This is a genomic window from Streptomyces sp. NPDC002889 (assembly GCF_042888425.1).
Classification (GTDB): Bacteria; Actinomycetota; Actinomycetes; order Streptomycetales; family Streptomycetaceae; genus Streptomyces.
On the sequence record NZ_JBIAPT010000005.1, the window covers coordinates 225747 to 340171 of the forward strand.

The 114425-nt window shown below is 70.0% G+C and carries 95 protein-coding genes and 7 pseudogenes (2 of these 102 cut by a window edge); 45 read left to right on the forward strand and 57 right to left on the reverse strand.

The window, feature by feature from the left end; genetic code table 11:
* Window positions 1-416: the final stretch of an AraC family transcriptional regulator gene (locus ACFYWI_RS09775; RefSeq protein WP_389227932.1), read on the forward strand. 541 nt of this gene lie to the left of the window's left edge; the window shows 416 of its 957 coding nt (coding positions 542-957); the start codon falls outside the window, past its left edge; the stop codon is at window positions 414-416.
* 486 nt (window positions 417-902) lie between these two features.
* Here the strand turns inward: ACFYWI_RS09775 and ACFYWI_RS09780 are convergent, their stop codons facing one another.
* Entirely contained in the window at window positions 903-1604 is a 702-nt protein-coding gene (locus tag ACFYWI_RS09780; protein ID WP_389227935.1) for a DUF6333 family protein, read from the reverse strand.
* Between the two features lie 257 nt (window positions 1605-1861).
* On the opposite strand from ACFYWI_RS09780, the gene ACFYWI_RS09785 reads away from it, so the two are divergent.
* Window positions 1862-2020 carry a hypothetical protein gene (locus tag ACFYWI_RS09785; protein WP_389227938.1) on the forward strand — a complete coding sequence of 53 codons (159 nt, stop codon included), beginning with the start codon at window positions 1862-1864 and terminating at the stop codon, window positions 2018-2020.
* A 101-nt stretch (window positions 2021-2121) separates the two neighbouring features.
* Here the strand turns inward: ACFYWI_RS09785 and ACFYWI_RS09790 are convergent, their stop codons facing one another.
* From ACFYWI_RS09790 to ACFYWI_RS09800, 3 genes are all read right to left on the reverse strand, one after another.
* Window positions 2122-3201, reverse strand: coding sequence for a calcium:proton antiporter (locus ACFYWI_RS09790; protein WP_389228335.1), 1080 nt, complete (start codon window positions 3199-3201; stop codon window positions 2122-2124).
* A 121-nt stretch (window positions 3202-3322) separates the two neighbouring features.
* The gene (locus ACFYWI_RS09795) at window positions 3323-4900 is read right to left on the reverse strand and encodes an acyl-CoA synthetase (protein ID WP_389227941.1); all 1578 of its coding nucleotides are present in this window, start codon (window positions 4898-4900) and stop codon (window positions 3323-3325) included.
* The gene (locus tag ACFYWI_RS09800) at window positions 4897-6021 is read right to left on the reverse strand and encodes an NAD(P)H-dependent flavin oxidoreductase (protein ID WP_389227944.1); all 1125 of its coding nucleotides are present in this window, start codon (window positions 6019-6021) and stop codon (window positions 4897-4899) included. Before ACFYWI_RS09800 ends, ACFYWI_RS09795 begins: the two co-directional genes overlap by 4 nt.
* Before the next feature lie 168 nt (window positions 6022-6189).
* Here ACFYWI_RS09800 and ACFYWI_RS09805 point away from each other — a divergent pair, with 168 nt between their 5' ends.
* On the forward strand, window positions 6190-8058 hold the full coding sequence (locus tag ACFYWI_RS09805; RefSeq protein ID WP_389227947.1) for a serine hydrolase: 1869 nt from the start codon (window positions 6190-6192) through the stop codon (window positions 8056-8058).
* Between the two features lie 188 nt (window positions 8059-8246).
* On the opposite strand, the gene ACFYWI_RS09810 is transcribed toward ACFYWI_RS09805, so the two are convergent.
* Entirely contained in the window at window positions 8247-8768 is a 522-nt protein-coding gene (locus ACFYWI_RS09810; RefSeq protein WP_389227950.1) for a hypothetical protein, read from the reverse strand.
* 93 nt (window positions 8769-8861) lie between these two features.
* On the opposite strand from ACFYWI_RS09810, the gene ACFYWI_RS09815 reads away from it, so the two are divergent.
* Window positions 8862-9500 carry a hypothetical protein gene (locus ACFYWI_RS09815; RefSeq protein WP_389227953.1) on the forward strand — a complete coding sequence of 213 codons (639 nt, stop codon included), beginning with the start codon at window positions 8862-8864 and terminating at the stop codon, window positions 9498-9500.
* A 328-nt stretch (window positions 9501-9828) separates the two neighbouring features.
* Window positions 9829-10194, forward strand: coding sequence for a hypothetical protein (locus ACFYWI_RS09820; protein WP_389227956.1), 366 nt, complete (start codon window positions 9829-9831; stop codon window positions 10192-10194).
* Between the two features lie 107 nt (window positions 10195-10301).
* On the opposite strand, the gene ACFYWI_RS09825 is transcribed toward ACFYWI_RS09820, so the two are convergent.
* Genes ACFYWI_RS09825 through ACFYWI_RS09835 form a run of 3 tightly spaced genes read right to left on the reverse strand, consistent with a single transcriptional unit; the run spans window position 10302 to window position 15058 of the window.
* Window positions 10302-11834 carry a phytoene desaturase family protein gene (locus ACFYWI_RS09825; protein ID WP_389227959.1) on the reverse strand — a complete coding sequence of 511 codons (1533 nt, stop codon included), beginning with the start codon at window positions 11832-11834 and terminating at the stop codon, window positions 10302-10304.
* A gap of 42 nt (window positions 11835-11876) precedes the next feature.
* Window positions 11877-14135 carry a tetratricopeptide repeat protein gene (locus ACFYWI_RS09830; protein WP_389227962.1) on the reverse strand — a complete coding sequence of 753 codons (2259 nt, stop codon included), beginning with the start codon at window positions 14133-14135 and terminating at the stop codon, window positions 11877-11879.
* Complete coding sequence (locus ACFYWI_RS09835) at window positions 14117-15058, reverse strand: oxygenase MpaB family protein (RefSeq protein ID WP_389227965.1); 942 nt, start codon at window positions 15056-15058, stop codon at window positions 14117-14119. The genes ACFYWI_RS09830 and ACFYWI_RS09835 overlap by 19 nt, the downstream gene beginning before the upstream one ends.
* Before the next feature lie 176 nt (window positions 15059-15234).
* On the opposite strand from ACFYWI_RS09835, the gene ACFYWI_RS09840 reads away from it, so the two are divergent.
* Window positions 15235-16260: a 2-dehydropantoate 2-reductase gene (locus tag ACFYWI_RS09840; RefSeq protein ID WP_389227968.1), complete on the forward strand. Its 1026-nt coding sequence runs from the start codon at window positions 15235-15237 to the stop codon at window positions 16258-16260.
* Here ACFYWI_RS09840 and ACFYWI_RS09845 read toward each other — a convergent pair.
* From ACFYWI_RS09845 to ACFYWI_RS09860, 4 genes are all read right to left on the reverse strand, one after another.
* Window positions 16141-17109, reverse strand: coding sequence for an antibiotic biosynthesis monooxygenase (locus tag ACFYWI_RS09845; RefSeq protein ID WP_389227971.1), 969 nt, complete (start codon window positions 17107-17109; stop codon window positions 16141-16143). The two genes, ACFYWI_RS09840 and ACFYWI_RS09845, sit on opposite strands and share 120 nt — an antisense overlap.
* Entirely contained in the window at window positions 17106-19832 is a 2727-nt protein-coding gene (locus ACFYWI_RS09850) for a molybdopterin-dependent oxidoreductase (protein ID WP_389227974.1), read from the reverse strand. Before ACFYWI_RS09850 ends, ACFYWI_RS09845 begins: the two co-directional genes overlap by 4 nt.
* The gene (locus ACFYWI_RS09855; RefSeq protein ID WP_389227977.1) at window positions 19829-20656 is read right to left on the reverse strand and encodes an FAD binding domain-containing protein; all 828 of its coding nucleotides are present in this window, start codon (window positions 20654-20656) and stop codon (window positions 19829-19831) included. The genes ACFYWI_RS09850 and ACFYWI_RS09855 overlap by 4 nt, the downstream gene beginning before the upstream one ends.
* A gap of 445 nt (window positions 20657-21101) precedes the next feature.
* Window positions 21102-21953, reverse strand: coding sequence for an oxidoreductase (locus ACFYWI_RS09860; RefSeq protein WP_389228338.1), 852 nt, complete (start codon window positions 21951-21953; stop codon window positions 21102-21104).
* A gap of 174 nt (window positions 21954-22127) precedes the next feature.
* On the opposite strand from ACFYWI_RS09860, the pseudogene ACFYWI_RS09865 reads away from it, so the two are divergent.
* Window positions 22128-22274 (forward strand): annotated as a pseudogene (locus tag ACFYWI_RS09865) (IS701 family transposase); the annotation flags it as partial.
* Between the two features lie 216 nt (window positions 22275-22490).
* Here the strand turns inward: ACFYWI_RS09865 and ACFYWI_RS09870 are convergent.
* On the reverse strand, window positions 22491-22811 hold the full coding sequence (locus ACFYWI_RS09870) for an ArsR/SmtB family transcription factor (RefSeq protein WP_389227980.1): 321 nt from the start codon (window positions 22809-22811) through the stop codon (window positions 22491-22493).
* Window positions 22812-22926: 115 nt separating this feature from the next.
* Here ACFYWI_RS09870 and ACFYWI_RS09875 point away from each other — a divergent pair, with 115 nt between their 5' ends.
* On the forward strand, window positions 22927-23244 hold the full coding sequence (locus ACFYWI_RS09875) for a VOC family protein (protein ID WP_389227983.1): 318 nt from the start codon (window positions 22927-22929) through the stop codon (window positions 23242-23244).
* A 355-nt stretch (window positions 23245-23599) separates the two neighbouring features.
* Here the strand turns inward: ACFYWI_RS09875 and ACFYWI_RS09880 are convergent, their stop codons facing one another.
* Window positions 23600-24070 carry a MarR family winged helix-turn-helix transcriptional regulator gene (locus ACFYWI_RS09880; RefSeq protein ID WP_389227986.1) on the reverse strand — a complete coding sequence of 157 codons (471 nt, stop codon included), beginning with the start codon at window positions 24068-24070 and terminating at the stop codon, window positions 23600-23602.
* Between the two features lie 148 nt (window positions 24071-24218).
* On the opposite strand from ACFYWI_RS09880, the gene ACFYWI_RS09885 reads away from it, so the two are divergent.
* The 5 genes and pseudogenes from ACFYWI_RS09885 (at window position 24219) to ACFYWI_RS09905 (ending at window position 29226) form a co-directional block, all read left to right on the forward strand.
* Window positions 24219-25718 (forward strand): MFS transporter, encoded by a 1500-nt coding sequence (locus ACFYWI_RS09885; RefSeq protein WP_389227989.1) that lies wholly within the window; start codon window positions 24219-24221, stop codon window positions 25716-25718.
* Between the two features lie 51 nt (window positions 25719-25769).
* Window positions 25770-25901: pseudogene (locus ACFYWI_RS09890) on the forward strand (zinc-binding dehydrogenase); the annotation flags it as partial.
* 120 nt (window positions 25902-26021) lie between these two features.
* Window positions 26022-26726 (forward strand): type 1 glutamine amidotransferase domain-containing protein, encoded by a 705-nt coding sequence (locus ACFYWI_RS09895; protein WP_389227992.1) that lies wholly within the window; start codon window positions 26022-26024, stop codon window positions 26724-26726.
* 83 nt (window positions 26727-26809) lie between these two features.
* A complete protein-coding gene (locus ACFYWI_RS09900; RefSeq protein WP_389227995.1) occupies window positions 26810-28129 on the forward strand; it encodes an aldehyde dehydrogenase family protein in 1320 nt (439 codons plus the stop codon).
* A gap of 47 nt (window positions 28130-28176) precedes the next feature.
* On the forward strand, window positions 28177-29226 hold the full coding sequence (locus ACFYWI_RS09905; RefSeq protein WP_389227998.1) for an NADP-dependent oxidoreductase: 1050 nt from the start codon (window positions 28177-28179) through the stop codon (window positions 29224-29226).
* Window positions 29227-29450: 224 nt separating this feature from the next.
* Here the strand turns inward: ACFYWI_RS09905 and ACFYWI_RS09910 are convergent, their stop codons facing one another.
* From ACFYWI_RS09910 to ACFYWI_RS09950, 9 genes are all read right to left on the reverse strand, one after another.
* On the reverse strand, window positions 29451-30488 hold the full coding sequence (locus ACFYWI_RS09910) for a phosphotransferase family protein (protein WP_389228001.1): 1038 nt from the start codon (window positions 30486-30488) through the stop codon (window positions 29451-29453).
* Window positions 30481-31263: an SDR family oxidoreductase gene (locus ACFYWI_RS09915; protein WP_389228004.1), complete on the reverse strand. Its 783-nt coding sequence runs from the start codon at window positions 31261-31263 to the stop codon at window positions 30481-30483. Before ACFYWI_RS09915 ends, ACFYWI_RS09910 begins: the two co-directional genes overlap by 8 nt.
* Window position 31264: 1 nt before the next feature.
* Window positions 31265-32533: an acyl-CoA dehydrogenase family protein gene (locus tag ACFYWI_RS09920; RefSeq protein ID WP_389228007.1), complete on the reverse strand. Its 1269-nt coding sequence runs from the start codon at window positions 32531-32533 to the stop codon at window positions 31265-31267.
* On the reverse strand, window positions 32520-33332 hold the full coding sequence (locus tag ACFYWI_RS09925) for an enoyl-CoA hydratase-related protein (protein WP_389228010.1): 813 nt from the start codon (window positions 33330-33332) through the stop codon (window positions 32520-32522). The genes ACFYWI_RS09920 and ACFYWI_RS09925 overlap by 14 nt, the downstream gene beginning before the upstream one ends.
* Complete coding sequence (locus ACFYWI_RS09930) at window positions 33329-34147, reverse strand: SDR family oxidoreductase (RefSeq protein ID WP_389228013.1); 819 nt, start codon at window positions 34145-34147, stop codon at window positions 33329-33331. Before ACFYWI_RS09930 ends, ACFYWI_RS09925 begins: the two co-directional genes overlap by 4 nt.
* 666 nt (window positions 34148-34813) lie before the next feature.
* The gene (locus ACFYWI_RS09935; protein ID WP_389228016.1) at window positions 34814-35500 is read right to left on the reverse strand and encodes a TetR/AcrR family transcriptional regulator; all 687 of its coding nucleotides are present in this window, start codon (window positions 35498-35500) and stop codon (window positions 34814-34816) included.
* A gap of 320 nt (window positions 35501-35820) precedes the next feature.
* Complete coding sequence (locus ACFYWI_RS09940; protein WP_389228019.1) at window positions 35821-37347, reverse strand: AMP-binding protein; 1527 nt, start codon at window positions 37345-37347, stop codon at window positions 35821-35823.
* Window positions 37348-37602: 255 nt separating this feature from the next.
* The gene (locus ACFYWI_RS09945) at window positions 37603-38241 is read right to left on the reverse strand and encodes an HAD family hydrolase (RefSeq protein ID WP_389228022.1); all 639 of its coding nucleotides are present in this window, start codon (window positions 38239-38241) and stop codon (window positions 37603-37605) included.
* Between the two features lie 253 nt (window positions 38242-38494).
* On the reverse strand, window positions 38495-39694 hold the full coding sequence (locus ACFYWI_RS09950) for an acetyl-CoA C-acyltransferase (protein WP_389228025.1): 1200 nt from the start codon (window positions 39692-39694) through the stop codon (window positions 38495-38497).
* Window positions 39695-40158: 464 nt separating this feature from the next.
* Between ACFYWI_RS09950 and ACFYWI_RS09955 the strand changes: the two genes are divergently transcribed.
* A complete protein-coding gene (locus ACFYWI_RS09955) occupies window positions 40159-41040 on the forward strand; it encodes an alpha/beta fold hydrolase (RefSeq protein ID WP_389228028.1) in 882 nt (293 codons plus the stop codon).
* 3 nt (window positions 41041-41043) lie between these two features.
* On the forward strand, window positions 41044-41865 hold the full coding sequence (locus ACFYWI_RS09960; protein ID WP_389228031.1) for a hypothetical protein: 822 nt from the start codon (window positions 41044-41046) through the stop codon (window positions 41863-41865).
* A gap of 383 nt (window positions 41866-42248) precedes the next feature.
* Here the strand turns inward: ACFYWI_RS09960 and ACFYWI_RS09965 are convergent, their stop codons facing one another.
* Window positions 42249-43067 (reverse strand): UbiA family prenyltransferase, encoded by an 819-nt coding sequence (locus ACFYWI_RS09965; RefSeq protein ID WP_389228341.1) that lies wholly within the window; start codon window positions 43065-43067, stop codon window positions 42249-42251.
* A gap of 140 nt (window positions 43068-43207) precedes the next feature.
* On the opposite strand from ACFYWI_RS09965, the gene ACFYWI_RS09970 reads away from it, so the two are divergent.
* From ACFYWI_RS09970 to ACFYWI_RS09990, 5 genes are all read left to right on the forward strand, one after another.
* Window positions 43208-44269, forward strand: a complete 1062-nt coding sequence (locus ACFYWI_RS09970) for a type III polyketide synthase (protein WP_389228034.1) — start codon at window positions 43208-43210, stop codon at window positions 44267-44269.
* Between the two features lie 6 nt (window positions 44270-44275).
* The gene (locus ACFYWI_RS09975) at window positions 44276-44812 is read left to right on the forward strand and encodes an isoprenylcysteine carboxyl methyltransferase family protein (protein WP_389228037.1); all 537 of its coding nucleotides are present in this window, start codon (window positions 44276-44278) and stop codon (window positions 44810-44812) included.
* Window positions 44809-45837, forward strand: a complete 1029-nt coding sequence (locus tag ACFYWI_RS09980; protein ID WP_389228040.1) for an NAD(P)/FAD-dependent oxidoreductase — start codon at window positions 44809-44811, stop codon at window positions 45835-45837. The genes ACFYWI_RS09975 and ACFYWI_RS09980 overlap by 4 nt, the downstream gene beginning before the upstream one ends.
* Window positions 45838-45998: 161 nt before the next feature.
* Window positions 45999-46649 (forward strand): hypothetical protein, encoded by a 651-nt coding sequence (locus ACFYWI_RS09985; protein ID WP_389228043.1) that lies wholly within the window; start codon window positions 45999-46001, stop codon window positions 46647-46649.
* A gap of 554 nt (window positions 46650-47203) precedes the next feature.
* Complete coding sequence (locus ACFYWI_RS09990; RefSeq protein WP_389228046.1) at window positions 47204-47389, forward strand: hypothetical protein; 186 nt, start codon at window positions 47204-47206, stop codon at window positions 47387-47389.
* Between the two features lie 53 nt (window positions 47390-47442).
* Here the strand turns inward: ACFYWI_RS09990 and ACFYWI_RS09995 are convergent, their stop codons facing one another.
* Window positions 47443-48327 carry a LysR family transcriptional regulator gene (locus ACFYWI_RS09995; RefSeq protein WP_389228049.1) on the reverse strand — a complete coding sequence of 295 codons (885 nt, stop codon included), beginning with the start codon at window positions 48325-48327 and terminating at the stop codon, window positions 47443-47445.
* Window positions 48328-48597: 270 nt separating this feature from the next.
* Between ACFYWI_RS09995 and ACFYWI_RS10000 the strand changes: the two genes are divergently transcribed.
* Both ACFYWI_RS10000 and ACFYWI_RS10005 read left to right on the forward strand, forming a co-directional pair.
* The gene (locus ACFYWI_RS10000) at window positions 48598-49692 is read left to right on the forward strand and encodes a M20 family metallopeptidase (protein WP_389228344.1); all 1095 of its coding nucleotides are present in this window, start codon (window positions 48598-48600) and stop codon (window positions 49690-49692) included.
* The gene (locus ACFYWI_RS10005; RefSeq protein WP_389228052.1) at window positions 49689-50294 is read left to right on the forward strand and encodes a hypothetical protein; all 606 of its coding nucleotides are present in this window, start codon (window positions 49689-49691) and stop codon (window positions 50292-50294) included. The genes ACFYWI_RS10000 and ACFYWI_RS10005 overlap by 4 nt, the downstream gene beginning before the upstream one ends.
* Window positions 50295-50421: 127 nt before the next feature.
* Here the strand turns inward: ACFYWI_RS10005 and ACFYWI_RS10010 are convergent.
* Window positions 50422-50784: pseudogene (locus ACFYWI_RS10010) on the reverse strand (LysR substrate-binding domain-containing protein); the annotation flags it as partial.
* A gap of 3 nt (window positions 50785-50787) precedes the next feature.
* Between ACFYWI_RS10010 and ACFYWI_RS10015 the strand changes: the two are divergent.
* A pseudogene (locus ACFYWI_RS10015) lies at window positions 50788-51152 on the forward strand (transposase); the annotation flags it as partial.
* Window positions 51153-51206: 54 nt separating this feature from the next.
* On the opposite strand, the gene ACFYWI_RS10020 reads toward ACFYWI_RS10015, so the two are convergent.
* Entirely contained in the window at window positions 51207-52397 is a 1191-nt protein-coding gene (locus tag ACFYWI_RS10020) for an acyl-CoA dehydrogenase family protein (protein ID WP_389228055.1), read from the reverse strand.
* A 105-nt stretch (window positions 52398-52502) separates the two neighbouring features.
* Complete coding sequence (locus tag ACFYWI_RS10025) at window positions 52503-53669, reverse strand: serine hydrolase domain-containing protein (protein ID WP_389228058.1); 1167 nt, start codon at window positions 53667-53669, stop codon at window positions 52503-52505.
* Window positions 53670-53833: 164 nt separating this feature from the next.
* Here ACFYWI_RS10025 and ACFYWI_RS10030 point away from each other — a divergent pair, with 164 nt between their 5' ends.
* Window positions 53834-54877 carry an enoyl-CoA hydratase/isomerase family protein gene (locus ACFYWI_RS10030; RefSeq protein ID WP_389228061.1) on the forward strand — a complete coding sequence of 348 codons (1044 nt, stop codon included), beginning with the start codon at window positions 53834-53836 and terminating at the stop codon, window positions 54875-54877.
* A gap of 32 nt (window positions 54878-54909) precedes the next feature.
* Here the strand turns inward: ACFYWI_RS10030 and ACFYWI_RS10035 are convergent, their stop codons facing one another.
* Together ACFYWI_RS10035 and ACFYWI_RS10040 are read right to left on the reverse strand one after the other, a co-directional pair.
* Window positions 54910-57081, reverse strand: coding sequence for a SpoIIE family protein phosphatase (locus tag ACFYWI_RS10035; protein ID WP_389228347.1), 2172 nt, complete (start codon window positions 57079-57081; stop codon window positions 54910-54912).
* Between the two features lie 126 nt (window positions 57082-57207).
* Window positions 57208-60633 carry a phosphodiester glycosidase family protein gene (locus tag ACFYWI_RS10040; protein ID WP_389228351.1) on the reverse strand — a complete coding sequence of 1142 codons (3426 nt, stop codon included), beginning with the start codon at window positions 60631-60633 and terminating at the stop codon, window positions 57208-57210.
* A 352-nt stretch (window positions 60634-60985) separates the two neighbouring features.
* Here ACFYWI_RS10040 and ACFYWI_RS10045 point away from each other — a divergent pair, with 352 nt between their 5' ends.
* From ACFYWI_RS10045 to ACFYWI_RS10085, 9 genes are all read left to right on the forward strand, one after another.
* Window positions 60986-61129: a putative leader peptide gene (locus ACFYWI_RS10045; protein WP_389228064.1), complete on the forward strand. Its 144-nt coding sequence runs from the start codon at window positions 60986-60988 to the stop codon at window positions 61127-61129.
* A 345-nt stretch (window positions 61130-61474) separates the two neighbouring features.
* On the forward strand, window positions 61475-62044 hold the full coding sequence (ssuE, locus tag ACFYWI_RS10050) for an NADPH-dependent FMN reductase (protein WP_389228067.1): 570 nt from the start codon (window positions 61475-61477) through the stop codon (window positions 62042-62044).
* 10 nt (window positions 62045-62054) lie between these two features.
* Complete coding sequence (locus ACFYWI_RS10055) at window positions 62055-63077, forward strand: ABC transporter substrate-binding protein (protein WP_389228070.1); 1023 nt, start codon at window positions 62055-62057, stop codon at window positions 63075-63077.
* Between the two features lie 3 nt (window positions 63078-63080).
* Entirely contained in the window at window positions 63081-63887 is an 807-nt protein-coding gene (locus tag ACFYWI_RS10060; RefSeq protein ID WP_389228073.1) for an ABC transporter ATP-binding protein, read from the forward strand.
* Window positions 63884-64774, forward strand: coding sequence for an ABC transporter permease (locus tag ACFYWI_RS10065; protein WP_389228076.1), 891 nt, complete (start codon window positions 63884-63886; stop codon window positions 64772-64774). The genes ACFYWI_RS10060 and ACFYWI_RS10065 overlap by 4 nt, the downstream gene beginning before the upstream one ends.
* A gap of 10 nt (window positions 64775-64784) precedes the next feature.
* Window positions 64785-66113 (forward strand): LLM class flavin-dependent oxidoreductase, encoded by a 1329-nt coding sequence (locus ACFYWI_RS10070; RefSeq protein WP_389228079.1) that lies wholly within the window; start codon window positions 64785-64787, stop codon window positions 66111-66113.
* Window positions 66114-66179: 66 nt separating this feature from the next.
* Window positions 66180-67076, forward strand: coding sequence for a TauD/TfdA dioxygenase family protein (locus ACFYWI_RS10075; RefSeq protein ID WP_389228082.1), 897 nt, complete (start codon window positions 66180-66182; stop codon window positions 67074-67076).
* 306 nt (window positions 67077-67382) lie between these two features.
* Window positions 67383-69536 (forward strand): CHAT domain-containing protein, encoded by a 2154-nt coding sequence (locus tag ACFYWI_RS10080; RefSeq protein WP_389228084.1) that lies wholly within the window; start codon window positions 67383-67385, stop codon window positions 69534-69536.
* 11 nt (window positions 69537-69547) lie between these two features.
* Window positions 69548-70966: an esterase/lipase family protein gene (locus ACFYWI_RS10085; RefSeq protein ID WP_389228086.1), complete on the forward strand. Its 1419-nt coding sequence runs from the start codon at window positions 69548-69550 to the stop codon at window positions 70964-70966.
* A 547-nt stretch (window positions 70967-71513) separates the two neighbouring features.
* Here the strand turns inward: ACFYWI_RS10085 and ACFYWI_RS10090 are convergent.
* Together ACFYWI_RS10090 and ACFYWI_RS10095 are read right to left on the reverse strand one after the other, a co-directional pair.
* Window positions 71514-73400 (reverse strand): AMP-dependent synthetase/ligase, encoded by a 1887-nt coding sequence (locus ACFYWI_RS10090; protein ID WP_389228089.1) that lies wholly within the window; start codon window positions 73398-73400, stop codon window positions 71514-71516.
* Between the two features lie 372 nt (window positions 73401-73772).
* Complete coding sequence (locus tag ACFYWI_RS10095; RefSeq protein ID WP_389228092.1) at window positions 73773-73964, reverse strand: zinc-binding dehydrogenase; 192 nt, start codon at window positions 73962-73964, stop codon at window positions 73773-73775.
* Window positions 73965-74166: 202 nt separating this feature from the next.
* On the opposite strand from ACFYWI_RS10095, the pseudogene ACFYWI_RS10100 reads away from it, so the two are divergent.
* A pseudogene (locus tag ACFYWI_RS10100) lies at window positions 74167-74610 on the forward strand (TauD/TfdA dioxygenase family protein); the annotation flags it as partial.
* A gap of 81 nt (window positions 74611-74691) precedes the next feature.
* On the opposite strand, the gene ACFYWI_RS10105 reads toward ACFYWI_RS10100, so the two are convergent.
* From ACFYWI_RS10105 to ACFYWI_RS10125, 5 genes and pseudogenes are all read right to left on the reverse strand, one after another.
* On the reverse strand, window positions 74692-75261 hold the full coding sequence (locus ACFYWI_RS10105) for an LAETG motif-containing sortase-dependent surface protein (RefSeq protein ID WP_389228354.1): 570 nt from the start codon (window positions 75259-75261) through the stop codon (window positions 74692-74694).
* Between the two features lie 172 nt (window positions 75262-75433).
* Window positions 75434-75928 carry a DUF6328 family protein gene (locus tag ACFYWI_RS10110; protein WP_389228095.1) on the reverse strand — a complete coding sequence of 165 codons (495 nt, stop codon included), beginning with the start codon at window positions 75926-75928 and terminating at the stop codon, window positions 75434-75436.
* Window positions 75929-76063: 135 nt separating this feature from the next.
* Window positions 76064-76953 (reverse strand): annotated as a pseudogene (gene ligD / locus ACFYWI_RS10115) (non-homologous end-joining DNA ligase).
* Window positions 76954-76964: 11 nt separating this feature from the next.
* The gene (locus ACFYWI_RS10120) at window positions 76965-78827 is read right to left on the reverse strand and encodes a transketolase (protein WP_389228098.1); all 1863 of its coding nucleotides are present in this window, start codon (window positions 78825-78827) and stop codon (window positions 76965-76967) included.
* Between the two features lie 136 nt (window positions 78828-78963).
* Window positions 78964-79185, reverse strand: coding sequence for a DUF6458 family protein (locus tag ACFYWI_RS10125; protein WP_389228101.1), 222 nt, complete (start codon window positions 79183-79185; stop codon window positions 78964-78966).
* A gap of 210 nt (window positions 79186-79395) precedes the next feature.
* Between ACFYWI_RS10125 and ACFYWI_RS10130 the strand changes: the two genes are divergently transcribed.
* From ACFYWI_RS10130 to ACFYWI_RS10150, 5 genes and pseudogenes are all read left to right on the forward strand, one after another.
* The gene (locus ACFYWI_RS10130) at window positions 79396-81279 is read left to right on the forward strand and encodes a methylmalonyl-CoA mutase family protein (RefSeq protein ID WP_389228104.1); all 1884 of its coding nucleotides are present in this window, start codon (window positions 79396-79398) and stop codon (window positions 81277-81279) included.
* The gene (scpA, locus tag ACFYWI_RS10135; protein ID WP_389228107.1) at window positions 81279-83486 is read left to right on the forward strand and encodes a methylmalonyl-CoA mutase; all 2208 of its coding nucleotides are present in this window, start codon (window positions 81279-81281) and stop codon (window positions 83484-83486) included. The genes ACFYWI_RS10130 and scpA overlap by 1 nt, the downstream gene beginning before the upstream one ends.
* 4 nt (window positions 83487-83490) lie before the next feature.
* Window positions 83491-84489, forward strand: coding sequence for a methylmalonyl Co-A mutase-associated GTPase MeaB (meaB, locus tag ACFYWI_RS10140; protein WP_389228110.1), 999 nt, complete (start codon window positions 83491-83493; stop codon window positions 84487-84489).
* A 5-nt stretch (window positions 84490-84494) separates the two neighbouring features.
* Window positions 84495-85588, forward strand: a pseudogene (locus tag ACFYWI_RS10145) (M20 family metallopeptidase).
* A gap of 280 nt (window positions 85589-85868) precedes the next feature.
* Entirely contained in the window at window positions 85869-86426 is a 558-nt protein-coding gene (locus ACFYWI_RS10150) for a type 1 glutamine amidotransferase domain-containing protein (RefSeq protein ID WP_389228113.1), read from the forward strand.
* 55 nt (window positions 86427-86481) lie between these two features.
* Here the strand turns inward: ACFYWI_RS10150 and ACFYWI_RS10155 are convergent, their stop codons facing one another.
* On the reverse strand, window positions 86482-86724 hold the full coding sequence (locus ACFYWI_RS10155; RefSeq protein WP_389228116.1) for a DUF6158 family protein: 243 nt from the start codon (window positions 86722-86724) through the stop codon (window positions 86482-86484).
* Window positions 86725-86827: 103 nt separating this feature from the next.
* On the opposite strand from ACFYWI_RS10155, the gene ACFYWI_RS10160 reads away from it, so the two are divergent.
* Entirely contained in the window at window positions 86828-87952 is a 1125-nt protein-coding gene (locus ACFYWI_RS10160; protein ID WP_389228119.1) for a Vms1/Ankzf1 family peptidyl-tRNA hydrolase, read from the forward strand.
* 70 nt (window positions 87953-88022) lie between these two features.
* Here ACFYWI_RS10160 and ACFYWI_RS10165 read toward each other — a convergent pair whose 3' ends face one another.
* Window positions 88023-88346 carry a plasmid stabilization protein gene (locus ACFYWI_RS10165; protein WP_389228122.1) on the reverse strand — a complete coding sequence of 108 codons (324 nt, stop codon included), beginning with the start codon at window positions 88344-88346 and terminating at the stop codon, window positions 88023-88025.
* A 164-nt stretch (window positions 88347-88510) separates the two neighbouring features.
* Here ACFYWI_RS10165 and ACFYWI_RS10170 point away from each other — a divergent pair, with 164 nt between their 5' ends.
* A complete protein-coding gene (locus tag ACFYWI_RS10170) occupies window positions 88511-90790 on the forward strand; it encodes a SpoIIE family protein phosphatase (RefSeq protein WP_389228125.1) in 2280 nt (759 codons plus the stop codon).
* A 208-nt stretch (window positions 90791-90998) separates the two neighbouring features.
* Here the strand turns inward: ACFYWI_RS10170 and ACFYWI_RS10175 are convergent, their stop codons facing one another.
* Entirely contained in the window at window positions 90999-93962 is a 2964-nt protein-coding gene (locus ACFYWI_RS10175) for a HAMP domain-containing protein (protein WP_389228128.1), read from the reverse strand.
* Window positions 93963-94055: 93 nt separating this feature from the next.
* Entirely contained in the window at window positions 94056-94454 is a 399-nt protein-coding gene (locus ACFYWI_RS10180; protein WP_389228132.1) for an ATP-binding protein, read from the reverse strand.
* Window positions 94455-94614: 160 nt separating this feature from the next.
* Here ACFYWI_RS10180 and ACFYWI_RS10185 point away from each other — a divergent pair, with 160 nt between their 5' ends.
* Window positions 94615-95562, forward strand: a complete 948-nt coding sequence (locus tag ACFYWI_RS10185) for a SigB/SigF/SigG family RNA polymerase sigma factor (RefSeq protein WP_389228135.1) — start codon at window positions 94615-94617, stop codon at window positions 95560-95562.
* Between the two features lie 48 nt (window positions 95563-95610).
* Here ACFYWI_RS10185 and ACFYWI_RS10190 read toward each other — a convergent pair whose 3' ends face one another.
* On the reverse strand, window positions 95611-96045 hold the full coding sequence (locus ACFYWI_RS10190) for an ATP-binding protein (protein WP_389228138.1): 435 nt from the start codon (window positions 96043-96045) through the stop codon (window positions 95611-95613).
* A gap of 12 nt (window positions 96046-96057) precedes the next feature.
* Window positions 96058-96453, reverse strand: a complete 396-nt coding sequence (locus ACFYWI_RS10195) for an STAS domain-containing protein (protein WP_389228141.1) — start codon at window positions 96451-96453, stop codon at window positions 96058-96060.
* A gap of 299 nt (window positions 96454-96752) precedes the next feature.
* On the opposite strand from ACFYWI_RS10195, the gene ACFYWI_RS10200 reads away from it, so the two are divergent.
* The gene (locus tag ACFYWI_RS10200; protein WP_389228144.1) at window positions 96753-97541 is read left to right on the forward strand and encodes a SigB/SigF/SigG family RNA polymerase sigma factor; all 789 of its coding nucleotides are present in this window, start codon (window positions 96753-96755) and stop codon (window positions 97539-97541) included.
* A gap of 41 nt (window positions 97542-97582) precedes the next feature.
* Entirely contained in the window at window positions 97583-98881 is a 1299-nt protein-coding gene (locus tag ACFYWI_RS10205) for a cytochrome P450 (RefSeq protein ID WP_389228147.1), read from the forward strand.
* A gap of 48 nt (window positions 98882-98929) precedes the next feature.
* On the opposite strand, the gene ACFYWI_RS10210 is transcribed toward ACFYWI_RS10205, so the two are convergent.
* Together ACFYWI_RS10210 and ACFYWI_RS10215 are read right to left on the reverse strand one after the other, a co-directional pair.
* Window positions 98930-100147: an aromatic acid exporter family protein gene (locus tag ACFYWI_RS10210; RefSeq protein ID WP_389228150.1), complete on the reverse strand. Its 1218-nt coding sequence runs from the start codon at window positions 100145-100147 to the stop codon at window positions 98930-98932.
* 51 nt (window positions 100148-100198) lie between these two features.
* Window positions 100199-100501 carry a DUF5133 domain-containing protein gene (locus tag ACFYWI_RS10215; protein WP_389228153.1) on the reverse strand — a complete coding sequence of 101 codons (303 nt, stop codon included), beginning with the start codon at window positions 100499-100501 and terminating at the stop codon, window positions 100199-100201.
* Between the two features lie 228 nt (window positions 100502-100729).
* Between ACFYWI_RS10215 and ACFYWI_RS10220 the strand changes: the two genes are divergently transcribed.
* Window positions 100730-101767, forward strand: a complete 1038-nt coding sequence (locus ACFYWI_RS10220; protein WP_389228156.1) for an NAD-dependent epimerase/dehydratase family protein — start codon at window positions 100730-100732, stop codon at window positions 101765-101767.
* A gap of 105 nt (window positions 101768-101872) precedes the next feature.
* On the opposite strand, the gene ACFYWI_RS10225 is transcribed toward ACFYWI_RS10220, so the two are convergent.
* From ACFYWI_RS10225 to ACFYWI_RS10280, 12 genes are all read right to left on the reverse strand, one after another.
* On the reverse strand, window positions 101873-102565 hold the full coding sequence (locus ACFYWI_RS10225) for an HAD family hydrolase (protein ID WP_389228159.1): 693 nt from the start codon (window positions 102563-102565) through the stop codon (window positions 101873-101875).
* 41 nt (window positions 102566-102606) lie between these two features.
* Window positions 102607-103452, reverse strand: coding sequence for a VOC family protein (locus ACFYWI_RS10230; RefSeq protein ID WP_389228161.1), 846 nt, complete (start codon window positions 103450-103452; stop codon window positions 102607-102609).
* 310 nt (window positions 103453-103762) lie between these two features.
* On the reverse strand, window positions 103763-105304 hold the full coding sequence (locus tag ACFYWI_RS10235) for an ABC transporter ATP-binding protein (RefSeq protein ID WP_389228164.1): 1542 nt from the start codon (window positions 105302-105304) through the stop codon (window positions 103763-103765).
* Window positions 105288-106121, reverse strand: coding sequence for an ABC transporter permease (locus ACFYWI_RS10240; protein ID WP_389228167.1), 834 nt, complete (start codon window positions 106119-106121; stop codon window positions 105288-105290). The genes ACFYWI_RS10235 and ACFYWI_RS10240 overlap by 17 nt, the downstream gene beginning before the upstream one ends.
* Window positions 106118-107071, reverse strand: coding sequence for an ABC transporter permease (locus ACFYWI_RS10245; RefSeq protein ID WP_389228170.1), 954 nt, complete (start codon window positions 107069-107071; stop codon window positions 106118-106120). The genes ACFYWI_RS10240 and ACFYWI_RS10245 overlap by 4 nt, the downstream gene beginning before the upstream one ends.
* Entirely contained in the window at window positions 107068-108660 is a 1593-nt protein-coding gene (locus ACFYWI_RS10250) for an ABC transporter substrate-binding protein (RefSeq protein ID WP_389228173.1), read from the reverse strand. The genes ACFYWI_RS10245 and ACFYWI_RS10250 overlap by 4 nt, the downstream gene beginning before the upstream one ends.
* Before the next feature lie 48 nt (window positions 108661-108708).
* Entirely contained in the window at window positions 108709-109500 is a 792-nt protein-coding gene (locus ACFYWI_RS10255; RefSeq protein WP_389228176.1) for a class I SAM-dependent DNA methyltransferase, read from the reverse strand.
* A gap of 10 nt (window positions 109501-109510) precedes the next feature.
* Complete coding sequence (locus ACFYWI_RS10260) at window positions 109511-110770, reverse strand: MFS transporter (RefSeq protein ID WP_389228179.1); 1260 nt, start codon at window positions 110768-110770, stop codon at window positions 109511-109513.
* The gene (locus ACFYWI_RS10265; protein ID WP_389228182.1) at window positions 110767-111822 is read right to left on the reverse strand and encodes a dipeptide epimerase; all 1056 of its coding nucleotides are present in this window, start codon (window positions 111820-111822) and stop codon (window positions 110767-110769) included. Before ACFYWI_RS10265 ends, ACFYWI_RS10260 begins: the two co-directional genes overlap by 4 nt.
* The gene (locus ACFYWI_RS10270; protein WP_389228185.1) at window positions 111819-112910 is read right to left on the reverse strand and encodes a PLP-dependent cysteine synthase family protein; all 1092 of its coding nucleotides are present in this window, start codon (window positions 112908-112910) and stop codon (window positions 111819-111821) included. Before ACFYWI_RS10270 ends, ACFYWI_RS10265 begins: the two co-directional genes overlap by 4 nt.
* A complete protein-coding gene (locus ACFYWI_RS10275) occupies window positions 112907-113758 on the reverse strand; it encodes a Rossmann-like domain-containing protein (RefSeq protein ID WP_389228189.1) in 852 nt (283 codons plus the stop codon). The genes ACFYWI_RS10270 and ACFYWI_RS10275 overlap by 4 nt, the downstream gene beginning before the upstream one ends.
* Window positions 113755-114425, reverse strand: the 3' portion of a protein-coding gene (locus tag ACFYWI_RS10280; RefSeq protein WP_389228192.1) for an ATP-grasp domain-containing protein. The gene runs 586 nt beyond the window's last position; 671 of the gene's 1257 nt are visible here — the last part of the coding sequence; its start codon lies off the right edge, out of view; the stop codon is at window positions 113755-113757. Before ACFYWI_RS10280 ends, ACFYWI_RS10275 begins: the two co-directional genes overlap by 4 nt.

Below are 114425 nucleotides of genomic sequence, written 5' to 3' on the forward strand. Positions count from 1 at the left end.
CCCAGTTCAACGCCGTGTCCGACCGTATCGTCGAGCTACTGTGCATGCTCGCTACCGGTGACGACCGCCCGGACGCGCCGGGGCATCTGGTCGAGGTGGAAGCCATGGTGCGCCGCTTCGTACGCGGACACGCGGCCGATCCGGAGCTGACCGGCGCGTCGATGGCACAGGCACTGGGGTGGTCATTACGGCAGGTGCAGCTGGCGCTGCAGCGCGTGGGGACCACCCCCCGGGAGCTGATCCGGGAGGAGCGGTTGCGGCTCGTGCGGGACCGGCTGCAGTGCCCCGAGTTCGAGCACATGACGATCACGGATCTGGCGTACGCGTCGGGCTTCTCCTCCGCGAGCACGCTCAGCACCGCGTTCCGGCAGCGCTTCGGGGTGAGTCCCCGGGAGATGCGGTGCCGCAGCCGCTGACCTGGTGACCGTCCCGCCGGAGCCGCAAGGCGAGCGCAGTCCGGAGTCTGGCATCGGCCGATGTGTTCCGGGCCGGAACGGCGTATCGCACGGCAGCGATCGGTGCTGCTTGTTCGGCGCCCGGACTGCGGCCCTGTTCGGCGCTCCAAGCTGTGGCGGAAGAGGGCGGTTTCTCCATACCCGGTGACCACCACCCCGGGCATCACTCTGCCGACTCTCACGCTCCGTGGTGCCAACTCACCTGCTCAGGTGCCGACTGGGGCGCTTCGAAGCCGTATCTCGACCGAACGTGATCGTTTGACTTGGCTGGTCAGGCATGGTTCGGTCGGCTTGAGGGAGAGTCTCGACGTCCTGTTCCCGCTTCATGGTCGAGGGGTGCGCGCTGGCGTCGATGCTGGGATTGCTGGAGGCGCGGGAAGCGGATGCCCGTGCGGGTGGATGCGGGTGGAGGGGTAACCACCCCTTCGACGGATCGGCCGCTGCGGGTCACTCCGGGTACCAGACCTCTTCGATGTTTTCCTGGGTGTCCTCCGGCCGGGATACCTTGAACACCGACACCATCAGCGTCTCGTTCGCCAGCGGGAGGTACAGGCCGCAGGCGATCAGATTGAGGTACTCGCCCCAGTTCAAGCCGTCCGGGTCATCGAAGTCCAGGCCCTCCGCGCCGGGGCTTTCCGGGTCGATCCCGCACACCTGCAAAGCCTCCGCCTGATTCCCGCTGACGGTCATCTCGTCCCACCCGTCCGCAAGCACGTCCGGCGCTCCGGGGACATGGACCAGGTACTTGCCGTAGGTGAGGGAGAAGTCCATCTCGCACGCGCCGATGATGCGGGCATCGGGGTGAGCCTTGACCTGCCCGTCGAAGACCGGATCGAGGTTGCAGGAGCCGGTTCCGTCCTCCCCGAACGCGGGGTCGGTGATCTGCACGACGCCGCCCCAGCAGCCCACGGTGACGTAGTCCAGGTCATCGAAGGTCGTCGGCGAACGGACGTCGAGGCGCGACATCGGGGCCAGCTCCTCCACGCCGGCCACCGTGGGCAGCTCGCGCACGATCGCGCGGGCGCGGGCCGGGTCATGTGCGGGGGCCTGGTCGATGGTTCGGTAGGTGTAGCGGACCGGGGGCGGGGGGTGTACGCGGGTGATCTGAGTGATGCTGTGGCGACAAGTGGTGGCACGGTCGAGGCTCATGAGGGGCGAGCTTAGGGCAGGGCGCCGTCAGGCAACGATCGGCGCGGCAGCGGCCAATCAGGCTGCTTCAGCAAGGAGTTGAGGTCCTCGCGTATGGGGCTGGCGGTGTCATGTCACGGGCCCGGCCGAACCTCACGAACCGCCCTACGGCGGGCTCGGCCCCAGGCCTCTGCCTCGCTACCGCACCCGGCCCGTGAGCCTGCCACACCATCCCCGAACCGAGAAGCCAGCGGACCGTCGGATCCGGGGCAGCAAGGGTGGTCGCCCTGGCGGCTTCGACGAACCCTGCGTCGGCGCACCATCGCGACCAGACGACGCTGTTCTCGGACGAGCGCTGGGTGACCTCGCGCTTCTGCAAGCGGAACATCATGCGGTCGCCGGAGCTGGAGGTGGTGCGGGTGCGCGAGCGCGGCTGAGTGCAGGACCGGTGGCGTAAGCGCCGGGCTCACGGACGCATGGCTTCAGGGCATCGAGACGTCAGGGGTCCGGGGCTTCGGGGCTTCAGGGATCTGCGGCTTCAGGGCTTCAGGGCGAGGAAGACGAAGGCGGCGAAGATCGCCAGATGCACTCCGCTCTGGAGCAGCGTGGCCCGGCCCGGTACCACGGTCAGGGCACCCACGACGACCGTGAGCGCGAGCAGCACCAGATGGGTGGCGCCGAGCCCGAGTACCAGCGGTCCCTCCAGCCAGACCGTGGCGAGCGCGATGGCGGGGATCGTCAGTCCGATGCTCGCCATCGCCGAGCCGAACGCCAGATTGAGGCTGGTCTGCACGCGTTCGCGGCGTGCGGCCCTCACGGCGGCGATGGTCTCGGGCAGCAGCACCAGCAGCGCGATGACGACGCCGACGACGGCGTGCGGCAGGTCGGCGGAGCCCACCCCCGACTCGATTGCGGGGGACACCGCCTTGGCGTCACCCACCACGGCCACCAGGGCCACGATCAGCAGGGTGAGGCTGAGGATCGTCGCCGGACGGCTGGGCGGCGGCGCGTGCGAGTCGTCGTCCTCCTTGAGTTCACCCTCCTGGGTGAGAGGCAGGAAGTAGTCCCGGTGGCGCACCGTCTGGACCGCGACGAATAGTCCGTACAGGCTCAAAGAGGCGATGGCCGCGAACACGAGCTGCGCCTGGGAGAACTCCGGTCCCGGTTCCGAGGTGGTGAAGGCCGGCAGCACCAGGCTGAGTGTGGCCAGTGTCGCCACGGTGGCGAGCGCGCCGCCGGTTCCCTCGGCGTGGAAGACGGCCACCTTGGTCCGCAGCGCCGCCACGAGCAGGCACAGCCCGACGATCCCGTTGCAGGTGATCATGACGGCGGCGAAGACGGTGTCGCGCGCGAGCGTGGAGCCCTTGGTGCCCCCGTCGGCCATCAGTGTGACGATCAGAGCGACCTCGATGACCGTCACCGCGACCGCCAGCACCAGGGACCCGAACGGCTCCCCCACCCGGTGCGCGACCACTTCGGCGTGGTGCACCGCGGCGAGGACCGCTCCCGCCAGGCACAGGGCGACGACGGCGACCGCGAGGGGCGGCAGGCTGCGGCCCCAGCTCAGCGCCAGGGCGGCCACCGCGACCAGCGGCACCCAGACGGTCCACCGGGTCATCACGGATGTGCTGTTCACCGCGCTCATGGTTGACAGGCTGCCAGCGGCCGGCGGCCTGCGCGCGACGGGCCGGACTGCCGAGCGGGGGCCGTCACAGCGGCCGCGTTCGTGGTCCGCGAGGTCACACGACGCGTTCGTGGCCTTCCCAGTACGGGGCCCGCAGACGTCGTTTGTAGAGCTTGCCGTTGGGGTCGCGCGGCATGTCGTCGATGAAGTCGACGGTCCGGGGGCACTTGTAGCCGGCCAGCCGCAGTCCGCAGTGGGCGAGGATCGCCGCGGCGAGCGCATCGCCCGCCGTATGGCCGTCCGCCGGCTCGACGACGGCCTTGACCTCCTCGCCCCGGTCGGCGTGCGGGATGCCGAAGACGGCGGCGTCGGCGACGGCCGGGTGGGCCAGCAGGACCGCCTCGATCTCGGCCGGGTAGATGTTCACGCCGCCCGAGATGATCATGTCGATCTTGCGGTCGCGCAGGAACAGATAGCCGTCCTCGTCCAGGAAGCCGAGGTCGCCCACCGTGAAGTAGTCCCCGATGCGGTTGTTCCTCGTCTTCCTCTCGTCCTTGTGGTAACTGAACCCGCCGGTTGTCATCTTCATGTAGACCGTGCCGAGTTCACCCGCCGCGAGGCGGTTGCCGTCGTCGTCGAAGACGGCGAGCTCGCTGATCGGCCAGGCCTTGCCCACCGTGCCGGGCTTCTTCAGCCAGTCGTCGGCCGTGGCGAAGGCGCCGCCGCCCTCACTGGCCGCGTAGTACTCCTCGACGCAGCTCCCCCACCAGTCGATCATCGCCCGTTTGACGTGGTCGGGGCAGGGGGCGGCACCGTGGATGGCGTGCCGCATGGAGGAGACGTCGTAGCGCTTCTTCACCTCCTCGGGCAGCGCGAGCAGCCGGTGGAACTGGGTCGGCACCATGTGTGTATGGGTGCAGCGGTGCGCGTCGATCAGGCGGAGCATCTCCTCGGGTTTCCATGTGTCCATGAGGACAAGACGATGGCCGATGTGCAGGGCCGCGCCCGCGAACTGCAGCACGGCGGTGTGGTAGAGCGGCGAGCAGACGAGATGGACGTTGTCGTCGAAGGGCTTGATGCCGAAGATGCCGAGAAAGCCGCCGAGAGAGGTCTCCTCGGGGAGCTTTCCGGACAGCGGGCGCCGGATGCCGCGCGGCCGGCCGGTGGTGCCCGAGGTGTAGTTCATGACCCAGCCGAGAGTGCGGTCCTGCGGGGCGGACCGGGGCCGGCCGTCGAGCAGTTCGGTGTAGGGGCGAAAGCCGTCGACCCGGCCCACGGCGTAGCGGTGGCTCTCGCGCAGCTTCGCCTCGTCGGCCGCGTCCTTCGCCGTGGCGCCGAAGCGCTCGTGCGCGATGAGCACCTTGGCGCCGGAGTCGGCGACGATCCAGGCGATCTCCGGACCGACGAGATGATGGTTGACGGGAACCAGGTAGAAGCCGGCCTGGGCAGCGGCGAGGTAGGCAGTGATCAGTTCGACGCCGTTGGGCAGGACGACCGCGAAGGCGTCCCCGCGTTCCAGACCGGCGGCGCGCAGACCGTGCACGAGTTGGTTGACGGCGCCGTGCAGACGCCCCGCGCGCCACTGTTCGCCGTCAGGCGTGATGAGGACGGTGCGCTCCGGGTCTGCGGTCGCCTGGGACCAGAAGCCTCCCCCGGACTCGGTCCCGGGGGACCCCCACGGCCGTTCGGTCATGGCGTGCTCCTTCCGGCGATGCGGTTGATACGGTCCACGGCCCGCTCGAAGCCGCGGGTCAGGTCGTCGAAGATCTGCTGGACGCTGCGCTCGGAGTTCATCCGGCCGACGATCTGGCCGACGGGCGTGCCGAGCAGCGGCTCGATCTCGTACTTCTGGATACGGGAGACGGCCTCGGCGACAAGCAGCCCCTGGAGCGGCATGGGCAGGGTGCCGGGGCCTGCCGGGTCGTCCCAGGCATCGGTCCACCCGGTGCGCAGCTGACGCGCCGGTTTGCCGGTCAGGGCGCGGGAACGGACGGTGTCGCCGGACGACGCCGCGAGAAGTTTGGCGGTCAGTGCACGGGAGCCGAGGGTCGCCTCGGTGGTGGTGAGCCAGAGGGAGCCGAGCCAGACGCCCTGGGCACCGAGTGCGAGTCCGGCGGCGATCTGCTCGCCGCAGCCGATGCCTCCGGCCGCGAGCACGGGCAGCGGACCCACGGCGTCCACGACTTCGGGGGTGAGGACCATGGAGGCGATCTCGCCGGTGTGGCCCCCCGCTTCGTATCCCTGTGCGACGACGATGTCGATGCCCGCCTCGGCGTGGCGTTGCGCGTGCCGGGCGCTGCCTGCGAGCGCGGCGACCAGCACGTCGTGACGGTGGGCGCGTTCGACGACATCGGCGGGCGGGGATCCGAGGGCGTTGGCCAGGAGTCGGATGGGGTGCTCGAAGGCGACGTCGAGCTGACTGCGGGCGACCTGTTCCATCCAGCCGGTGATGCGCCAGCGGGATCTCTCGCCCTCGGCCAGCTCGGGGACGCCGTGCTTGGAAAGGGTGTCGCGGACGAACTGCCGGTGGCCTTCGGGGATCATCGCCTCGACATCGGCCTCCGTCAGCGCCTGGTTCTCCGGGGCCCCGGCCCCTTTTGCCGGCATGACGACATCGACGCCGTAGGGCTTGCCGCCGATGCGGTCCTCGATCCAGTCGAGGTCGCGTGCGAGGTCGTCGGGGGCGGTGTAGCGGACCGCGCCGAGTACGCCGAGGCCGCCGGCGCGGCTGATGGCCGCGGCCACCGCCGGGAAGGGCGTGAAGCCGAAGATGGCGTGCTCGATCCCCAGTCGTCTGCTCAGCTCGGTCTCCATGGGCGGCAGGATGCCGCAGCCCGGCGGACGAGGGAAGAGATTATCTGATGCTGTGTCAGATTGTTGGGAACTGCGGACGGCACAGCACGGTTGACAGCACATCAGTGCGGTAAGAAAGTTTCACGTGGTGCGCGAGATCCCGAAAGATACTTCCAGAAAGGATTCCGGATGACCGAGGACGCGGCGGGCCGAGGGATCAGCCGGCGCAGGATGGGCGGCAGGATTCTGGCACTGGGCGGCGCACTTGCGGTGGCACCTCTCCCCTTCACGGCGGCATCGGCCGCCGATGTGCCGTCCGGCTCGGGTGCGCGAGCGGCGCGTTCCGGTTCAGGTCCGGCTACGGGAGCCGGGGCCGGTGCCGGCATGGGCGGTGGGGCCGGTCGCCGTTCGAAGCTGCGGCGCGGCTCACCCGAGCGGGCCGGGCTGCTACGGTCCGGGCTGCACCAACTCGTCACGGATGCGGAGCAGTTTCTAGGCCCCTCCCCCAAGTACCCCTGGTACGCGGGCGCGGTGCTGCTGGCCGGACGCGGTGACACGGTGGCGCTGCACCGGGCCATCGGCAAGGCCCTGCGCTACTCGGCGTACGACGTGACCACCGACACCGGCGTGGAACTCCCTGCCGACCAGCAGATCCCCATGACCGAGGACACGGTCTTCGATCTGGCGTCCGTCTCCAAGCTGTTCACCTCCATCCTTGCCGTCCAGCAGTTCGAGCGGGGTGCTCTGGATCTTCAAGCGGCGGTCGCCTCCTATCTGCCGGAGTTCGCAGGCGCGGGCAAGCAGGACATCACCGTGCGCCAGCTGCTCACCCATACCTCGGGGTTTCGCGCCTGGATCCCGCTGTACAAGGAGCCGACGCACGAGGGCAGACTCCGGCTGCTGTGGAACGAGGCGCCGGCGAGCGCCCCGGGCACCAAGTACCTCTACTCCGACCTCAATCTGATCTCGCTTCAACTGGTGCTCGAGAAGATCACCGGCCATCCGCTTGATGTTCTGCTCCACAACGAGATCACCGCTCCGATCGGGATGCATCACACACGGTTCAATCCGCCCGCTTCCTGGAAGTCCCGCATCGCCGCCACCGAGTACGCCCGGCTCCCCTGGTCCGGCCTGGACCGGGGCCTGGTCTGGGGCGAGGTCCACGACGAGAACGCGTACGGCTTCGGCGGGGTGGCCGGTCACGCCGGAGTCTTCTCCTGCGCCTGGGACCTGGCGGTCCTCGCCCGCACCCTGCTGAACGGCGGCGCCTACGGGCGGTCCCGGATCCTGCGCCCGTCGTCGGTGGAGCTGATGTTCACCGACTTCAACACCGCCTTCCCCGGCGACGAACACGGACTCGGCTTCGAGCTCTACCAGCACTGGTACATGGGCGCGATGGCGACCCCGCGCACGGCGGGCCACACCGGGTTCACCGGCACCAGCCTGGTGCTCGACCCGACCACCGACTCGTTCCTGATCGTGCTCGGCAACTCCGTGCACCCCGTACGCAGCTGGCGCTCGGGCAGCGCGCCCCGGGTCGCCGCGGCCAACAACATGGCACGGGCGGTCGCCGTCCGCCCGATGCACGGGCACACGGCGTGGTTCTCCGGGATGGCCGGTTCGACGAGCGCCACCCTCACCCTGCCCCGGCTCGCCCTGTCGTCCGGACCGGCACGGCTCGCCTGCTCACTGTGGTGGGACACCGAGCCCGGCTCGGACGCCCTGTACCTGGAGGCAGCCGCGGAGGACGGGGCGAGCTGGCAGCCGGTTCCGTTCACCACCACGGCCAAGGGGGCCGAGGAGCAGCCGCACCCGACGGGCTCGGTCTCCGGCTGGTCCGGGCGTGTCTGGCATCGCCTCGACGCCGATCTCTCGGCGTGGCGCGGCGGGCAGGTGCGGCTGCGCTGGCGCTATGCGACCGACCGGCTCTACGTCGGCCGTGGGGTGTATGTGGACGCCCTGCGGGTCGAGGAGGCCGGACGGACGGTCTTCGACGAGTCAAGGCCCGCGGACGCCGCCCTGCTCGAGGCCAACGGCTGGACGGCGTCGCGGGACTGACGACGCGTCCTGTCGGGACCGGCGACGTGCGCCGTCGGCCGCTGCCTGGAGCGGCACCGCCAGGCCGTGTTGTGGCAGCCGGCCAAGAGACCTACGTCTTCCACGGCCCGGTAACCCTTGCCGCGATCCGGCCATGGCTCCGTCAGTGGTCCTCCAGGACGGTCCATCACTGAGGCCTGCGCGTTCGCTCAGTCGTCGGCCGCGACAAGGAGCGTGACACGCCCTGCCGAGCGTTCGATGAACACGAACTCATGGAAGGCGGTGTGCACACCACCCCAGTCGTGAAACGCCTCGCTCCCGAGGCCGCTCAAGTAGTGGATGGTGTCCGCCGTGGCCAAGCGGTTGAGTACCTGCCGCTGCAGATCTGCTTCCAGTTCGGCGGGCACGTCCCCGAACTGGTTTGCCCACTCCCGCAGGATTCGTGCAGCCTTCGCCCGATCGACGGCTTCATAGGCGTCAGGTGTGACCATCCTCCGCCGGTACGGGCCGTGCCTGGCTCCCCCCGGCTGCACTCCACCACCCGCATAGTCGTCCCGGAACTGTTCATGCCCGATGAGTCCGGCCAGCAGCTCCCCGTCACCCATGGTCTCTGCAGGGATCCGCAGGTGCCTGATGTCGACCCACCGATAGGCATGCGCCCCAGGTTTCCGGAAACTGTAGTCCCGGAAATTGATGAAGGCGTCGCCCTCGTGAGTGAGCTTGTTCTCCACGACACCCCAGCCTAGAGGCCACGCAGGGGTCGTTCAGCGGACCCACCATCGGGCACCCCCAGGCCAACGTCGGCCGTTGTTACGATCCTCCGCATGCACAACGCAGACACCGCAGTCGATGCAGCGGACGTGCGTCGGGTCGTCACACTGGCCATCGACGCCCTGAGGGATGCGGATCCCCAGGCGTGGGAGTCCAAGGCGGGAACGCTCGAGTGGACGTGTTGGGAGACGCTCGAGCATCTGGCCGATGACCTGTTCACCTACGCCGCGAGGTTCGGGCTCGCGAAGCCGCCGATGTCCACGGTGTTGCCGTTCCGGACGAGCAGTGACCGAACCGGTGGGCCGGCAAATGTCATCTTCGTTGAGCGGGACTCGGGCCCCGAGGGCCTCCTGACCATCCTGGAGGCGTGTGGTGGCCTGCTCGCGTCCGTCCTACGCACCGCCCCCTCGACCACCGCTGCTTACCACGTCTTTGGGCCCTCGGATCGAGAGGGCTTTGCCGCAATGGCCGTTGTCGAGACCCTCGTGCACACCCATGACATCACTCAGGGGTTGAATCTGGAGTGGTCACCGCCCAGGAAGGTGTGCGAACGGGTCCTGAGGAAGCTCTTCCCCCATGTCGGCATTGATGGTGACGCCTGGGAGATCCTGCTGTGGGCGACTGGACGCACCGCCCTCCCCGATCGCCCACGGCTCACCGAGTGGCGCTGGTACGGCACGCAGGGCGCGTGAGTGCCTGCTGCACAGCTCGGCGAGCGCACCGAGCCGCCCTGACCGACTGGGGACGGGCCCTGCTGTCCGGTGACTGACGGCAACCGCTGCCTTGGCCGACGCCTACCCCTTCACTGCCTGCCGGTGCCTGAGCGAACGGCAGGCGAGTGGGGTACGGAGCAGTCGATTTGCTCAGAACTGCCCACCACTCACCGGCACTGCCGCGGCCCGGCAGCCGCACGTCCGCACTGCCTGCGTGTGATGACAGTGGCCCTGGCCGGGGTTGACCCGCCGCAGCCCCGTTGCGGAACCTCTTCCACGGCCTGGTTCGCGGGATCAGGGTTCACCGGTGACGAAATATTGCAACACTCCTGGCAAAGGGGCGGCCGACCGCTCCCCGGAGGCAGAGGAGGCCGCCGTGCACGGGTACGCGGAACTGGCCAGCCAGAGCCAGGAGATCGCGGCCGGCATCTTCGGCCTGATCCTGGGCGGATGCATCCTCTTTGCCATAGTCGCCAAGGCCGTCGACAACATCTCCCGGCTCGGTCGCATGACGAGCAAGGACCTGGCAGGCCTGCTCATGGTGGCCAGCGGGGCATTCCTCGTTCTGTTCCTGGTCCTGGCCGTGTTCATTCCGTCGGCCTCGAAGGCTGCTGCCTACGCAGGGATCGCCGTCGGCGTTCTCTTCATAGGCGGACTCCTCTTCGGCAGCTGACGAAAGGCCGGCACAGGACGGCTTGCGGCCATCCTGGGCGGCCCCCGCGAACGCCCCCGCGGGGATGTCCCAGGGGCGTGGCCAACTGCGTTGCGGCTCACGGTGGTTCAGTGGCCCAGCGCCGCCATCGCCGCGTTGTGGCCCGGCACCCCGCTGACCCCGCCGCCGCGGACGGCGCCCGCCCCGCACAGCAGTACGTTGGCGTGCGCCGTCTCCACGCCCCATCGCCCCGTCGACTCGCTCGCATACGGGAAGGACAGGTCCCGGTGGAAGATGTGACCGCCGGGCAGCCGCAGTTCCTTCTCGAGGTCCAGCGGCGTCTTGGCCTCGATACAGGGATCGCCGTTCTCGTCGCGGGCGAGACAGTCGGCGATCGGCTCGTCCAGGTACGAGTCCAGTTGGGCGAGGGTGGCGGCCAGCAGTTCGGCACGCACCTTGTCGTTGTCGGCGGCGAAGAGCCGGGCAGGGGTGTGCAGCCCGAACAGCGTCAGGGTCTGGTAGCCCTCGGCCACCAGCTCCGGTGCGAGGATCGACGGATCGGTCAGCGAATGGCAGTAGATCTCGGACGGCGGCGCGCTGGGCAGCCGGCCCGCGGCCGCCTCCCGGTACGCGGTCGCCAACTGCCCGTACCCCTCGGAGACATGGAAGGTCCCGGCGAACGCGTCGCGCGGGTCGACGGAGCGGTCGCGCAGCCGCGGCAGCCGGCGCAGCAGCATGTTCACCTTGAGCTGGGCGCCTTCGGCGGGCTCCGGCGCCTCCTCGCCGAGGAGGCCGGCCAGTGCCGGCGGTGAGGCGTTGACCAGGACCTGGCGTGCCCCGACGCTGCCCTCGCCGTCGGGCGAGCGGAAGGTGACCTCGGCCCGTTCGCCGTCGGTCTCGATACGGGTTGCCTCGTGCAGCAACCTGATCTCCGCGCCCGCCTTTCGCGCCGCGGCGGCCAGCGCGTCGGTGAGCGCGCCCATGCCTCCGACAGGTACGTCCCAGTCGCCCGTCCCGCCCCCGATGACGTGGTAGAGGAAGCAGCGGTTCTGCACCAGTGACGGGTCGTGGGCATCGGCGAACGTACCGATGAGGGCGTCGGTCAGCACCACTCCCCGTACCAGGTCGTGGGCGAACCGCCTCTCGACGGCGACGCCGATCGGCTCCTCGAACAGCATCCGCCAGGCCGCCTCGTCGTCGACGACGGCACGCATCTGCGCACGCGACAGCAGCGGTTCGGTGAGCGTCGGGAAGACGCGCTCGGCGACCTTGCGGGTGGTTCCGTAGAACTCCTCCCAGGCCGCGTACTCCCGCTCGCCCCCGGTGAGCGCGGCGAACGACTCCCGGGTGCGGCCGGCGCCCACGAGCAGGCCGCCGTCCCCCTTCGGGGTGTAGGAGGACACGGTGCGCTTGCGTACGGCGAAGCCGAGTTCCAGATCGCGCACGATCTTGTCGGGCAGCAGGGAGACGAGGTAGGAGAACTGCGACAGGCGGGCGTCGACCCCGGGGAACGGGCGGGTGGACACGGCCGCTCCGCCGGTGATCGGGCGTCGCTCGAGGACCAGGACGGAACGTCCTGCGCGGGCGAGATAGGCGGCGGCGACCAGACCGTTGTGGCCGCCGCCCACGATCACTGCGTCGTACGAGGTGTGTGGGGGCATGGCCGGACCCTAACCGGTTCGGGCGCGCGCGCAACCCCCTGCTCACGCGCCCTGTGCACCGCTTCGCTGCCGTAGCGCCGCGACGCGGCGGTAGAGCTCCACGGCCTCGGTGTGCCGGCCGAGCTGTTCGAGGCAGTGTGCCTCGTCGTTGCGGCTGGACAGCGTATCGGGGTGTTCCGTGCCGAGCACCCGCTCGCGCGCGGCGCCCACGCGCCGGTAGACCTTCAGGGCGTCCGCCCAGCGGCCGAGCCAGCCCAGGCCCACGGCCACCTCGCGGTGGCTGACGAGGGTGTCGGGGTGATCGGGGCCGAGCACCCGCTCGCGCAACGCACACACCTCGCGCGACTCGGCCAGCGCCTCCTCCCAGCGGGCGAGCCGGCCGAGGTTCACCCCGAGGCCGTGCCGGGCGCGCAGCGTCTCGGGGTCGGCGGGTCCCTGGACGCGGGTGCGGTCGTCCACGAGGGTCCGGTACAGCTCGACGGCCTCCGCACTGCGGCCGATCCGGCCCAGGCAGACGCCGGCCTCGTAGCGGGCGGCGAGTGTGTCGGGGTGGTCGGGACCGAGCACTTGGCCGCGTGCGGCCGTCACCTCCTGGTAGGTCTGCAGGGCCTCGGCCCAGCGCCCCAGCAGTCCGAGGGCGTAGGCCACCTCGTAGCGGGTGACCAGGGTGTCCGGATGGTGGGCGCCGAGCACCCGGGTGCGTGCTTCGGCCACCGCGTACGCCAGCCGGTGGGACTCCTCGATCCGTCCGAGCCGACTGAGGTTGAACGCGAGGTTGTGGCGGCAGCGCAGGGTGTCGGGATGGTCGGGCCCCGTGGTGCGTTCACGCGAGGCGAGGACGGACGCGTAGAGCTGGTGGGCCTCGAAGTGCCGCCCCAGCTGGCCCAGGACGTACGCGGTCTCCTGACGGGACGCGAGGGTGTCGGGGTGGTCGGGACCCAGGGTGCGTTCGCGGCCCTCGGTGACCTGCCCGAACTCCCGCAGCGCGTCGGCCGCGCGGCCGGTGCGGCTGAGGGTGAAGCCGACCTCGTAGCGGCTGGCCAGGGTGTCGGGATGGCCAGGGCCCAGCACGCTCTCGCGGTCCAGGGCGACCGACCGGTGCACCTCGCCGGCCTCGTCCCATCGGCCCAGCCGACCGAGGCTGAGACCGGCGTTGTGACGGCTGGCGAGGACGGCGAGCATCTCGGGCGGCGGGGTGGGACGTTCGGGTGCGGCCTGCGGGGGCACCTGGGCCACGCTGAGCGAGGAGCCGGTGACCGCGGGACCGTGGGTGGTCCAGGAGCCGGTCAGTGCGGCCGTGTGGTCGGGCCGGGCGGGCGGCAGTGCCGTGGTTCCCGTGGCCTTGGGCCCGGTGGCCATCCCGCGGGTCCAGGCCGGCAGGCGCGGCGCCGCCGGGTCCGGCGATGCGGTCCGCCGCTGTACGGGGACGACCTGGTGACCGGTCTGCGCGGCCATCGACGCCGCGCGGATCCGGCGGCGCAGATCCCCCGCGTCGGCCGGCCGCTTCTCGGGGGTCTTGGCGAGCAGATCGAGCACGACACGGTCGAAGAACTCGGGTATCTCGCCCCGGTGGCTGCGCAGGGGCTGCGGCACGGTGTCCCGGTGGCCGACCAGGATGGACCAGGTGTCGCCGAGGTCGAAGGGCGGGGCGCCGGTGGCGAGCTCGTACAGCACACAGCCCAGCGAGTACAGGTCGCTGCGGTGATCGACCTGGTCCCCGCTGATCTGTTCCGGCGACATGTAATGCGGGGTGCCCATGGCGATACCCGTGCCCGTGAGCTTGGAAGTGAAGCCGATGTCCTCGCCGAGACGCGCAATGCCGAAGTCGCAGATCTTCACGGCGCCGTCGGACAGCCGCATGATGTTGGCGGGCTTGAGGTCCCGATGCACGATGCCCTGCTCATGGGTGTAGGAGAGGGCGTCGGCGACCTGGTCGGCGATGTCGACGACATCCGCGACCGGCAGGGGCTGCTGCTTGCTGTCGTCGAGCAGCTGGCTGAGATTGCGGCCCTCCAGCAGTTCCATCACCAGGTAGAGCACGCCTTCGTGCTCGCCGAAGTCATGGACGACGGTCACGCCCCGGTGCTGCAGTGCGGCGGCGACCCGCGCCTCGCGGCGGAACCGCTCCCGAAGGACCCGGGTGAACTGCTGGTCGTGCTGGGACCCCAGTGGTTTGAGGCATTTGACGGCCACCTGCCGCCCGAGCGATTCGTCGCGGGCCCGCCACACCTCGCCCATACCGCCGCGCCCGATGAGATCGAGCAGCCGGTACCGGCCCTGGATCAGCCTGGTTTCCGCCATCTCGTGCTGTCGCCCCCGTCGCTTTCCCGCGCCCTCCCCGGTCCGTCCAGTATGGCCGCCTGTCTGCGCAGTTTGTACGGCGAGGGGCGGGCGTCAACCCCAAGACGTGCCATTGCTTTCAGAATGTGACCCGGTGGTAGTTGCCAGCGGGCACGGGAGGGGATGCAGCGCAGGAGCCTGCCCGTGACGGTCAGCTGGTGGGTGACCCGTTCCGGCGCGGGGGCCGGCGTGCCGTACAGCTCATGGGCGTACGGGGGCAGCGCGTTGTAGGCGAGGCCGGCCACGCGTCGCCATACGATCTCGCGTGCCGGCACCAGCAGGGCGCCGATCGGGGGGCGGCGCAGGAAGTGGTCGACGTCGCGTGCCTCGGGTCCGGCGGCGAGCTCGGGGCGCACCCGGTCGAAGTAGGCGGCGAGCTGCCGCGTGTCTGCGGGTACGGCGGCCGGGTCGAGTCCGACCAGGCGGGCGCTTTCGCGCTGTTCGTCGAGGTAGCGGTCGGCCTGGCGGTCGCTGAGCCGGAAGCCGGAGCGGCGGGCGACCTCGAGATAGGAGCCGACTTCGGCGCAGTGCACCCACAGCAGCAGCTCGGGCTCGTCCACCGGGTAGGTCTCGCCCGTGTCGGGGTCGGTCGCCGTGAGGCGGGCGTGGATGCGACGGACCCGGGCGCCTGCCCGCTCGGCGGCCTCGGTGGTGCCGTAGCTGATGGTGCCGACGAAGTCCGCGGTTCGCAGGAGCCGGCCCCAGGCGTCCCTTCTGAAGTCCGAGTTCTGCATGACGCCGCGTACGGCGCGGGGGTGCAGGGCCTGCAGGTACAGCGCCCGCACCCCGGCGATCCACATCATGGGGTCGCCGTGCATCTGCCAGGTGACGGAGTCGGGTCCGAACAGGCCGGGGTCGGCTGCGTGCGGGGCGGCTTCGCTCATATGTGCCTCACAGTTCTCGTTGTCACCTGCTCGGTCTGTGCCCAGCATTCGTGCCACCCATGACGCGGTATCTCGATGGGGCTGCCCGCAGCGGCCGCGCCCGGTCGTGGGCGATCCGCGCCGGGTCACGTGGATGGCCCGATCAATCATGGGGACGGCCCGCTACTGTCGCCCCCATGGTGTCGGTTGCGGTGGTTGGCGTCGGAGCTGTCGGTGGTGTCATGGCTGCCCGGCTCGCGTTGGCAGGTGCGGCCGAGGTGACCGTCTGCGTGCGATCACCGCTCGGTGGCTTGCGGCTGCAACTGCCGGACGGCTCGACACAGACCGTGCCGGACAGAGGGCTCAACGAACTGAGCGATGCCACGCGGGCCACGACATCCGACTGGGTACTCCTGGCGACCAAGGCCCATCAGACAACGGGTGCTGCGCAGTGGCTGCACAGGCTCTGCGGTCCCGCCACGCGGGTCGCCGTGCTGCAGAACGGTGTCGAGCACCATGAGCGGGTGGCACCCCTCGTGGGCAACGCCCGGATCCTGCCGACCGTGGTGGCGATCTCGGCCGAGCCGCTGCGGCGTGGACACATCCAGCTTTTCAATGAGCCGCGGATCGTGGTGCCGGACAACGCGGACGGGCATGCCTTCGAAAATCTGTGTGCCGGCTCAGGAGTCGCCGTCGACCGGACCGACGACTTTCTGACCGCTTCCTGGGCGAAGCTGTGCCTGAACGTCGCCAACGGCGCCGTCACCGCGCTGACACAGCAGCGCATTCCGGTCTTCCGGAACCCGAACATCGCCCGGCTCGGCCGTGCGCTCGTCGAGGAAGCACGACTGGTCGGCACAGCTGCAGGGGCACATCTCCCCGAAGACCTGGCGGATCAGGTCCTCGCCCGGCTGCAGGCCATGCCACCCGAGGCGGGAAGCAGCATGCTCTGGGACCGCATTGCCGGCCGCCCCCTCGAACACGACGCACGCAATGGCGCGGTGGTACGCGTGGGAGCGCGCTTCGGTATCCCTGCACCGTACAACGAGACCGTTACCGCCCTGCTGGACGCGGTCAGCGGATCCCAGCAGGACGTCGCCGGGTCAGGGCAGCGTCCAGATCCGGGTCGTAACGAGGTAGAAGACAACGCCCCAGAACACGGTCACCGCGGCGACGATACCGAGGCCGACGAGGTTGGTCTTCGCCGCCGGTTCGTCCGGTGACGGCCGCAGCCACCGTCTGAGCAGCGGGTTCACGTAGTAGGGCATCGTGAGGAAGCTCATGATGAAGCTGGAGATCAGGTTGCCGACAAGCAGCCCGAGCCAGAGCGGCATCTTCAGCGGCGACAGGGCGAGCGTCAGCAGCACAACGGTCGGGTACAGGCCGACCCAAACCGCGATGGCGGTTTTGGTTTCCGAGGGTGGCGGCGCTTCCTTGCCGTTCTCTTCGAAGGCGAACCAACTGCCGAACGAGTTGTCGATCGTGCGGAGTTCGAAGTCGTTGAACTTCTCGCCTTCAGTGAGAACTTCCTGCCGCTCGGTCGACTTCAGCCAGGCATCGAGGTGCTCGGCGTTGTCGAATCGGTACAGCGTGGTCCATTCGTCCTGAAGTCCCTCGATCGGGCGGAAAAGCTCGGTTCCGCGAAAGCCTTCGAATTTGCTCTCCTCCTGACTCATGTGGCGCTGCCAGTCGAGAAAGTCGTCGACGTGGCTCGGGTGGACGCGGTGGGTAACCACAACGGTCACGAGCGGATCCGTTGGTTGCGTGCCGCCGCTGACAACCTGCTGGGTTGCGGGACCGTCAAAATATTTGCTGCCGATATCGAGAAGACTCTGCCTGGTGGCGCTGTTGATCCACGCTTGTAGATGGGCTACCGAGTCGAATCGGTACACGACAACCCAGTCGGGTTGCAGGGGTGTCGGCGGGGAAATCTCGGCGTCGAGGTACCCAGCGTAGTCGGCGGCAGCGGCGTTGACGTCCTCCTGCCATGTTTCGTACTCCCGCTCCAGTCCGGGCAGAACCCTCTGACCGATGATTACCGTCGCCGCGGCTTCGAGCTTTTCGGTGGTCATTTGCTCAGGCCCGTCGACACCGGCTGGGTTTCGCTGAGTCGGCTGTAAATTCGTTCGGGAGTCAGGGGCAGCGCGCGGTAGCGGACGCCCGTGGCGTCGTGGAGCGCATTCGCCAACGCGGGAGCCACCGGGTTGATACAGCATTCCGCCATTCCCTTCGACCGCATGGGCCCAAAGGAATCCGCCGAGTCCACCAGGAGCAGGTCGGTGCGGGGGATATCGGCATAGGTGGGGATGCGATAGTTGCGGAGGTTCGGGTTGACCATGACACCGTCCGCGTCGACGTGGTGATTCTCGGTCAGCGTGAAGCCGATTCCCTGGGCGACACCGCCTTCTACCTGTCCACGGACTTGCGCGGGGTTGATCACTACGGCGGCGTCGGTCGCCTGGACGCTGTAAAGGATACGGATCTCACCCGTCACCCGATGGACGGCGATTCGGAACCCCTGTGTATTGGAGGTGACGCTTCGGGGTGAGCCGTAGGCCTTGCGCGCGGCGGTGAATCGAATTCCTCGCGCTCGGGCCAATGCGACGAGCTCGGCCAACGACACTCGCTGGTCGCCGCAGACGACACCCTCGTCGTCCATCGAGCACATCACGAGATGGACACCCGTGTACGCGGCAGCAAATTCCAGGATGCGGTCACGCACAGCGTTGGCCGCTCGAAGTACCGCGTTGCCCGCCACGAAAAGTCCTGCACTCGCAAAGGCGCCGGTGTCGAATCCTGTGCGGTCGGTGTCGGATTGCACCAGGCGAATCCGCGACGGAGTCGTGCCCAGCTGGCTGGCCGCGATCTGGACGTGCGCGGTCGACGTACCCTCGCCGAATTCGACTGTTCCGACGGCCAACTCGTACACGAGATCGTCGCCAAGGGTGACCCAGGCCTCGGAGATGTGTTCGGTTGGGGGCGCGGTCTCGTGCAATGAACTCGCGACGCCGGCCCCGACGAGCCACCCGGGGCCGGGGGACGGCTCATCGGCTGTACGGGCCATGGCGTCATCCACCAGATCGATGCACTTCGCAAGTCCGTCCTCGGTGAACATCACGTCGTCGGGGCCGTCGTGCATGGCGACGAGCGGATCACCCGGTCGCACGATATTGCGTCGTCGCAGTTCGAGCGGATCGATGTGCAGTGCGCGTGCCAGTTCGTCCATCGCGGATTCCACGGCGAACGCCGGTTGCGTCATCCCGTAACCGCGCAAAGCCCCGCTCGGAACGGTGTTCGTATAGACGGACAACGCGTCGTACTTCTTGTTGGGGCAGCGGTACATCATGACGGCGGCGCCGCCTGCATACAGCGTTTCGCCGCCGTGGTTGCCGTAGGCGCCCGTGTTCGACACATTGCGGACCTGGAACGCCGTGAGCGTTCCGTCCGCCTTCGCGCCGAGCTTGACCGTCAACGTCATCGGATGCCTTGGCGAAGCCGCCGTGAACTCCTCCTCACGGGTGTACTCGAAGCAGACAGGTCGCCCGGTGTCCAGGGTGGCGAGCGCGACCAGATCCTCCGAGATCACTTCCTGTTTGCCGCCGAAGCCGCCGCCAACGCGTTTGCAGAACACGCGGAGTTGGTCCGGGCGCAGCGCGAACAGATGTCCGAGTTTAACTTTCGCGATCGACGGCGACTGCGAACTGGTGCGGACGTTCAGACGACCGTTCTCCATCCAGGCGATCGATCCGTGGGTCTCGAGATGCGCGTGTTGCACTCGCGGTGAGGAGTACGTGCCCTCGTGGATCACGTCGGCTTCGGCGAACCCTGCGCCGATATCACCGATGTGCGAATGGATCTCGAGCAAGATGTTGTGGACGGGATCGCGGATGAATGGATCGCCCGCGCCGTGCAGCGGTGGCGCCCCCTCGGCCATCGCCTCCTCGGGGTCGAATACGGCCGGCATCACGTCGTATTCCACGACGACCCTTCGGCAGCCCTCTTCTGCCGCCCCGACCGTGTCGGCGAGGACCGCAACGACGCGTTGGCCGACGAAGCGGACCGTGTTGTCGAGGATGAAGGTGTCGTCCGGATCGACAAGATGGTCGGTGTGGATCGCCGTAGTAAAACGCCTGCGTGGCACATCTTCCCAGGTGTAGACCCGATGCACGCCGGGAACCGCGAGTGCAGCGGTCTTGTCGATCGAGACGATCCGGGCGTGCGCGTGTGGTGAGTGCAGCACCTTGAGGTGCAGCATGCCTTCGATGTGGGTGTCCATCGTGAACTCGGCGCGACCGGTTACCACGTCGTTGGCTGCCGGCGCACCGACGCTCGTCCCGACGGCCTTGCCTGGCGCGGCTGTCTCTACTCCGGCGACGCCCTTCACGGCATCCTCGATCCCTCGATAGCCGGTGCAGCGGCAGAGGTTGCCCTTCAACGCCTGTGGCAAGTCCTCTTTCTGGGCCTCGGTGAACGTTGCCGACGTCATGATCATCCCTGCGGTGCAGAAACCGCATTGGAACCCCGGGGCGTCGCGGAACTGCCGCTGCATCGGATGCAGGTTGCCGGGTGATCCGATGCCCTCGATCGTCGTCACCTCACGACCGTCTGCGCGGAAAGCAGGGATGATGCAGCTGTGTACCGGACTGCCGTCCAACCACACCGTGCATGCGCCGCAATCGCCTGCGTCGCAACCCTTTTTGACGCCATAGTGGCCGAGTGAGCGGAGGAAAGTGCGCAGGCACTGGCCGGGGTCTGGTTCTTCGTCGAAGCTCTTGCCGTTCACGATGTATGTCATGCCAGGCCCCCGGCTATGAGTTCGCGACGAATCTCTTCGGCGAAGTGCTTTGTCAGGTGACGACGGTGGTCGGGGGTCCCGTTGGGATCGGCGAACCAGACGTGGGCGGGGATGACGTCGATGCTCTGCTGCAGAGTTCGGGCATCGGGCACGGTGTCGAAAGCAAGGCGCACAGGCCGTGTGGTGCCTGCTGTGACGGTGAGCTGCAGGTCGCTCATTCCTGGCGTGTGAGTACCGATGAGGAATACCGTCGAACGGCCCAGGCGGGTCAGAGTGAAGCGGCGGTGCGCGGTGCGCTTCCTCAGGGCGCGCTCCGGAATGTCGACGCGCCGCAAGACTTCCCCGGCAGTAAGAATGTTCCGGTTGTCGCCGGTCACGAAATCGAGGGCATCGACGATGCGTGCGGACCCGTCAGGAGCCCACAGTTCGTACTTTGCCTCGAGTGCGACCGTCAGCGTGATCATTGGGCCGGCAGGCAAAGACATGCAGATATTGCCGCCGACGGTCGCCGAGTTCCAGACTTTGAACGAGGACAAGAACGCCTCGCAGCTCTTCGCGAAAAGGGTGCCCGCGATCCAATCACCTGGCAACGCAAACGCATACAGGTCGCGGATGGTGCACGTTGCGCCGATTTCGAGGCCCGTGTCGCTCGGGACGAGGGAATCCCAACGCAACGCCGTCAAGTCGATCAGGCGGCGCAGGCTCGGCTGCTCCGCGGAAAACAGCCACGTTCCCCCTGCGAGCCAAGCGTCGCCTTCGCGCCAGTCCACGCCCGGCCGATCGGACGGTCGCCGGATGACTTCCGTGATGGTGTTCAGGTCCATGGGAACTGATCTCCCTCACGACGACAATCGTGCGCCGGACCGCCTGTCGAACGCGATCAACCAGCGCGCTGGCGCCTCTCCACGGGGCGGTCGCGTTCGTGGCAATTCAGCAACTCCCCGATGCAACGAGGCATATCCCCGATCCTGTTGTTGCAGGTCGGGCTGCGAACATGCTTTTCGCTCGATACACTCTTCGAAGGTCGGCGGGTCACGATGCGCGCCGAGAGCGGCACAACCTCGAGTGACAGAATCGAATTTTAGCCGCTGCGGTCGAACTGCTCGGGGCTGGACCGGCGGGCGCAGAGGTTCCTGTTAAGCATATCGCAGAACGGGACGGCATCGCCAAGCCAGGGCTTTGCACTCCAGCTGTAGATCGTGATCTTCTTGCGAACCGTCCCGGATGGAACGGTCAGGACGGCTGCAGGGTTGTGCAACTGCCTTTGCCTTACCCGAGGTGGGCGATGTCCTCCGTGCTCAACCTCAGCGCGCCCGCGGCGATGTTCTCTTCCAGGTGCGCCGGCGAGCCGGTGCCGGGGATGAGCAGGATGTTAGGCGATCGGGCCAGCAGCCAGGCCAGGGCCACCTGCGGCACGGTCACACGGTGGCGGGCGGCGAGGGCGTCCAGGTGCTCGGCCGTGATCGGCTGGAAGCCGCCGACCGGGAAGAAGGGGACGTAGGCGATGCCAGCCTCCGCGCAAGCGTCGATCAGTGGGTCGTCATCGCGTCGGGCCAGGTTGTAGAGGTTCTGGACACAGGCGATCGGCGCGATCTTGCGGGCCTCGGCGAACTCGGCGGCTGTGACGTTGGAAATGCCCAGATGGCGGATGAGGCCCTCCTCGCGCAGCGCGAGCAGTGTTTCCAAGGGCGCGGTCAAGGGTGTCTCGGTCCGGTCGAGGTCGCCCATCCGCAGATTCACCACGTCCAGGCGGTCCACGCCGAGCGAGTGCAGGTTCGCCTCGATGCCACGGCGCAGGTTGTCGGGGGTGAGCCCGGTCTTCTCCGCGTCCGCAAGCGCGAGATCGGAGCCCTCGACCAGCGCGCCCACCTTGGTCACGATCACCAGGTCGTCCGGGTAGGGGTGCAGCGCCTCCCGGATCAGCTCGTTGGCCGCCACCCCGTCACGCGAGTAGTAGTGCGAGGTGTCGATGTGGTTCACCCCGAGCTCCACGGCCCGGCGCAGGATGGCCAGCGCACTTTCCCGGCTGGGCCGGTCGCCCCTCGGCCAACCGGTCAGCTTCATCGCGCCGTAGCCGATCCTCGCGACGCTCAAGTCGCCGCCCAATGCCCACCGTTCCATCGTCACGATCACCACCCTAGTCCTCCGGCGGAATGGTGATCTTGCTGGTGGGGCCGGTTCGGGAACAAGTACGGCCACCGTTGATCATCGTGACGTGCGTGGAGTAACGATGAGACGGTGGCCGCGGGCCACAGCGTAGATCCCGTTCGTTGGCGGGAGGCGTTCGAGGTGGCCATGGCCCGTATCGCGGGATGGTTCGCCCGGATCGAACCACGGCTTCGGGCTGGACGGTTGGTGCTGGGCTTACTGTCGGACCTGCCGCGCACGAACTGCTGGACAATCGCGGAGTGGGCCGGGGAAGCGAATCCGCAGGACCGGCAAGCGGCCGGGACACCGGAACCGCCGTTCCTTCTTCGGCAGCGGCGGCTCGATCCGCTCCCACAAGTCCTCCGGCACGCTCCACGTCGAAGTCCGAACGATGGGAACAACGCCCAACTCGCCTGTAACGCACGACGATCAGCGCCTATCCGTACGCCTGCGCCGGCATGCTCATCGCGCGCACGTGGGTGTGATCGGCGGTGTCGTGTTCAGGTGGGATCAGGAGTTTGCGAAGGAACGGGTGAACTCGTCCAGCACTGCGCTGAGCAAGTGGGGGAAGCGGGCGTCGAGTTCGTTCCGGCGCAGGGTCACCAGCCGGGTCTTCCCGCTGATGTGGGTGGACGTGATACCCGCCTCGCGCAGGATGCGCCAATGGTTGGACAGCGTCGAGCGTGGAACTGTCATCCCCTCGGGGCTGCAGGTGGTTTCGCCGTCCGCCGCCAGACGCTGCAGCAGCTCCAGCCGCACAGGGTCGCCCAGAGCGTGCAGCACGGTCGCCAGATCAAAGTCTTCGGGCTTGGGCTGGGGTAGTGCTCGCATCCGCTTCCTCCTCCTCGGGATCTGTGCCTAGTATGGCGATCGTTCAACACTTCGGGAAAGTCGAATTGACCTTGGGCGGGACATGAAGGTGCTGGCCACGCTGGCTCGGCTTTACGTGGATGACCTGGACCGTGCCCTGCCTGCCCTGCGCGACCTGACAGGCCAGGAGAGCAGGAGGCGCTTCGCCTACGGCGGCGTGGAGGTCGCGAGCATCGGCGGCTTCCTGCTCATCGCGGGCACTGACGAGGCCCTCGCCCCGTACCGGGACGTCCAGAGCACCGTGCTCGTCGACGACCTGGACGGGGTGCAGACTCTCCTGAACGCGCGCGGCGGAGAGATCCTCTCAGGCCCGAACCAGGTGCCGACCGGCCGCAACGCCATCGTGCGACACCCCGGCGGAGTCGTCTTCGAGTACGTCGAGCACACTGCTTAGCCCTGGCCTGGCCGACGTTGTGCCGGCCGACCCGGCCACCGCGTGCAGTAGAAACGCCCCCCATGCCGCCCACGGCCGACACAACCGTGAACTGCGATTCTCCCGGCATCGAGGGCCGCACGCGAGCTCCGAGCGACAGCCCCGGCACTGGAATTCGGGCCGCACGAACTGCTGTTGGATGCCTTCGGGTCGAGATGAGTCGTTGTCGGCGGCGGGGATGGTGCTTCTCCGGCCTGCCGATCCGCCGGCGACACCACCGATTGGCTTCGACGAGGCATGGACGGCTCATCGTCGGCACTGCGGGTGGACGGTGGAATCGGGCGCGTGACAGGCGGGGCCAGGATCCGGGCCATGATCAGGCCGACTCGCCGGGGTGCAGACGGCCGAGCAGCTCATAGAGGCTGCGGCGGCCCTCGTCGTCGAGACGGTTGAAGGCTGCCGAGGTAGCCCGCATATCGGCGCGGATCAGGCGGACGGCCTCCAAGCCCTTTTCCGTCGCGACCACGTTCTTGATCCGCCGGTCGGCCGGGTCGAGCTGCCGGGAGACCAGTCCATGTGTCTCCAGCCGGTCGACGAGCCCCGTGATGTTGGAGGCGTCACAGGAGAGCAGCCCGGCGAGGGCGCGCATGGGCGTGGGTTGCCGCAGGTGGATGAGCATCTTGGCCTGCGTCATGGTGAGCCCCTGTGCCGCGGCTGCGGCGGTGAGGTCCCGGTAGTAGCCGGCGGCGGCGCGCGCCAGGCGCTCCAGGAGCTCGAGGTAGGTGGGGTCGCTGCCCTGCGGGGCTGGGGTCGCGGAGGCCGGGTGCGCGGCGGGGGTGCGGGACATGGCTTCCAGTCTAGGGGAGATCAAAGTTTGACATCCTCAACCATTGACCTCTACCGTCGATCCCGTTGCTTGAGTGCATCAAGCATCTACTCGTTGAGCCGAGCCCCCTCAGGCTCCGGCCCCACGCCCCCGCCCGGAGAGAGCACCCGTGTCCCAAACCCTTGCCCCGCCGCCCGGCCGACGCTCCCGCGAGATCGCAGTCGTCCTCGTCCTGAGCCTCGCCGCCATGGTCGTGTCGATGATGCAGACACTGGTGGTCCCGATCCTCGGCCTGATCGGGAGCAGCCTCGACAGCAGTGCGGCCGAGGTCAGCTGGGTCACCACCGCGACCCTGCTCTCCGCAGCCGTCTTCACTCCCCTGCTCGGCCGCTTGGGCGACCAGCACGGGAAGAAGCCGACACTCATCGGCGTGCTGGTGGTGATGATCGCCGGCTCGGTCCTGGCGGCCACCACCGACTCGCTCCTCTGGCTGATCGTCGGCCGCGTTCTCCAGGGTGCCGCCACGGCGATCTTCCCGCTCGCGCTGTCGGTACTTCGCGAGGAGGTCTCCGCCCACCGGCTGCCCGGAGCGATGTCGCTGGTCAGCGGCACCCTGGCGTTCGGCAGCGGCTTCGCGCTGGTCGCCACCGGCCTGCTGACCCGCGGCGAGAACGCCGACTACCACCCCGTCTTCTGGCTGGCCGCCGGGCTGGCTCTGGTCACGCTCCTCGCCGTCGTCCTCCTCGTACCGGCAAGCCGCACCAAGACCGGAGGGCGCACCGACACCCTCGGTGCTCTCGCCCTCGGGCTCTTCCTGGTCCTGCTGCTGCTGCCGATCTCCCAGGGCCACGAGTGGGGTTGGACGTCCGCCCGCACTCTGGGCAGCGTCGCCGGAGCGGTCGTCATGGCCGGTGTCTTCGCCTTCACCGAGAGCCGTGTGCGCGAACCGCTGGTCGACATGAGGATGTTCCTCCACCGCCCGGTGCTCTTCAGCAACCTCGCGGGCCTCTTCGTCGGATTCGGGATGTTCGCCCAGTTCCTCGGCGTCTCCTATCTGGCGCAGATACCGCAGGAGATCGCAGGCTACGGCTTCGGCGCATCCGTTCTCCGCGCCTCCGTCGAGTACCTGCTGCCCAGCACGATCGCTTCCCTCGTCGCCGCCCAGTTCGGCGGCCTGCTGATCCGCAGGATCGGCCCCCGTCTCACCCTCGCGCTCAGCGCGGTGACCGGCATCGCCGGCTTCGCGTGGCTGGCCGTCGCCCACTCCTCGACCCTCTCGGTGATCGGCGCCGGAATGGCTGTTGGAACGGCCATCAGCCTCGGCTACGCCGCGATGCCCGCACTGATCGTCGCGGGGGTGCCGCCCCACCAGACCGGCGTCGCCAACGGCATCAACTCCATCTCCCGATCCGTCGGAAGCTCGATCGGCAGCGCACTGATCACCACGCTGCTCGCCTCCAGGACCATCGAGCACCTTCCGGCCGGAGTGCCCCCGCTGCCCGCCGAGAGCCAGTTCACCCTGACCTTCAGCATCGCCGGTCTCGCTTTCGCCTTCGTCCTGGCCATCGCACTGGTTGGCCTGAAGCGGCAGCAGCAGGCGCCCCTTGTGGAACACCGGCCCGCCGCCGAGGCGGCCCCCGAGCCGGCTGCCGCCACCGCGGCTGCCTGACGACCCACCGCCGTCCTCGGCCTCGGGGGCCGGTACGTCTTCGTCCGGCCCGACGCCGAGGACCTCCGGGCGCTCACGGCCCTCGCGGAGCGGGGGCAGCTGCGCGTGGACGTGGCCGCCACGTTTCCGCTCGAGCAGGCCGCCGAGGCCCAGCGACTCACCCAGGAGGGCCACACCCGCGGCAAGGTGATCGTCACCGTCCTGAGCCACCCCCTGCCCGCCCCCATCACCCGCACGCCCCCTGCCGGGCGAGAACACACCCCCACCACTGCGCGAGGCGCGCACTTACCAAAGGAGACAGCTGTGACCACAGTCCTGTTCGTCGTCACCGGTTCCGACCACTGGACGCTCGCCGACGGCACCCCGCACCCCACCGGATACTGGGCTGAGGAACTCGCCACACCGCACCGGCTGTTCCGCGAGGCCGGGTTCGACGTCACCATCGCCACGCCCGGCGGCGTTGCTCCGACCGTCGACGCCGTCAGCCTCGCCGCCGAGTCCACCGGCGGCAAGGAACAGGCCGACGCCATCGCCGCGTACCTGGCTTCCATCCGCGCCGGCCTGGAGAACCCGGTCAAGCTCGAGGAGGTCGACCTCGACGCGTACGCCGCCGTCCTCTACCCCGGTGGCCACGGCCCCATGGAGGACCTCGCCGTCGACGCTGCCTCCGGCCGCCTCCTCACCGCGGCGCTGGACTCCGGCAAGCCCCTCGCGGTGCTGTGCCACGCGCCCGCGGCCCTGCTCGCCGCCCGGCGCGAGGACGGCAGCTGGCCGTTCGCCGGTTACCGCATGACCGGCTTCACCAACGCCGAGGAGACCGCGGCCGGCTTCGCCGACAAGGCCACGTGGCTGCTCCAGGACCGCCTGGTGGAACTCGGTGCCGGCTTTGCAGCAGCCGCTCCGTTCAGCGCACACGTCGTGGCGGACCGCAATCTGCACACCGGCCAGAACCCCGCCTCCTCCGAGCAGCTCGCCCGGAACATCATCGGCATCCTGAACCGCGGCTGATCCCCTGCCGACGCCGGCGCCCGGGTCTGCCCCGCGGCGCTGCGACAGCGCCCCCGTCCACGTACCGCACCTGTGAGGGAACCATGAACAACTCTGCGCCCGAGCAGCCCGCCGAGCTCGTCGCCCGGCTGCGCGCCACCTTCCGCGCCGGCAGGACCAAGCCCGTGGCCTGGCGTACCGGGCAGCTGCAGCGGATGCGTACCCTGCTCACCGAGCAGGGTGAGATATTCGCCGCGGCGCTCCACGCCGACTTGGGAAAGAGCTCCACCGAGGCTTACCGCACGGAGATCGACTTCGTCATACGCGAGATCGACCACACCCTGGAGCACCTCGACGGATGGCTGCGCCCCGAACCGGCCCCGGTGCCCGCGTTCCTGGGGGAGGCGAGTGCCTGGACGCAGTACGACCCGCTGGGCGTCGTACTGGTCATCGCCCCCTGGAACTACCCGGCGCAGCTGCTGCTGGCCCCGGTGGCCGGTGCCCTGGCCGCGGGCAACGCGGTGGTCGCCAAGCCCAGCGAACTGGCCCCGGCCACGTCCGCCGCCCTTGCCCGCCTCCTGCCGCAGTACCTCGACACCGAGGCGGTCGCCGTGGTCGAAGGCGGGGTCCCGGAGACCACCGCCCTGCTCGAGCAGCGCTTCGACCACATCCTCTACACCGGCAACGGCACGGTCGGCCGCATCGTGATGGCCGCAGCCGCCCGGCACCTCACCCCCGTCACCCTCGAACTCGGGGGCAAGTCCCCGGCGTTCGTGGACCGGGGCACCGATCTGGACACCGTCGCCTCCCGCCTCGCGGCCGGGAAGTTCCTCAACGCCGGACAGACCTGCGTCGCGCCCGACTACGTCCTCACCGACCCCGAAACCGCACGCGCTCTGGAGGGAGCGCTGGCCAAGGCTGTGGAGGGCCTGTACGGACCGGAGGCCTCCGCCTCCCCTGAGTACGGCCGTATCGTCAACGAACGCCACTTCGACCGGCTGACCGCCCTCCTCGCCTGCGGCCGCCAGGTCACCGGCGGGGCGTACGACCGGGACTCCAAGTACATCGCGCCGACCGTCCTGGCCGAGGTGTCACCGGACGCGCCGGTCATGCAGGAGGAGATCTTCGGTCCGATCCTCCCGATCGTCGAGGTGGCCGGGCTCGACGAGGCCATCGACTTCATCAACGAGCGCGACAAGCCACTGGCTCTCTACGCGTTCACCGACTCCGACACCACCCGGGAGCGGCTCGCCGCCGAAACCTCCTCTGGCGGCCTCGGGTTCGGCCTGCCGGTGGCTCATCTCACCATCTCCGACCTGCCGTTCGGGGGCGTCGGCGAAAGCGGCATGGGCAGCTACCACGGCCGCTACTCCCTCGAGACCTTCAGCCACCGCAAAGCCGTCCTCGCCAAGCCCCTCGGCTGATCCCCCTGCAACCGTGTCTGAGCACGGAGGAAAGAGACACCCGCATCATGAACGACCTTCCCACCACCAGCCGTGAATGGCACCTGGTCGGCCGCCCGAACGGCGTGCCCCGGCCGCAGGACTTCGCCCTGCGCGAGGCGCCCGTCGCCGCGCCCGGCTCCGGTCAGATCCTCGTACGCAACCTGCACCTGTCGGTCGACCCCTACATGCGCGGCCGGATGAACGACGTGAAGTCCTATGTCCCTCCCTTCCCGCTGGACCAGCCGATGGACGGCGGTGCGGTCGGCGTCGTCGTCGCCGTGGGCGACGACTCCCCCGCCAGGGCCATCGCGGTGGGTGATCACGTCCTGCACGGGCTCGGCTGGCGCGAGTACGCGCTCCTCGACGCGGCGGACGCCGTGAGGGTCGACCCGGCGGACGCTCCGCTGAGCACGTACCTCGGTGTCCTCGGCATGCCCGGACTGACCGCCTATGCCGGCCTGTTGCGCGTGGCGGAGTTCCGGGAGGGCGACACCGTCTTCGTCTCCGGCGCGGCCGGCGCGGTCGGCAGCCAGGCCGGGCAGATCGCCCGACTCAAGGGTGCCAAGCGGGTCATCGGCAGTGCGGGCTCGGACGAGAAGGTCGAACTGCTCCTCGAGAAGTACGGCTTCGACGCCGCCTTCAACTACAAGAAGGCGCCTGTGGCCGAGCAGCTCCGGGCCGCGGCGCCGGACGGCATCGACGTCTACTTCGACAACGTCGGCGGCGACCACCTCGAGGCGGCGATCGGCACCCTCAACGTGCACGGCCGCGCGGCGCTGTGCGGGGCCATCGCCCAGTACAACGCGACGGCCCCGGCCCCCGGCCCGCGCAACCTCGCGCTGGCCATAGGCAAGCGCCTCACTCTGCGCGGCCTGCTGGTCTCGGACCACAACGACCTGCAGCAGCAGTTCGTGCAGGAGGTCGGCGGCTGGATCCGCGACGGGGAGCTGCACTACGAGGAGACCGTCGTGGAGGGCATCGAGAACAACGTGGAGGCATTCCTCGGCATGCTCCGCGGCGACAACACGGGCAAGATGATCGTCACGCTTCCGGCACAGGCCGCAGTCGGCAACTGACGAACGTGGGCTGACCGCACGCCGCAGTCCGCACTCCGCTCAGCCCCGTGGGCCCGGCATCCTGCTGCCGGGCCCACGGTGACCTCCGCCAGGGGTCACGAAAGGAACGTCGAGCGCCTGACCCAACCCCACTCCGGAAGGCGCAGGGTCTGCCTCCCCGCGGTCCGCCACCGGGCACCGATTCCCGCGCGGCGCCCGTCGCGATCGCAGATCGCCGACACTTCTCAGATCCCGGCTTCACCGGCGATCCGGCAGGCCTTGTCCACGAGCGCATCGATACGTTCCACGGTGGGCGTGCCTGTCGTGCTCCTGTTCCTCGGTTCTTCGATCGCCCGCCTCATCACGCCCTCGGCAATCACGGCCACCTTCCAGAGGCCCAGCACGTGCCAGAACGTCAGTGCCGCCGGGTCCCGGCCTGTTTCGGTCAGGTACACCTGAGCGATCTCGGCACGGTCCGGGAAGCCTTCGAGGGCGGAGGCGGCGAAATCGCCCCCGGTCGCCTCCTCCCCCGGTTCCGGCCAGTACGCCAGCAGGCTGCCCATGTCCGCCAACGGATCCCCCAGTGTCGACAATTCCCAGTCGAGCACAGCCGTCACCTTCCCGGTGTCGTAGGACGTGATGACGTTGCGCAGATGGAAGTCGCCGTGCACGAGCGTCACTTCGCGCTGCTCCGGGACAGCCGCGACGAGGCGCCGCGTGAGGTCCTCGAGGGCGGGCAGCTCGCGGGTCCGCGACCTCGCCCACTGGCCCGACCACCGCTTGAGCTGACGCTGCGCATACGGCTTGTGGCCGGCCAGACCGGTCAGCCCGGCCGTCTCGAGATCGACCGCGTGGATCTTCGCCAGCGTCCGCGGCAAGGACGTCCCGATCGCCCGGCGGCGCTCGGGCGTCAACGACTGCGCGATCGGCATCGTGTCGACGACCTGGCCGTCCACGAACTCCATGAGCAGCAGCGGGACGTCGGTCACGGCGGGATCAGCGGTCAGCCCGAGCACCCGCGGGGTCGGTACGGCGGTGCCCTCCAGCGCGGCCAGAATCCGCGCCTCGCGGGCCACGTCGTGCGCCGACACCAACAGGCGACCCAGCGGTGGGCGCCGCAACACCCATCTGCGACCGTCCTGGTCCTGTACGAGATAGGTCAGATTCGACTGGCCGAGCCCGATCCGGTCAAAGGCCAACGGCCCGGCGAAGTCGACGCCGAGGGTTCCGAACCAGCGGCTCACCGCCCCGGCGTCGATTCCGACGATGCCCGTGCTAGACACCGATGCCCACTCCCTGCCGGAACGGGAGCACGTCACCGAGCAGCTGCCCGCCGTCGATCACCATGGTCTCGCCGGTGATCCAACTCGCGGCGTCCGAGACGAGGAAGGCGACCGCCGAGGCGATGTCGGCAGGCTCCCCTATGCGCCCGAGCGCCGTCGACGCCGACACGGCCTGCTCGTGCTCTTTCCACAGGGCCTCGGCCAGCTTCGTGCGCACCACACCCGGTGCCACGGAGTTGACACGAACCTTCGGCGAGAGTTCCAGGGCCAGTTGCTTCGTGAGATGGATGAGTGCGGCCTTCGAGGCGTTGTACAAACCGATGTTCGCCTCGAAGGCCATACCGCCGACCGACGCGGTGTTGACGACCGCCCCGCCGTGCTCGCCCATCCAGGCACGCGTGGCCAGCCGCGTCCACAGGACGGGAGCCCACAGGTTCACGTCGAAGGTCTTGGCGAACCGCCCGTGGTCCTGGTCGAGGACCGGCCCGAAGGCCGGGTTGGTCCCCGCGTTGTTGACGAGGATGTCCAGGCTTCCGAAGCGCTCGAGCGTCAGGTCCACACAGCGCTGGGCCGCCTCTTCGTCGACCGCGTGTGCACCGACGCCGATGGCTGTGCCCCTGACCTGGGCCGCGGCGGCGTCCGCCGCCTCCTGGGACCGGGAGGTGAGGACGACGTTTCCGCCGGCCGCGGCGATGGCCTGGGCGATCGCCAGCCCGATACCGCGCGATGCGCCGGTGATGACGGCGGTGCGACCGGTGAGATCGAGTCCTGTCATCTCAGTTCACCGCTGCCTTGTGGCCGCCGGGGGTGCCCGTGCCGCTTGCCGCCGTGGTGGCCGCGTCGCGGTACTGCCGCAGCTCCTGCCTGGCGATGGCCCGCTTGTGGACCTCGTCGGGACCGTCCGCCAGCCGCAACGTCCGCAGTTGCGCGTACATCATCGCCAGCGGGAAGTCATCGGTCACGCCTGCTCCCCCGTGCACCTGGATCGCGCGGTCGATGACCTTCAACGCAATGTTCGGGGCCGCCACCTTGATGGCCGCGATCTCGGTGCGCGCCTCCTTGTTCCCGACCGTGTCCATCAGGTACGCGGCCTTGAGCGTGAGCAGGCGGATCATCTCGATGTCGATGCGCGATTCCGCGATCCAGTCCTGGATGTTGGACCGGTCGGCGACCGGGCGCCCGAACGTCACCCGTGACTGTGCGCGCTTGCACATCAGCTCCAGCGCGCGCTCGGCCGCGCCGATCGCCCGCATGCAGTGGTGGATACGACCGGGCCCGAGCCGGGCCTGGCTGATCGCGAAACCCTCGCCTTCGCCCTTGAGTACGTCCTTGGCCGGCACCCGCACGTCGGTGAAATCGATTTCGGCGTGCCCCTCGCGGTCCTGGTAGCCGAACACCGGCAACCCGCGCATCACCGTGATCCCGGGGGCGTCGATCGGGACGACCATCATCGACTGCTGCCGGTGCGGGGCAGCGGTGGGATCCGTCTTCCCCATGACGATGAGCACCTTGCAATTGCGGTGCAGGGCATTGGACGCGAACCACTTACGGCCGTTGAGCACGTACTGGTCACCGTCGCGCTCCATCCGCAGCTCGATGTTGGTGGCGTCGGAACTGGCGACACGCGGCTCGGTCATCGCGAAGGCCGAGGCCATCGTCCCGTCGAGCAGGGGCCTCAGGTACTTCTCCTTGTGCTCGTCACTGCCGAACAGCGTGAACACTTCCATGTTGCCGGTGTCGGGGGCGTTGCAATTGGTCGCCTCGGGGGCGATGTGGCTGCGCCCCATGATCTCCGCCAGCGGCGCGTACTCGAGGTTCGTCAGCCCGGGGCCCCACTCGGGGTGCGGGTGGAAGAGGTTCCACAGTCCGCGCTTGCGCGCCTCCGCCTTGAGTTCCTCGATGACCGGCGGATGGAAGTGCGGGTCACCCGACGCGCGCATCTGCTCGTGGTACACCGCCTCGGCGGGGTAGATGTGCGAATCCATGAACTCAAGCAGATCCGCCTGGTACTTCTTGGCGCGGTCCGACGTCTCAAACAGGGACATGTGAACTCCTGACGGGTAGGGAGGGAAAACTCGGTGGGCGCTTGTCGAGGTGACTGGCCACGCCCTCGACGAAATCGGCCCCGCGGAAGGCCTGGAGCATGACGCCTTCCGCCCGGGTCACGGAATCGGCGTAGGTGCCGTCCGCGTCGTTGCGCAGTTGGCTCTTGATGGTGGCCATGGATGCCGGGGAGCAGCGCGTCGCGAGATCGGCGGCGTACGCGACAGCGGCATCGACCACACTGCCGGTGGGGACCAGGTGGTCGAGCAGGCCGATACGCAGTGCCTCCTGCGCGTTCACCATGCGACTCGACAGCAACAGGTCCGTTGCCCGGCTGTGCCCCACCAGCCGGGGCAACAGCCAGGAGATCCCGTACTCGGCGATCAGCCCGCGCTGCGCGAATGCCGTGGTGAACCGGGCCGCGGGCGAGCCGAAGCGGATGTCGCAGTAGAGCGCCTCCACCATGCCCAGGCCCGCGGCCACCCCGTTGACCGCACCGATCAGCGGTTTGCGCAGGGTCAGCGGCACGTCGCGCGGCCGGCGCCGCGCCCGGTCCGCCTCGGAGACCTCGCCGGCAGCCCGCAGCCGCTGGAGGTCGGCGCCGGCGCAGAATCCGCGTCCCGCGCCGGTGACCACGACGGCACGTACATCCGGGTCGTCTTCGGCGGCGTCGAGCAGCGTGAAGTAGCGGTCCTCGAGTTCGTCGGTCCAGGCGTTCAGCTTGTCGGGCCGGTTGAACGTGAGCACCAGCACGGGCCCGCGGTGTTCGGCGAGGACGAGTTCGCCCGGCGCGCCGGTCATGACTGAGCCAGCAGGGAGCTCTGGTAGCGGCGCATCCCGCGCAGCCACCTGTCGTAGTCCGAGCCCTTCTGCCGGTACATGTCCAGGACGTCTTCGTGCGGCAGGATCAGGAACCGCTCGTCCTCGATCGCGGCCAGGACGGAATCGGCGACCTCGGCCGGCTCAAGGACGTCACCCGCGGACATGACGGCCTGCGTGGCCGCCCTCCCCAAGGCGTCCCCGGAGTCCTTCCCGGAGGACAGCATCCTGGTGTCCACCCCCATCGGGCACAGACAGCTGACACGGACCCCGCGATCCCCATAGGTGACACTCAGCCACTCGGCGAAGCCGACGGCCGCGTGCTTGGTGACGGCGTACGTGGCGGAGCCGATCTGGGTGAGCAGCCCGGCCGCCGAGGCGGTGCTGACGAAGTAGCCCTCGCCGCGCTCGAGCCACCGCGGCACCAGCAGCGTCGCCGCACGGATGTGGGCTCGCAGGTTCACGTCGATCGAGAGGTCCCAGTCCTCCTCGCTCGCGCCGAGGGCGGGTGCCCCGGCGATGCCCGCGTTCGCGAAGTAGAGGTCGACCGGACCGAACGCGCTCTCCGCCAGGGCGATCAACTGCTGGATCTGGGCGGTGTCCGACGCGTCCGCGCCGGCGCTGACGGTGCTTCCCGGATGGTCGGCGTTGACGCTCTCCGATACCGCCCGCGCGGTGCCTCCGTCGATGTCAGCGACGACGACCCGGGCACCCTCACGTGCGAGCCGTGCGACCAGCGCGCCACCGATGCCGCCACCGCCCCCGGTGACGATGGCAACTCTTTGTGCAACGTTCACAACGAACCCTCTCCGTGGCGGGGTGTGCGGTGCCGGGGCGCGGCCCCCGAGATGAGGTGGCCGGTCTCCGTCCACCTGTATAATTGAATCCGACGTCAAGTTCAACCTTTGGGTGCGCATCACCACACAGAGAACGCCGCCTCGCCCCACTGAACCGCCCACAGAGAATTCACGGTCCGCTTCGCCGCCCCTTCGCCCGTCCTCAGAGGTACGAGCGGCTCACCGAACGGATCGGCAGGGGCTCGGTCCTGCGGAAGCCGGAAGGGGGTCAACGCCTTCGTCGGACGCGAGAGACGGCCACTCGGCCACGAACGCCCGGTCGCGAGGGACTGCACCATCGCGCACCGGATCTACGCCTGTGAACCGGCCCGGCGGCTGTCGTCGCAGCTGCTGAGTCCGACGGTTTCGCCGGAGCGCCGACGACGGCCAGGGCCACGTGCCGTTCCCGGCCCCGTCGGTCAGCTCGCCCATCCGCCCGCACACGATCGCCACATCCGCGCAGAAGTGGGTGAGGCGAGGAGGGAGAAGGTACCCGGCGGCACCAGGCGAGTCAGGTCGTCGAGCGTGAAGGCTCGCGCACGCCGGTCTCCGTCGCCGGTGCCGGGGCCAAGGTCGCCGAACATTCGCAGGCGGCGGGGCTCCGCCCCCGTCGGCGCTATAGCCGGATCATCGGTGGCCGGAGAACCGCAGGGCGTTCGCCCAGAGCCGGGTGACCGTGGACAGGAGCTCCTCGAAGTCCACCGGTGTGCCTTCTTCTTGCCTTTCACCGAGCGCGAAGGCGTTGTAGGCCATGAGGCTGACCATGCCCGACAGCGCACGGGAGGCCATCATCGGATCGACCTCGCGGTCTGCGACACCCCGCGCCTGCAGGTCGGCGATGCCTCGGGCGTTGCGGCGGATGAACACATCCGTGCGCCGGCTTCGGAACTCACGGAACTCCGGCTCCACTTGTGCGACCTGCTCCAGCAGTGCCATCAGCTTGGCGTTCCGCTTGTATGCCTCGAGATACGCGCGATTGCTCGCCTCGAGAACTGCATACGGATCGTCGGTACCCGGCACCCGGCCCATGCCGGGGTGCAGCATGTCCTCCTGCGCCTCCAGAAGGACGGCGGCCAGCACCTCTTCCTTGTTGGCGAAGTAGGTGTAGAAGGATCCCGCCGCACATCGGGCCTCTTTGGTGATGTCGGCCAGGCGGGTGTCGAGGTAGCCGTCCCGCTCGAACACCTTCCGCGCGGCCTTCACCAAAGCGGCTCGTGTCCGCGCTCCGCGCTTCGTCGTCGGCGGCTCGCGAAGTGGCGAGAAGGGCGCCATCGGAGGTGCCTTCTCGCTGTCCTCGGGCGCAGTGGTGTCCATCCCCCGAACTCTACTTGAATCCGACGCCAGCATCACAAGTGCAAGGATGCGCGGGCTCGGGGAATTCCGGAGCCGGTTCCCGACCCGTCCGTGGGGCAACCGAAGTGGCCGGAGTCCAGGCGCTTGACCACTTGGGAATGCAGCGCGATGCCCATCCGGACCGAAGCGCGATGCCCATCCGGACCGTGGACGGTCACCCGTGCGTACCCCTACGGCGCGCGGCCGTTGCACCGGCGGGCGCCACGGGTTCCGGATGCCGCGCGCCGGTGAACAGGTCGTCTTTCTTCCGCGGCCGACACATCTCGTCCGTCGACGGATGCTCAGTGCCGACGGGCGGGTACGTCGCCGGGCGCGGGGTCGCGGGTCAGCTCCGTACGGTCGATGGAACGCTTGAGGATCTTCCCGCTCGGGCCCTTGGGCAGCGCGTCGACGAACCGGATGATGCGCGGGACCTTGTAGGCGGACAGTCGCTCTCGTGTCCAGCTCGAGATCTCAGCGGCACCGATATCCGAACCGGGCCGGGCCGCGATGAGCGCGGCGACCTCCTCGCCGTAGTGGTCGTCGGGAACGCCGACCACGGCTGCCTCGATGATGTCCGGGTGCTCGTAGAGCACTTCCTCGACCTCACCGGGATAGACGTTGTAGCCGCCGCGGATGATCAGGTCCTTGATCCTGTCGACGATTCGCAGGTCGCCGTCCGTGTCGGTTTCGCCCAGGTCGCCGGTCCGGAACCAGCCGTCGGTCGAGATTGCCGCGGCGGTGTCCGCGGGGCGTTTCCAGTAGCCGCTCATCACCGTGGGTCCCTTGATGTGGACCTCGCCGACGGTGCCCGGCGGGCACTCGTTGCCGTCGATGTCACGCACCTGGATCTGGAGCCGCGGGACAGCCCGGCCGGTGTACCCGGTCTTGCCGCCGCGGTCGATGTCGTTGAAGGTGCCGAACGCGGTGGTCTCGGTGAGCCCATAGCCCTCGAGGATGGTGCAGCCGAACCGGGCCTCGAAGGCCCGGGCGATCTCCCCGGGCAGGGATGCGCCGCCGGAGACAGCGACACGGAGCTGGGCGAAGTCCGCCGGGTTCGCATCGCCCGCCGCGTGCAGCATCGCGTTCCACATGGTCGGCACGCCGGCCATGATGGTGAGCCGGTCCCGGCGCAGCATCTCCAGCATCGACGCCGGGTCGAATCGGGCCAGCAACGACATCGAACCGCCCGCGGTCAAGGTCGCCATCATGACCGACGCCTGGCCGAACACGTGGAACAGCGGGAGTCCGGTGCCGGTACGGTCGGCGCTCGATCCGCGGCTGCACTCGGCGCCGATCTCCCCTGCGGACAACAGGTTTCCGACCGTGAGCCGGGCACCCTTCGGCCGCCCCGTCGTACCCGAGGTGTACAGAATGGCCGCGGTCTCGTCGCGGTCCCGGTCGACGACGCGGGCCGGGCCGGCATCGGTGACCGTCGCGCCCGGGGACAGTGCCCAAGAGGGCACCTTGAGCGCCGAGGCCGCCTCCGCGACGGCGGGGCCCAGGGCGTGCCATGCGATCGCCAACGAGCACCCGGCGTCGTCGAGGACGTATTCGAGCTCGGCCCGGGTGGACATCGTGTTGATCGGCACCACGACACAGCCCGCGGCCTGGATCCCGAGGTAGGCAACCACGAACTCGGGCACCGACGGCACCGCCAGCAGTACCCGATCCCCGGGCGACAGGCCCGCGGCCACCAATGCACCCGCATACCGAACGCTCGCGTCGCACAGCTGCCGGTAGGTCCACTGATCCGCGCCGCCGCGCAGCGCGATGTTGTCGGGAGTTGCAGCCGCGTGGCGGCAGACCGGGTCGAAAACACTGGCCATGGGCGGTGCCTTCCGGGGATGTGAGCAGGTGATGCGGTGCGGTCTCCCCCCTGCCCAGTAGACTTGAATCCGTCCTCGACTTCAAGTCACTGGGCGGCGGGAAGTGGCCGGAGGTGGTACTCAGTCCCGCCGCCGGCCGAACGGGAGGGCATGGGTGCCGCACACGGCGGGCGAGAGCACTGCGCTCGGCCCGCGGTGTCGTTCCGGGCATGACCGGTCTCCCGTGACCGTCGACCTTGCAGACCGGCCGATCGGTCAGGCGGTGATCCCGAAGCGTTCGGCGAGTTGGCGGCGGGTGTCGGTGGCACTGGTGTGCAGCACGCCCCCGATTCCGATCCGCGCCGCCCCGTCGAGGTTCTGCTGCAGATCGTCGATCATGACTGCCTCCTCGGGGGTGATGCCGAGGCGTTCACATGCGATCGCGTATATCCGCCGGGAAGGCTTGCGGATCCCGACCTCGGAGGAGATGACGACCGCGTCCGCCACAGAGGCGAGGTCGACGCCGTCGTAGGTTCCGGTTCCGAACGAATTGGATACCAGCGCAACGGGATACCCGGCGGCGCGGAGATCATCGAGCAGCGCGAGCACGTCCCGGTCGATCGACATTCCCGCTTGCATCCGGGCCGTGAGCCCCTCCGCCTGCACCGCGGCGCCGTGGGCGCGGAGACGCTCGGCGAACCCTCGCTCGAAGGCTTCGGCGTCGATACGGCCGGACTCGTGGTCGGCCAGAAGGGTGCGTGATGGCTGATCCCGGCGGAGGAGGTCCAGCGGCAGGCGCGGGTCGCCGCCGAGCGAGGCTCCGAAGTCGGTGAAAGCCTGCAGCACACTCGAGGTGATGACCCCGCCGAAGTCCACGAGGACTGCGGTACGGGCCCCTTCCACCACGTTCGACACAATACCCACACCCTCTCTCACGGCCGGCTTTCCACCGGCCTCACGCGACAGCAGCCATGCCCCGCCGGCCCTCGTCGCGCGGCCTCCAGAAGCCCGCGCAAGGAGGAGGGCGGGCTTCTTCCGGTCGACTCCGCGACGCCGACGGCCCGGCCCCGCCTCGTACAGAGAGGCAGGGAGACGCGGAGGGCTCGGAGGACGGGCCGGTACCGCCACCGCCTGGCCCCTTGCCCCGCGCCCAGCCGGGACGCGGACCTCAAGCAACCTCGAACAGTCCGGCTGCGCCCATTCCACCGCCGACACACATCGAGATCACCACATACCGGACACCGCGGCGCTTGCCCTCGATCAGGGCGTGCCCCACCAGGCGGGCACCGGTCATTCCGTACGGATGACCGACCGAGATTCCACCGCCATCCACATTGAACCGCTCCGGGTCGATGTTCAGTTCGTCACGGCAGTACAGCGCCTGGGAAGCGAACGCCTCATTGAGTTCCCACAAACCGATGTCGTCGATGGTGAGGTCGTGCTGCTTCAGCAGCTTCGGAATGGCGAACACCGGACCGATCCCCATCTCGTCCGGCCCGCAACCGGAGACGGCCATGCCCCGGTACACGCCCAGCGGCTCCAGCCCGCGACGCTCGGCTTCCTTCGCCTCCATCAGCACCGACGCCGAAGCCCCGTCCGACAACTGCGAGGAGTTGCCCGCCGTCACGCTGGAATGCGCGGTCACCCGACCGTCCGGCAGCACCGGCACCAAGCCGGCCAGGCCCTCGAGTGTGGTCGACGCGCGGTTGCCCTCGTCCCGGGTCAGGGTCACGGCCTCGTCCCGCACTTCCCCGGACTGCTTGTCCAGGACCTTCTTGACGCTTTCGAACGCGACGATCTCCTGGTCGAACCGCCCGGCCTCCTGCGCCGCCGCGGTGCGCATCTGTGACACCAGCGCGAACTCGTCCTGGCGTTCCCGGCTCACGCCGTAGCGTTCGGCGACGATCTCCGCCGTCTGCAACATCGGCATGTAGATACTCGGCTTGTGCTCGACCAGCCAGGGATCCGCCATGCGGTGGGTGTTCATGTGGTCGTTCTGCACCAAGGAGATCGACTCGACACCGCCGCCGACGCAGACCTGCATGCCGTCGCCGACGATCTGCTTGGCGGCCGTCGCGATCGCCATCAGGCCCGATGAGCACTGTCGGTCGATCGTCATACCCGACACGGTGTCCGGAAGTCCGGCACGGAGAGCGGCCTGGCGCGCGACGTTGCCACCGGAGGACCCCTGCTGCATGGCGCAGCCGAGGATCACATCCTCGACCTCACCTCCCTCGAGCCCGGCGCGCTGCACCGCGTGCGAGAGGGCATGGGCGGCAAGTTCCTGCGCCTGGGTGTCGTTGAACGCGCCGCGGTACGCCTTCCCGATCGGCGTCCGTGCCGTCGAAACGATGACTGCTTCCCTCATGTCGCCTCACTGCTTCCTGTCGGTCCGGTTCGTCCGGGAGCTTCAAGGGTTGAAGCTCCGTGAGCCTGGCTCGATGCCGGTAGGCGGTGCCGAACGCCCGTTGGGGGCGCTGCGACCAGTCAGTGACCGTCTCCGCCATCACCGATGACATGCGCCACGGCCCGCGGGGGGACCGGCAGCCGGCGTCCGGATCGTTTATAGTTGAATTCGGCGTCATGTTCAACAAAGGCCCGGGCCGCCAGGGGAAATGACGACCCCGCGGTCGGGGACCACCCCGCCCGGCCCCGGAGACCCTTGCCCGCGGGCCGGCCCGCAGGCAGCGCCCGCGGGCCGGCGCCCGTCGCGCCTCCTGGCGCGACGCCCGGCCAAAAGAGCAGTGCACGGCAGCCGTTGTGCGTTCCCGACCTTGACAACCCGCTTGCACGGCTGAAAGCTAACCGACCAGTCGGTATGAAGGGCGGGCCATGAACGAGGTGAGCATCTCCACTGCTGCGGGCGTGTTCGACGCGATCGTGGCGGGTCCGCCCGAGGGCCGCCCGGTGCTGTTGCTGCACGGCTTCCCCCAGACGGGGCGGGTGTGGCAACGGCAGATCGCGGCGTTGGCCGCGCACGGCTACCGGGTGGTGGCACCCGACCAGCGTGGGTACTCCCCCGGGGCCCGCCCCGAACGGCCCGGGGACTACCGCATGAGCGTCCTGATCGACGATGTGGTCGCGATCACGGAGGAACTGGGCTGGGCCGCATTCGACCTGGTCGGCCACGACTGGGGAGGCGCGGTGGCGTGGTGGACCGCCGATGCACACCCCGGCCGCGTACGTACCCTGACGGTCGTCTCGACCCCGCACCCCGGCGCTCTGGCCGCCGCCCTTCGCACCGACGAGGACCAGCGCGAACGATCGCGTTACATGATCGACTGGCGCGAAACGCCCACGACCGAAGAGCGCATGCTCGCAGACGATGCCGAGGGGCTTCGCGCCGCTTACGCCGGAAAGATCCCGCAGGACAGTGCCGATGCCTACGTGCGGCACCTGTCCCAGCCGGGCGCTCTCACCGCGGCGCTCAACTGGTACAGGGCCGGCCGCCCCGACGGCGCGATCGGCGTCATCGACGTGCCCACGCTGTACGTCTGGAGCACCGAGGACAGCGCGTTCGGCCCGGCGGCCGCGGAGGGGACGGGCCAGTGGGTCCACGGGCCGTACCGGTTCGAGACCCTCCAGGGCGTCAGCCACTGGGTCCCCGAGGAGGCCCCCGAGACGCTGAGCCGCCTGCTGCTCGAACATCTGCGAGCGCACGGCGAGTACGGAAGCACAGCGAATACCCCGTCTGTCGACTCTCGGAAAAGGTGACCCATGAAGACAGCGCGAGCAGCCTGGCGCCGACTCGAGCCCGTACACGCCATGATCTACTTCGCCCCCGAGGGAAGGCGACGGTACGCGGACCTCGGACTCAGCGGACGCGCCGGGTACTTCGCCTCCCGGAGCGCCGCCTTCGGCCGGGCATCCGCCGAGCTGGTCATCTCGACCTTCTACAACTTCAACCCCGATGTCGTACGGCAGGCGGTCGACGGGGCCTGGGACGCGGCGACGCCGCAGCAGGTGCTGGACGCGCGGCACGCCGCCGCGAACGAGGCCCTGCGACGGGCCGGAATCCATGAACTCCCCGCTCTGGACGAGGTCCTGGCGCTGACCCGCAGGGCCGCCGAGGCGGCCTGCGGACACGCGCAGGGCCGCCCGCTGTTCGCCGCGCATGCCGCGCTGCCCTGGCCAAAGGAACCGGTACTGCAGCTGTGGCATGCCCAGACGCTGCTCCGGGAGTTCCGTGGAGACGGCCATGTCGCGTGCTTGCTGAGCGAGGGCGTCGGGGGCTTGGAGTCCCTGATTCTGCACGCTGCCACCGGGAACGTCCCCGTCGACTTCCTCAAGGCAAGCCGCGCGTGGCCCGAGGAGGAGTGGGCCGACACCGAGGAGCGTCTGCGCACGCGAGGTCTCCTCGACGGCGACTCACTCAGCACGGAAGGCGTACGCCTGCGCCAGCACATCGAGGACCGCACCGACCGCCTGGCCCTTCCCGCCTACGCCGCCCTGGGTGACGCCGACTGCGAACGTCTCGCCGAACTCGCGAGCCCCTTCGGCCGCGCCGTCGTCGATGCCGGCCTCCTCAAGCTCGGCTGACCGGGGCCTTTCACAACCACTCAGCGCCGCGCTTGATCCGCTCGACCGCGGCGCCGTCCGCGCCCCAGTAAGAACACCGCCCGCCGGGCGGGACGAGACAGTGGCGGAGGCGCGGCTCACCCGGGCTCAGAGCCACCTGCAGCGCCTTGATCCGCTGAGCACGCCACTCATGAAGAGTTCGGCCCCTCCTCCTTCAATTGTCCGACGTCTCCAAGGGCGGCAGCCTGCCGTTCCACGGTCCACGTGGCCGTCGCTGCCCCTGCGTACCTCGACACCGGACTCGTCGTCCCGCATGGCAAGCGGCCCGGCCGTTCCCTGCCAGCCGCGAGGAGGCAGACAATTCCGAGCATCGCCGGGTCAGAGCCCGCCGCGGTTCCGCGCCGTCAGCGGAGATCGGTGCCGTGAAGCAGCAGTTGGACGACATCGGCCCCGGCAATCGCCATGGTGGCCCGGAAAGCGAGCTTTCCGTCGGCCGCGCGGAGCGTTCGGGTCAGGGCGACCGTGCACAGCAAAGTGGTGGACCCCAGTACTGCCCAGCCGGACACGGGGGCCGGCCCGGGGGGCGCGAGGACCAGAACGAAGGACGAAGCGAGCACCAGGAGAGCCGCCACAGGGCCGGTCCACCGCCTGCCCAGCCGCTGAGGAAGGCCGGTCACGCCTGCTGCGAGGTCTTGGTCGATGTCCGGCAGCACATTGGCGAAGTGGGCACCTGTGCCCAGCAGGGCGGCGGCGGCCATCAGCCACAGCGGCGGCCATGAGCCGCTGGGCAGGGCAAGGGTGACGAAGGCGGGAAGAGTGCCGAAGGCGAAGGCGTACGGCAGCCAGGAAGCGGCCGTGCGCTTCAGATGAAGGTTGTACCACCAGGCTGTCGCTACACCGCCCAGATGAGTGCAGGCCGCGAGTGGTCCGCAGGCCGTCGACAAGAGGATGCACAGCGCCAGGGCCGAGGCTGCGGCGACGGTCACCGCCCCGGGCCGTGCTTGGCCGGTGGCCAGCGGCTTGTCCCTGCGCTGGGCTTTTCGGTCGCGCCGCAGATCGATGCGATCGTTGCACCAGCCGACTGAGAGCTGTCCGGCGGCCACCGCGCATACCGTGACAGTACCGCCGGGGAGGCTGTGCCCCACCGCAGCGGCCAGAGTGGCGGTGAAAGCGGTTACCGCGGCAGCGGGAAGCGGGTGACATGCCGTCAGCAAGCCTGTCACCGGCCTGACGGGGAGAGCGATGGGTGCGCCTACGGTGTCCTCGGCGGCGGGGGCGCTTGGCACGATTTCACATTACGTCGCGCCACACCCTCTTTGCCACGTTTCATGACCTTGTGTCAGGACCTGTCTATGGTGGGTCAATGACGCGTGTCCTCGCAGTGAGCACGGTGTTGCCGCCCCACCGCTATACGCAGGCGGAGATCGCGGATACGCTCGCCCGTTGTCTCCCGACGGGTGCGGACGCCGGTCTGCTGCGCCGTATCCATGCCTCTGTGCAGGTCGAGGCCCGGCATCTGGCGCTGCCCCTGGACCGGTACGAACGGCTCGGCGGCTTCGGCCGGGCTAACGACGCCTACATCGATGCGGCGCTCGATCTCGGGGCCCAGGCCGTCGAAGGGGCGCTGGCCGAAGCCGGACTGACCGCCGCCACGATCGACCTCGTGCTGTCCACCTCGGTCACCGGCATTGCCACCCCGTCCTTGGAGGCCCGGCTGGCAGCGACCGTCGGACTGCGCCCCGACGTCAAGCGCTTGCCCGTCTTCGGACTCGGCTGCGCGGGCGGCGCGGCCGGCACCGCGCGAGTCCACGACTATCTCGTCGGCCGACCGGACCATGTCGCGCTGTTGCTCTCCACCGAACTGTGTTCGCTCACGCTGCAGACCTCGGACACGTCCACCGGGAACCTGGTGGCAGGCGCCCTGTTCGGTGACGGAGCAGCAGCCCTGCTGGCCGTCGGCCGTGACCACCCCCGACATGGCGACGGCCCCGGTCCGCAGGTGGTGGCAGGCCGCAGCCGCCTTTATCCGGGCACCGGAAAGCTGCTCGGGTGGGAAGTCGGCGAGTGGGGCTTCCGCATGGTCCTCGGCAGCGACTTGCCCGAGGTGATCAGGCTGCACGTGGGAGAGGAGATCGCGTCCTTCCTTGCCGATCACGATCTCAAGCCACCGGACGTCACGGCCTGGATCTGCCACCCCGGCGGGCCGAAGGTCCTCGACGTGCTGGCTGAAGTCCTCGGGCTGCCGCACTCGGCGTTCGAGTTGAGCTGGCGCTCACTGGCCGGTAGCGGGAATCTCTCATCATCGTCCGTGTTGCATGTGCTGCGCGACACGATGACCTCCGGACCGCCCGAGTCCGGGTCCACCGGGCTCATGGTTGCCCTCGGGCCCGGCCTCTGTTCCGAACTCGTCCTCCTGCGCTGGTGATCGCTCATGAACGCCTGGACCGGGCTGATGCTCCTGGTGACCGTGGAGCGCCTCGCCGAACTCCTCGTGGCTCGCCGCAACAGCGCGTGGAGCCGTGCACGCGGCGGTAGGGAATACGGGCGCGGCCACTACCCGGCAATGGTCACCCTCCACACCGGCCTGCTGTTGGGCTGTGTGGCCGAACCGTGGGCGCTCGGCCGTCCCTTCCTCCCGGTGCTCGGCTGGCCCATGCTGGCACTTGCCGTTGCCGCACAGGTGTTGCGCTGGTGGTGCATCATCACCCTCGGCCCCCGCTGGAACACCCGGGTCGTCGTGGTCGAAGGACTGCCGTTGGTCACCTCCGGCCCCTATCGATGGCTCCGGCACCCCAACTACCTGGCAGTCGTGGTCGAGGGGTTCGCCCTTCCCCTTGTGCACACGGCCTGGGCGACCGCCCTCTGCTTCACCGTGCTGAACCTCGTGCTGCTCTCCGTGCGCGTCCGCTGTGAGGAGACGGCGCTGGTGGGCGACCGCACCGTACCGATGCCGGGTATCGCACGATGATCGATCTGCTCGTCGTCGGCGGCGGCCCGGCAGGGCTGGCCACAGCTATCCACGGCGCGCTGGCCGGCCTCGAGGTTGTCGTCGCCGAACCCCGGCCCACGCCGATCGACAAAGCGTGCGGCGAGGGGCTGATGCCGGGGGCCTTGCGGGCACTTGAGCAGCTCGGTGTCGCGGTCGCCGGACAGCCCTTCCACGGCATCCGCTACGTGGACGGCATCACCGGGCGCCATGCGGAGGCACAGTTCCGCGCCGGCCATGGCCTCGGCGTACGACGCACCGGCTTGCACGCGGCCCTGGCCGCCCGAGCGGCCCAGTTGGGGGTTCGGCTGGTGCAGCGCCGTCTTGACAAGCTGTACCAGGACGGAGCTTGCGTCACCGCCGGCGGGCTGACCGCCCGGTACCTGGCCGCCGCCGACGGTCTCCACTCCCCGACGCGTCGCGCACTCGGCCTGTGCGCGCCGCCCGATCCGCATCGGCCCGCTCGCTACGGACTGCGCCGCCACTACTGGGTCGAACCGTGGAGCGACGTGGTCGAGGTCCACTGGTCGGGACGCTCCGAGGCATACGTCACGCCGCTCGCGCCCGACCTTGTCGGCATCGCGGTCCTCACCAGCGACCGTATGGCGTTCGACGCGCAGCTGAGCCGGTTTCCCGTCCTGATGGCACGGCTGTCCGCCGCCGCGGGCACCACCCCGGTGCGTGGCGCCGGTCCGCTGCGCCAGCGGGTACGCTCGCGCGTCGCGGGCCGCGTCCTTCTCGTGGGTGACGCGGCCGGCTACATCGACGCGCTCACCGGGGAGGGCTTGACGCTGGCCCTGACCGCCGCCGGTGAACTGGTCCGGAGCGTGCGGGCCGGTCGCCCGCAAGCTTACGAACGGGCCTGGAGACAGCTCTCACAGCGCCACCTGCTGCTCACCGGCTCCTTGCTGTGGGCCCGTGAACAGCCACTCGTCGGACCGCACATCGTGCCGCTCGCATCCCGTCTGAGCTGGCTGTTCCGCCAAGGCGTCAACCTCCTTGCCTGAGCCACAGGCGTTCGTCCCTGCCTTTTCGGCCGGTGAGAGGGGGCATACAGCTTATGGCGGAGGCACCCGCTCCTGACCAAGGTGGTTCGGCCCGGGCGCAGGGCACCAGGAGGCCAGGAGCGCCGGGCGGGAACCCGAACGACGCCCCGGGTCGTTCACCCATGTGTCCCTCCGTGGAGGAAGGAGTCGCTCCAACGCGTCAACGATTGCGCTTCGAAGGCTGGATCGCTGGTGTCGGAACCTCCTCCGGCGTTCGGCTGGTGCTCGGACACTGGGCACGTTCGCCGTTCGGGCCGTTCAATGACGTGATGCTCGAGCAGGCGAACGGAAGGCGTCTTCTGTTGGCTCCCACTGCAGAGATCGGGGACTTCATCGCCGGCACCTATACCTTCGACGAAGTGCAGATCGTACCGGTCACGGTCGACGTCGCAGGAGAAGCCTGGTCCGTCACGGCGCCGTCGCTGGACCTGCATTTCACCACCGGTCGGCGAGACCGGCTTGGGGCGCTGCTGCACGCCGTGCCGGGTTCGCTCGCCATTCGCCCGGCCTGGAGCGCACTGGTCGATGTGCCGGCTCGACTGCTGTTGGGCGTACGGACCTGCAGCAGTAACAGGGCGGACCGTCGTGAGTGGTATGGCGTGCAGGACCTTCTGCCGATCTCCAGTGCCGTGGCCATCTTCGGTGGAAACGACTTGGGCCCGCTGGCGCGGGTCGAGCCTCCCGTGCATTTCGGGGCCGGTTCCGTCCCCCGGAAGCCGGCCGTTGTGCGGCTCATCACAACGGTAGGCCTGGAGAGGGGCGCTTCTCTTTGACCAAGGCGCCTCGGCTGTCCGGGCCGCACGCTGGTTCGTCAGCCCGGTTCCTCATTACGCGTCACGTGGTTCCTTGGGGCAGGCGCGCCGTGTTCGCGTGGGACTGGCGCCAGTCGTAGCTCCACTGCTTCAGGTGACTCGCAGGGCACCTGTCCGGAGAGTCACCTGAAGACCGAGGCTGGCGACGGGCCGGGGCATGCCGATACGTACAGGCCCGACGCCGGGTGAATAGTGCACAACCGGATCGGTCGCGGGGGGGCGAGGCCGGCGTCGGATGTGAGCATCTGCTGCGGCTGGACGAGAACGACGCGGGCGAAGGGCCGAGGCTGGTGTCGGGCCGGCGTCTGCCACAGCGTGCCCGCCCGCAATGAAAAGGCTCTCCATCGGGAGGTGAGCCGGCTGTCGAATTCATCTGCCCTGATCGGTGGGCCGGTCTCGACGGTGAGCTGGTAGGAGGCTCCAGGCGGCGCCTGTCCGCGTAGTGGACGAGGAGGCCCTCGACCCCGACTGTAAGGTCGGCCCTTCTGTGCAGCGGAGGAGGGATCCAAGCTCCAATGGCGATCGAGAAGGCTGCATGGGCCGCGTCGTGCTCGTTGTCGTCGGCGCGGTGGTCCTCGTGTTGCACTGATGAGCCTCGACCCGACCGGCAAGAGTCGCAAGCAATGGGCCATGCGCTGGAAGGCACCCTCAACGCATTCCAGATCGCCTTCGAGGGCCGGCTCACCCCGGCCGACAACTGAACCTCAACAACCAGGATCAGCTGTCAAATTGACACACCCACACCGTTGCAGTACTAATTCACGGCGTCGCGCAGCAGGTGCCGCAGTTGCAGCGCCGTCGGCAGTGGGGTGGCAGGCAGCGCGATGTGCAGGGTGCGGCGCAAGGCGGGGTCGGTGAGGCGGCACAGGACGAGTTTTTCAGGAACCGCCCAGGCGGCCAGCGACGGCACCAACGCCACTCCCAGCCCGGCGGCCACGTAGCCGAACTTCCCCGCCCACTCCGCGATGCGGATGATCCTCCTGGGAGCGAAGCCCGCCCGCGCGCAGGCGTCGGCAAGCATCGTGGGGCGGTCGCCGTACGCGCTTTGCAGCCAGGCTTCGTCGCGCAGTTCGCGGAGGTCGATCGCCCCGGCGCCGGTCAGGCGGTGCCCGCGCGGGAGGGCGACGAACAGTTCGTCCTCGCACAGCACCGTGGTCGTGACCCCGTCGGCCGACGGAAGCCCATACGGATAGTCACTGACGACGGCGATGTCCAGTGCCCCGTCCGCGAGCCGTCGCATCAGCGCGTCGGTCGGGCCCTCGACCGCGACGGCCTCGACATCCGGGGTGGCCTCCTGGAGAGCCCGCAGAGCGGCCGGCATCAGCGAAATGTTCGCCGTGGCGAACGCCCCCACGTGCAGCAGCCCGCCGCGTCCCGTGCGCAGTACGACCAGTTCCCGCTCCGCCCGTGCCAGCCGGCCGAGCACCTCCACGGCGTGCCGGTGCAGCACCCGCCCGGCGGGATTGAGCCGTACACCCCGCGGCAGCCGCTCGAACAGCAGCCCGCCCGCCTGCTGTTCCAGCGTGGCGATCCGGCGGGACACCGCGGACTGCGTGTAGTTGAGCCGGACCGCCGCCTTGGTGAAAGACCCAGTCTCGGCCACGGCCACGAACAGCCGCAGCGCGTCGTTCTCGAACACGTTCCTCCCGCCGCCAGGGCCTCCCTCCGGCCCTCGACATCGTCCGCCAACACATGCCTGTGGCGCATGGATTCCATGCAATCCAGTCGCTGGTGACATCCCTTGCCGCGCCCTAGCGTCGTTCGTGCGGCGGGCGCTGCGGAGAAGGAAGGCGCACGGCCGCTCCACCGACACGTGCGATCCGAGGGGAGAGGTGTGATGTTGCGACGAGGTGAGAAGAGACTGGACCGGTGGGATCAGGAGCCGGGGGGCGCGCTCCAGTTGCCGGTGATGCTCGCTGATCTGAAGGAACTCGTCCGGTGCGAGTCCTTCTCGGGCGACCACACCGCGGTGGCGCGCAGTGCCGAGGTGGTCGGCGCCCTCGGTACGAGGCTGCTGGGAGCCGAGCCGGAGACGATAGTGATCGACGGGGTGACCCATCTGCGGTGGGCCTTCGGCACCCCGCGCGTGCTGCTGGTGGGACATCACGACACGGTGTGGCCCATCGGCTCGCTCCGGTCCCGTCCTTGGTCGGTGGCCGGCGGGATCGCCCGCGGCCCCGGGGTCCTGGATATGAAGGCGGGCCTGGTGCAGATGTTCCACTCGCTGGCCTCGCTGCCTTCCCCGGACGGAGTGTGCATCCTGGTCAACGGGGACGAGGAGGTCGGCTCCCCGACCTCCCGGCACCTGATCGAGGAAACCGCCCGGGGGTGCGTCGCCGCCTTCGTGCTGGAGGCGGCCGCGGACGAGAGGGGCGCGCTCAAGACCGCCCGCAAGGGCACCTCACGGTACGAAGTCGTGGTGCACGGCAGGGCCGCCCACGCAGGTCAGGAACCGCACAAGGGGGTCAACGCCGCTGTGGAGGCCGCTCACCAGGTACTGGCCCTCGCCGGCATCGGGGCAGTCGCGGGCGCAGCTCACCCCCTTCTGGGCAGCGCGACCGTCACACCCACCCTGCTGTCGGCCGGCACCGCGCGCAACACGGTGCCCGCGATTGCAAGGGTGTCGGTGGACGTACGCGTACCGACCGCGGCGGCACAGGACCGGATCGACGGGCTTGTACGAGAGCTCACCCCCCGAACCCACGGTGCGCGGCTGGAGGTCCTGGGCGGCCCCGGACGGCCGCCCATGGAACCGGAGTCCAGCGCCGATCTGTTCGCCCTGGCCTCCCGCGTCGCCTCGGACCTGGGCCAGGCGCCCCTGAGAGCAGCCGCTGTCGGAGGCGCCTCGGACGGCAACCACATCGCGGCGACCGGCTGCCCGACCCTGGACGGCCTGGGCGCCGTGGGTGGTGGAGCCCACGCGGACACCGAGTATGTGGAGGTCGCGCAGATGCTTCCCCGCGCCCGTCTGCTGGCCGAGCTGATGAGGAGGACCGCGCGATGAAGCAACCGACACGACGCCTCGCCTTGGTGTTCACCGCGCTCACAGCCGCCGTGACCCTGGCCGCCTGTTCCACCGCTCCCGGCGCGGAACCGGCCACTGAACCGACACCCACGGACACCACCACGGCGATCACCGACCCGCTGACGCCGACGGAGAGCACTCCGCCGACGCACTACCCGTCCGCCACCACTTCCGCGCAGACCGCAGCCAATGTTGCGCTCTGGTACGAGGCCGGAGGTGAGGAGCAGATCACCGGCGTGCGCGGCCAAGCCGAGGCGGTCCACTCCCACCACGACGAGGACCTGTGGGTCATTGACTTCACCCCGTTCTTCGATGACGTGCACGAGGCCCAGGAGTACCCTCCCATCCCCGACCCGAAGACCCAGGCCGCCTGGTCGGCCGCCCTCAAGCACATCAGCGAGGGTGGCGGCGCCGTGTACGACGCGACGCGGCTCGACATCGGCGAGAGCAGCCAGAGCGCCGAGGAGGCCAGGCAGATGGACCTGGGCTGGAAGGAACTCGCCAAGGGCGTCAAGGGCCTCAAGGCGGTCGAAGAACGGCTCAGTCGGACCTTCGGACTCGAACCGCTAACGGCTCCCTGAGCTTGGCTTGTTCTTCAACCTCCGGCCCCGGATCGCTCCGTGAGCGCGTCGGGTCGTTGGACGCGGTTTCCGGCCGCCGATCCGAACGGTCGGCCGCTTTCCACGCGAGCAGATGCAGAGCAGCCGGTCAAAGACGTGTTGCTACGCGGATCAGGTCGGCGACTGCGCGAAGTCGGCTGTGCGACGGCCAAGCGATCACCGTGGTCACGGGCGGAGCGTCCAGGACCGGCACGGCGGCGAGACCGCGGCGCAGGTCGGTGCCCGCGGACTCGGGCACAATCACCGTGGTACGGCCGAGCGCGATCAGCTGGAAGAGTTGTGTCAGGTTCCGTACCTCGACCCCTGGCCCCTCCGGGTAGTTGCCGCCGGGATCGGGCCAGCGAGCCATCGGGAGTTCCGGCAATGCGGTGACTTCGGCCATCCGGATCTCGGAGCGGCCGGCAAGTGGGTGAGAGGTGGGCAGGATCGCCACCTGCCCCTCGGCGTACAGGGGACCTGCCCGAAGCTCCGCGTACCCGAGGCGGCAGACCGGTGGACCTGGCTGGTCGCGGCCGCCCACACCCAACTCCGCCTCGCCCGGCCGCTGGCCGCTGACCTCCGCCGCCCTGGGAGAAGCCCACCGAGCCCGGCCGGCTCACCCCCGCCCGGGTTCGCCGGGGGTTCAGGAACCTCCGCCCGAACTGGCCCTGTCCGGCCCGTGCGCCGAAACCCAACCGGCCCTGCCCCGGCCGACCGCCCGGCTCGAAGAACCGGTACCGCGCCACCCGCTACGACATGGGCAAAACGGTCAGGCGCCCGAGACCATCGCCGAACGTGACCAACCCAGACCGTGAAGAACAAGTTCAGAGCACAGAGTGATCTTGGTGCCAACCAAAAATCCAAGCGCCGACCAAAAATCCTCGTCACAGCAGATCACCGTCGTACCCGCGGCATCCCCAGTCCGATCCACGAGATGATCTCGCGCTGGATCTCGTTGTTGCCGCCGCCGAAGGTGAAGATCACCGCCGAGCGGTAGCCGCGTTCGAGTTCGCCGTGCAGGACTGCTCCTGCCGAGCCCTCCTTGAGGGGGCCGGCCGCGCCGACGACCTCCATCAGCCAGGCGTATGCGTCGCGGCGGGCCTCGGAGCCGTACACCTTGACGGCGGAGGCGTCCTGCGGGGTGAGGGTGCCCTGCTGGACCGCGTTCACCATCTGCCAGTTGAGCAGCTTCATCGCGTCGAGCCTGGTGTGGGTCCTGGCGAGCCGGCCGCGCACCCAGCCGAGGTCGATGACGCGGCGGCCGTCGGTGAGTTTGGTGTCGGCGGCCCAGCGCTGGACGTTGTGCAGGGCGCGGATCGCCATGGTGCCGTGGGCGGCGAGCGTGACGCGTTCGTGGTTGAGCTGGTTGGTGATCAGCCGCCAGCCCTTGTTCTCGTCACCGACGCGGCGGGAGACGGGGACGCGGATGTTCTCGTAGTAGCTGGCGGTGGTGTCGTGGGAGGCGAGGGTGTTGATGAGGGTGCAGGAGTAGCCGGGGTCGCAGGTCGGTACGAGCAGCATGGTGATGCCCTTGTGCGGCGGAGCGTCCGGATCGGTGCGCACGGCCAGCCACACCCAGTCGGCGGTGTCGCCGTTGGTGGTCCAGATCTTCTGGCCGTTGACCGTGTAGTGGCCGGTGGTCTCGTCGCCGTCGCGCACGGCACGTGTCCTGAGGGCTGCGAGGTCGGTGCCGGCATCGGGCTCGCTGTAGCCGATGGCGAAGTCGATCTCGCCGGAGAGGATCTTCGGCAGGAAGTACGTCTTCTGCTCGTCGGTGCCGAACTGCATGATCGTCGGGCCGACGGTGTTGAGCGCCATGAGCGGCAGCGGCACACCCGCCTGGGCGGCCTCGTCGAAGAAGATGAACTGCTCCATCGGACTCAGGCCCCGGCCGCCGTACTGCCGCGGCCAGCCGACTCCGAGCCAGCCGTCGGCGCCGAGCCGGCGGATCGTCTCACGGTAGAAGCGCTTCTGGGCAGCCGGCTCGGAGTACCGGGCATAGGCGTTGTCGGGGACCAGCTCGGCGAAGTACGTGCGCAGTTCCGCCCGCAACTGCTGCTGTTCCGGCGTGTATTGAAGGTGCACGGCCCCTCCAGAAGTCTCACGGTCCGTCCCTGGCGCGGGCGCACACAGTAGAACGTGTTGCAAGAATCTGGAAGGGCGGCGACCGGGTCCGTGGCGGGCGCCGGGCTACAGGGCGCGGTACACGGCGTCGACGAGCGCCATCTTCCGCGGGTCGTCGGCGATATGCGGGCCCATGCGGTTCATGACGTAGCCCATGCTGATGCCGGTCTCCGGGTCGGCGAGCCCGCAGGAGCCGCCGAAGCCGTCGTGGCCGAGCGCGCGGGGGTTCGGGCCGTACGAGCCGTTCTCGCCGCTCAGCCACAGGCCGAGGGCCACCTCCGTGTCGTGCGCGAATCCCCTTCCGAGCACCAGATCGCGGCAACCGCCCTGGCCCTCACGGACACGCTCGGCAGCCTCGGGGGTCAGCACCCGGCGGTCGCCGAGTGTGCCGCGTCCGGCGAGGATGCCGTAGAGGGCAGCTACCGCGCGGGCGGTGCCGTGGCCGTTGGCGGCGGGGATCTCGGCGGCGCGCCAGGCCGCCGAGTTGGCGGCGTCCGCACCGGTCATGGGGTTGATCAGCGCGGCGAGCGCGACGGGCTCCAACTGGGCGAAGACGGCAGCCTGTTCACTGGTGGCCTCGGCCGGCGGGTGCACCAGTTCGGCGACCCGATCGGTTTCCTTCTCCGGAAGTCCGATGGTGAAGTCGATGCCGAGCGGCCCGGCGATCTCCTGCTGAAGGAACGCGCCCGGCATCCGGCCGGTGATTCGCCGGACGACTTCGCCGACGAGGAAGCCGTAGGTCATCGCGTGGTATCCGGAGACAGTGCCGGGCTCCCACCACGGCTCGGTGGCGGCGAGCCGGGCGCAGGTGAGCTCCCAGTCGTAGAGCTCCTCGAGCGAGTGCGGCTCCCGCAGGCCCGCGAGGCCCGCGCGGTGCGAGAGCAGATGACGCACGAGAACGCCTTCCTTGCCCGCCGCCGCGAACTCGGGCCAGTAGGTGGCGACCGGTGCGTCCAGGTCGAGCTGCCCGCGGTCGGCGAGCAGATGCGCGCACAGGGCCGTGGGGCCCTTGGTCGTGGACCACACGTTCACCAGGGTGTCGCTCTGCCATGGCCGGGTCCGCCCGGCGTCGGCCCAGCCGCCCCACAGGTCGACGACGCTGCGCCCGTCGAGCATGACGGTGACCGCTGCGCCCAGTTCCCCCCGCTCCTGGAAGTTCTCCCCGAACGCGGCACGTACGCCCTGGAAGCGTTCGTCGCAGTGGCCTTGGATCCTGCTGGGGTGCTCGGTCATGGCATCCTCCGTCGACTCGACTCGCCCAGAACATACCGACTGGTCGGACTGACGGGAAGACGGCGTACGGGAGTGGCGCCGCCACCGCCGCCGGGGCCCGTGCGAGTGCTGCCCGCCGGTGAGCGAGGATGGGATGCGAAGTCCACCCCTGGGAGGAAGAGGCAATGGCCGGCGACGACTGCGTACTGCTGCGCACCGAGGGCCGCGCGGGGTACATCACGCTCAACCGGCCGCGGGCGCTCAACGCTCTGAACCATGCGATGGTCCTTGCCGTCGACGCCGCACTCGCCGACTGGGAGCAGGACGACGCGGTCCGTGTCGTCGTGATCTCGGGGGCCGGTGAGCGCGGACTGTGCGCGGGCGGGGACATCCGGGCCATCCATGACGACGCACGCTCCGGCGGGCGCGAGTCCGTCGCGTTCTGGCGCGACGAGTACCGCCTCAATGCCCGTATCGCACGCTTCCCGAAGCCCTATGTGGCCTTCATGGACGGCATCGTGATGGGCGGCGGCGTGGGCGTGTCCGCCCACGGCAGCGTGCGCATCGTCACCGAGCGGTCCACGCTCGCCATGCCCGAGACCGGCATCGGCTTCGTCCCGGACGTCGGCGGCACGCACCTGCTGGCCCAGGCCCCCGGCGAGCTGGGCACACATCTGGCTCTCACCGGCAACGCGGTCGGGGCGGGCGATGCGCTGCTGCTGGGGCTCGCCGACCACTTCGTGCCCTCGGGGCGGCTGGCGGACCTCGCCGCGTCGCTCGCCGGCACAGACGTGAACGAGGCGGTACGGCGCTTCACGGCCCCCGCCCCTGAAGGTGAACTGGCCGCCCACCGCGGGTGGATCGACCACTGCTACGCGGCGGACTCGGTGGAGGAGATCCTCCAGCGGTTGCTCGCCTGCGGCGAGACCGAGGCGAAGGAGACCGCCGGGACGATCCTCACCAGGTCGCCCACCGCACTCAAGGTGACCCTCGCCGCGATGCGCAGCGCCCGGGCGCTGGGGTCCCTGGAAGCGGTGCTGGGCCAGGAGTTCCGTGTCTCCTGCGCGGGACTGTCCGCACCGGACCTGGTGGAGGGCATCAGGTCCCAGGTCATCGACAAGGACCGCAGGCCCCGCTGGTCGCCGGCGGAGCTCGCGCAGGTGTCCGCGGCGGATGTCGCGGCGTACTTCGCGCCGTCGGCCGACGGCGAGTTGGGGCTCGCCGGCTGACGCCGTCGGCGGGCGCGGGACGGCTCGCACCGTCAGTGGCGCGGGCGCAGCAGCAGCAGAGCCGTGTCGTCGCCCCGGTCCGCCGACATCGCGCTGTCGCCGATCAGGATGTCCGCCAGCTCCTCCAGCGGCCGGTCCGCGCCGATTGCCAGCCGGGCAGCCAGTTCGGCGAGTGCGTCCTCGATGTCGATACCGGGCCTTTCGATCAGGCCGTCCGTGTACAGGACGAGAACGGATCCGGGGTTCAGCGGCACCCCTGTCGTCGGGTAGACCGCCGACGGGTCGATTCCCAGCAGGGGTCCGCCCGCGAGGTCGAGGATGTGGACCCGGCCGTCCGTGTCGCGCAGCAGCGGCTGGGGGTGGCCGGCACGGGACAGCAGGACCCGGTGGTCGGGCAGGTCCAGGTGGAGATACACGCAGCTGGCCAGCAGATCCGCGTCCAGTTCGATCAGCAGCCGGTTGGTGCTCGACATGACCCTGCCGGGCGCCTGGCCGACGGCCGTGTAGGCGCGCACCGCGGTGCGTACCTGGCCCATCAGACCCGCGGCGGCGACATTGTGCCCCTGTACGTCTCCGATGACCGCGGCGGCCTCGGGGTGCACCACCCCGCCGAACATGTCCGCGCCCTGCGGCGTCCGCATCACGTCGTAGAAGTCGCCGCCGATGTCCATTCCCTGGGTGCCGGGCAGATAGCGGGCGGCGACCTCAAGGCCCGACAGTCGGGGCAGGCTGTGCGGCAGCAGCGCGGACTGCAGGCCGTGGGCGAGCCGGTGCTTGGCGTCGTACAGCCTGGCCCGCTCCAGCGCCTGGGCGATCAGGCCGCCGAGGCTGGTCAGCACGGCCCGCTCGTCGGGGGTGAAGGGGTGCGGCTGCGCGTAGCCGAGGACGCAGGTGCCGACCGGCCGACCGGAGGCGACCAGCGGCAGATATGCCCAGGCGGCCATGCCGTCCGGGGTCGCGGACCGCGTGGGATAGAGGTGCTCGAGTTGCGCGCGGGACTCGAAGAACGCCGGCACACCGGTCACCAGGGTCTGGGCTCCGGGCGTGGGGGCGTCCAGGGACGTGCCGTCGAAGCGGTCGATGATCGTGGGGTCGTCGTACCCGCGGTGGCCCAGCACCCGCAGCCGCCCGCCGTCGGGGGCCAGCATGACCAGGGTCCGGCTGCCGACGGCCGGCATGATCTCGTCCGCGACGTGTTCGACCACGTCCGACACCCCGACCGCCTCGGTGAGCGCGCTGGCCAGGCTGAGCAGATGGGTGATGCCCACCAGACGCGCCGGGCGGTCCCTGGGGCTGTCCGGTGCGGGAACCTCCTGGATCGTGCCGGAGGCGGGGGTGATCTGGACGCTGATTCCGTTCCGGCTCGGGTGGAAGCGGAACAGCAGCCAGTGCTGGGGTGGGCGCAGGGCCACGAAGGAGATGGCCTGCTGGCTGACCATGGCCAACCGGTAGCGGTCCTCGTAGACCGGGTCGTTCAGCCAGGGCAGGGTGTTCCACAGCTGCGCATCGAGCAGGTCGGTGACCGGGGCGCCGAGGAGGTCGGCGGCGGCGGCGTTGGCGAAGGTCACGCGCCCGTTCACGTCGAGGGCGCACATGCCGTCGGGCAGTCGCGCGAGCATCTGCAGGGCCTCGACCGCACCCGTCGTCCCCGCCATCGGCGGGGAGACAGGGAAGTCGGCCTCGGGAACGACCGTGCTGCCCGTCTCCGCGGCGCGCTGGAGCCGCAGTGCCAGCCGCTCGCAGGCGGCCATGAGGCGGGCGCGTTCGGTGGCGGAGATGACCGGCGGGTGGGAGCCCGGCCAGGTGACGAAGACCGCTCCGTACGCCTTCTCGGGCGTGGCCACGGGCACGGCGGCCAGGGCGAAGGGATACGGCAGGACGACGGCGATACGCGGGTACCGGCCGGCCATGTCCTCCTCGCCCGACACCCAGATCACCCGTCGCTGCCGCAGGGCGTCGGCGACCGGGATGGGCGAGCCGACCGCGACCCTTTCCCAGGGCGCGGCGAAGGCGCGGGGCAGTCCGGCCATGACGGCCATCTCGAGTACCTGCTCGTCGTCCGTGAGCAGGTAGACCGCGCCCGAGTGGGCCTGGACGTCGTCCATCATCGAGGCCAGGGCCAGTGACAGGAGAGGATGGGAGTCCTCGCGTGCCCACTGCGCGGGCGCGGACACAGAGGCGAGCCGATCGGACACGGGGATCACCTCCTGCGCAACACCCACGCACAAGGCTGCCCCCCGCCGCGCCTTCGCGCACGGCGAGACCGGGACGGAAACGGGCAGGGCCGGGGCGTCGCGCACCGAGGAGCAGTGCGTGGCGCCCCGGCCCGGTCAGGCCGCACGGTCCGCGGCGAGGGCCACGATGGGGATCTCGCTGCGGTAGGTGGTGCCGGCGACCGTCACCGCGAGTGTGATCCGGCCCTCGCGCAGAGCGGTGAGGCGGCCGGTCGCCGGGTCGAAGGTGGCCGCGTGCCTCGGGCGGGACCCGGTCGCGGGGCCGATGTGGAGGTTCGGGGACCCGGTCCAGTCGACGCTCATCGGAAATGTCGCGGGAACCCGTCGCAGGCCCTGCAGGACGGTCGCGGTCGCGTCTTTCGACTCCCCGGGACGCAGCAGCACGGGCGCGTCCAGGTCGAGGGCGTCGACATGGGCGCGGGTCTGTACGGAGACCCAGTCGGGCTGCCCGGTCCAGGGGGCTCGCCGGGCCGCGGCCTGATCGGCGCTGGAGATGGCGTCGACGCCGACGAGCGACCAGCCGGTGAAGCCGCCCTGGTCCGGTGGGGCGGCCGGGTTCTTGCCGGAGTTGCCGTTGACGAGGTAGGGCACGCCCTCCACATGCGCGGCGTGGAAGACGCCGACATGGCTGCCGATGAGACCCGCGCCCTTGCCCGTCGTACGGCGGAACCGGGCGAGCCAGTCCTCCACGAGCGCGGCTTCCTTGCGGTCGCCGAGCTGGCTGCCCTTCTGCACGGTCGGGTCGCGAGGCGGTACATGCTCGATGAGCATCACCGAGCCGATGTCCGGGTCCCTCGCCGCCGCGTCAAGCTGCGCCCGCAGCGCCCTGATCTGGGCGAAGCCACCACCGCGCAGGCTCAGGCTGGAGGTGTCCAGGGTGATGAAGCGGGTGCCGCGGTGGTCGAAGGCACGGTGTGCGGGGCCGAATTCGGCGATGAAGTTGTCGATTTTCCCGCCCATCACCTCATGGTTGCCGGGGACGTAGAACCAGGGCAGCTCGTCGCCGAGCTCCTCGGTCAGGATCCGGCGTGCGAAGGCGAGGTCGGCCGGGGAGCCCTCATCGACGAGATCGCCGTTGACAACAAGGAAGTCGGGCCGTGCCGCCCTGATCTCGCGCAGGGTCCTGCGGGCCTGCTGGACGAGGGGACTGCCCGGGTCGCGTGCGACGAACTGGGCGTCGGACATCACCGCGAACCGCCAGTAGCGCCCCTGGGTGAGCGCCGCCGGGTCGATCAGCGGATCGGTGGTGTGCGGCAGGGCGGGCAGTTCGACGGCGGGCGGCACCTGCGCGCTCAGCCCGTCGATCACGATCCGGCCGGTGTACTGGCGGGTCGGGCCGGTTTCGGCGAGATAGAAGCGGTGGACCTTCAGCGGGGTCGCCGCGCCGGCGGGTACGGCGAAGGTCACCTGACGCCAGCCGGTCCACGTGATGTAGGGGCCGCGCAGCAGCTGGTCGGATCCCGCGGCGTCCTTGAGGTGCAGGGTGGGCCAGGCTCCGTTGCCGTCGCCGTTGATCCAGAGGGTGAAGGACTGGGGCCGGCCGCGTACGTCGATGGGCTGCGGTGGGTTGAGATAGGCGGCCCGGGTCGCGGTGGACAGGGTGAAGTCGTAGGTCACCTCCAGACCCGTGCCGCCGTACCCGGAGGGGGTCGCCGCTGCCGTGCCGCTCGCGCGGGCCTGGCTGAAGGTCCACCCACCGGCGTCGTCGAAGTCCGTGACGGGCTGCTCGGCGAGCCCGACACCGACGGCCAGGACTGTGGTGATGCCGGCCACGGTCGCGGTGATCCGTCCGGAACCGCTGCCGGTGCGCGAGCCGACGACGAAGGAGCCCCTGCCGTTGTCGTGGATGTCGAAGAGGGTGGCGTCGTAGTCGAGTTGTACGTCGGCAGGCTCCACCGGGGCGCTGTTGCCCTGGGCGTCGAGTCCGAGGATGCCGAACGATCCGGTGGCCGAGCCGTCCGCGAGTCCCACGCGCCGGGTCGTCGGCTCGATCCGGGCCAGATCGCCGAGCACGGTCAGAGCGGCGTCACCGTGTGCACCCGCGCGTTCGGCCCGCACCCTTGTGGTGCCGCTGTGACGGGCCCGGAAGACGCCATGGCTGTCCACACGGCCGATGTGGGGCTTCAGGGCGCGCCAGAGCGGCGGGCCGGCGGCGGGTCCGTAGGTCTCGTCGTATCCGGCGGCGGTCAGCTTGCGACTGAGCCCCGGGAACACCCGGTCGGGGTGGCCGCCGCCCACCGGGTCGGCGGTCGGGGCGGTGGCCGCGGCGACGGCGGTCTCGACCCAGTAGCCGCGCAGCCGTCCGCTGCCGTCGGGAGCGGTCAGGGCAAGGCCGTTGGGGACGGTGCGTTCGCTGCCGTCGGACGGGCTGTTCTCGACCTGGAGGGCGTCGCTTCCCGGTTCGCGGGCGAGGAGGGTGGAGGAGCCGCCGCCGTCGAGGTTGAGCGAGCTGTACGCGCCGGCCTCCTTCATCATCCTGCCGAGCTGGGTCAGGGTGACACCGCCGCTGTCGGCCTGGCGGCCGTCGACCGTGACGACCTGCATCGCGCGGCCGTCCTTGGAGAATCCGACGGCGGTACGCGGCGCCGGAGTGTTGTTGCCCTCGCCGTCGTGGTTCTGCGCCACGCCGTCGACGACGAGGAGTTCACGTCCGCCGACGGCGGTGCGCGGGACGGGTCCGTTGCCGGCACGGGGACGGTAGGCCACCTGCACCGGGTCTCCGGGTCGCAGCGCCGTCAGCACCGCGGCCCCGCTCTCACGCCCGACCAGCACGGTGGTGTCGGCGGCGATCGGACCGGTGCCCGGACGGTCGTGCACCTCGACGACCCGGCCCTCGCACACGAGCGCCTCGGCGACCGGGGAGGCGGCATCCACGGTCAGGGCACGGTCGGCCTCACCCCAGGCGGCGGTGTACGCGCCGACGGACCCGGCGGGGACGTTCGCGGCGTTGTACGCGCCGAGCCGGTGCTCACCGGAGGGCAACGTCAACGCGCCGTCGAAGTACAGCTCCAGGACCCGGCCGGCAGAGCCGGGGCCGATACCGACGGCCCGGTGGGCCCCGGGGGCGGGCGAGTGGGTCACCTCCCCGTCCTTGATGCCGGGGCCCTGGGGCGCGCCGGTCTGGTTGATGTCGAAGAAGTCGGCGTTGAAGGCGGCCACGGTGCGCCGCCCGGGTCCCGCGTCGTGCCGGGCGGCGAGTTCGGAGACGGGGTGCCGGTCTGCGACCTTCCCCGAGGAGAGGTAGTCGGCCCGTACGCCGCTGCTCGCACCGAGGTCGACCGAGAGCGCATCGACGCGCAGCCACTTTTCGGCCTCGAGCCGGTCGTACGAAGTGAGTTCGATGCCCGGGGCGACCGGCCGGGAGCTGCGGGCGGTCTCGATTCCGTCGGCGTCGGCCACAGCCGTGTCCGCGCCCGTCGCCGCGCTCGCGGGCGGCGGTGCGATCGGCCGCAGTATCTCGACGGGGTCGCGGGGCGGCGGATCGGGGGTGTCGGCGATCGCGGGGATGGTCGCAGCCGCCATCAGCGCGGACAGTGCCGCGCCCAGCACGACGAGATGTCTTGCTCTGCCTAGGCCCACAACTTCTCCTGGAATAGAGCTGGTTGAGCTGCAGTAAGCGCTGTCGGCGGACAGCATCGCCGGGCCCGGGCGGAGGCACCAGGGGGCATGGGAAAGAGGGGAAGGACAGTTGGGGACGCTGTGCCATCTTTGCTCGACGACGTGCGGCCCTCCGGCGTCACCACGCCGACGTGCGCGAGGTGTTCGGTCGTTCGGCAGTCATCGGCGGGAGCCTGAGTGCCGGGGGTTCCCCGGCCACCCCTGCGCCTCGCCGGGTACCCCCGCAGGCCGCGAAAGAAATCTGTAACAATTCACCATGCGAGACGATTTCGCGTGGACATTGACGTGGCCGGAAGTCGCTGACATTCTCTGCGGTGTGAGTCAAGCTGACATTCTCGTATCGCGCCTGCACGTCGATCTCCGACGGCTCGCCAGCGCACTTTGTGCCGCCGGCCGCTGAAACACGCCCAGCTGAACTCGCTTTCCGCACCCGGCCTCCGCAGCCCGGGGTCCGGGGCAGCCCTGCTCTGAACCCCGTGGCCCCGGCCGCGTACATGCGGACCCGGTGCGCGACGGACGCACGGCCGGATCACCGGGAAATCACCTCACCCGGGGAAACCCCACCACCCAGAGCAATCAGCAACGGCCTCTGCTCCGGTGCGCCACGGCCGGGTAAGCCCTGATTTCCCTCCCGTTCCGCCTTTTCCGCGCCCCATTGCCATTTCACCGACCCATTTTCCTGGACGGGCCGTAATTTCCGGACGCCGTCCCGGGCATCTTCGCGTACCCCGAAACGGAATGACCGATGACCTCCATTCTTGCTGTTTCCGGAAGCCCGTCCGTGAACTCGCGCACCGAACTGCTCGTCGAGCACGCTCTGGGGCGGCTGGCCGTCACCGGCTTCGACGCCGGGCATCTGCTGGTGCGTGAGCTGCCCGCCGCCGAACTGCTGTCCGGCCGCGCGGACGACCCCGCCCTGTACGCCGCAGCCGAACAAGTGGCCGCGGCAGACGCGCTGATCGTGGCAACGCCCGTGTACAAGGCCTCGTACACCGGGCTCCTCAAGACCTTCCTCGATCTGCTGCCCCAGTCCGGACTGGCCGGAAAGACCGTGCTGCCCCTCGTCACGGGCGGCAGCCTCGCCCATGTCCTGACCATCGACTACGCCCTGCGTCCCGTGCTGTCCGCGCTCGGCGCCCGGCATGTCGTGGCCGGGTCCTTCTTCCTGGACAGCCATGTCGAGCGGCTCACGGACGGCGGGGCGCAGCTGCGCCCCGAGGCCGCCCTGCGGCTGTTCGACGTGGTCGACGAATTCATCCAAGCCCTGCCCACGCCCACCGCCGGTGCGGCGGCTTCCGCCTCCCGCAGCCACTGAAGGAATCCCTGTGCACACCACATCCCGTCGTACCTTCCTCGCCCTGTCCGGACTGTCCGCCCTGGCGGTCGCCGGTTGCGGCACAGCGAGCGGCTCCAGCGGCGTCCGCAACACCAGCAAGCTGCGCTACCAGGGCTTCGCCGGTCAGGTCACTCCGGCCGAACTCGCCGCGGACCTCGGCCATCTGAAGGACCTGAAGCTCGAATGGGTCGGCAACACGATCAGTGGCCCGCAGGACATCCAGTCCGCCGCCTCCGGTCAGACCGACTTCGGCGGCGCGTTCAACGGCGCGGTCGTCAAGCTCGCCGCCCGCAAGGCCCCGATCAAGGCCGTGGTCAGCTACTACGGCTCGGACAAGCACGCGTTCAGCGGCTACTACGTGACCGGCGACAGCCCCATCCGCTCGGCGCGCGACCTGATCGGCAAGAAGGTCGGCATGAACACCCTCGGCGCCCATGCTGAGGCGATGCTCGACATCTATCTCAAGAACAACGGTGTGAGCCTGGCCGAGTCCAAGCGCGTCGAGCGGATCGTCCTGCCTCCGGTCAACACCGAACAGTCGCTGCGCCGGGGCCAGATAGAGGTGGCGGTCCTGGGCGGGATCCTGCGCGACAAGGCGCTGGAGACCGGGGGCATCCGCAAGCTGTTCAGCGACTACGACCTCAGAGGCGCGTTCAGTGCCGGCACCTATGTGTTCACCGAGCGCTTCATCAAGCAGAACCCCGAGACCGTGCGGACGTTTGTGACGGGCGTGGGCAAGGCCCTGGACTGGTCCCGGAGCACACCGCGCGACGAGGTCGTGGCCAGGCTCACCGAGATCGTCGAGCGGCGCGGGCGCAACGAGAGCGCGGACGCACTCAAGTTCTGGCAGTCCTTCGGCGTCTCGGCGCCAGGCGGCCGTATCGACGCGAAGGAACTGACGGTCTGGAACGACTGGCTGACCGACCGCGGCGACATCAAGTCCGGACAGGTGGACATCGACGACCTCTACACCAACGAGTTCAACGGCGCCCGCGCCGCGAAGAGGCGGTGACCCATGACCGCGAAGATCAGTTTCAGGGGCGTCGGCAAGTCCTTTCCCGTCAAGGGCGGCCAGGACGTCACGGCGCTGGACGGGATCGATCTGGACATCGCCGCCGGGGAGTTCACCGTGATCGTCGGGCCGAGCGGATGCGGCAAGTCGACGCTGCTCGATCTGCTCGGCGGTCTGTCCCGGCCGACGAGCGGCGAGATCCTGCTGGACGGTGAGCCGGTGACCGGACCGGGCCTGGACCGGGGCATCGTCTTTCAGCAGTACGCGCTGCTGCCGTGGCGCACCGCCCAGGGCAATGTGGAGTTCGGCCTGGAGGCGACCGGTGTGCCGCGCCGCGAGCGGGCCGGGCGGGCCAGGGAGTACCTCGCCCTGGTGGGTCTCACCGGCTTCGAGGAACGCCATCCGCATGAGCTGTCCGGCGGGATGCGCCAGCGGGTGGCGATCGCCCGCAGCCTCGCCTACGACCCCGATGTCCTGCTGATGGACGAGCCGTTCGCGGCGCTGGACGCGCAGACCCGGGAGTCGCTGCAGGACGAGCTGCTGCGGATCTGGCAGCGCACGGGCAAGACCATCGTCTTCATCACGCACGGCATCGACGAGGCGGTCCGGCTCGGGCAGCGGGTCGCGGTGCTCACGTCCAGGCCAGGCCGTGTCAAGGAAGTGGTGCCGATCGGCATCGGCGCCTCGGCGAGCGACGAGGATCCGCGCTCCAGCCCCGAGTTCGCGCGCCATCGCCATCAGATCTGGAGCCTGCTGCGCGACGAGGTCACCCGTGCGCAGCAGCAGGAGAGGGAGGCCGCAGCACTATGAGCATCACCACCGAGAAGACGGCCGTACCGGTCGTCGATGTGGGCGGCGAGGTCCGGCACGGCGATCCCCTGCCGGCGGTGGCCCCTCGCACGCCGCGTTCGACGGCCCTACTGCGACAGGCCGGCCGGGCCGTGCTCGCCGCCGTCACCCGCACCGTGGCGATCCTGGCCCTGCTCGCGGTGTGGGAGGCCGCGCCACGGCTCGGTCTGGTCGACCGGACCTTCCTCCCGCCGTTCTCCGAAGTGGCTGTTTCCTGGTGGCAGTTGCTGAAGGAGGGACAGCTCGCCGAGCACACCTGGGCCAGCCTCGGGCGGTCGTTCACCGGCTTCGGACTCGCGGTGGTCATCGCGGTGCCGCTCGGTCTGCTGATCGGCTGGTACCGGCCACTCGCGGACTTCCTGGGCCCGCTGCTCGAGGTCTTCCGCAACACGGCCGCGCTGGCGCTGCTGCCGGTGTTCGTCCTGCTGCTGGGCATCGGCGAGACCTCGAAGATCTCCATCGTGCTGTACGCGTGCACCTGGCCGATCCTGCTGAACACCATCAGCGCGGTGCGCACGGTCGATCCGACGCTGCTCAGGCTGGCCCGGTCGATGAACCTTCCGGCCCCGAGGATCTTCCAGAAGGTGATCCTGCCCGCCTCCGTACCGACGGTCTTCACCGGTATCCGGCTGGCCGGCGCGGTGGCGATCCTGGTCCTGGTCGCCGCCGAGATGGTCGGCGCCAAGGCCGGGCTCGGCTACCTCGTCAACTTCTCTCAGTTCAACTTCGCGATCCCCGAGATGTACGCCGGGATCATCACCATCTCCGCCATCGGCGTCGCCTTCAACCAGCTGCTGGTGGCCGTTGAACGACGCTTCACGTCCTGGCGCACCCCGACCGGAAACTGAGGACCCCATCATGCCCGCCGACACTCCACGGCAGTTCCACCTCAACGCGTTCCTGATGAACGCAGGCCATCACGACGCCGCGTGGCGTCATCCGCTCACCCAGCCCGAGCGCATCACCGATCTGTCGTACTTCCAGGAGTTGGCCCGTACCGCGGAGCGCGGCAAGCTCGACTCGCTGTTCCTCGCGGACGGGGTGGCTCTGTGGGGCAACGCCCGATACAACGCGGTCGGAGGCTTCGAACCGCTGACCCTGCTGTCGGCGCTGGCCGTGGCCACCGAGCACATCGGCCTGATCGCCACCGTGTCCACCACCTTCAACGAACCCTTCCATGTGGCACGCAAGTTCGCCTCGCTGGACCATCTCAGCGGCGGGCGCGCCGGCTGGAACATCGTCACCTCCGGCAACGTCGCCGAGGCCAGGAACTTCGGCCGCGAGGAACATCCGGAACACGCGCTGCGCTATGAGCGCGCCGCCGAGTTCCTGGACGTGACGAAGCGGCTGTGGGACAGCTGGCGGGACGACGCGCCGGTCATCGACCGCGAGCGCGGCGTCTACTCCGAGGAGGGCGCCGTCCGTTCGATCGACCACCGGGGCACCCACTTCCGCGTCGACGGGCCGCTCAATGTCCAGCGCTCGCCGCAGGGGCACCCTCTGCTGGTGCAGGCCGGATCCTCCGAGGACGGCAAGGAGTTCGCCGCGCGGTACGCGGAGGCGGTGTTCACCGCGCAGCAGACGCTCGCCGACGGGCAGACCTTCTACAAGGACCTCAAGTCGCGGCTCGCGAAGTACGGCCGCACTGCCGGCCAGCTGAAGATCCTGCCCGGGATCTGCCCTGTCATCGGCGCCACCGAGACCGAGGCGCGGGCGCTGGAGGACGAGCTGACCGGGCTGCAGGTGCCGGAGTACGGCCTGCAGCAGCTGTCCGGGATGCTCGGCACCGATCTGACCGGTCTGCCGCTGGACGGGCCGCTGCCCGAGCTCCCCGAGGAGCAGGACATCAACGGCAACAAGTCGCGGTTCACGCTGGTCGCCGAGCTGGCCCGGCGCGAGAGCCTCACCATCCGCGAGCTGATCGCCCGGCTCGGCGGCGGCCGCGGACACCGGGTGTTCGCCGGTACTCCGGAGCAGATCGCGGACCAGCTCGAGGAGTGGTTCACCCAGGGCGCGGCGGACGGGTTCAACATCATGCCGCCGCTTCTTCCCGGTGGCCTGGACGACTTCGTCGACCATGTCGTGCCGCTGCTGCAGCAGCGCGGGCTGTTCCGCACCGAATACGCCGGACACACGCTGCGCGACCACTACGGCCTGGAGCGGCCCGCCGGCCGCCGGGCCGCCTGACCTCCCTGCTCCCCGCTCCTGCTCCCTGCTGTTCATCCGTCCCACCCGCAGAAAGGCAGCACTCTCATGACCAGTACCGGTTTCGACATCCGCCGCGTCGGCGGCCGTATCGGCGCGGAGATCCTCGGCGTCGACATCTCCGGCGATCTCGACCCGGCGGTCGTCGCGGAGATCAACGCGGCACTCGTCGAGCACAAGGCACTCTTCTTCCGCAACCAGCAGCTCGACGACGCGGCGCAGATCCGCTTCGCCTCCCTCTTCGGGGAGCTGACGACGGCGCATCCGACCGTGCCGTCGGCGGACGGCCAGCCGCACATCCTGCCCGTCGACGGAGACGAGGGCATCCGCGCCAACAACTGGCACACGGATGTCACCTTCCTGCGCACCCCGCCCAAGGCGTCCACGCTGCGCAGCCTCGTAGTACCGCCGTACGGCGGGAACACCCTCATCGCCAACTCCGCGGCCGCGTACCGGGATCTGCCCGACGCGCTGCGCGAGCTGGCCGACCGGCTGTGGGCCGTGCACACCAACGCCTATGACTACGCGGAGCCGAAGAACGAAAAGGCGGCCGAGCGCCGGGCGCGATTCGTGTCCACGAAGTACCGCACCGAGCATCCGGTGGTGCGGGTCCACCCCGAGTCGGGCGAACGCGGTCTGTTCATCGGCGGGTTCGCACAGACCCTGGTGGGCCTGTCACCGTCGGAGTCCCGCGACATCCTGCGCATCCTCCAGTCGTATGTGACCCGGCCGGAGAACGTGGTGCGCTGGACCTGGGCACCCGGTGACCTGGTGCTGTTCGACAACCGCATCACCCAGCACTACGCGCCCGACGACTACGGCGACCTGCCGCGCCTGCTGCACCGGGTGACCGTCGCGGGCGATGTGCCGGTGAGCGTCGACGGCGCGGCGAGCCGGGTCCTGGAGGGTGACGCAGCCCCGCACTACACGCCGGCCGCGGCCTGACACGCCGCGGGGCGGGTGGATCGCCGTCCAGCGATCCACCCGCCCCATCCGGGCACTGCCGCACCACGGCAGGCGCCGCTGTCAGCTCTGGACGCTACGGCACATCCATGACCTGCGGCATACGCATGTTGCGTGGCTGATCGCAGCGAGGATCCCGTCTTTGGCGATTCGGGCGAGGCTTGGGCACCGTCTCGGGACGGTTGACGGCATCCTCATGGCCGAGTCCGGAAAAAGGGGGATAATTCGGTTGGAGAGACAGGTGTGACGCACCCGGACCGAGAAGCTTGGGCGACTCGAAGGAGGAGCGTGGTGATCACCCCCGCCGCTCGCATCGCTGACCTGCTGGAGGACGTACCGACGGCCTCCAACCCTCCCGCACAGCTTCCCGCGGACGAACCACCGCGCACCGGTGGTCCCACCCTCACCGTAACCGTGGTGTGGGGCGACCTTGCGAAGGTCGCCGCCGATCTGCACGTCACTGGGCACTACCAGTCGGTAGTGCCCGCCGCCGCGGAACTCGCACTGGACCGCGCCATATCCGGCGGCCCTCGCCCGCTCATCACGGAACACACCAAGCTCGGCTGGATCGATGCCCAGTTGGGGGAGGTCACCTACTTCCCCTGCAAAGCGGGCCCGGTCCGGTCCGCAGCCGTCGTGGGCATGGGACCGATGGGCACCCTGACGGAACGCCGCGCCATCCAGATGTACGCCTCGCTGCTGGGCGAAGCAATCGCGCTCGGCCATGTCGGGACCATGGCGACCGTGCTCATCGGCTCGGGCACGGGCAATCTGGCCGTGAACCAGGCGGCCCGCGCCCTCGTCAGAGGATTCGCCGGCGTCCTCGCATCGCTGGGCCCACCGACGTCGCCGCCCCGGCTTACCGAGGTACTCGTCGTGGAGGTCGACCGGCTGCGTGCAGAGCAGCTCCTCCTTACGCTGACCAACGCCGCCGCGAAGCTGCCTCAGCTGAGGATCGGCCCGGAGCTGCGCGAGGAGAGCGGCGGCCAGTTGTTCGCGCCCTCCGCGGCGGTGTACGCCCTGACGGCGCTGACCAGGCTCGCCGGGCCGGCGGGCGCGGCCGCCCGCGACGGGATGCCCGGCGGCCCAAACCCGCTGGCCGGGGAGGAAGCCCTGCGCACCCTGCTGGCCGGCTTCGACCCCAACATCCAGAGAAAGATCCACGAGCAGCTGGCGCACCTGGCCGAAGTGGAGCGCACGGACATGTCCTTGACGGTACGCGGATCCGTGGAGGCCCAGGACGACTCCGTGCCCGTCCGGATGTCCGTCCAGTCGGGTGTCGGCGGCCTGCGCTGGGCGGCGCTGACCGGTCGGGCCACCGTACCGGAACGGCTCGTCCCCGTGGACATGGACCTGATGCGGGAGCTCGTGGACCGGCTGACGGAACCGAGTGTCGAGGACGCGCGCGAACTGCCCGACCTGCTGTCCAGGTTCGTGGTGCCTCCGGACTTCCAGCGGCTGCTCACCGACGACGCGACGGTGCTGCTCGAACTGGATCGCGACACGGCCTCCGTACCCTGGGAGTTCCTGGCCGAGATCCAACAGGCCGGCGGTGAGAAACGCGATCCCCTGGCGATCCGCACCCAGCTGTCCCGGCAACTGCGCACACCCTACTCGCGCGTGATGACCGAGGGACTGGCGGACGGACCGCTGCGCGCCCTGGTGATCGGCGACCCGGGAGACCCGGAGAAGGGGTTCCAGCTGCCAGGAGCCCGCAGCGAGGCCCTCGCGGTCGCCACCCAGCTCAAGAACCTGGGAGCCAAGGTCAGCCTCTTCGTCGGCGCGGCGAACTCCACCCGGCAGCCGGGCGTCGACCCCGCCAGGCGCCTTGACGTCCTGCGGGTCCTGCTGTGCGGGGGCAACCACATCGTCCACTACTGCGGCCACAGCGACTTCGACGCCTCCGGCACGGGACGGCGCTCGGGCTGGGTCTTCGCGGACGGCCTGCTGACCGCCCAGGAACTGGCGCTGCTCGAACGGCCCCCCCTGATCGTCGTGGCCAATGCCTGCTACACGGCCCGGCTCGGCGGCACCACCGGTCCCGGCACGCAGGCCGGACCGCCCGGCGTGGCGGACCAGAGCCCGTGGGGGAACCCGCAGGCCGCGCTGGTGCCGAGCCTCGCCGACGAATTCCTTCGCATAGGTGTCGGGCACTACATCGGGGCAGCCTGGCGGATCCCCGACGACCAGGGGATCTCCTTCGCCGAGCAGTTCTACACGCACCTCTTCAAGGACTGGCCCAGCGAGGCGGCGCCGACGGTGGGCGGCGCCGTCCGCACGGCCCGGAAGAGGCTCTACGAGCAGCGCGCTGCGAGGCAGCAGCAGCCGGACACTGCGCCGAACCCGCAGCGGTGGAGTTCCTGGGCCGCCTACCAGCACTACGGGGACGCGGCCGACCCGTTCGTCCGACCCGACCCGATCGACCGACCAGGGGGCAGCTAGGAGGTCCGCTCATGGCCAGGATCCCGATGGCCGACGTCGTCGTACTGCTCCCCGGCATCACCGGGAGCGTATTGACCAGGAACGGCAAGGACGTATGGGCGCCCTCGCCCTCGGCGGTGCTGGGCGCGCTGGCGAGCCTGGGCGGCTCACTGAACTTCCTCGAACTCGGGGAGGACGACTGGCACGTGGACGACCTCGGCGACGGCGTCGCCGCTGACCGGCTGGTGCCCGGTCTCCACACCCTGCCAGGCCTGTGGAAGATCGACGGCTACACGGCGATCGAGAAGTTCCTGCTGACGCAGTTCGACCTGAAGGAAGGCCAGAACTACTTCCCCTTCCCGTACGACTGGCGGCGCGACAACCGAGCCGCCGCCCGCAAACTCGCCGAACAGAGCGCCACCTGGCTGCGGAAGTGGCGTGCGGCGAGCGGCAACGCCACGGCCCAACTCGTCTTGGTCGGGCACTCGATGGGCGGGCTCGTCTCCCGCTACTACGTCGAGGCACTGGGCGGCTGGAAGGACACCCGGGCCATCGTGACCTTCGGCACCCCCTACTACGGCTCGCTCAACGCCGTCGAGTTCCTGTGCAACGGCTTCCACAAGCGGCTCGGTCCCTTCGAGCACGACCTCACGTGCCTCCTGCGCTCCCTCACCGGCCTGCACCAGCTCGTGCCCGTCTACAAGTGCGTGTACGGGCCGGACGGCCTGGCCGCCACCCCGGCCAAGGCCGCGCTGCCCGGCTGGCAGCCGCAGTGGAGCAGCCATCTCACCAGCTTCTTCGGCGAGATGGAGACCGCGGCCACCGCCAACCGGCAGGACCCCGCCTGGGAGTCCAACCAGGTGATCTACCACCCCATCGTCGGCATGGACCAGCCCACCAGGCAGTCGGCCCGGCACACCGACCACAAGGTCGAGACCCTGATGACCCGCGAAGACCTGGACGAAGGCGGCGACGGAACCGTGCCCAAGCTCTCCGCCGCCCTCTCCGGCACTGAGGACGCCCGCACCTTCGTCCCGCAGAAGCACGGCAGCCTGCAGAACCAGGACGCGATGCTCGACCACCTGAAGGGCATCCTCCAGTCCCTGCACGACGTACGCATCGACGACCTGCGCGCCGCCGTGACATCCTGGTTCAGCTACCTCGGTGACGACCTCTACCTCGCCGACGAACCCGTCGTCTGCGAGATCGGCGCCAACAGCGCCCTCAGCGAGAGCGAATTGCCCGAAGTCCGGGCCCGCCTCTCGGTGACCGGTCGGTCCACCGGCATACGGGTGGTCGACCGCGCCATCACGGTCCCCCGCGAGCGGCAGCGGTTCGACATCGGCGTGTTGCCCCCCGGCACGTACGACCTGCTCGTCAGCGCCAGCGCCGACACCGCGCCGCTGTCCGACGTCTTCCTCGTCGCCGGCCCGGACGGCACGGACGGCTGATCCCCTCGCACGGCCGGGCGCCGAGGCAGGAGGGGACACGAGCCCTTGCAGCAACGGCCTTCGGGGAGACGGGCGGTGAGGTGCGCTTCATGGAGGGCCTGGTCGGCTGTACTGGCGTGGGCGAGAAGCGTTGGGAAACTTTGCCGGTGATCCAGATGCGCAGGAGGGCTCCGGCGAAGATGGGCGGAAGCCGATGCCCCGCCCATCGCTGTAGATCAGGTGGGCGGAGCCGACGGGGTCGAGCGCCCAGTCTCCGCCGAGGCTTTGGACGAGGTTGTCTACCGCATACGACTGCACGACCTGCGCCGCGGCTCGGCCCCTTTACAGCTGCTCGCTTGCACAGACACCAAGGTCGTCCAAGCACATCTGGGCCACACCGGTATCGTTGGTCCTCCGCGTCGCCTGGCCGGAAAGACTCCCCAGCCGTGCAGGCGCCATTGCCCACCGGACGACTGCCTTGGTGTCCGGCGAGGCGAATGCCCTTCTCGGACAGGTGAACCCAGTGTCCGGTACGGCTGTGAGAAGTGCCGTACCGGACAGATGGAGATCAGGCCTCGCGGGAACCGTCGTACATCCCCTCGATGACCTCGGCGTACTCACGCTCCACAACAGGCCGCTTGACCTTGAGGCTCGGGGTGAGTTCACCGTGCTCGATGTCGAGGTCGCGCGACAGCACCGAGAACTTCTTTATTGTCTGCCACCGTTGCAGGTCGCCGTTGACCCGCTGAACGAAGCCGTCGATCAGCTCGTGGACCTGCGGCGAGGAGACGACCTCGGCGTAGCTACGGCCGCCGAGGTCGTGAGACGCCGCCCAGGGCATGATCACGGTCTCGTCCAGGGTGATCAGGGCGCTGCAGAAGTTGCGGCCGTTGCCGATGACCAGGATGTTGCTGACGAACGGGCAGACGGCCTTGAAGCGGCCTTCGATCTCGGTGGGCGCCACGTACTTGCCGCCCGAGGTCTTGAACACGTCCTTCTTGCGGTCGGTGATCCGGACGAAGCCGTCCTTGTCCATCTCGCCGATGTCGCCGGTGTGCAGCCAGCCGTCGCTCTCCAGCACCTCCGCGGTCTTCTCGGGGAGGTTGTGGTAGCCGCGCATGATGCCGGGGCCCCGCAACAGGATCTCGCCGTCCTCGGCGATGCGGACCTCGGTGCCGGGCAGCGGTGTGCCGACCGTGCCCACTCGGTTGTCGTCGGCGGGGTTGACGATGCAGCCCGCGCTGGTCTCGGTCAGACCGTAGCCCTCGAGGACGTGCACGCCGGCGCCGGAGAAGAAGTAGCCGATATCGGGGGCGAGTGCGGCACTGCCCGAAACGCTGGCGCGCAGGTTGCCTCCGAAGGCGGCGCGGATCTTGCCGTACACCAGCCTGTCTGCGATGGCGTGCTGCAACACGAGCGACAGAGGCACGCTGCGTCTTCCGGTTGCCGCCATGCTCTCCTGCCTGGCCCTGGCGTAGTCGCGGGCGACCTTCGCCGCCCAGAGGAAGATCTTGTACTTGGCGCCACCCTCGGCTCTCGCCTTTCCCGCGATGCCGTTGTAGACCTTCTCGAAGATCCGCGGGGCGGACGCCATCAGGGTGGGGCGCACGGCGGGCAGGTTGGTGATGATGCGGTCGACCCGCCCATCCACCGCCATCACGTGGCCGGTCTTGATCTGACCGGAAATCAGAGCCTTGCCGAAGACGTGGGACAGCGGCAGCCACAGAAACTGCACATCGTCGGAGCGCAGCAGCCCGCCGGCCTCCTGTGCCACGGCCTGGTAGGACCAGGAGTCGTGCACCAGACGCACGCCCTTCGGTCGGCCGGTGGTGCCGGAGGTGTAGATCAGAGTGGCCAGCTGCTCCGGCTCGATTGCCCGGACCGTCTCCCCGATCGCGTCCGGGTGCTCTTGCAGATACACCGTGCCCCGCTTCTCCAGCTCAGCGAGGGACAGCACCTCCAGCCCCTCCACCTGAGGGATGTCCGCCTCAGGGTCGAAGAGGATCGCATGGCCCAGCTCGGGCAAGCGGTCGACGTGAGCGACCACCTTGGCCAGCTGGGCGGCGTTCTCGACGAAGATCGCCCGGCTGCCGGAGTCGGAGAGGATGTACCCCGTCTCATCGGCATTGGTGCTGGGGTAGACAGCGGTGGCGGCCGCGCCCGCGCACATGACGCCCAGGTCGGCCAGTATCCACTCCACCCGAGTGGAGGAGGAGATCGCCACCCGCTCCTCGGGCTGCATACCGAGGGCGAGCAGGCCGGCCGCGATCGCCGTGACGCGCTCAGCGGTCTGCGCCCATGTCAGCGAGCGCCACTGCTCGGTGCCGGGAGCGCCGTCGTCGGCCGGCGCGGGATAGCGGTAAGCCTCCCGGTCGGGTGTGGCCTCGACTCTTGAGAGAAAGAGGTGCGCCACGGAAACCGAGCGATTTTCAAGAGGGGACTGCGCGGAACTCACATTGACCTCCGGGCCCGGGTGCGCCCATCAAACGACTTGTTAACTGACAGGTAACTCGCAAGCAGTGGTCAGAGTAGGGGGTGAGGCCGCCGACGCGTAAGGGAGGAAGGCGCTGCACAAGCCACAATGTCGAACCCTGGGCACGCGCACAACGAGCCTCCCCCGCCGGGGCCCCGGCCTCGGCAACGATGCGAGTGATCCTCTCGCGTGGTAGCCCAGTACAGGGCGATGACAGAGGCCGGGGACACCTGTCCGGCATCGGCAGACTGGTCTTCACACTGCCGATCCACCCCCGGCCACCGTGTTGTACACCTTGAGGGTCCGCTCCCGGCGCGTCGGCGACCACCGTTCAACTCGTGCGGGAAATTTCCGTCACAGCGTGAGTAGGAGTTTGCCGCGGACCTGGCCGATCTTGCTGGTCCGGTGTGCTTCGGCCGCCATGTGCAGGGGCAGGACGTCCTGGACTTCAACATGGACGACCCCGGTGTCGATGAGCGTGCTGATGCGGTGCAGCGCCTCACCGTCCGGGGTGACGATCAGGCGCTGCCCCTTGATCCCCGGCACGCGGTGCGCCTCGTCGATGGGTCCGGCAGGGTGATGAGGCTCTGGGCCATCGCGCCGAGGCGGTTGAAGTCCTCGGGGGTTCCAGCCTGGAGTACTCACCTCCGGGCTGGAGGCCCAGCCCAGCCCTGCTCGATCCAGACGGGGCGCTGGCCGGACCTGCCCGTCCGGCGGTCCGGCGCAGCCGCCGTCCGCAGACGGGACCGTGCACACCAACGCCTATGACTACGCGGAGCCGAAGAACGAAAAGGCGGCCGAGCGCCGGGCGCGATTCGTGTCCACGAAGTACCGCACCGAGCATCCGGTGGTGCGGGTCCACCCCGAGTCGGGCGAACGCGGTCTGTTCATCGGCGGGTTCGCACAGACCCTGGTGGGCCTGTCACCGTCGGAGTCCCGCGACATCCTGCGCATCCTCCAGTCGTATGTGACCCGGCCGGAGAACGTGGTGCGCTGGACCTGGGCACCCGGTGACCTGGTGCTGTTCGACAACCGCATCACCCAGCACTACGCGCCCGACGACTACGGCGACCTGCCGCGCCTGCTGCACCGGGTGACCGTCGCGGGCGATGTGCCGGTGAGCGTCGACGGCGCGGCGAGCCGGGTCCTGGAGGGTGACGCAGCCCCGCACTACACGCCGGCCGCGGCCTGACACGCCGCGGGGCGGGTGGATCGCCGTCCAGCGATCCACCCGCCCCACCCGGGCACTGCCGCACCACGGCAGGCGCCGCTGTCAGCTCTGGACGCTACGGCGCTTGCGCGCGGCCCACATGATGCCACCGCCCGCGACGAGGACCACAGCCGCGGCCCCGGCGATCAGCGGAGTCGAGCTGGAGGAGCCCGTCTCGGCCAGGTCCGGCGTTTCGGTGCTCGGCGCGGCCGACGGCTTCACGGGGGCAGAGCTCGTCGAGGTGCTCGGCGTCGGCGTGGCCGTACCCGGCGTCTCCGACGGAGTCGGAGACTGCGACGGGCTAGGCGTGGTGGAGGGGTTCGGCGACTCCTCGCACACGGGCGCCGTCTTGGTCTCGTCGCGCGAGTGCTGATCGCCGTCGCTCGCCTTCAGGACGAGGCGGACGGAGACCTCCGCGTCGTGCGCCGGCAGCTTGAGGGTCTTCTTGAAGTCGTTGGCGAACGTCTCGGTCGGCAGCAGGTCCTTGCCGTCCACGGTGACGGTCACCGTGTTCTGGGAGTCACGGCCGTAGTTGGTCAGATTGAGGACGACCGCATCGCAGTCCACCTCCCAGGTGGGGGTGTGGGCCACGGCGGGGCCTGCGGCGAGGCCGACGCCGAGCGCACCGACCATCGCGGCGGCTATGAGAGCCCCCGACCGCCGCCACGATCTCTTGATCTCAGTCACTGATTTCCTCCACGAATTGCAGCGCCACCCAACGGGCGGTGCGCGCACAGTACCGCCACAGCACCAGGAGTCCACACCCACCCCACCCATGCTGTTGAGCCCGCCGGCTGAAAACCCGTCACTCACGGGTGCGGTAGGTGGCCCGACCCCAGACCGGAACCACGAACCACCACAGGACGAACCACACCACCATGCCTGCGACCAGCCACGATGCGAGGGTGTCCGCAAGAACGACGCGCAGAATGAGCAGCAGCGCGCAGGCCATGGTGCACAGCAGGAGGAACAGCCCCAGCACGGTCAGGCGCGAGGCCCACACGACGGTCTGCGGCTTCAGCCGCTGCCCGGTGAGCAGCCGGTGCATCGATACAGGTCCGATGAGGACCCCGGTGGTCGCCGCGCCCAGCATCACGGTGACCGAATAGAGCGTCCGATCGGTGTCGGACAGTTCGCCGAAGCGCGGTTGGAACGCGACCGTGAGCAGGAATCCGAACAGGATCTGCACACCCGTCTGGGCGACGCGCAATTCCTGCAGAAGATCTCCCCAGCGCCGGTCCGCCCGCTCTTCCTCTGTTTCGTCCCGTCCGTGCCCGCGCTCATTGTTGTTCTCGTCCATCACCTTTACCTCCGCATCAGAGCGTGTGACGGCGAATCCGGGGCAATCCGCGGTGTGGAGGTGCAGATCATGATTCCTATCGTGCTCGCTCCGCCGCTGGGTGTCGTGCTGTCCGGCGCCGGATCCCCCCATCCCCTACCGCAGGGCGGCCAGTCTGCGGCGGGCGGGGCCAAGGGCCCTCGGGCGACGACCGCGTACGTCCTTCCACGGCTCGGTACGGGCCTGGTCGAGCACATCGGCGACGGTCCACCGCCGGGCGGTGAGGCCGGGGTCCTTCAACTGGTCCCAGCTGATCGGGGTGGCCACGGGCGCGCCGGGCCTGGCGCGTACCGAGTAGGGGGCGACGGCGGTCTGCGCGTAGGCGTTCCTCTGCACATCCAGATAGAGGCGATCCCCGCGCGCCTTCTTGCGTACGGCGGTGGTCAGCCGGTCGGGGTCGCGCTCGGCGAGTGTCGCGGCGATCTCCTGGACGAAGGCCCGCACCTCGTCGAAGTCCGCGTCGCCGCGCAGCGGAACGATCACATGCAGACCGCGGGAGCCCGTCGTCATCGGCGTTGAGGGCAGTGCGAGCTGTTCGAGCAGTTCGCCGAGCTGCTGCGCCGCCCGGCGCACCGGCTCGAAGTCGTCGCCCGCCGGGTCGAGGTCGAACACCAGCCGGTCGGGCCGGTCGATCCGGTCCGCGCGCGACTGCCAGCGGTGGAAGGTGATGCATGCCTGGTCGACCAGGTGGGTGAGGGTGGCGGTGTTGTCGCACACGGTGTGTGTCACGGTGCCGTCCGCCTTGGCGACCTCGACCCTGCGCACCCACTCGGGGTAGCTCCGGGGCGTCTGCTTCTGCATGAAAGGGGGCCGGCCGATGCCGTCGGGGTACCGCTCGAGCATCAGCGGTCTGCCGCGCAACTGCGGCAGCATGTACGGCGCGATCGCACGGTAGTACTCGGCGAGGTCCGCCTTGGTGATCCCGTCGTCCGGGAAGAGGACCTTGCCGGAACGGTGGATTCGACGGTGTGCCTGCCGGCCCGGATGCGCCGGGTGCTCACCGGCTCACCATCGCCTCCGCCACCAGCAGCCGCACGGCGGCGGCGATCGACTCGGCGTCGATGCCGGCCAGGTGCAGTTGCTCGTCCGGGGTGGCGGACGCGGGAATGGTCCGTACGCCCAGGCGTACCAGACGGGGCATCGGGCGGCCGTCGGCGAACGCTTCGGCCACCGCGTCGCCGATGCCGCCCTCGACCCGGTGGTCCTCCACCGTCATCAGGCATCCGGTGTCGAGCGCCGCCTCCTGGAGGGTCTCCGCGTCCACGGGCTTGACCGAGTAGAGGTCGACCACGCGGGCCGTGATGCCCTCGCGGACCAGCACGTCGGCGGCGCGCAGTGCTTCGTGCACGGTCGCTCCGGCGGCGACCACGCACACCTGGTCGCGCTCCGAGCTGCGGAGCACCTTCGAGCCGCCGACCGGGAATTCCTCCTCGGGTCCGTACAGGACCGGCATGTCGCCCCGGCAGGTGCGCAGATAGCTGACGCCCGGCAGGTCGGCCATGGCGGGGACGAGCCGAGCCGTCGATGCCGCGTCACAGGGGTAGAGCACGGTACTGCCCGGGACCGCACGGAACATGGCCAGGTCTTCGAGGCCCATCTGCGACGGTCCGTCCTCGCCGATGGCGACGCCCGCGTGCGAGCCGACCAGATTGATCGCGGCCCTGCTGACAGCGGCCATACGGATGAAGTCATGGGCGCGGGTGAGGAAGGCGGCGAAGGAGGAGGCAAAGGGGACATAGCCCCTGGCCTGTATGCCGACGGCCGCCGCGACGAGCTGCTGTTCGGCGATGTAGCACTGGAAATAGCGCTCCGGGTGCTCCTTGGCGAAGTATTCGGTACGGGTCGAGTCGCCGACCTCCGCATCGAGCGCGACCACGTCGGTGCGGGCGGAACCGAGTGCGGCGAGGGCCTTCCCGTAGGCGGTACGGGTGGCGACCTCGTCGCCTACGTCGAAGACCGGCAGGGTCAGCGGGCCGTCGGGCCGTGCGTGCAGCACCCGTGCGGCGGGGGGCTCGCGGACCTCCACACGTGCGGACCTGATTCCGCCGAGCTCCTTGATCGCGGCGGACGCGTCGGGCAGGGGTTTGCCGTGCTTGCCTTCCTGGTTCTCCACATCGGCCACTCCGTGGCCCTTCTCGGTGCGCGCGAGGATCGCGGTGGGCCGGCCGATCTCGGACACGGCCTGGGACAGCGCGGCGTCGATCGCACCGACGTCGTGGCCGTCGATCCGGATCGTGTTCCAGCCGAATGCCTCCAGCCTGCGGGCGTAGGCGTCGAGGTCCCATCCGAGGCGGGTGGGGCCGCGCTGGCCGAGCCGGTTCACATCGACGATCAGCTTCAGATTCTCCAGGTGCTCGTACGCGGCGTGCTCGACGGCCTCCCAGACGGAGCCCTCCGCCATCTCGCTGTCGCCCGCCAGGACCCACACCCGGTAGGGGATCTGGTCGAGCTTCTTCCCGGCGAGTGCCATGCCGACCCCGATGGGCAGGCCCTGGCCCAGCGATCCGGTGGCCACGTCCACCCAGGGCAGCCGTGGGGTGGGATGGCCCTCCAGCCGGCTGCCCCGGTGACGGTAAGTGAGCAGTTCCTCGTCGTCGATCGCTCCGGCCGCCCGGTAGAGGGCGTACAGCAGCGGCGAGGCATGTCCCTTGGACAGGATCAGCCGGTCGTTGCCGGGCAGCTCCGGACGGTCGAAGTCGTAGCGGAAGTGGCGGGCGAGAAGTACCGCGGCGATATCGGCCGCGGACATGGAGGACGTCGGGTGCCCGGACCCCGCGGCGTCGGCGGCGCGCACGGCATCCACTCGCAACTGCTGCCCCAGTTCCGCCAGTTGCCCGTCATCGAGTGAGGGGAATCGCATGTCACTGCTCCCTTGGAGGAGGCGCCTTGAATCCTGGCCGATGCAGCGCTGTCCGAGTGCCCTCGGTCCTGGCCGCCAAACCGCCGCCGCGCCCCACGCGGGGGCCGGTCACGCATCGGGCCTTTCTCACTGATCCCTAGATGCGGCGGTCCGGCCGCTCGTCGACGACCGGGGTCGACGGGGGCACGACGACGCGCCGCCGCTTGGCGATGCTCGTGAACGTGGCGACACCGATGAGGCCGACAGCCATCAGGATCATGCCCACCACGTCGAGGTTGGCGCCCTTCACCTCCCAGTCGGTGGCGAACGTGAGGATCGCGCCGGCGGCGATGAGGAGGATGCATCCACCCAGACCCATGTGACTCAGCCTTTCTGTCAGTCATTCCTTCGGTGATTCCTGTCGCTCCACTGATGCGGGTCCGGGTACCCGCCCGAGGTACGCCCATGCACGCCGGGGACGGGCAGCGGATAGGGCACCGGATGCAAAGGATCAAGAGCGGGCCGAAGAGGGCAAGGTCACAGCCTTTTCCCCTGCTGCACCTTTGGGAGCTTCACCTAGCATCTGAGCATGACGGTCCTCCCCGATGACGGGTTCTCATTGGCCGCCGAGTTCCCGGATGCGACCCATGAACAGTGGCAGCGCCTGGTCGAAGGCGTGCTGCGCAAAGCAGGTAAGGACGCCCAGGGCTCGGCGGCCGAGGATGCACTCTCCACGGCTCTCGAGGACGGGCTCGTCGCCCGTCCCCTGTACACCGCGCCCGACGGCGCACGCGGTTCCGGGTTCCCCGGCTTCGCCCCCTTCACCCGCGGCGCCACGCCCGAGGGCGCGGCGGTCTCCGGCTGGGATGTGCGCCAGCGCCATGACCGGCCGGATCCGGTGCGTACGAACGAGGCGGTGCTGAGCGACCTCGAGAACGGGGCCACCTCGGTATGGCTTGCCGTCGGCGCCGCCGGTGTGCCGGTCGACGCGATCGGCACCGCTCTGGACGGGGTCTATCTCGACCTGGCTCCGGTCGCGCTGGACGCGGGCAGCGAATTCGACGCGGCCGCCCGGCGGTTGCTGCGGCTGTACCAGGAGCGCGAGGTGGCGCCTCAGGCCGCGCTCGGCACTCTCGGCGCGGACCCGCTCGGCCATGCCGCGCGCACCGGCGAGCACGGGGGTCTGCAGGCCGGAACCACCGCGGCCGCGGAACTCGCCGTGCTGTGCCACGGCACGTACCCGGGCATTCGGGCGGTGTCGGTCGATGCCCTGCCGTACCACGAGGCCGGTGGCTCCGCCGCGCAGGAGCTGGGCTGCTCGCTGGCGACCGGTGTGGCCTGGCTGCGGGAGCTGACCGCCGCAGGACTGAGCGTGGACGCGGCCTGCGGGCAGCTGGAGTTCCGGTACGCGGCGACGGCCGACCAGTTCCTGACGATCGCGAAGCTGCGCGCCGCGCGCCGGCTGTGGTCCCGGGTCGCCGAGGTGTGCGGCGCGGCCCCGGCCGCCGGTGCACAGCGCCAGCACGCGGTGACGTCCTCGGTGATGATGACGCGCCGCGACCCGTGGGTGAACATGCTGCGCACCACGGTGGCCTCGCTGGCCGCGGGTGTGGGCGGCGCCGATGCGGTGACCGTGCTGCCGTTCGACCACGAGCTGGGGCTGCCGGACGCGTTCGCGCGCCGGATCGCCCGCAACACCTCGACGATTCTGCTCGAGGAGTCGCATCTGGGCCGGGTCATCGACCCGGCGGGCGGCTCCTGGTACGTGGAGCAGCTCACGGACGAACTCGCGCACGCTGCCTGGCAGTGGTTCCAGGAGATCGAACGGGCCGGTGGCCAGGTGGCGGCGCTGCGGGACGGACTCGTCGCCGAGCGGCTCGCAGCCACGTGGGACAGCCGTAGCAAGAACCTCGCCAAGCGCCGCGAACCGGTCACCGGGGTCAGCGAGTTCCCGCTGCTCGCCCAGTCGCCGGTGGAGCGCGAGGCGGCACCGGCACAGCCCGGCGGCGGTCTGCCCAAGGTGCGCAGGGACGAGGCGTTCGAGGCGCTGCGGGCCCGCTCCGACGCGCATCTGGCCGCGAGCGGCGCCCGGCCCCGGGTCTTCCTCGCGGCGCTCGGCCCGGCGTCCGCGCACACCGCGCGGGCGACGTTCGCCGCCAATCTCTTCCAGGCCGGCGGCATCGAGCCGGTCCATGACCCGGTCTCCGTCGACGCGGCCTCGGCCGCGCAGGCGTTCGCGGACAGCGGGGCCGCGGTGGCGTGTATCTGCTCCAGCGACGCGCTCTACGCGGAGCAGGCCGGGCCGGTCGCCGAGGCCCTCAAGTCGGCAGGGGCGCTGCGGGTGTTCCTCGCCGGGCGTCCGGGTGAGCAGCGTGAGACGTACGAGAAGGCCGGGGTCGACGAGTTCGTCGTCGCGGGCGGCGACGTGATCGCCGTGCTGACCTCCGTCCTCGACCGGATCGGAGTGGCGTGATGGGGATCCCGGATTTCTCTGGCATCGAGCTGGAACCGGGCGGCACGGCCGGGGTGAGCGAGGACCAGTGGCGCAGTGCCGTCAAGGAGTCCACCGGCAAGGACGACGGCGAACTGGTGTGGGAGACGCCGGAGGGCATCCCGGTCAAGCCGCTGTACACCGAGCGGGATCTTGACGGGGTCGACTTCCTGGGGACGTTTCCCGGTGTGGCGCCGTTTCTGCGTGGCCCGTACCCGACGATGTACGTCAACCAGCCCTGGACGATCCGTCAGTACGCCGGTTTCTCCACGGCCGAGGAGTCGAACGCCTTCTACCGGCGCAATCTCGCGGCCGGCCAGAAGGGTCTGTCGGTCGCCTTCGACCTGCCGACCCATCGCGGCTACGACAGCGATCACCCGCGGGTGACCGGCGATGTCGGTATGGCGGGTGTCGCGATCGACTCGATCTACGACATGCGCCAGCTGTTCGACGGCATCCCGCTGGACCGTATGAGTGTGTCGATGACGATGAACGGCGCGGTGCTGCCCGTGCTGGCGCTGTACATCGTGGCTGCCGAGGAGCAGGGCGTACCGCCCGAGAAGCTGGCCGGGACCATCCAGAACGACATCCTCAAGGAGTTCATGGTCCGCAACACCTACATCTATCCGCCCGGCCCCTCGATGCGGATCATCTCGGACATCTTCGCGTACACCTCGCAGAAGATGCCGCGCTACAACTCCATCTCCATCTCCGGCTACCACATCCAGGAGGCCGGAGCGACGGCCGACCTGGAGCTCGCGTACACGCTGGCAGACGGCATGGAGTATCTGCGGGCCGGGATCGAGGCGGGGCTGGACGTGGACGCGTTCGCGCCCCGGCTGTCGTTCTTCTGGGCGATCGGCATGAACTTCTTCATGGAGGTCGCCAAGCTGCGGGCCGCGCGGCTGCTGTGGGCGAAGCTGGTGAAGAAGTTCGACCCGAAGAACCCCAAGTCGCTGTCCTTGCGCACCCATTCGCAGACCTCCGGCTGGTCGCTGACGGCGCAGGACGTCTTCAACAACGTCACCCGCACCTGTATCGAGGCGATGGCCGCGACGCAGGGGCACACGCAGTCGCTGCACACCAACGCCCTCGACGAGGCGCTGGCCCTGCCGACGGACTTCTCCGCGCGGATCGCCCGCAACACCCAGCTGCTGCTGCAGCAGGAGTCGGGCACGTGCCGGGTCATCGACCCGTGGGGCGGCAGCGCGTACGTCGAGAGGCTCACCCACGATCTCGCGCGGCGTGCCTGGCAGCACATCGAGGAGGTCGAGGCCGCGGGCGGCATGGCGAAGGCCATCGACGCCGGTATCCCCAAGCTCCGGGTGGAGGAGGCCGCGGCCCGTACGCAGGCCCGTATCGACTCCGGCCGCCAGCCGGTGATCGGGGTCAACAAGTACCGGGTGGAGACCGACGAGCAGATCGAGGTGCTCAAGGTCGAGAACTCCCAGGTGCGCGCCCAGCAGGTGGAGAAACTGCGGCGGCTGCGGGCCGAGCGCGACGAGGCCGCCTGCCAGGACGCCCTGCGCGCCCTGACCGCGGCCGCCGAGGCCGGTGCCGCGAAGGGCGGCAGCCTGGAGGGCAATCTGCTGGCGCTGGCCGTGAACGCGGCGCGTGCCATGGCAACCGTCGGTGAGATCTCGGACGCACTCGAGAAGGTGTACGGCAGGCACTCGGGCCAGATCCGTACGATCTCCGGTGTGTATCGCAACGAGGCCGGCACATCGCCGGCGGTGGACAGCACCCGTGCCCTGGTCGAGGAGTTCGAGCAGGCCGAGGGCCGCCGGCCGCGCATCCTGGTCGCCAAGATGGGCCAGGACGGTCACGACCGCGGCCAGAAGGTGATCGCCACCGCCTTCGCCGACCTCGGCTTCGACGTGGACGTCGGCCCGCTGTTCCAGACGCCGGCCGAGGTCGCCCGCCAGGCGGTCGAGGCGGATGTGCACATCGTCGGCGTCTCGTCGCTGGCCGCCGGGCATCTCACGCTGGTGCCCGCGCTGCGCGAGCAGCTCGCGGTCGAGGGGCGCGAGGACATCATGATCGTCGTCGGTGGTGTGATCCCCCCGCAGGATGTCCCCGCGCTGCACGAGGCCGGTGCGGCGGCGGTCTTCCCGCCCGGCACGGTGATCCCGGACGCCGCCAGGGAGCTGGTCAAGACCCTGGCCGGTTCGCTCGGCCACGAGCTGTAGGCCCATGCCCCCGAAGATCGACATCGACGCCTATGTGAAGGGCGTACGTGAGGGGTCGCGGGCGTACATCGCCCGTGCCGTCACGCTCGTGGAGTCCACGCGTCCCGACCACCGCGCGCTCGCCCAGCAGTTGCTCACCGAGCTGCTGCCGTACGCGGGGGCGGCCCGGCGGGTGGGCATCAGCGGCGTGCCCGGCGTCGGCAAGTCCACCTTCATCGACGCGCTGGGATCGATGCTCACGGGCCTTGGCCACCGGGTCGCCGTGCTCGCGGTGGACCCGTCCTCCACCCGCACGGGCGGCTCCATCCTGGGCGACAAGACCCGGATGGAGCGCCTGGCCGTCGACCCGGCGGCATTCGTACGGCCCTCCCCCAGCGCCGGCACCCTCGGCGGCGTGGCCAGGGCGACCCGCGAGACGATCATCGTGATGGAGGCCGGCGGCTACGACGTGGTGCTCGTGGAGACCGTCGGCGTCGGCCAGTCCGAGACCACGGTGGCCGGCATGGTGGACTCCTTCCTGCTGCTGAGCCTCGCCCGCACCGGTGACCAGCTCCAGGGCATCAAGAAGGGTGTGCTGGAACTGGCCGACGTGATCGCCGTGAACAAGGCGGACGGACCGCATGAACGGGACGCACGCTCCGCGGCACGGGAACTGGCCGGAGCCCTGCGGCTGATGCATCCGGCGGACGCCGCCTGGACCCCGCCGGTGCTCTCGTGCAGCGCGCGGGAGAGCACCGGACTCGACGTGGTGTGGGAGCGGCTGGAGCAGCACCGGACCGTGCTGGACTCGACCGGGCGGCTGGCCGCCAAACGGCGGGACCAGCAGATCGAGTGGACGTGGGCGATGGTCCACGACGAGCTTCTGGACCGGCTGCGCCGCCATCCCGAGGTGCGCGAGCTCGCCCCGGAGCTGGAGAGGCAGGTGCGGGACGGCGCGCTGACGGCGACCCTCGCGGCCGACCGCATCCTGGAGGCGTTCCGGCAGCAGGAAGGGCCGCGCTGAAGACGATGCACAAGACCGTCCGTGTGAATGTCGACGCAATGATCGAGGACCTCAGGACACTCGTCGAAATCGAGTCTCCCTCGCGCGATCTGGACGCCTTGACGGCATCGGCCGAAGCTGTCGCCGCCTTCTTCGAGAGCCGCCTCGGCGGGCAGGCCGTCCTCGTGGGGAGCGCAGCCGGGCCACACGTCCGATGGTCAGCTGGTGGCGATCCCAAGTACTGATCCTCGGTCACCATGACACGGTGTTTCCGCTCGGCACCCTTGAACGCCGCCCGTTCATGGTCGAGGACGGGCATGCAACCGGCCCCGGGGTCTTTGACATGCTCGGCGGTTTGGTACAGGCCGTTCATGGCCTGGCGACGCTCGATGACCGGTCAGGCGTCGAGATCCTGGTGACCGCCGACGAAGAGGTCGGCTCCCGCTCCTCCCGAGCTCTGATCGAGGAACGAGCCCTTGCCTGCGGCGCTGTACTCGTGCTCGAGGGCGCCGCTGACGGCGGAGCCCTGAAGACCGGCCGTAAAGGCTGCGGCACGTTCCACGTCTCCATCGCGGGCCGCGCGTCGCACGCGGGCCTCGAGCCCGAAGCCGGGGTCAACGCCCTGATCGAAGCATCGCACCAGGTACTGGATATCGCAGCGCTCGGTCGACCCGACAGGGGCACGACCGTTACCCCGACCGTCGCGTCCGCAGGAACACCGGACAACGTCGTTCCCGCGCAGGCGACCGTCATCGTCGACGTCCGGGTCGAGTCGGCCGACGAGAAGGAACGGATCGAAGCTGCCTTCGCAGCACTGGCGCCGCATCTCGATGAGGCGGAGATCTCGGTTCAGGGAGTCGTCAGCCGACCCCCGATGCCCGAGTCGGCGTCGGCCGGGCTCTTTGCGGTGGCACAGCAGCTGCTTCCCGGCCTCGAAGGCAAGGCGGTCGGCGGCGGAAGCGACGGCAACTTCACGGCCGCACTGGGGGTGCCCACACTGGATGGCCTCGGAGCAGTCGGGGGCGGTGCCCACGCCGACCACGAGTACCTGGTGATCGACGTCATGGCCGAGCGGGCGAACCTTGTGGCCGGACTGGTGAACGAGATTCGGAACACATAGGAGATCGAGAATGTGAAGAGCATGCGCGGCCTGCGAGCGATCACGCGAGGTCGCGTTCTGTGAGAGTCCCGTTCGGTAATCGAATACGAAGACGGGCCCGGCCCGGACCGCCGTCCGGGCCGGGGCCCGTCAGCCCGTTCATCCCTCGGCCGCTCGGCCGGCCCGTCGGGTCCCCGCACACGGCGGACTCAAACCTGATCGTGCGGGCGTGTCGGGCATTCCCCGCCGGGTACTCGCGTCTGGCACCGACCGGTTGCCCAACCGACCAAGGAGCGATGCCATGCAGATCGCATTTCTGATGGCTCCCGAAGGGGTCGAACAGATCGAGCTCACCGAGCCGTGGGAGGCGGTGACCGACTCCGGCGACAAGCCGAGGCTGGTGTCGACGCGGCCGGGCCTTGTCCAGGCCTTCCATCACCTCGACAAGGCGGACACCTTCCCGGTCGACCAGGTGGTCACGGAGACCTCGGCGGACGAGTACGGCGCTCTCGTGCTGCCCGGCGGGGTGGCCAATCCGGATGCGCTGCGCATGAACAAGGACGCGGTCGCGTTCGTACGGGCCTTCTTCTACGCGGGCAAACCGGTCGCCGCGATCTGTCACGCCCCATGGATGCTGGTCGAGGCCGATGTGGTGCGGGGCCGCACGCTGAGCTCGTGGCCCAGTCTGCGCACCGACATCCGCAATGCGGGCGGCGAGTGGGAGGACGAGCAGGTGAGCATCTGCACCGTCGCGCCGAGCACGCTGATCACCAGCCGGAAACCTGCCGACCTGAAGGCCTTCTGCGCCGCGTTCATCGCCGAGTTCGCCAAGGCGGCCGACGTGGCGGCGGGCAGCTGAACATCGCCGCCGCGCCCCGGGATCGAGCGGCACGGTCACAGGCGTTGAGGTCCGGTCACGACTCCCCCCGGGTACGGGCCCCGGAACGGGTGCGGCCGGATGCCGCGGACCGGTGCGGATGGCGTCGCAGGTACTCGGCCTCCAATGCGGCCATTCGGGCGTCATGGGCTGCGAGCGCGGAATCCGAGCCGTACAGCAGCGTGTCATGGCGGCTTCGATGGATGGTTTCCAGTTCACGCAGCAGATCCGGCTCAGCGAGCCGGGCCGGGTCGACGCCCGGGTTGTCGGTCTCCTTCACGGGAACCGTCCCCTTTCCGTATCCCTGTCACTGGCCTGGCGTGTGGCCCATCGCCTTACGGGTACCCGCTCGGACGCGATATCCGGCCACTTCGGAGGACGTCATGAAACTGTCGTTTCTCAATGGTCTCTACGAGCGGCCCGGCCCGTGGGCCAGCGTCCACCTCGACGCCGGCCGCACCGACGAGTCCACCCCGGGCAGCCGGGAGCTGCAAGCCCGGGAGGCGCGCAGCTCACTGCGCGGGCAGGGAGCCGATGAGGCGACCGCGCAGACGGTGTACGAAGCCCTGGCCGGGGGGCCGGGCCCTACGGGGACGGCTGGGCGAGCGGTGTTCGCCACGAGTGGCGAGGTCGTGCTCGACCGGCCGCTGACGACCCGCCCGCCGTCCGGCGTCGACACCCACTGGTCCGCACTGCCGAGAGTCGCTCCGCTGCTGGATCTTGCCGCGCAGGAGCCGGTGTGTCTGATCGCGTACATCGATCGCATCGGGGCGGACCTCGAGCTGCGCACCCCCCTGGGCAGGCGGTCCGCGGGGCAGGCACAGGGCCTCGACCGGCCGGTCCACCGCGCCGGACGCGACGAGATGTCGGAGAGCCACTTCCAGCGGAGTGTCGAGAACACCTGGGAGCACAATGCCGAAGAGGTCGCGAAGGCCATCGCCGCATGCCAGGAGGACGTCCGCGCCGATGTGATCGTGCTGGCCGGCGACGCGCGGGAGCGCAGGTCGGTCCACCGGCGGCTGCCGGTCGCGCTCCAGGATCTGACCGTCGAGACCGAGCACGGCGGCCGCGCCGAGGGGGCGGGCACCCGGCTGCTCGACGAGGACGTGGAGCGTGCGGCCCAGGAGTACGCGCAGAGACTGACCGAAGCCGGTATGGACCGATTCCTCTCCGCGCACGAGGGCGCGGCCGAAGGGGTGGCCGCCCTGGTGGAGGCCGCCCGGGAGCATCGGATCGCGGAGCTGTTCGTATGCCCGGAGGGTGCGGACACCCACCGCGAGGTGTGGGTGGGCCCGGAGCCCGACCAGGTGGCGGTGCGCCGCTCCGACACCCAGTACCTCGGTGAGACGCATCCCGCCTCCGCACGGGCCGACGATGCGTTGCTGCGTTCGGCGGCCATGACCGGCGCGCCGGCACAGGCGGTGCACATCGACGGCGCGCACCGCGTCCCGGTCGGCGGGCTGGGTGCGCTGCTGCGCTGGCGTTACCACCAAGGTGAACGGGAGTAGGCGGACGGACGGCGGCCCCCGAAGCGGCCCGGCCTGGTGTTCGGGCTCCGCGGTGCCGCAGGACGCTGCGTCAGTGACCGAGTGACCGCTTGAGTTCGGCCTTGTTCATGGAGGAACGGCCTTGCACGTTGCGGCGCTGCGCCTCCGCATACAACTGGTCGTAGGTGGGCCCTTGCGAACCGCTGTGGGAGCGCTTGCCACCGCGCTCGGACGACGACATGTCCTCCAGGGAGCTCTTACTGGCCGTACGGGACTCACCCGAGCGGGCACGTTCCTTGTTGACCGTGCGCGCGGCGATCTCCTTGGCGCGCTTCGCGCTCTCTCCGCGCTCCTCGGCGCTCTCCTTGATGTGCTCGTACTGCCGTTCCCGCTTGGGACTCGAACCGCGGGGCATGACCACTCCTTCCCTTGCCGGGACCGCACGGGCGGCTGTCCGGGCTCAGCGGGTACCCGTGTGTCTCGGCACCACTCGTGGTGGGCCGTACCCGCGTAAAATCCAGACCGGGCGCCACCACACAGTGGTCGCCTTGACTGCTCGGGATGGGAGTGGTCGTGATCATGCCTGCGCCGGAGGCCACGGGCGCGAGCGGCGGGCACAGCGAACCGTCTCCGCTCGTCGTCCGTCTGGCCGAGGAGAACACCGCCCTGCGTGAGGAGCTGACCCGTCGGCGTCTGACCGACCTGGCCACCGGCATTCTCGCGGCGCAACTCGGCACGTCGCCCGCCGAGGCGGCCGAGCATCTGGCCCACCTGGCCGCGTCGGCCACCGTGGACCGCGAGGACCTCGCTGCGGACATCGTGAACGGTGTCGCCGGGAAGATCGCGGTCACGGCACCGTCCTCGGCGGGCAGCCCCGACAAAGCGGCGGAGCTCATCAGCGCCCGTCGGATGCGCCGGGTCACCACGGCGGCGGAGGCCGACCGTACGGTGAGCCAGGGCGCGGCCACTTTGCTGGAAGGCGGCCTGCGGCCCTTGGGCGTGGAGGGACTGTGGCTGTGGGCCCTGGACGGGTCCGGGTGCCTTCGGCTCGCGGGGCACGCCGGGGTCGGCGCTCTGGAGGCCGCCCAGTGGCAGTGGATCCCGCCGGCCGCTCCCCCGCCGATCCGCTCGGCGCTGGCGGACGTCTCGCCGGTCTGGCTGCCGGACGGGTCTCCGGACGGCGAACGGCTTCCCGGCCCGTCGCCGCAGGCGGCCCGCGCCTTTGTCCCGCTGCGGCTGCGTGGCTCGACCGTGGGTCTGGCACTGGCCGTCTGGCCGGATCGCAGCGACCTCGACGAGTCGGTGCGCGCCGCGCTCACCGGGCTGCTCGGGGTCGCGGCCAGGGTACTGGTCGCCGAGGAGATCCCGGCCTCCGAGCAGCCCGCTCTCGACGACCTGCTGGACACGCTGGCGTATCCGGCGATGGTGCTGGGCCGTGATCCCGAGACGGCGTCACTGGCGGTCGACCATGTCAACGCCGCCGCGGCCGAGGCGCTCGGCGGGGCACACCGCGTGGTGGGCCGGCCCATCGAAGCGGCGTTCCCCCTGCTCCACCGCGACCTGGCGTCGATGTCACGGCGGGCCCGCTATGCACCGTCCCCGCAGCGTGCGGCACGACTGCCCGCGGAGCACCGGCCCGACGCCCCCGATCCGCTGCTGGACGTGCGGGTCCTGTCGTCCGGGCCGGACCGGACGGTGGTGCTGTGGCACACCTCGAGCCATCCCCGCACCGCGGTCGGCCGCGCGGTGGGCAGGCTGCAGGGCCTCGCGGTGTTCGAGGACGATCTGACCACGGGACGGTCGCACTGGAGCGAGCAGACCTACGCGATCTTCGGCATGGCGCGGGACGCGAAACCGGTCCCGCTCACCGAGCTGGGCCCATGGGTGCATCCGGAGGACGCGAACGCCCTGGCCGAGCTGCTGGCGGATCTCACCCAGCGTCGCAAGGGCGCGTCGGCGATCCTGCGGATGAGCCGGGACGACGGCGGCGGGCAACGCCATGTCCGTATCGCCGCCGAGCCGTTGCTGAGCGGCTCGGCGGTCACCGGCATCGCGGGCGTCTACCAGGACGTCTCGGCGGAGTACCACACGGAGGTCGCGCTGTCGGCCACGTTCGACCAGCTCACAGCGGTGCGGGCGCAGGCGACGCTGCGACACCGGCTGGTGCTGCAGCTCCAGCAGGCGATCGTGCCGGAAATGCCCTCGCTGCAGAAGTTGCCGGGGCTCGGGGCGGCAGCACGGTACCGGCCGGCCGCGCACGAGTATCGCGTGGGCGGTGACTGGTACGACGTTCTGCCGCTGCCCAGCGGCGAGGTGCTGGTCGCGGTGGGCGACATCGCCGGGCACGGCATCGATTCGGCCACCGGCATGGTCGCGCTGCGCAACGCCCTGCGTGGGCTGGCCTTCACCGGGCACTCTCCGGCACGGCTGATGGAATGGCTGAACGAGGTGACGCTGCACGCGCCGGGCCATCCCACGGCCACCGCGGTGTGCGCTCTCTACGACCCCAGGGACCGTACGCTGCGCTGGTCGAGCGCGGGTCATCTGCCGATGTTGCTGCTGCGTGACGGCAGGGCGCAGTGGCTGGATCCGCCGCGCGATGTGTTGCTGGGCGCCGTGCCGGCTTTCGCCTATCACGAGGCGACCACCCAACTCATGTCCGGTGACACGCTGTTGCTGTACACGGACGGCCTGATCGAGCGCCGCTACGACGGCATCGACGAGGGCCTGGACGCGCTGCGCCGTACCGCGGAGGAGCTGAGCGCGTGCGACGTGGACGAGCAGGTCGACCGGCTGCTGGCCGCGGCGACCGGCGACACGGACGACGACACAAGCTTGATCGCGGTGCACGTCCTGTGAGCGCGAACCCCGCGGAGCCGCACCCGGCGGGCAGATGCCGAGCCCGCCGTCGCGTGCCGTGACCGTGGGGATCAGTGCCATCGACCGCCGGCGGTCCGCCACGAAGGTGCCGCGGCCGCGACGCGTGGGCGCGACGCACCCGTGGCCTCGTTCGGCCCTCGGCAGTCGTTCGTCTGCGTTTGCGTACACGCACCTCGGCATGTGCGGCTCAGCGGCCGCGGGCCAGCCACATGCGGATCTTGGCCAGCAGATGGTCCGCGTCCACCGGCTTGGCCACATAGTCGTCGGCACCGGCGGCCAGCGCCTCGGCACGGTCGCCCGGCATCGCCTTCGCGGTGACCACGATGATCGGTACGTCCGCTCCGTGCGGCATCTGTCTGATGACTTCCATGGCGGCATAGCCGTCCATACCGGCCATCATCACGTCCATCACCACAAGATCGACCTCATCGTGCGCTTCGAGCATGTCGATGCCGGACCTGCCGTTGTCGGCCTGCAGGACGGTCACGCCATGGCGCTGCAGGATCTGGGTGAGCGCGAAGACATTGCGCGTGTCGTCGTCGACCACGAGCACGGTGTGTCCGCCCGCCGGTGCCCGCTCGCGCGACTCCTCGGACGGCTGCCGCTGCGCGCTGTTGTGGGCGAGGTGCTCCACGGATGTGCCGCCCCGCCGCTCGGTCGGCAGATAGAGCGTGAAGCAACTGCCGGCGCCGGGCGTGCTCTCGGCCTCGATGACACCGCCGAGCAGGCGGGCCACTTCGCGGCTGATGGACAGGCCCAGTCCGGTACCGCCGTAGTGGCGTGAGGTGGTGCCGTCGCCCTGCTGGAAGGCGCCGAACATGCTCTCCAGACGTTCGGGTGGGATGCCGATGCCGGTGTCGAGGACCCGGAAGGCGATCACGGGCCCGGTGTTCTGCAGCGCCGTGGGAATCTCTTGGGGTACGGCGTTGGCGATCCGCAGTTCGACGTGCCCCTCGTCGGTGAACTTCAGTGCGTTGGACACCAGATTGCGCAGCACCTGCCGCAGCCGTGCCTCGTCGGTGGTGAGCTCCTGAGGGGTGTCCGGTTCCGCGATCACCTCGAACGACAGCTCCCGTTCGCTCGCGACGGGCCGGAACGTCGCCTCCACGTACTCCATGAGGTCTGCGAGGGAGAACGCCTCGGGGTGGATGGCCATCTTGCCGGCCTCGACCTTGGACAGGTCCAGGATGTCGTTGATCAGCTGGAGCAGGTCGGAACCCGCGGAGTGGATCACTTCGGCGTAGTCGACCTGCTTCTCCGTCAGATTGCCTTCGAGGTTCTGGGCGAGCAGCTGGGCGAGGATCAGCAGACTGTTGAGCGGGGTGCGCAGTTCATGGCTCATGTTGGCCAGGAACTCCGACTTGTACATAGAGGTGCGTGACAACTGCTGGGCGCGGGTTTCCAGTTCCTGGCGGGCCTGCTCGATCTCCAGGTTCTTGCGTTCGATGTCGCGGTTGCGGTCCGCGAGCAGCGCTGCCTTCTCCTTGAGTTCGGCGTTGGAGCGCTGCAACTCCTCCTGCCGTGACTGCAGTTCCTTCGACCGGGTGCTGAGCTCGGCGGTGAGCCGCTGGGACTGGTCGAGCAGCTCGTCCGTACGCGTGTTGGCGATCAGCGTGCTGACATTGACGCCGACCGTCTCGATGAACTGGTCGAGGAAGTCGCGGTGCACGACGGTCAGCGAGCTCACGGCGGCCAGTTCGATGACGCCGAGCACCTGGTCCTCGAGGACGACCGGCAGCACGATCAGATGACGGGGGTCGATGCTGCCGGTGCCTGAGGCGACGGTCGCGTAGCCGGGCGGCAGGTCGTGCACCTCGAGGGGGCGGCGACTGCGGGCCGCCTGGCCGACCAGTGACTGGCCGAGGTGAAAGCGGCGCGGTCCGCCTCCCGGGGCGTCGGGCACACCGTACGAGGCGATCATCACAAGCTCGACACCTTCTTCGCCCTCCTCCGCGAGGAAGAAGCCTCCGTACTGCGCGGACACCAGCGGCGGCACCTCGTCCATGATCAGTGCGGCGACCGCGGGCAGGCTCCTGGTCCCCTGGATGAGGCCCGACATCCGGGCCAGATTGGTCTTGAGCCAGTCCTGTTGCTCGTTGGCGCGGATGGTCGCGCGCAGGGATTCGACCATCGCGTTGATGTTGTCCTTGAGGAGGCCCACCTCGCCAGGGGCCTCGACGGTGATGGAGCGCGTCAGATCGCCCTCCGCGACGGCACTGGTCACCTCGGCGATCGCGCGCACCTGGCGGGTCAGGTTGCCGGCCAGTTCGTTGACGTTCTCGGTGAGCCGTTTCCAGGTCCCGGAAACTCCCTCGACCTCCGCCTGGCCGCCGAGCCGTCCTTCACTGCCGACCTCCCGGGCCACGCGGGTGACCTCGGCGGCGAACGACGACAGCTGGTCGACCATCGTGTTGATGGTGGTCTTCAGCTCGAGGATCTCGCCGCGCGCGTCCACGTCGATCTTGCGGGTCAGATCGCCCTGGGCGACGGCGGTGGTCACCTGGGCGATGTTGCGGACCTGATTGGTGAGGTTGTTCGCCATGAAGTTGACGTTGTCGGTCAGGTCCTTCCACGTGCCGGAGACACCGCGGACGGTGGCCTGGCCGCCGAGCTTTCCGTCGGTGCCGACCTCCCGGGCGACCCGGGTCACCTCCTCGGCGAACGAGGACAGCCGGTCGACCATCGTGTTGATGGTCTCCTTGAGCTCGAAGATCTCCCCGCGTGCGTCGACCCTGATCTTCTGGGTGAGGTCGCCGCGGGCCACGGCCGTGGCGACCTGGGCGATCGCGCGCACCTGGGAGGTCAGGTTGTCCGCCATGGTGTTGACGCCCGAGGTGAGCTCGTGCCAGACGCCGCTGGCCCGGGGCTCGCGCGCCTGACCGCCGAGCAGGCCCTGCCCGCCGACCTCCCGGGCGACCCGGGTGACCTCGGAGGTGATCAGGGAGATCTGGTCCACCATGCCGTTGTAGATCGTGGCGATCTCGCCCAGCAGGCCGCCGGCGTCGGACGGGAGCCGGACGGACAGATCTCCGTCGCGTACGGCAGTGAGCCCGGCCAGGAGCCTACGGAGCCCCTCCTCGCTCAGCTCCTCGCTCAGCTCCACCGGAGGCCGGCCCTGCTGGGGATCGGGCGACGTGGCAGACGCATCCATCGCAGACCTCGCGCTGTCGTGACTCGGGCTGTCTCCACTGTTGCACGCGGACCACGCGGCCGACATTCCGGGCATGGCCCGTCCCGAGGCGCCTCACTTCGGGGTCGCGACGACGAACCAGACCGCCTTGCCTGTGCCGCGCGGCATCCATCCCCACGCCTCGGACAGCCGCTCCAGGAGATACAGGCCGTGCCCGGAGACCCGTCCCGCGCGGTGCGTGCCGCGGGGCACCGGCCGCTTCGGGCTGGTGTCGCTGACCTGGACCCACAGCAGGCCGGGGGCTCGATCGATCCTCAGCTCGTACGGAGCGCCACCGTGCCTGCACGAGTTGGTGACGATCTCGGAGACCAGCAGCACGATGTCCGCGGTCAGGACGCGTCCGGCCGGGCCGGTCAGAGCGGACCATTCCTGAAGCACCTGACGCGTCAGATCCCGGCAGCGCCCCACCACGCCCGGCCCGCCGTCCAAAGGGAAGCGACGGGTCTGCGACACCGCCCGTTGCTGCTGCACACGTCCCATACCGACCCAGGTGCCCCGGATCAGGGCTTCAAACCGTGACAAATGGGAATGTCCAAGACATGTAGTGCTCGTACGACGGTCCCGCTGCAGCCGACAGCGCCGGCCGCTGTCCGTCGGAGGAGCCGATGACGCGATGTCCAGCAGAGTGAACACCCTTTCCAGCCTTGCGGCGCCCGGGGGCGGACTCCATGCCCGGCCACCGGATCTGCCCGAGATCCCCGATCCCCGGAGCATCTCGGCCCTGGACGCCCGCACGCTGTCGACGGCCCTTTTCAGGAGGCTGGCGATGCTCGAGGAGGGCACCCCGGCGTACCAGTACGTCCGCAACACCCTCGTCGAGCTCAACCTCAGCCTCGTGAAGTTCGCGGCCGTCCGGTTCGCCAACCGTGCCGAGCCGATGGAGGACATCGTCCAGGTCGGCACCATCGGCCTGATCAAGGCGATCAACCGGTTCGAAGTCGAGCGTGAGGTCGAGTTCGCCTCGTTCGCGCTGCCGACGATCGTCGGGGAGATCAAGCGGTTCTTCCGGGACACCAGCTGGTCGGTACGGGTGCCGCGGCGGCTCCAGGAGCTGCGGATCGGCCTCGCCAAGGCGCTCGACGTACTGGAGCAGCAGCTGGGGCGCAGGCCGACCACGGCGGAGCTGGCGAGGTATCTCGACGTCGACGAGGCGGAGGTGGTGCTGGGCGAGCAGGCGGCCAACGGGTACACGGCGCAGTCCCTGGATTCGGCGGTCACCGACGAGGAGGCGCCGAGCGCGGTCGCCCGAAGCCTCGGTGCCGTGGATCCGGCCTTCGACATCGTGGACTCCCTGGAGGCTCTGAAGCCCTTGATCGCCATGCTCGGCGAGCGGGACCGGCTGATCCTGTCGCTGCGTTTCGGCGACGAGCTGACGCAGTCGCAGATCGGGGAGAGGCTGGGCATCTCCCAGATGCATGTCTCGCGGCTGCTGGCGCGGATCCTTGCGACGCTGCGGGACGGAATGCTCGACGACGCACCGCCGGTCGCCGACGACGCCCGGTCCGACGAAGAGCCCGCTGCCGTCGTGTCGGCGATCGCCAGGCCAGCCGAGCACCGCTGAACCGGGACCGCCGGGCACCGCCGAGGGGAGGAGCGAGAGTCCGAGGCCCTAGAGCATGTCCGGCGGCACGGGAACCTCCGCCCAGACCACCTTGCCCGCGCCTCGCGGTTCGCTCCCCCAGCTGCGTGACAGCCGCTCCAGGATGATCAGGCCGTGGCCGCCGGGCAGCGACAGGTTGTTGGGCAGGCGGTGCCGGGGCGGCTCGGGACTCGCGTCGGCCACCTCGATACGCAGACGACCGCCGGACTGGTGCAGCATCAGCTCCTGCGGGCCCCCCGCGTGCAGACACGCGTTGGTGACCACTTCGGAGACGAGCAGCAGCACATCCTCGACGCGCGCGTCCTCGTCGGCGACGCCTGGCGTGGTCCAGCCCCAGTCGGCCAGCGCTTCGCGGGTGAAGTCGCGGCAGCGGCTCACCACACCTTTGGTACCGAACAGTGCGAGCCGGCGGGTCTGCCCCCGCCCACGGAGGCTCGTACTCATCAGCCTCCTCCGCTAGGTCCTTGGCCGGTCCGTCAGGGCCTCGTCCACGCCGTCGTACACGCGGAACACGGCACGCGCCCCGGTGATGTCGAACATTCGCGCCACCGGGGGGCGCAGACCGGCAAGTTCGATGCGTCCGCCCAACTCCTGTGCGGACAGCCGCGCATGCAGCAGGACGTTCAGGCCGGTGGAGTCGCAGAAGCCGAGCCCGCTGCAGTCCACGAGGACCCGCTCGGCTCCCGCCTCCACATGCCGGGACAGTGCCTCGCGCAGCGGCTCCGCGGTGTCGTGGTCGAGTTCGCCGCGCAGCGCGAGCACGACCGTCCCCGCGTGCCGTCTCGTCTCGAGGCCGAACCGCTCATCGCCGGTGGCCTCTCCCCCCGTCGGCCTGGTGGCTCCCGGGACCATGGGCTTCCGCCTCCTCGACGCTCGTCCCTGCGCTGGTGCCTGAGTCATTGCCCGCTCGGGCCCTGCCGCCACCGTGGCCGGCAAACCCGAGCGGAAGACAGGTACCCACAGCGGGCGTACGAATTCCCATGCCCGGGAGGTTTCCTCACATGCGGGCCGGGCAACCGCGTCATGTGCTTGGACAGGAGGCATGCCCCTGGGAGCCGGGGCTCCTGGCGTGCGGCGTCCTGGCCCCGTCCGTATCCCCGGTGAGCCTTGTCTTCACCGGCACCCACACCCTTTCGGGGAGCCGCGACATCATGCGCACGTCCGTACACAGCAAGCACCCGCACGACGATGCTCCTGACACCTCGGCCGCCTTCCGGAGGATGGCCGCGCTCCCGGACGGTCCCGAGCGCCGGCGGCTGCGCCAGGAGGTCGTCGCCGCCTGGCTTCCCATGGCGGAACGGCTCGCCGGGCGGTTCCGCAACCGAGGGGAGTCCCTGGAGGACCTGCAGCAGGTAGCCGCCCTCGGTCTGGTCAAAGCGGTCGACCGCTACGACCCCTCCCGCGGCGCGTTCGAGAGCTTCGCGGTGCCCACCGTCGTCGGCGAGGTCAAACGCCACTTCCGCGACCACATGTGGGCCCTCCATGTGCCGCGCCGGGTCCAGGATCTGCGCAACCGGGTCCGCATCGCGCGCCAGGAACTCACCACGACCATCCCCGGCCGGTCCCCCACGGTGGCCGAGATCGCGGAATCGGCAGGGCTCAGCGAGGAGGACGTAATCGCGGGGCTCGAGGCGCTGGAGACATTCACCGCACTGTCCCTGGATGCCGAGCTCCCGGGGGCCGCCGACGGGTACTCACTGGGCGACACGATGGGTGAGGCCGATCCGGCCATCGATGTGCTCGTCGACCGGGAAGCGGTCAAGCCCGGGCTGCGCAAACTGCCCGAACGCGAGCAGGACATCCTGTACATGCGCTTCTTTCGCGACATGACGCAGAGCAGTATCGCCAAGACGTTGGGCATCTCCCAGATGCATGTCTCGCGGCTGATCAGCCGCTGCTGCGACGAGCTGCGCACCGAAGTGATGCGGGACGCCGCGTAGAGGATCCGCATGCCCGCCGCCCGAACGGGCACCCGCCCGGCATGGAAGGGCCCAAGACGTTGAACGTCGACGGCACGCTCGCGCTGATGGCGAAGGGGTACGGCTGGCTTCCGGGCCTCATGCGACACAGCGGCGGCGCTCCGGTGCACATGCGGCTGCTCGGACACCGGGCGATCGCCCTGCACGGGCCCGACGCGGTCCGGTTCTTCTACGACGAGACACATATCCGGCGCCGTTCCGCGCTCCCGGGCCCGGTGCTGGACAGGCTCTTCGGCCGGAGCCCGGTGCATACGCCCGACGGCCGGGTGGACACGGCGCCCAGTGCGCCGGCGCTCCTCGAGGACGAGGCCGCGATGTCGGAGGTGGGGCGGTACGCCGCGGACGAATGGGACACGGCACGGGGCGCCTGGGCCCGGCGGGCCGAGATCGAGCTGTTCACCGAGTCGAGCGTGGTGATCACGCGCGCGGTCTGTGCGTGGGCGGGAGTTCCGCTGCCCGACGACGAGGTGGCGCGGGGGACGGCTCATGACCTGGTGGCCATGGTCGACGGTTTCGCCACGCCGGGGCCGCGCCACTGGCGGGCGCGCGGCGCGCGTGCCCGCGAGGAGAAACGACTCGGCCTGCTCATCGAGCAGGCGCGCGACGACGACGGGGCGACGGTGCCCGGAGCGGCCCCGGCCGGGTATCCGCTACGGGCGGTGGCGCTGCACCGGGACGAGCAGGGTGAGCTGCTGGACACGCGCACCGCGGCCGTCGAACTGCTCGACATCATCCGCCCGACGGTCGCCGTGGCGTGGTATGTGACGTTCGCCGCGCACGCACTGCACCGGTGGCCGCGCCACCGGAAGCTGCTGCGCGAGGATCCCGCGTACGCCGGCGTCTTCGCCCGCGAGCTGCGCCGGTTCTATCCGTTCGTACCCTTCGTGGGCGGTCTGGCGGCCACGGATCTGTGGTGGCGTGGCGAAGAGATCCCCGAGGACTCGCTCGTCCTGCTGGACGTCTACGGGCTTCATCATGATCCCGCGCTGTGGCCGCGCCCGTACGCCTTCGACCCGTCGCGTTTCCTCGGCCGGACCTGGAATGCGGACGCACTGATTCCGCCGGGCGGCGTTGACGCCGCGCACGGCCACAGCGCCGGTGAGGACATCACCCTCGCGCTGCTGGGGACCCTCTCGTCCCGTCTGGCCGCACTCGATTACGGAGTGCCGCTCCAGGACCTGACCATCCCGCTGAACCGGCTGCCCACCCGGCCCCGCAGCGGATTCGTGGTGGACCCCTCTCCCCTGGCGGACGTCACCCGGACTGCTCGGCCGGAGCCGCGTCGCCCTTCATCCGGCTGATGGAGCGCCGATCGTGCTGCCCCCCGCGTCACCGGGCGAGCAGGGCTCCTACTCCTGCCTGCTCCCCGCCCAATTGCGCAGCGACGGCAACAGCCGGCGGCGCCCGTGCCGACCCTCCCTGCTGCGGTCGAGCTCCTCCATCAGGCGCCGGGTGCGGTGGTCCATGTCGAGTTCGTCCAAGATCCGGTCGACCTCGGCGAGCAGCGCGCCCTGGAGCTGCCACTGGCGGGGCAGCCGCTGGATGTCCTGCAGGAGCAGCTCGGCCGCCCGGTCCCGGGCCGCGCGCGCCGCCGCGAGGTCGGCGGCCAGCCGTGACTCCGCTGCCTCTCCACTCTCACTCGTCTGACTCGTGACCAGTACGGCGAAGCTCACCAGCGAGTCGGCCACATGGGCCAGCAACTCCTGGAGCGCGAGCCCGACCTCGTGGGGGAACAGGTTCTCGTCCCTGCGCGCCTTGGCGAGGTCGGTGATGGTGCGGGCCAGTACCCGCATCACGACGGCGCAGATCTCCAGCGTGTCGAGGCCGGTACGCAGCACGATGCGGTACAGCAGCCCTTCCTTCACCCGGGGGTTGAACCGCAGGCTGTCCTCCGCCTGTCGCAGGGCCGCGTCCACCTCGGCGATGTCGTTGTCGAGCCGACGGGCCTCGTGCAGCCGCGCGGCGGCCCGCTCGACGGGCGTCTCGCTGGTCAGCTCCTCGCCCATGTGCACCAACAGCTGCCGCATACGCCGGGCCAGGTCCTCGATCGACTGGCCGGCGGCCTCCACCCAGACAGGGGGAACGAACAGCATATTGAACAAGAGCCCCACCACCGCCCCGATCAGGGTCTCGAGCACCCGGTCCCATGCGGTGTCGGCCACCTGGGTGACACCGAGGACGAGCATGGCGCTGATGGCCACTTCGGGAACGAACTCGTCCACCCTCGCGAATCTCCCCACGACCAGGGAGGCCAGGATGATCAGCCCGAGACTCCACCAGGTGAGGCCGACGAGCGCACTGAAGGCAATGGCGATGAGCACCCCGACGACCACCGAGTTCACCCGGCGGATACCAGTGGTGAGCGTGGAGTAGAGGGTGACCTGGACGACGAGCAGCGCCGTCAACGGCGCGGTGAGGGGGGCCGGTTCGCTGCTCAGCTGAAGGGCGACGACATAGGAGATGGTCGCCGCCGCGGTCGAGCGCAGCGTCTGGACGACGACGGGATCCTTGCGCCAGCCGGCGATCGCGGCCACGGGAACCCATAGCACCGTGCGAACCTCGGGCACCTCGCTCCTTTCCGTGCCGGGGCCGCACGCCCCGCCTCGTACCGCTGCCGGTCAGCACCCGCCGGTCGACGCGCCGCCGCTCACCCGCCGGTCGGCGGGCCGCGCGGCGGATCGAGCGGCGGGTCGGGCGGGAGGGCGCGCCGCGGGCCGCATGCGACGACCCACGTAGCGTTCGGCCGCAAGGACCGCTTCGCGAGCCGTGCGCTCGCACATGAGGACACAGAGCGTGTACGCAGTGTCCTCGAAGCGTCTGCGCGCGGGCTCGTCGTGCGGGGCGGTCAGCACGCGATGCTCCTGTGCCCGGTAACGGGCGATCAGCCTGGTGACCACGCTGGCGTCGGGCATCAGCATCATGTCTACTCCCGGTGTCTGCGACCCCCCTGGCACGGCGGACCCTGATCCCGTCCGGCCCCTCATTGTGATCCGGGACGCCGCGGCCCGCCACGCGAGTGGTCACTTTCCGTAACCACTCGGGTGGGGGTGGACGTATTCCCCGGCATTCGTCCGCACGGCTGTTTTGCCCGGGTCAGGCCGGGGACCCGCCCCTCATGCCAACGCAACCGCAACCGCACGGAGTGTGTGATGAGCGAGAAGACCGGACTGCGGGTGGTGGTCACCGGGGCCACCGGAAATGTCGGCACCAGTGTGGTGAGAGCACTGGCAGGCGACCCAAGGGTCGATTCGGTGCTGGGACTGGCTCGCAGGGTTCCGGAGCTGGAGATCTCCCGGGTGACATGGGCCTCGGTCGATCTGTCGCGGGGCGACGACGCGTACGAGCTCGGCCGCCTCGTCGACGGCGCCGACGCCGTGGTCCATCTCGCCTGGCAGTTCCAGCCGACCCATGACCCGGTGGTGACCTGGCAGACGAATGTTCTCGGGTCGTTGAGGCTGTTCGATGCGGTGGCCGCCGCGCGCGTGCCCGTCCTGGTGCACGCCTCGTCGGTCGGCGCCTACTCCCCGGGGCCCAAGACGGGCCGGGGAGTCGACGAGTCCTGGCCCACCCACGGGTGGCCGGGTGCGGCCTACTGCCGCGAGAAGGCATACCTGGAACGGGTGTTGGACACCTACGAGCGCGAGCACCCGGGCATCCGCCTTGTGCGCATGCGTCCCGGATTCCTGTTCAAGGAAGAGGCCGCGAGCGAGCAGCGCCGCATCTTCGCCGGCCGGTTCCTGCCGGGACCGGTGATCCGGCCCGGGGTGGTGCCCTTCGTACCGGACCTCGACGGCCTGCGCTTCCAGGTGCTGCACACGGACGACGCGGCCCGCGCCTACCTCCACGCCGTGCTGCTCGACGCCCACGGTGCGTTCAATCTGGCCGCGGACCCGGTGATCGACGCCCAGCGGCTCGGCGAGCTGCTGCGAGCGCGCGTGGTCCGCGTGCCCAGGGCAGCGGTGCACGCGGCACTGTCGGCCGCCTGGGGCCTGCGTCTGGCCCCCGCGTCGCCGCAGTTGTTCGACGCGGTGCTGCGGCTTCCGCTCATGGACGCCGCTCGCGCGCGGCAGGAACTGGACTGGGAGCCGCGGGTGTCCGCCACGGAGGCGATCGAGGAGTTTCTGCGCGGGGTACGCCAGGGCAGTGGCGAGGCCACAGCGCCTCTCGCGGGTCACCGGATCGGGTGAGTCGGCGGCGGAACGTACGAGCCCGCCGACCGACCCGATGCGTCCGGTCCGACCCGTGCAGCGCCGGTCCGCCGCGCCTTGGGGCGGTGAGGTGTGCCCGTGGCGTCAATCTGCGTCCGCCCGGCGGGCCACTTCGGCGAAGGGGCCCTCGTCCAGCCTGGCCAGCAGATCCGCCGGATGGTCGTAGACAGCGGCGGCGCCCGCCTCCACCAGGTCGGACCTGGGGATCCCTCCGCACAGCAGCCCCACACAGCGCACATGTGCCCGGGTGGCGGCCAGCATGTCCCACACCGTGTCGCCGACGAACACCGCACGCTCTGCCGGAACCCCCGCCAGCACCAGGGCATGCTCGATCGGGTCCGGGGCGGGTTTGCCTTTCTCGACATCGTCGGCGCTGGCGGTGGCACCGATGGCTTCATCGGCGCCGATGGCCCTGCGCAGCGCGGAGAGTTCCGCTCCACCGGCCGAGGTGGCGAGCACCACGGTCCAGCCGGAATCCGCCAGCGTCAACAGCAGCTGCCGGGCTCCCTCCATCGCCGGCAACCGGTCGGAGAAGGTCCCGTACAGGGCTTTGTGTCCCGCCGAGATGTCACTGTCCTGGTCTTTGTCGCGGTCCTCGCCCAGCAGATGCGCGACGAGGTCGCTGCTGGGCCGTCCGACCGCCCGGTGGATGTCGTGCATGGCGACCCGGTGCCCCGCCTGGCGGAATGCCTCCCACCACGCGGTGATGTGCAGATGGTTCGAGTCGACCAGAGTGCCGTCGACGTCGAACACGGCGGCACGGCTCGTACGGTCCATGGGACGGTTCCCTCCACCGGAATCGGTGCCCGCCGACCGGGTCACGGCTCGTGATGGTCCGGCATCCTGGCCACGGGCCCGGTCTCCTGGGCGCTGACAGTGAACATGGCGCCGTCGGGGTCCTGCAAGGTCACCTCGGCGCCCTGCAGCGTGGACCGCTCCCCGAGGATCCGGCCACCCCGCTGCTGCGCCGCTCGGACGGTGGCGTCCAGATCCTCGACGGCGAAGTGGACGTGCCAGCGCGGGTGCAGCAGCGGATTGCTGGCCGTGGGATCCGCGCCGGAGGCGAGCCGGGCCAGTACGCGCCCCATCCTGTGCAGCACAACCTCTCCGTCCTGGTACGTGACCTCGCAGCATCCCGGTCGATCACTGGCCCAGTCGAACACCTGGCCGTAGAAGATCGCGGACTCGAAGGCATCGCGCGCGAGGAGCCGGATCCATGCGGGTGCCCGGTCTCGCCAGCCGGGCCAGTCGCGCATGAGCTCGCCCTCCCAGATCCCGAAGACGGCTCCGTCACGGTCCGAGGCGAGCGCGCCGCGCCCCATGGACAGGTTCAGCGGACCGACCGCGACCGTGCCCGTGCGTTCGCGGATGCGGGCCGCGGTCTCGTCGGCGTCGGTGACGGCGAAGTAGGGGGTCCAGGCCACGGCGACCGACAGTGCGGGTGCCAGCGCCCCGATGCCCGCCACGGGTTTGCCGCCGACGCAGGCGACACTGAACTCCTCGCCCAGCCTGGCCTTGCGGAACCTCCAGCCGAGCACCGCACCGTAGAAGTCCTGGGCGGCAGTGAGATCGCGGGCCATCAGACTGACCCAGCAAGGCGCGCCGAACACCGCGGCGCTCGTTGCCGGCCCCGCGGACCCGACGGGAGTCGTCTTGTTGTCCATCACCATCAGCGTCCGGTGTCGGGGCGTCCCAGCTGGGCTCAGACGGGATCGGAGCGCTGACACCGCCCGCCGGCTGCGGGGGGCCACCACTCTGCCGTCCCATGGTGCTCCCCGAAACCGGAATACGCGAACGCTGCGGTGACGCTGTGTCACCCATGCGTTCGCAGAGTGTCCGGGAACGCTTGCCGCCCGGCGCCGCGGCATCAGGGCGATACGGAGCGCGCTCGGCGGACGGCCTCGGGTCACTCAGGGGCCGCCGGCCGCGTCCATGAGAAGGCCCGCTCTACGCAAGGGGCCGTACCGGTCCAGGTCAGGGGCGTGTCTCCGCATCCGCGCGCACACCGTTTCCCAGGAGTGAAACGGTGAATCCGTGCCGCGGCGTGACGAGTACCTCCTGCGCCGTCCCCTCCTCCACGAGCTCGCCGCCGTCCAGTACGGCGATCCGGTCCGCGGCCGCCGCGGTGCCAGGATCGTGGGTGATCAGGACCAGGGCCAGTTCGTGTCGCTCGCGCAGCAGCCCGTCGAGCGTGTCGAGGAGGCCCCGCCGGGTGACCGTGTCGAGCCCGGAGGTGATCTCGTCGCAGACCAGCACGCGCGGCCGGGCGAGCAGGGCGCGAGCGAGCGCGGTCCGCTGCAGTTCGCCGCCGGAGAGCTGCCCGGGTCTGCGACGTACCGACTCCTGCGTGAGTCCGAGTCCGGCCAGGGTGCTCAGGGCCTCGGCGAGGGCCTCTCGCGGGGCCGCACCTCGCAGGCGGACCGCCGTGCGTGCCACCTGGTCCAGAACCGGTCGGTGTTCGTCGAACGCCGCTCTCGCGTCCTGGAAGACGTACTGGACCGCGGCCAGCTGCTCCCGGCTCCGGGCGCGCAGGCTGCGCGGGAGCGGGGTGCCGTCGAGCAGGACTTCGCCTTCGTAGTCCCGGTGGAGCCCGGCCAGGCAGCGGGCGAGCGTGGTCTTGCCACTGCCGGAGCGGCCCACGACAGCCAGGCACTGGCCCACGCGGACGGTGAGCCCGGGGATACGCACCGCCTCCCTGGTGGTGCGGGCGCCGTCGCGGTGACCCGCGCTCAGACCGCGTATCTGCAACGCCGCGTGTCCTTCGCGCGCAGGCGGGCGCTCCCCCATGTTCCCCTCCGCTGCCAGGAGTTCGGCGGTCCAGGGGTGCCGCGGCGCGAGCCACAGCTGCTCCGGCGTAGCCGCCTCGACCACCCGGCCGCCACGCATGACAAGAACCTCGTCGGCCAGTGCTCGGACGACGTCCAGGTCGTGGCTCAGCAGGACCACCGCGATGCCCTGCCGGGCGACCGCCGCCAGTTGGTCGACGATGCGCCGCTTCGTCACCACGTCCTGCCCCGTGGTCGGTTCGTCCGCGACCACGGCCCGGGCACCGAGCAGCAGTGCCTGTGCCAGGACGATGCGCTGCTGCTGGCCGCCGGAGAGCTGGTGCGGATAGCGACGAAGCAGCCCTTCTGCCTCCGGGAGCTGCGCGAGGGCCAGGGCCCGCAGGATCCTCGTTCGGGCGGCGGCCCGGCGCTCCGGCCTCGGCAAGGTCCGCACCTGGTCGCGGGCGATGTCCCGCAGCAGTGCCCCGACCCGGCGTGCGGGGTTGAGGACGGCGCCGGGGTGCTGGGGTACGTACCCGACGAGGCCGTCGGGTACGCGTACGTCCCCGGTCACCCGCGCGCCCGGCGGGTACTCGCCGAGCAGCGCGAGGCCCGTGGTCGTCTTGCCGCAGCCGGACGCGCCGACGAGGGCGGTGACCTTCCCGGGGCGGACCTGAAAGCTGACCCCGTCGACGATCGGCCGGCCGTCGATCTCGACGCGCAGGTCCTTGATCTCAGCGACCGCGTTCACGCCCGTTTCCTCTCTTCCTGTGCGGCTTTTCCAGTACGGCGTCGAAGAGCAGGTTGCTCCCCATGGTCAGGGCGACGATCAGCAGGGCCGGCACCACCACGGCCCAGGGCTGGACGAACAGCCCCGTACGGTTGCGGTCCACCATCACTGCCCAGTCGGAGGCGTCCGGTGCGACTCCGACGCCCAGGAACGCCGCCGTGGCCACGAGGTAGAGCACGCCTGTCAGCCGTACGCCCGCGTCGGCGGCGAGTGTGCGCGCGATCGACCTGCCGACATAGCCGACGGCCATGCGCCACCACGTCTCCCCCTGCATGCGCAGTGCTTCGACGGCCGGACGTGAGGCCGCCTCGGCCGCGGCCGCGCGGACGATACGCCCGGCGTCCGGGATATTGACCAGGGCGACCAGCAGGGACAGGCCCACCGCCCCCGGCGGGAAGGCGGAGGCCACCAGCAGGATCAGCAGCAGTGAAGGAACGGCGAGCAGCACGTCCAGGGGCCGCATCAGCAGCTCTTCGAGCCATGGACGGTGGGTGAGCGCGCTGACGAGTCCGAGCGGCAGGGCCACCAGGTGGGCCAGGGCCGTCGCGGCCAAGGCTACGAGGACCACGGACCTACCGCCGAGCAGTATCCGCTGCCACACATCACGGCCGACGAAGTCGGTGCCGAGCCGGTGCCCTCCGCCGAGTGTGAAGGAGGGCGCTCGTGGCCCGGGCTCGCCCGCGAAGAGGGGCCCGAGAAGCGCGAGGGCGAGCGGTACGGCGACGACCACCAGGCCGAGCACGAAACGTCCCGGACGGGCGCCGGGACGCGTCCTCATGCCGCCACCCCCGCACGGGGCGCGAATCGGTGGACGACCAGGTCGGCACCGAGGTTGAGAGCGACGGTGGTCAGCCCGAAGACCACCGCGAGGCCCTGGACCACGGGAATGTCCCTTTCCGCGACAGCATGCATCAGCACTGTTCCCAGCCCCGGAATGACATACAGTGCCTCCACGACGATGACCCCGCACAGCAACCAGTCGATCGTGCGGGCGAGTTGCTGGGTGGCAGGCGCGATGGCGTTCGGCAGCGCGTGGGCGTAACGGATGCGGGCGCCGGAAATGCCGTAGCGTCGGGCCTGGGCGACGTACGGCGAGGCCAGCGCATCGATCGTGCCCGCCCGTACCAGGCGCGCGAGCGAACACACCGGCCGCGACAGCAGGACGAGAACGGGGATCACCAGCGCCGCGGGGTGGGCGAGCAGGTCGGTGCCGTAGCCGACGGCGGTCGGCGGCAGCCAGCCGAGGCGCAGGGCGAACACGGTGACCAGCAGCACGCCGAAGGCGAACTCCGGGACCGCGTACACGCCGAGCGTCACCGAACTGACGAGCCGGTCCGCGAGCCGGCCCTCGTGCCGGGCGGCCAGCACACCGAGGCCGACTCCTACAGGCACCAGCAGCACCACTGTCAGCACAGCAAGCAGCACGGTCGGCCCGAAGCCGTCCGCGATGTACGTGCTCACGGGTCGCCCCGAGGCCAGGGACGTGCCGAAATCGCCCCGCAGCAGCCCGGCCACCCAGTCCACCAGGCGTTCGTGCGCCGACCGGTCCAGGTGCATCGCCTCGCGGATGGCGGCGATCCGCTCGGGGTCGGGCTGGTCGCCGGCGAGCGCCACGGCGGCGTCGCCCGGCAGCGCTTCGGTGAGGGCGAAGACGAGCAGCACGACGGCTGCCGTCTGCGCCCCACCGAGCAGCAGCCGCCGGGCGACCCAGGACCGCAGTCCGATCACGCCAGCCAGACCTTGTCGAAGCGCGCCCAGTCGAGGGAGTTGGCCGGCGCCTCCTGCTCCACGCCCTGCACGCCCCGGGCGGTGCCGAGGATCCAGTCGGCGAAGCCCCAGATCAGGAAGCCGCCCTCGGTGTGCAGGCGGCGCTGCATGCGCTCGTAGACGGCGGCTCGCTCCTTCTTGTCCTTGGTGGACTGTGCCTGCTGGTACAGGGCGTCGAAATCCTTGTGCCGCCAGTGGGTCGCGTTGGTGGTGGAATCGGTGAGCAGGCGCTGGGAGACGTGGGACTCGATGGGCATGGCGCCGGAGCGGTAGGAGGCGAGGGTCCCGGAGTCGAGGATGTCCTTCCAGTAGCTGTCCTTGCTGCCGGTCCTGATCTCGATCGTCACGCCTGCCTTGGCCGCCTGGTCGCGGAAGATCGCTGCGGCCTCGGTGAATCCGGCGGCGACCGGGGAGGTGTCGAGGGTGACCTTGAGCCTCTCGGCGCCGGCCTCCTTCAGCAGCTTGCGGGCCCGGCCGAGGTCCTGTTGGCGCTGCGGCAGGCCGGCGGCGTAGTACTCGTAGCCCTTTCCGAAAAGGTCGTTGCCGATCTCGCCGGCGCCGGACAGGGCGCCGTCGACCAATTCCCTGCGGTCGGCGATCAGGAAGAACGCCTCGCGGACCCGCTTGTCGTCGAACGGCGGCCGATCGGTCTTCATGGCGAAGCCCTGCATGGCGCTGCCCGGCAGCCGGACGATCCGGATCTGCCCCTTGTTCTCGTGGGCGCGGGCGGTGGCGGGATTGAGCTCATGGGCGTACTCGACCTGCCCGCCGAGCAGGGCGTTGGTGCGTGCCGATTCCTCGTTGGCGACCACGAACTCCAGCTCGTCGAGGTACGGGGCGCCGTCCCAGTAGGCGTCGTTGCGCCGGAAGACGGCCGACCTGCCGGGGGAGAACGACACGAAGCGGAACGGGCCGCTGCCGATCGGCTTCCTGTCGAAGTCCTCGAGCCCCTCGGGGACGATGTACGCGCCGAACGCGGCGAGTACGTTGGGGAATTCGGCGGTGGGGCGCTTGAGGACGAACTCGACGGTCCGCTCGTCCAGGGCGCGGCTGGCCTTCAGGTCGATGGGCTCCAGGGATGCCTTGGCCCGGAACGCCTTGGCCGGGTCGGCGATGCGACGGTAGCTGTGGAGGACGTCCTGGGCGGTCACCGGCTTGCCGTCGTGGAATTCGGCCTTGCGCAGCGTGACCTTCCAGCGGTCCAGTCCCGCGTTCGGTTCCCAGGCCGAGGCGAGCCGGGGCTGTGCGGAGAGGTCGGCTCCGTAGTCGGCGAGCTTGTCGAAGAGAGCCTTGGCGCGGGCGGCGTCGGCGAAGAGGTTGCTCAGGTGCGGGTCGAGGGTCTCGCTCGCACCGCCGCCTGCGAAGGCGGCGCGCAGCCGTCCGCCGCGCTTGGGCCTGCCGTCGCCCTTGGCGGGGTCAGCGGCGGTGCCTGAGCCGGCGCATCCGGCGAGGGCGAGCGCGCCGAGTCCGGCCGCGCCTGCCGCTGCGGCGAGGAAGCCCCGGCGGCGCAGGCCGGGAAAGCGGGAGCTGTTGACGGGATTGTCGTTCATGGAGGTGTGTCCTTGCTGTGGAGCGGATGTCGGTGTGGGGGGCGGAGGTCAGACGGGGTGCCTCAGACGGGCGACGAGATGCAACCGGTCGGCGTCCGCCGTGTCGACGGGCGGGTCGCCCTCACGCCAGGGCGGATCGGTGCGGGGACCGGGCCGGTCGTACAGGGCGAGCACCTCGAAGCCGTGAAAGGCGAGGAGGTGACGCAGTTCCTGGGGGAAGAGCAGCCGCCACGCCGAGCGCTGCTCGACCGGCGCCGATCCGTCGTCGGCGCTCCACACCCGTGTGCGGCGCAGCAGTTGCGCGGTCCGGTCCACGCGCAGGGTGGTGGTGGACCGGTAGGTGATGCCCTGCCGGGTGAACGCGTTGACGGACGCGGTGTCGAGGAGTTCGGTGCGGCCGAGGAAGTAGGCACCGTTGCGCAGCTCCGCGACGAGCAGCCCGCCGGGCGCCAGGGAGCGACGGCAGGAGGCCAGGAAGCCGTCGAGCTCCTCGTTGGTGTGGCAGTACAGCAGGGCGCTGTCCAGGCACACGACGGCGTCGAAGTGTCGTTCGCCCAGGTCGAATCCGCGCAGGTCCGCCAGGACGTATTCCGGACCGGGGTGGTGCACGCGCGCGTGCTCCAGCATCGCCTCGGACAGATCCGCACCCACGACCCTGCGGCCGGCCCCGTGCAGATGGGCGGCGTCACGGCCGGTGCCGCATCCGATGTCCAGGACCCGTGGCCCGGCCCCGTATCTCCGCAGGCAGTCCTCGGCCCAGCGTCCCGCCCGTCGCGTGGCGTCAGGAAAACGGGCCTCGTACAGGGCCGGGTTGTCGGTGAGCAGGTTTGTGTGTGTCATCCGTGTCTCCTCAGGCCGGCACCGGTACGGCGGCGTCCTGGGCGGGAATCACTCGCCGAAGCTGCAGCCAGGCGACGCCGGCGGCCGAGGTGAGCCCCAAGGCAAAGCAGCATGCCCAGGGCAGCCAGTGCGCGCCCGCGTGCTCCCCGGCGTCCATGGCCCAGCCGACGGCCGTGTTGCCCAGGGCGGCGGCGATGCCGGAGACCGCGTAGAACAGGCCGAAGTACGTGCCGGTGAGCTCCGGCCGGCCGAAGCCGGGGATCAGTTCCATCACGAACGGCTGGGCGATCATGACGCCGAGGTGGAGCAGCAGCGCCCCGGCCAGGACGGGCAGCGCGCCGATCACCGCGCCGCCCGTGCCGCCGTCCGCTGTCCCGGCCCCCGCCACCGTCATCGGCGGTATGAAGGCCAGTGCCATCAGCGCGAGCCCCGCGCTGATCCATCTCGCCCGGGTGGCCCGCCTCTTCAGCACTTTCGTGATGCGCAGTTGCAGCCAGAGGTGGGTGAGGGTGCCGACGAGGAAGACGAGGCCGGCCGCGCCGTCCCATCCGGTGGCCCGGCGGGCCCCGTCCGGCAGCAGCAGATACAGCTGGTTCTCCATGGTGAACATGCCGACCATGGCAACGGCGAACGCCACGAATCCGCGGTTGCCGATCACCTCTCGCCAGTCCGTGAGAACGCCGTTCGGGGATGCGGTGACCTCGCGCCCGGGAAGGACGACGGCCTGAGCCGCCGTCAGCACCGCGAAGATCCCGGCCGCGGTGAGCGCGGAGGCGCGGAAGTCGACCAGCAGCAGGGCGCTGCCGAGCAGCGGCCCGATCAGGGCGCCGGTGGTCGCGAAGACGTTGAACAGGGCGAATGCCTCGGCCTTGTGCTCCCCCGCCTCCTGGGCGAGATACGCGCGCACGGCCGGGTTGAACAGCGCCCCCGCCAGTCCGCTGATCACAGAGGCCGCGAGCAGCACCGCCAGCCCGTCGCCGAGGGCGAACAGCCCGAAGCCGACGGTGCGCAGCGCGCATCCCGCGATGATGACCCCGCGTGCTCCCAGCCGGTCCGATGCCGATCCGCCGATGAGGAACAGGCCCTGCTGGCTGAGGTTGCGCGCGCCGAGCACGATGCCGACGACCGCGGCAGAGAGCCCCAGGTCCTCGCTCAGATGCAGGGCGAGGTAGGGAATCAGCAGATAGAAGCCGGTGTTGACGCCGAGCTGGTTGACCAGGAGGAGACGGATCGCGGGCGGAAAGGCGCGCATCTCTTGCCACGTCCTCACGCGCGTTCACGCTCCGCCACGGTGCGTGGGCGCACCCCCAGGCCGGGGTGCTGGCTCGCCTGTACGGTGCCGTCGGCGCCGCCGATACCGGTCCACGGGTCGTGGGCGAGAAGCAGATGCCCGTCGAGGTCGATCCACCGGGCGCGGTCGGCGAGATGCACGGCGGGGGCGATTCCGAGCGTGCTGGCGGTCAGGCAGCCGAGCATCAGCTCGGTCCCGGTGCCGGCGATCAGTTCGGCGATGCGCAGGGCCGCAGTGACGCCCCCGCACTTGGCGAGCTTGACGTTGATGCCCTGAACCCGCCCGGCGAGACGGCGGACGTCCTCGTGAGTGACCGCGTCCTCGTCGGCGATGACCGGCAGCGGCGAGCGTTCGGCGAGGCTCGCCAGCGCTTCAAGGTCGCCGGGTGCGATCGGCTGCTCGACGGCCTCTACGCCCAGCTCCGCGAGGCGGGGCAGCAGCCTTTGCGCCGTGGAGAGGCTCCAGGCTCCGTTGGGGTCCAGGAGCAGCCGGGCGTTCGGAGCCGCGGCACGCACGGCCCGTACGCGCTTCAGGTCGTCCTCGGGGTCCCGGGAACCGGCCTTGATCTTGAGGACCGAGAAGCCGTCCCCCACCAGGCGGACGGCCTGGGTTTCGGCCCGCGGGGGCGCCGTGATGCCGATGGTGCGGGCGGTGGCGGCAGACGGCGGGGCCGAAGTCCCGAGCAGTTCGTGGACCGGTATGCCCGTGCGCTTGCCCAGTAGATCGAGCAGCGCGGACTCCACGGCCGCGATCACGGCCGGCGCGGTGCCCTCCCGGCCTCCGTCGAGGAGGGCCTCCAGAGCGCTCTCCGGTTCGGGGAAGCGTGCCAGCCATTCGGCCTGCGCGTGCAGCAGCCCCCGGAGTGTGGCGGTGTCCAGGCCGTAGTACACGCTGGTGACGACCTCCCCGTGGCCGCACTGCCCTTCGTATTCGACGGACAGCCAGAGGGCATCACGGGCTGCCATGCTCGAGCGGGATATGCGCAGCGGCTCGGTGAGTTCGAGGCGCACGGTGCGCTGACTGACCTTCACGGGTTCTCTTCCAGACGGGTGGTTCGGTTGTCCAGCGGATCGGTTACGGTGCGGCACCGGGCCCAGCCGGTGGCCTCCACGGCCCGCGGATGCGGGATCTCGACGGGGCGCGTGGCCGCGGCGGCGGACCCGAGCGCGTGGGTGGCGGCGAAGTCGTCGTCGTAGACGGTGCCCAGGTAGCGGTGCGGCCCGTCGGGGAAGACGGTGGCGACGACGGCTCCCGGGTGGACACGGGCGGCCCAGGCCGCCACGAGCGCCACGGCTCCGGTGCTCCAGCCGCCGCTGACGAAGTTGCCGGCGGCAAGCCTTCGGCAGGCGTCCGCGGCCTCGGCCGGGCCGATCCAGTGAACCTCGTCGAAGGCGTCGTAGGCGACGTTGCGTGGATGGATGCTGCTGCCCAGGCCGCGCATCAGGCGGGGCCTGGCTGGCTGGCCGAAGATCGTCGAGCCGGTGGCGTCCACGCCGATCAGCCGGAGCCCGGGCCAGTGCCGCCGCAGTGGCACGGCCACGCCGGCGCTGTGGCCGCCGGTGCCGACGCTGCACACCAGCACGTCGAGATGGTCCAGCTGAGCGGCCAGCTCGGCGGCGAGGGAGGCGTAACCGGTGATGTTGTCGGGGTTGTTGTACTGATCGGGCCAGTAGGCGTCCGGCAGCGTGGAGCGCAGTTCGCGCAACCGGGCGAGCCGGGCGGCCTGCCATCCGCCGTCGGGCGACGGGCGGTCGACCAGCTCCAGCCGGACGCCGTATGCGCGCAGCAACTGGCGCATCGACGGCTCCAGTTCGATGTCTCCGACCAGCACGATCGGATGTCCGAGAGCCTGGCCGGCAAAGGCCAGTCCGATACCGAGCGTTCCGGATGTGGACTCCACCACCGGGGCGCCGGGTCGCAGTTCCCCGCGCTCCTTGGCCCCGAGCAGCATGGACACGGCGGCCCGCGCCTTCATGCCGCCGGCGCCGAGCCCTTCGAGCTTGGCCCAGAAGCCGGGGTGAGGGCAGGGCAGGTCGGTGGTGATGCGGGCGAGCGGTGTCCGGCCGAGCAGGGCGAGAAGTTCGCGGTTGCCGGCGGGGCTGAGGACGGCCGTGGTCACAGGGCGGCCTCGGAGCGCTCGTGGCGGCCGTAGCGGTGAATGGTCCCGGAACCGCCGTCGAGCCAGAAGAAGGGATACGGCTCGGCGCACACCGCGCTGACGCCGGCGCCGATGAGACGCGGGAGCACCGCGCTCCCGGTCTGGGCGAACATCACCAGCGGCTTGCCGTGCCGCAGCGCGTGCCCCCGCAGCGGTTCGAAGCTTCCGTTGCCGAGTGTCATGCCCGAGGCGAGGACGGCGTCGCAGCGCTCGAGCTCCGACAGCGCATCGGTGCGCACCGGCTCGCCCCACTCCGTGGTGCCGCCCTTGAGGTCGCAGGCTATGTACGCCAGGCCTCGCGACCGAAGCGCCTCCAGCAGGGAGTTCACCACGCCCACGACGAGCACAGTGCGTCCCGGAGGGACGTCGAGCAGACCGACGACGGCCGCGGCCCTGGCCAGGGACTTCTCCAGTGAACTCCCGGCGGGCAGCGGACAGGGCTGTGCACCGTTCGCAGGCGCATGGGGCAGCACGTGCATCAGGTACGCGTCCAGTGCGGCCACGCGCACCGGCAGCAGTTCGTGCTCGAGGAGCCGGGCGACGTCAGCGCCGACGCAGTCGTCGACGGCACCGTCGGGGAGCCCGCCCGGTTCGACCGCGCAGGACCCGACGGCTTCCGCGAGACGCAGGCTCAGTACTTCGTTCCGGTAGCCGCCGCTGCGCCCGTCGTGCCGTACGGCCTGGCGGGTGGTGAACGCCACGGCGATCCGCCGGGTGCGCGGGTCGGGGCCGAAGCCACCACGGAGCACACGGTCGACGAGTTCGTCGTACGAGGCCGCGGTGAGGTCCGTGCGGGTGAGGGCTGTCATCGGCCGGCCACCTTCGGACAGAGGGTGGACAGCAGCGTCTCGACCCGTCGGCGGGCCCCGAGTCCCTCGGCGTCTCCTGCCATGACATGGCCCAGGTACTCGTTGTTGCTGCCCGCCGCCTCGACGGCCTTGCCCGGCTCGGCGAGCTGGAGCTCCAGCAGGTCCGCCGCCGTGCGCACGCCGTCGGCACCGTCGACGGCCTCCAGCACTCCCCCGGTGTCCGGCACCAGGAACCCGATGGCGGCACTGCGCAGACCGGTGGCCCGTCGGCGCAGGTCCGGTTCGCGGCCGAGGGCCACGTCGACGCAGACGGCGGCGAGGTCGATCCCCGTCACATGGCGGATCAGTTCGGTGATGCGGTTGCCGGCGGGGCGGGGGTTGACCTCGACCACACGGGGGCCGTCCGGCGTGAGCTTGATCTCGGTGTGCGCCACGACCCCGTCCAGGCCGAGGGCCTTCAGCGCCTGAAGAGCGGTGTCCGCCGCCGCCTCGGCGTCCGCGGCAGCGAGCGCGGCGGGAAACATATGGCCGGTCTCGATGAAGGCCGGCGCCCCACCGACGCTCTTGTCGGTCACGCCGACCACCTGCGCCGCCCCGGCGAACGACACGGTTTCGACGCTGACTTCGGGCCCCCGCAGAAGTTCTTCGAGCAGCACCACGTTCTCGC

What these genes read in the sequence shown, in the direction of transcription:
- ACFYWI_RS09935 (WP_389228016.1), bottom strand. Translation starts at nt 35,500, where the DNA reads ATGGACACCACTGCGCCCGAGGACAGCGAGAAGGCACCTCCGATGGCG.
- ACFYWI_RS09790 (WP_389228335.1), bottom strand. Translation starts at nt 3,201, where the DNA reads ATGACCCGGTGGACCGTCTGGGTGCCGCTGGTCGCGGTGGCCGCCCTG.
- ACFYWI_RS10060 (WP_389228073.1), top strand. Translation starts at nt 63,081, where the DNA reads ATGACCGCGAAGATCAGTTTCAGGGGCGTCGGCAAGTCCTTTCCCGTC.
- ACFYWI_RS10130 (WP_389228104.1), top strand. Translation starts at nt 79,396, where the DNA reads ATGACGGTCCTCCCCGATGACGGGTTCTCATTGGCCGCCGAGTTCCCG.
- ACFYWI_RS09960 (WP_389228031.1), top strand. Translation starts at nt 41,044, where the DNA reads ATGAAGACAGCGCGAGCAGCCTGGCGCCGACTCGAGCCCGTACACGCC.
- ACFYWI_RS10205 (WP_389228147.1), top strand. Translation starts at nt 97,583, where the DNA reads ATGGAAGGGCCCAAGACGTTGAACGTCGACGGCACGCTCGCGCTGATG.
- ACFYWI_RS10030 (WP_389228061.1), top strand. Translation starts at nt 53,834, where the DNA reads ATGGCCGGCGACGACTGCGTACTGCTGCGCACCGAGGGCCGCGCGGGG.
- ACFYWI_RS10200 (WP_389228144.1), top strand. Translation starts at nt 96,753, where the DNA reads ATGCGCACGTCCGTACACAGCAAGCACCCGCACGACGATGCTCCTGAC.
- ACFYWI_RS10025 (WP_389228058.1), bottom strand. Translation starts at nt 53,669, where the DNA reads ATGACCGAGCACCCCAGCAGGATCCAAGGCCACTGCGACGAACGCTTC.
- ssuE (WP_389228067.1), top strand. Translation starts at nt 61,475, where the DNA reads ATGACCTCCATTCTTGCTGTTTCCGGAAGCCCGTCCGTGAACTCGCGC.
- ACFYWI_RS09850 (WP_389227974.1), bottom strand. Translation starts at nt 19,832, where the DNA reads ATGACATACATCGTGAACGGCAAGAGCTTCGACGAAGAACCAGACCCC.
- ACFYWI_RS09805 (WP_389227947.1), top strand. Translation starts at nt 6,190, where the DNA reads ATGACCGAGGACGCGGCGGGCCGAGGGATCAGCCGGCGCAGGATGGGC.
- ACFYWI_RS09970 (WP_389228034.1), top strand. Translation starts at nt 43,208, where the DNA reads ATGACGCGTGTCCTCGCAGTGAGCACGGTGTTGCCGCCCCACCGCTAT.
- scpA (WP_389228107.1), top strand. Translation starts at nt 81,279, where the DNA reads ATGGGGATCCCGGATTTCTCTGGCATCGAGCTGGAACCGGGCGGCACG.
- ACFYWI_RS10065 (WP_389228076.1), top strand. Translation starts at nt 63,884, where the DNA reads ATGAGCATCACCACCGAGAAGACGGCCGTACCGGTCGTCGATGTGGGC.
- ACFYWI_RS09845 (WP_389227971.1), bottom strand. Translation starts at nt 17,109, where the DNA reads ATGACCACCGAAAAGCTCGAAGCCGCGGCGACGGTAATCATCGGTCAG.
- ACFYWI_RS10160 (WP_389228119.1), top strand. Translation starts at nt 86,828, where the DNA reads ATGAAACTGTCGTTTCTCAATGGTCTCTACGAGCGGCCCGGCCCGTGG.
- ACFYWI_RS09955 (WP_389228028.1), top strand. Translation starts at nt 40,159, where the DNA reads ATGAACGAGGTGAGCATCTCCACTGCTGCGGGCGTGTTCGACGCGATC.
- ACFYWI_RS10225 (WP_389228159.1), bottom strand. Translation starts at nt 102,565, where the DNA reads ATGGACCGTACGAGCCGTGCCGCCGTGTTCGACGTCGACGGCACTCTG.
- ACFYWI_RS10175 (WP_389228128.1), bottom strand. Translation starts at nt 93,962, where the DNA reads ATGGATGCGTCTGCCACGTCGCCCGATCCCCAGCAGGGCCGGCCTCCG.
- ACFYWI_RS09915 (WP_389228004.1), bottom strand. Translation starts at nt 31,263, where the DNA reads ATGACAGGACTCGATCTCACCGGTCGCACCGCCGTCATCACCGGCGCA.
- ACFYWI_RS10185 (WP_389228135.1), top strand. Translation starts at nt 94,615, where the DNA reads ATGTCCAGCAGAGTGAACACCCTTTCCAGCCTTGCGGCGCCCGGGGGC.
- ACFYWI_RS10250 (WP_389228173.1), bottom strand. Translation starts at nt 108,660, where the DNA reads ATGAACGACAATCCCGTCAACAGCTCCCGCTTTCCCGGCCTGCGCCGC.
- ACFYWI_RS09990 (WP_389228046.1), top strand. Translation starts at nt 47,204, where the DNA reads ATGGCGATCGAGAAGGCTGCATGGGCCGCGTCGTGCTCGTTGTCGTCG.
- ACFYWI_RS10070 (WP_389228079.1), top strand. Translation starts at nt 64,785, where the DNA reads ATGCCCGCCGACACTCCACGGCAGTTCCACCTCAACGCGTTCCTGATG.
- ACFYWI_RS09975 (WP_389228037.1), top strand. Translation starts at nt 44,276, where the DNA reads ATGAACGCCTGGACCGGGCTGATGCTCCTGGTGACCGTGGAGCGCCTC.
- ACFYWI_RS10165 (WP_389228122.1), bottom strand. Translation starts at nt 88,346, where the DNA reads ATGCCCCGCGGTTCGAGTCCCAAGCGGGAACGGCAGTACGAGCACATC.
- ACFYWI_RS10255 (WP_389228176.1), bottom strand. Translation starts at nt 109,500, where the DNA reads ATGACACACACAAACCTGCTCACCGACAACCCGGCCCTGTACGAGGCC.
- ACFYWI_RS09925 (WP_389228010.1), bottom strand. Translation starts at nt 33,332, where the DNA reads ATGACCGGCGCGCCGGGCGAACTCGTCCTCGCCGAACACCGCGGGCCC.
- ACFYWI_RS10170 (WP_389228125.1), top strand. Translation starts at nt 88,511, where the DNA reads ATGCCTGCGCCGGAGGCCACGGGCGCGAGCGGCGGGCACAGCGAACCG.
- ACFYWI_RS09780 (WP_389227935.1), bottom strand. Translation starts at nt 1,604, where the DNA reads ATGAGCCTCGACCGTGCCACCACTTGTCGCCACAGCATCACTCAGATC.
- ACFYWI_RS09920 (WP_389228007.1), bottom strand. Translation starts at nt 32,533, where the DNA reads ATGTCCCTGTTTGAGACGTCGGACCGCGCCAAGAAGTACCAGGCGGAT.
- ACFYWI_RS10195 (WP_389228141.1), bottom strand. Translation starts at nt 96,453, where the DNA reads ATGGTCCCGGGAGCCACCAGGCCGACGGGGGGAGAGGCCACCGGCGAT.
- ACFYWI_RS09795 (WP_389227941.1), bottom strand. Translation starts at nt 4,900, where the DNA reads ATGACCGAACGGCCGTGGGGGTCCCCCGGGACCGAGTCCGGGGGAGGC.
- ACFYWI_RS10085 (WP_389228086.1), top strand. Translation starts at nt 69,548, where the DNA reads ATGGCCAGGATCCCGATGGCCGACGTCGTCGTACTGCTCCCCGGCATC.
- ACFYWI_RS09980 (WP_389228040.1), top strand. Translation starts at nt 44,809, where the DNA reads ATGATCGATCTGCTCGTCGTCGGCGGCGGCCCGGCAGGGCTGGCCACA.
- meaB (WP_389228110.1), top strand. Translation starts at nt 83,491, where the DNA reads ATGCCCCCGAAGATCGACATCGACGCCTATGTGAAGGGCGTACGTGAG.
- ACFYWI_RS10075 (WP_389228082.1), top strand. Translation starts at nt 66,180, where the DNA reads ATGACCAGTACCGGTTTCGACATCCGCCGCGTCGGCGGCCGTATCGGC.
- ACFYWI_RS09800 (WP_389227944.1), bottom strand. Translation starts at nt 6,021, where the DNA reads ATGGAGACCGAGCTGAGCAGACGACTGGGGATCGAGCACGCCATCTTC.
- ACFYWI_RS10000 (WP_389228344.1), top strand. Translation starts at nt 48,598, where the DNA reads ATGCTCGCTGATCTGAAGGAACTCGTCCGGTGCGAGTCCTTCTCGGGC.
- ACFYWI_RS09840 (WP_389227968.1), top strand. Translation starts at nt 15,235, where the DNA reads ATGGTGTCGGTTGCGGTGGTTGGCGTCGGAGCTGTCGGTGGTGTCATG.
- ACFYWI_RS10150 (WP_389228113.1), top strand. Translation starts at nt 85,869, where the DNA reads ATGCAGATCGCATTTCTGATGGCTCCCGAAGGGGTCGAACAGATCGAG.
- ACFYWI_RS09860 (WP_389228338.1), bottom strand. Translation starts at nt 21,953, where the DNA reads ATGGAACGGTGGGCATTGGGCGGCGACTTGAGCGTCGCGAGGATCGGC.
- ACFYWI_RS10110 (WP_389228095.1), bottom strand. Translation starts at nt 75,928, where the DNA reads ATGGACGAGAACAACAATGAGCGCGGGCACGGACGGGACGAAACAGAG.
- ACFYWI_RS10105 (WP_389228354.1), bottom strand. Translation starts at nt 75,261, where the DNA reads ATGGTCGGTGCGCTCGGCGTCGGCCTCGCCGCAGGCCCCGCCGTGGCC.
- ACFYWI_RS10220 (WP_389228156.1), top strand. Translation starts at nt 100,730, where the DNA reads ATGAGCGAGAAGACCGGACTGCGGGTGGTGGTCACCGGGGCCACCGGA.
- ACFYWI_RS09950 (WP_389228025.1), bottom strand. Translation starts at nt 39,694, where the DNA reads ATGAGGGAAGCAGTCATCGTTTCGACGGCACGGACGCCGATCGGGAAG.
- ACFYWI_RS10045 (WP_389228064.1), top strand. Translation starts at nt 60,986, where the DNA reads ATGCGAGACGATTTCGCGTGGACATTGACGTGGCCGGAAGTCGCTGAC.
- ACFYWI_RS10230 (WP_389228161.1), bottom strand. Translation starts at nt 103,452, where the DNA reads ATGGACAACAAGACGACTCCCGTCGGGTCCGCGGGGCCGGCAACGAGC.
- ACFYWI_RS09815 (WP_389227953.1), top strand. Translation starts at nt 8,862, where the DNA reads ATGCACAACGCAGACACCGCAGTCGATGCAGCGGACGTGCGTCGGGTC.
- ACFYWI_RS09870 (WP_389227980.1), bottom strand. Translation starts at nt 22,811, where the DNA reads ATGCGAGCACTACCCCAGCCCAAGCCCGAAGACTTTGATCTGGCGACC.
- ACFYWI_RS10215 (WP_389228153.1), bottom strand. Translation starts at nt 100,501, where the DNA reads ATGATGCTGATGCCCGACGCCAGCGTGGTCACCAGGCTGATCGCCCGT.
- ACFYWI_RS09905 (WP_389227998.1), top strand. Translation starts at nt 28,177, where the DNA reads ATGAACGACCTTCCCACCACCAGCCGTGAATGGCACCTGGTCGGCCGC.
- ACFYWI_RS10040 (WP_389228351.1), bottom strand. Translation starts at nt 60,633, where the DNA reads ATGGCGGCTGCGACCATCCCCGCGATCGCCGACACCCCCGATCCGCCG.
- ACFYWI_RS09830 (WP_389227962.1), bottom strand. Translation starts at nt 14,135, where the DNA reads ATGGCGGAAACCAGGCTGATCCAGGGCCGGTACCGGCTGCTCGATCTC.
- ACFYWI_RS09835 (WP_389227965.1), bottom strand. Translation starts at nt 15,058, where the DNA reads ATGAGCGAAGCCGCCCCGCACGCAGCCGACCCCGGCCTGTTCGGACCC.
- ACFYWI_RS09825 (WP_389227959.1), bottom strand. Translation starts at nt 11,834, where the DNA reads ATGCCCCCACACACCTCGTACGACGCAGTGATCGTGGGCGGCGGCCAC.
- ACFYWI_RS09940 (WP_389228019.1), bottom strand. Translation starts at nt 37,347, where the DNA reads ATGGCCAGTGTTTTCGACCCGGTCTGCCGCCACGCGGCTGCAACTCCC.
- ACFYWI_RS10120 (WP_389228098.1), bottom strand. Translation starts at nt 78,827, where the DNA reads ATGCGATTCCCCTCACTCGATGACGGGCAACTGGCGGAACTGGGGCAG.
- ACFYWI_RS09855 (WP_389227977.1), bottom strand. Translation starts at nt 20,656, where the DNA reads ATGGACCTGAACACCATCACGGAAGTCATCCGGCGACCGTCCGATCGG.
- ACFYWI_RS10125 (WP_389228101.1), bottom strand. Translation starts at nt 79,185, where the DNA reads ATGGGTCTGGGTGGATGCATCCTCCTCATCGCCGCCGGCGCGATCCTC.
- ACFYWI_RS10240 (WP_389228167.1), bottom strand. Translation starts at nt 106,121, where the DNA reads ATGAGGACGCGTCCCGGCGCCCGTCCGGGACGTTTCGTGCTCGGCCTG.
- ACFYWI_RS09900 (WP_389227995.1), top strand. Translation starts at nt 26,810, where the DNA reads ATGAACAACTCTGCGCCCGAGCAGCCCGCCGAGCTCGTCGCCCGGCTG.
- ACFYWI_RS10190 (WP_389228138.1), bottom strand. Translation starts at nt 96,045, where the DNA reads ATGAGTACGAGCCTCCGTGGGCGGGGGCAGACCCGCCGGCTCGCACTG.
- ACFYWI_RS10275 (WP_389228189.1), bottom strand. Translation starts at nt 113,758, where the DNA reads ATGACAGCCCTCACCCGCACGGACCTCACCGCGGCCTCGTACGACGAA.
- ACFYWI_RS09880 (WP_389227986.1), bottom strand. Translation starts at nt 24,070, where the DNA reads ATGTCCCGCACCCCCGCCGCGCACCCGGCCTCCGCGACCCCAGCCCCG.
- ACFYWI_RS10005 (WP_389228052.1), top strand. Translation starts at nt 49,689, where the DNA reads ATGAAGCAACCGACACGACGCCTCGCCTTGGTGTTCACCGCGCTCACA.
- ACFYWI_RS09985 (WP_389228043.1), top strand. Translation starts at nt 45,999, where the DNA reads ATGTGTCCCTCCGTGGAGGAAGGAGTCGCTCCAACGCGTCAACGATTG.